At 65.8% G+C, this 110,487-nt stretch carries 105 protein-coding genes, 1 tRNA gene, 4 pseudogenes and 2 riboswitches (1 of these 112 only partly in view); of the genes and pseudogenes, 38 read left to right on the top strand and 72 right to left on the bottom strand.

The window, feature by feature from the left end; translation table 11 throughout:
* The 4 genes from atpG to O1Q03_RS12590 form a co-directional block, all read left to right on the top strand.
* Positions 1 to 584 carry the 3' portion of a F0F1 ATP synthase subunit gamma gene (gene atpG / locus O1Q03_RS12605; protein WP_269503831.1) on the top strand. The gene continues 292 nt to the left of window position 1, outside the view, so only the last 584 of its 876 coding nucleotides appear in the window; its start codon lies off the left edge, out of view; it ends in the stop codon at positions 582 to 584.
* 66 nt (positions 585 to 650) lie between these two features.
* Complete coding sequence (gene atpD / locus O1Q03_RS12600) at positions 651 to 2,045, top strand: F0F1 ATP synthase subunit beta (protein WP_124830321.1); 1,395 nt, start codon at positions 651 to 653, stop codon at positions 2,043 to 2,045.
* Between the two features lie 154 nt (positions 2,046 to 2,199).
* Complete coding sequence (locus tag O1Q03_RS12595; protein ID WP_096506708.1) at positions 2,200 to 2,625, top strand: F0F1 ATP synthase subunit epsilon; 426 nt, start codon at positions 2,200 to 2,202, stop codon at positions 2,623 to 2,625.
* A gap of 258 nt (positions 2,626 to 2,883) precedes the next feature.
* Positions 2,884 to 4,611, top strand: a complete 1,728-nt coding sequence (locus O1Q03_RS12590; protein WP_269503829.1) for an AMP-binding protein — start codon at positions 2,884 to 2,886, stop codon at positions 4,609 to 4,611.
* Positions 4,612 to 4,898: 287 nt separating this feature from the next.
* Here the strand turns inward: O1Q03_RS12590 and O1Q03_RS12585 are convergent, their stop codons facing one another.
* The gene (locus O1Q03_RS12585; protein ID WP_269503827.1) at positions 4,899 to 5,087 is read right to left on the bottom strand and encodes a hypothetical protein; all 189 of its coding nucleotides are present in this window, start codon (positions 5,085 to 5,087) and stop codon (positions 4,899 to 4,901) included.
* Between the two features lie 252 nt (positions 5,088 to 5,339).
* A complete protein-coding gene (locus tag O1Q03_RS12580; RefSeq protein WP_269503825.1) occupies positions 5,340 to 6,143 on the bottom strand; it encodes a transporter substrate-binding domain-containing protein in 804 nt (267 codons plus the stop codon).
* Positions 6,144 to 6,292: 149 nt separating this feature from the next.
* On the opposite strand from O1Q03_RS12580, the gene hemE reads away from it, so the two are divergent.
* The 4 genes from hemE to O1Q03_RS12560 all read left to right on the top strand — a co-directional run bounded on the left by hemE (position 6,293) and on the right by O1Q03_RS12560 (position 15,708).
* The gene (hemE, locus tag O1Q03_RS12575; protein WP_332112526.1) at positions 6,293 to 7,387 is read left to right on the top strand and encodes a uroporphyrinogen decarboxylase; all 1,095 of its coding nucleotides are present in this window, start codon (positions 6,293 to 6,295) and stop codon (positions 7,385 to 7,387) included.
* A gap of 448 nt (positions 7,388 to 7,835) precedes the next feature.
* The gene (locus O1Q03_RS12570; protein WP_269503823.1) at positions 7,836 to 10,097 is read left to right on the top strand and encodes a primosomal protein N'; all 2,262 of its coding nucleotides are present in this window, start codon (positions 7,836 to 7,838) and stop codon (positions 10,095 to 10,097) included.
* 454 nt (positions 10,098 to 10,551) lie between these two features.
* Positions 10,552 to 14,484: a trifunctional transcriptional regulator/proline dehydrogenase/L-glutamate gamma-semialdehyde dehydrogenase gene (gene putA, locus O1Q03_RS12565; protein WP_269503822.1), complete on the top strand. Its 3,933-nt coding sequence runs from the start codon at positions 10,552 to 10,554 to the stop codon at positions 14,482 to 14,484.
* An 84-nt stretch (positions 14,485 to 14,568) separates the two neighbouring features.
* Positions 14,569 to 15,708, top strand: coding sequence for a branched-chain amino acid ABC transporter substrate-binding protein (locus O1Q03_RS12560; protein WP_269503821.1), 1,140 nt, complete (start codon positions 14,569 to 14,571; stop codon positions 15,706 to 15,708).
* 200 nt (positions 15,709 to 15,908) lie between these two features.
* Here the strand turns inward: O1Q03_RS12560 and O1Q03_RS12555 are convergent, their stop codons facing one another.
* From O1Q03_RS12555 to O1Q03_RS12530, 6 genes are all read right to left on the bottom strand, one after another.
* Positions 15,909 to 16,319 carry a hypothetical protein gene (locus O1Q03_RS12555; protein WP_269503820.1) on the bottom strand — a complete coding sequence of 137 codons (411 nt, stop codon included), beginning with the start codon at positions 16,317 to 16,319 and terminating at the stop codon, positions 15,909 to 15,911.
* Entirely contained in the window at positions 16,312 to 16,980 is a 669-nt protein-coding gene (locus O1Q03_RS12550) for a M35 family metallo-endopeptidase (RefSeq protein ID WP_269503818.1), read from the bottom strand. The genes O1Q03_RS12555 and O1Q03_RS12550 overlap by 8 nt, the downstream gene beginning before the upstream one ends.
* Positions 16,981 to 16,984: 4 nt before the next feature.
* Entirely contained in the window at positions 16,985 to 17,530 is a 546-nt protein-coding gene (locus O1Q03_RS12545) for a PAAR domain-containing protein (protein WP_269503817.1), read from the bottom strand.
* Between the two features lie 10 nt (positions 17,531 to 17,540).
* Entirely contained in the window at positions 17,541 to 18,200 is a 660-nt protein-coding gene (locus O1Q03_RS12540) for a PAAR domain-containing protein (RefSeq protein ID WP_269503816.1), read from the bottom strand.
* 322 nt (positions 18,201 to 18,522) lie between these two features.
* Complete coding sequence (locus O1Q03_RS12535; protein WP_269503815.1) at positions 18,523 to 20,034, bottom strand: AMP-binding protein; 1,512 nt, start codon at positions 20,032 to 20,034, stop codon at positions 18,523 to 18,525.
* A gap of 36 nt (positions 20,035 to 20,070) precedes the next feature.
* Complete coding sequence (locus tag O1Q03_RS12530) at positions 20,071 to 21,723, bottom strand: acyl-CoA dehydrogenase family protein (RefSeq protein WP_269503814.1); 1,653 nt, start codon at positions 21,721 to 21,723, stop codon at positions 20,071 to 20,073.
* Positions 21,724 to 21,831: 108 nt separating this feature from the next.
* On the opposite strand from O1Q03_RS12530, the pseudogene O1Q03_RS12525 reads away from it, so the two are divergent.
* From O1Q03_RS12525 to O1Q03_RS12515, 3 genes and pseudogenes are all read left to right on the top strand, one after another.
* Positions 21,832 to 22,491, top strand: a pseudogene (locus tag O1Q03_RS12525) (TetR/AcrR family transcriptional regulator); the annotation flags it as partial.
* A gap of 267 nt (positions 22,492 to 22,758) precedes the next feature.
* Positions 22,759 to 23,913: a pyridoxal phosphate-dependent aminotransferase gene (locus O1Q03_RS12520; RefSeq protein WP_269503813.1), complete on the top strand. Its 1,155-nt coding sequence runs from the start codon at positions 22,759 to 22,761 to the stop codon at positions 23,911 to 23,913.
* A gap of 113 nt (positions 23,914 to 24,026) precedes the next feature.
* Positions 24,027 to 24,815, top strand: a complete 789-nt coding sequence (locus O1Q03_RS12515) for an ABC transporter substrate-binding protein (RefSeq protein WP_269503812.1) — start codon at positions 24,027 to 24,029, stop codon at positions 24,813 to 24,815.
* A 110-nt stretch (positions 24,816 to 24,925) separates the two neighbouring features.
* Here O1Q03_RS12515 and O1Q03_RS12510 read toward each other — a convergent pair whose 3' ends face one another.
* Positions 24,926 to 25,498 (bottom strand): PadR family transcriptional regulator, encoded by a 573-nt coding sequence (locus tag O1Q03_RS12510; RefSeq protein WP_269503811.1) that lies wholly within the window; start codon positions 25,496 to 25,498, stop codon positions 24,926 to 24,928.
* Between the two features lie 68 nt (positions 25,499 to 25,566).
* Positions 25,567 to 25,998 carry a Cd(II)/Pb(II)-responsive transcriptional regulator gene (cadR, locus tag O1Q03_RS12505; RefSeq protein WP_269503810.1) on the bottom strand — a complete coding sequence of 144 codons (432 nt, stop codon included), beginning with the start codon at positions 25,996 to 25,998 and terminating at the stop codon, positions 25,567 to 25,569.
* A gap of 80 nt (positions 25,999 to 26,078) precedes the next feature.
* Here cadR and O1Q03_RS12495 point away from each other — a divergent pair, with 80 nt between their 5' ends.
* Complete coding sequence (locus O1Q03_RS12495) at positions 26,079 to 28,679, top strand: heavy metal translocating P-type ATPase (RefSeq protein WP_332112525.1); 2,601 nt, start codon at positions 26,079 to 26,081, stop codon at positions 28,677 to 28,679.
* Between the two features lie 10 nt (positions 28,680 to 28,689).
* On the top strand, positions 28,690 to 29,046 hold the full coding sequence (locus O1Q03_RS12490; protein WP_269503807.1) for a double zinc ribbon domain-containing protein: 357 nt from the start codon (positions 28,690 to 28,692) through the stop codon (positions 29,044 to 29,046).
* An 83-nt stretch (positions 29,047 to 29,129) separates the two neighbouring features.
* Here the strand turns inward: O1Q03_RS12490 and O1Q03_RS12485 are convergent.
* Positions 29,130 to 29,648 (bottom strand): annotated as a pseudogene (locus O1Q03_RS12485) (AraC family transcriptional regulator); the annotation flags it as partial.
* A 286-nt stretch (positions 29,649 to 29,934) separates the two neighbouring features.
* Here O1Q03_RS12485 and O1Q03_RS12480 point away from each other — a divergent pair.
* The 4 genes from O1Q03_RS12480 (at position 29,935) to eutC (ending at position 35,345) form a co-directional block, all read left to right on the top strand.
* Positions 29,935 to 31,398 (top strand): mechanosensitive ion channel, encoded by a 1,464-nt coding sequence (locus tag O1Q03_RS12480; RefSeq protein WP_269503804.1) that lies wholly within the window; start codon positions 29,935 to 29,937, stop codon positions 31,396 to 31,398.
* A gap of 245 nt (positions 31,399 to 31,643) precedes the next feature.
* On the top strand, positions 31,644 to 33,056 hold the full coding sequence (gene eat / locus O1Q03_RS12475) for an ethanolamine permease (protein WP_269503802.1): 1,413 nt from the start codon (positions 31,644 to 31,646) through the stop codon (positions 33,054 to 33,056).
* 100 nt (positions 33,057 to 33,156) lie between these two features.
* Positions 33,157 to 34,554 carry an ethanolamine ammonia-lyase subunit EutB gene (locus O1Q03_RS12470; protein ID WP_269503800.1) on the top strand — a complete coding sequence of 466 codons (1,398 nt, stop codon included), beginning with the start codon at positions 33,157 to 33,159 and terminating at the stop codon, positions 34,552 to 34,554.
* Entirely contained in the window at positions 34,551 to 35,345 is a 795-nt protein-coding gene (eutC, locus tag O1Q03_RS12465) for an ethanolamine ammonia-lyase subunit EutC (protein WP_269503799.1), read from the top strand. Before O1Q03_RS12470 ends, eutC begins: the two co-directional genes overlap by 4 nt.
* A 30-nt stretch (positions 35,346 to 35,375) precedes the next feature.
* Here eutC and O1Q03_RS12460 read toward each other — a convergent pair whose 3' ends face one another.
* Positions 35,376 to 36,260 (bottom strand): LysR family transcriptional regulator, encoded by an 885-nt coding sequence (locus tag O1Q03_RS12460; RefSeq protein ID WP_269503798.1) that lies wholly within the window; start codon positions 36,258 to 36,260, stop codon positions 35,376 to 35,378.
* A gap of 147 nt (positions 36,261 to 36,407) precedes the next feature.
* Between O1Q03_RS12460 and O1Q03_RS12455 the strand changes: the two genes are divergently transcribed.
* Positions 36,408 to 38,030 carry an MFS transporter gene (locus O1Q03_RS12455; RefSeq protein ID WP_269503796.1) on the top strand — a complete coding sequence of 541 codons (1,623 nt, stop codon included), beginning with the start codon at positions 36,408 to 36,410 and terminating at the stop codon, positions 38,028 to 38,030.
* Between the two features lie 240 nt (positions 38,031 to 38,270).
* Here O1Q03_RS12455 and O1Q03_RS12450 read toward each other — a convergent pair whose 3' ends face one another.
* Positions 38,271 to 38,699, bottom strand: coding sequence for a pyridoxamine 5'-phosphate oxidase family protein (locus O1Q03_RS12450; protein WP_269503795.1), 429 nt, complete (start codon positions 38,697 to 38,699; stop codon positions 38,271 to 38,273).
* Between the two features lie 322 nt (positions 38,700 to 39,021).
* Here O1Q03_RS12450 and exaC point away from each other — a divergent pair, with 322 nt between their 5' ends.
* From exaC to O1Q03_RS12435, 3 genes are all read left to right on the top strand, one after another.
* The gene (exaC, locus tag O1Q03_RS12445) at positions 39,022 to 40,548 is read left to right on the top strand and encodes an acetaldehyde dehydrogenase ExaC (RefSeq protein WP_269503794.1); all 1,527 of its coding nucleotides are present in this window, start codon (positions 39,022 to 39,024) and stop codon (positions 40,546 to 40,548) included.
* 306 nt (positions 40,549 to 40,854) lie between these two features.
* Positions 40,855 to 41,397 (top strand): hypothetical protein, encoded by a 543-nt coding sequence (locus O1Q03_RS12440; RefSeq protein WP_269503792.1) that lies wholly within the window; start codon positions 40,855 to 40,857, stop codon positions 41,395 to 41,397.
* 208 nt (positions 41,398 to 41,605) lie between these two features.
* Positions 41,606 to 42,640, top strand: a complete 1,035-nt coding sequence (locus O1Q03_RS12435) for a helix-turn-helix domain-containing protein (RefSeq protein ID WP_269503790.1) — start codon at positions 41,606 to 41,608, stop codon at positions 42,638 to 42,640.
* A gap of 46 nt (positions 42,641 to 42,686) precedes the next feature.
* Here the strand turns inward: O1Q03_RS12435 and O1Q03_RS12430 are convergent, their stop codons facing one another.
* Complete coding sequence (locus tag O1Q03_RS12430; RefSeq protein WP_269503789.1) at positions 42,687 to 43,778, bottom strand: ADP-heptose--LPS heptosyltransferase; 1,092 nt, start codon at positions 43,776 to 43,778, stop codon at positions 42,687 to 42,689.
* Positions 43,775 to 45,478, bottom strand: a complete 1,704-nt coding sequence (locus O1Q03_RS12425; RefSeq protein ID WP_269503787.1) for a thiamine pyrophosphate-binding protein — start codon at positions 45,476 to 45,478, stop codon at positions 43,775 to 43,777. The genes O1Q03_RS12430 and O1Q03_RS12425 overlap by 4 nt, the downstream gene beginning before the upstream one ends.
* A gap of 222 nt (positions 45,479 to 45,700) precedes the next feature.
* Here O1Q03_RS12425 and vapB point away from each other — a divergent pair, with 222 nt between their 5' ends.
* Positions 45,701 to 45,937 (top strand): type II toxin-antitoxin system VapB family antitoxin, encoded by a 237-nt coding sequence (gene vapB / locus O1Q03_RS12420; RefSeq protein WP_269503786.1) that lies wholly within the window; start codon positions 45,701 to 45,703, stop codon positions 45,935 to 45,937.
* Complete coding sequence (locus O1Q03_RS12415; protein WP_269503784.1) at positions 45,937 to 46,338, top strand: type II toxin-antitoxin system VapC family toxin; 402 nt, start codon at positions 45,937 to 45,939, stop codon at positions 46,336 to 46,338. Before vapB ends, O1Q03_RS12415 begins: the two co-directional genes overlap by 1 nt.
* A 66-nt stretch (positions 46,339 to 46,404) precedes the next feature.
* On the opposite strand, the gene O1Q03_RS12410 is transcribed toward O1Q03_RS12415, so the two are convergent.
* The 8 genes from O1Q03_RS12410 to O1Q03_RS12375 all read right to left on the bottom strand — a co-directional run bounded on the left by O1Q03_RS12410 (position 46,405) and on the right by O1Q03_RS12375 (position 56,834).
* Positions 46,405 to 47,793 carry an L-serine ammonia-lyase gene (locus O1Q03_RS12410; protein WP_269503783.1) on the bottom strand — a complete coding sequence of 463 codons (1,389 nt, stop codon included), beginning with the start codon at positions 47,791 to 47,793 and terminating at the stop codon, positions 46,405 to 46,407.
* Between the two features lie 30 nt (positions 47,794 to 47,823).
* Positions 47,824 to 48,960 carry an alginate lyase family protein gene (locus tag O1Q03_RS12405; RefSeq protein WP_269503782.1) on the bottom strand — a complete coding sequence of 379 codons (1,137 nt, stop codon included), beginning with the start codon at positions 48,958 to 48,960 and terminating at the stop codon, positions 47,824 to 47,826.
* Positions 48,961 to 49,111: 151 nt separating this feature from the next.
* Positions 49,112 to 52,039 (bottom strand): aminomethyl-transferring glycine dehydrogenase, encoded by a 2,928-nt coding sequence (gcvP, locus tag O1Q03_RS12400; protein ID WP_269503780.1) that lies wholly within the window; start codon positions 52,037 to 52,039, stop codon positions 49,112 to 49,114.
* A 61-nt stretch (positions 52,040 to 52,100) separates the two neighbouring features.
* Positions 52,101 to 52,481 (bottom strand): glycine cleavage system protein GcvH, encoded by a 381-nt coding sequence (gcvH, locus tag O1Q03_RS12395; protein ID WP_269503778.1) that lies wholly within the window; start codon positions 52,479 to 52,481, stop codon positions 52,101 to 52,103.
* A gap of 125 nt (positions 52,482 to 52,606) precedes the next feature.
* Positions 52,607 to 53,725 (bottom strand): glycine cleavage system aminomethyltransferase GcvT, encoded by a 1,119-nt coding sequence (gene gcvT / locus O1Q03_RS12390; protein WP_269503777.1) that lies wholly within the window; start codon positions 53,723 to 53,725, stop codon positions 52,607 to 52,609.
* 85 nt (positions 53,726 to 53,810) lie between these two features.
* Positions 53,811 to 53,942: riboswitch (glycine riboswitch) on the bottom strand.
* A gap of 32 nt (positions 53,943 to 53,974) precedes the next feature.
* Positions 53,975 to 54,078: riboswitch (glycine riboswitch) on the bottom strand.
* Positions 54,079 to 54,189: 111 nt separating this feature from the next.
* Entirely contained in the window at positions 54,190 to 54,558 is a 369-nt protein-coding gene (locus tag O1Q03_RS12385) for a hypothetical protein (RefSeq protein ID WP_269503776.1), read from the bottom strand.
* Positions 54,559 to 54,780: 222 nt separating this feature from the next.
* A complete protein-coding gene (locus O1Q03_RS12380) occupies positions 54,781 to 55,833 on the bottom strand; it encodes an oxidoreductase (protein WP_269503774.1) in 1,053 nt (350 codons plus the stop codon).
* A 290-nt stretch (positions 55,834 to 56,123) separates the two neighbouring features.
* Positions 56,124 to 56,834 carry an SGNH/GDSL hydrolase family protein gene (locus tag O1Q03_RS12375; protein WP_269503773.1) on the bottom strand — a complete coding sequence of 237 codons (711 nt, stop codon included), beginning with the start codon at positions 56,832 to 56,834 and terminating at the stop codon, positions 56,124 to 56,126.
* A gap of 347 nt (positions 56,835 to 57,181) precedes the next feature.
* Here O1Q03_RS12375 and O1Q03_RS12370 point away from each other — a divergent pair, with 347 nt between their 5' ends.
* On the top strand, positions 57,182 to 59,269 hold the full coding sequence (locus O1Q03_RS12370) for a UvrD-helicase domain-containing protein (protein WP_269503772.1): 2,088 nt from the start codon (positions 57,182 to 57,184) through the stop codon (positions 59,267 to 59,269).
* Between the two features lie 150 nt (positions 59,270 to 59,419).
* Here the strand turns inward: O1Q03_RS12370 and O1Q03_RS12365 are convergent, their stop codons facing one another.
* Complete coding sequence (locus tag O1Q03_RS12365) at positions 59,420 to 60,319, bottom strand: c-type cytochrome (protein WP_269503771.1); 900 nt, start codon at positions 60,317 to 60,319, stop codon at positions 59,420 to 59,422.
* Positions 60,320 to 60,570: 251 nt separating this feature from the next.
* Here O1Q03_RS12365 and O1Q03_RS12360 point away from each other — a divergent pair.
* Positions 60,571 to 60,646: transfer RNA gene (locus O1Q03_RS12360), tRNA-Arg, on the top strand.
* Positions 60,647 to 60,700: 54 nt separating this feature from the next.
* On the opposite strand, the gene O1Q03_RS12355 is transcribed toward O1Q03_RS12360, so the two are convergent.
* From O1Q03_RS12355 to O1Q03_RS12300, 12 genes are all read right to left on the bottom strand, one after another.
* On the bottom strand, positions 60,701 to 61,732 hold the full coding sequence (locus O1Q03_RS12355; protein ID WP_269503895.1) for a tyrosine-type recombinase/integrase: 1,032 nt from the start codon (positions 61,730 to 61,732) through the stop codon (positions 60,701 to 60,703).
* Positions 61,645 to 61,980 (bottom strand): helix-turn-helix domain-containing protein, encoded by a 336-nt coding sequence (locus O1Q03_RS12350; RefSeq protein WP_269503770.1) that lies wholly within the window; start codon positions 61,978 to 61,980, stop codon positions 61,645 to 61,647. The genes O1Q03_RS12355 and O1Q03_RS12350 overlap by 88 nt, the downstream gene beginning before the upstream one ends.
* A 688-nt stretch (positions 61,981 to 62,668) precedes the next feature.
* The gene (locus tag O1Q03_RS12345) at positions 62,669 to 65,464 is read right to left on the bottom strand and encodes a toprim domain-containing protein (protein WP_269503769.1); all 2,796 of its coding nucleotides are present in this window, start codon (positions 65,462 to 65,464) and stop codon (positions 62,669 to 62,671) included.
* Between the two features lie 2 nt (positions 65,465 to 65,466).
* The gene (locus tag O1Q03_RS12340; RefSeq protein ID WP_269503768.1) at positions 65,467 to 65,715 is read right to left on the bottom strand and encodes a hypothetical protein; all 249 of its coding nucleotides are present in this window, start codon (positions 65,713 to 65,715) and stop codon (positions 65,467 to 65,469) included.
* The gene (locus O1Q03_RS12335; protein ID WP_269503767.1) at positions 65,712 to 66,074 is read right to left on the bottom strand and encodes a hypothetical protein; all 363 of its coding nucleotides are present in this window, start codon (positions 66,072 to 66,074) and stop codon (positions 65,712 to 65,714) included. Before O1Q03_RS12335 ends, O1Q03_RS12340 begins: the two co-directional genes overlap by 4 nt.
* Positions 66,075 to 66,079: 5 nt before the next feature.
* Complete coding sequence (locus tag O1Q03_RS12330; RefSeq protein WP_269503765.1) at positions 66,080 to 66,406, bottom strand: hypothetical protein; 327 nt, start codon at positions 66,404 to 66,406, stop codon at positions 66,080 to 66,082.
* A 4-nt stretch (positions 66,407 to 66,410) separates the two neighbouring features.
* The gene (locus tag O1Q03_RS12325; protein ID WP_269503763.1) at positions 66,411 to 66,602 is read right to left on the bottom strand and encodes a hypothetical protein; all 192 of its coding nucleotides are present in this window, start codon (positions 66,600 to 66,602) and stop codon (positions 66,411 to 66,413) included.
* 20 nt (positions 66,603 to 66,622) lie between these two features.
* Positions 66,623 to 66,820 (bottom strand): hypothetical protein, encoded by a 198-nt coding sequence (locus O1Q03_RS12320; RefSeq protein WP_269503894.1) that lies wholly within the window; start codon positions 66,818 to 66,820, stop codon positions 66,623 to 66,625.
* An 11-nt stretch (positions 66,821 to 66,831) separates the two neighbouring features.
* Complete coding sequence (locus O1Q03_RS12315; RefSeq protein ID WP_269503762.1) at positions 66,832 to 67,026, bottom strand: hypothetical protein; 195 nt, start codon at positions 67,024 to 67,026, stop codon at positions 66,832 to 66,834.
* Positions 67,027 to 67,115: 89 nt separating this feature from the next.
* On the bottom strand, positions 67,116 to 67,364 hold the full coding sequence (locus O1Q03_RS12310; protein WP_269503760.1) for an ogr/Delta-like zinc finger family protein: 249 nt from the start codon (positions 67,362 to 67,364) through the stop codon (positions 67,116 to 67,118).
* An 11-nt stretch (positions 67,365 to 67,375) separates the two neighbouring features.
* The gene (locus tag O1Q03_RS12305; RefSeq protein ID WP_269503758.1) at positions 67,376 to 67,654 is read right to left on the bottom strand and encodes a DNA-binding protein; all 279 of its coding nucleotides are present in this window, start codon (positions 67,652 to 67,654) and stop codon (positions 67,376 to 67,378) included.
* 3 nt (positions 67,655 to 67,657) lie between these two features.
* On the bottom strand, positions 67,658 to 67,894 hold the full coding sequence (locus O1Q03_RS12300) for a hypothetical protein (RefSeq protein ID WP_269503756.1): 237 nt from the start codon (positions 67,892 to 67,894) through the stop codon (positions 67,658 to 67,660).
* Positions 67,895 to 67,978: 84 nt separating this feature from the next.
* Between O1Q03_RS12300 and O1Q03_RS12295 the strand changes: the two genes are divergently transcribed.
* Genes O1Q03_RS12295 through O1Q03_RS12285 form a run of 3 tightly spaced genes read left to right on the top strand, consistent with a single transcriptional unit; the run spans position 67,979 to position 69,951 of the window.
* On the top strand, positions 67,979 to 68,425 hold the full coding sequence (locus O1Q03_RS12295; protein ID WP_269503754.1) for a helix-turn-helix domain-containing protein: 447 nt from the start codon (positions 67,979 to 67,981) through the stop codon (positions 68,423 to 68,425).
* 54 nt (positions 68,426 to 68,479) lie between these two features.
* Positions 68,480 to 69,226 (top strand): alpha/beta hydrolase, encoded by a 747-nt coding sequence (locus O1Q03_RS12290; protein WP_269503752.1) that lies wholly within the window; start codon positions 68,480 to 68,482, stop codon positions 69,224 to 69,226.
* Positions 69,227 to 69,285: 59 nt separating this feature from the next.
* Positions 69,286 to 69,951: a hypothetical protein gene (locus tag O1Q03_RS12285; RefSeq protein WP_269503750.1), complete on the top strand. Its 666-nt coding sequence runs from the start codon at positions 69,286 to 69,288 to the stop codon at positions 69,949 to 69,951.
* Between the two features lie 12 nt (positions 69,952 to 69,963).
* Here O1Q03_RS12285 and O1Q03_RS12280 read toward each other — a convergent pair whose 3' ends face one another.
* The 28 genes from O1Q03_RS12280 to O1Q03_RS12145 all read right to left on the bottom strand — a co-directional run bounded on the left by O1Q03_RS12280 (position 69,964) and on the right by O1Q03_RS12145 (position 91,841).
* Entirely contained in the window at positions 69,964 to 71,115 is a 1,152-nt protein-coding gene (locus tag O1Q03_RS12280) for a phage late control D family protein (RefSeq protein ID WP_269503748.1), read from the bottom strand.
* Positions 71,112 to 71,540 (bottom strand): phage tail protein, encoded by a 429-nt coding sequence (locus O1Q03_RS12275; RefSeq protein ID WP_269503746.1) that lies wholly within the window; start codon positions 71,538 to 71,540, stop codon positions 71,112 to 71,114. Before O1Q03_RS12275 ends, O1Q03_RS12280 begins: the two co-directional genes overlap by 4 nt.
* 12 nt (positions 71,541 to 71,552) lie before the next feature.
* Entirely contained in the window at positions 71,553 to 74,645 is a 3,093-nt protein-coding gene (locus tag O1Q03_RS12270; RefSeq protein ID WP_442865781.1) for a hypothetical protein, read from the bottom strand.
* On the bottom strand, positions 74,642 to 74,761 hold the full coding sequence (locus tag O1Q03_RS12265) for a GpE family phage tail protein (protein ID WP_269503744.1): 120 nt from the start codon (positions 74,759 to 74,761) through the stop codon (positions 74,642 to 74,644). The genes O1Q03_RS12270 and O1Q03_RS12265 overlap by 4 nt, the downstream gene beginning before the upstream one ends.
* Complete coding sequence (locus O1Q03_RS12260) at positions 74,761 to 75,072, bottom strand: phage tail assembly protein (protein ID WP_269503743.1); 312 nt, start codon at positions 75,070 to 75,072, stop codon at positions 74,761 to 74,763. Before O1Q03_RS12260 ends, O1Q03_RS12265 begins: the two co-directional genes overlap by 1 nt.
* Before the next feature lie 60 nt (positions 75,073 to 75,132).
* The gene (locus O1Q03_RS12255; RefSeq protein ID WP_269503742.1) at positions 75,133 to 75,642 is read right to left on the bottom strand and encodes a phage major tail tube protein; all 510 of its coding nucleotides are present in this window, start codon (positions 75,640 to 75,642) and stop codon (positions 75,133 to 75,135) included.
* A 29-nt stretch (positions 75,643 to 75,671) separates the two neighbouring features.
* Entirely contained in the window at positions 75,672 to 76,844 is a 1,173-nt protein-coding gene (locus O1Q03_RS12250) for a phage tail sheath protein (protein ID WP_269503740.1), read from the bottom strand.
* Between the two features lie 139 nt (positions 76,845 to 76,983).
* A complete protein-coding gene (locus O1Q03_RS12245) occupies positions 76,984 to 77,733 on the bottom strand; it encodes a DNA-methyltransferase (protein WP_269503739.1) in 750 nt (249 codons plus the stop codon).
* A complete protein-coding gene (locus O1Q03_RS12240; RefSeq protein ID WP_269503738.1) occupies positions 77,730 to 77,891 on the bottom strand; it encodes a Com family DNA-binding transcriptional regulator in 162 nt (53 codons plus the stop codon). Before O1Q03_RS12240 ends, O1Q03_RS12245 begins: the two co-directional genes overlap by 4 nt.
* Positions 77,892 to 77,978: 87 nt before the next feature.
* A complete protein-coding gene (locus tag O1Q03_RS12235) occupies positions 77,979 to 78,308 on the bottom strand; it encodes a hypothetical protein (protein ID WP_269503737.1) in 330 nt (109 codons plus the stop codon).
* 53 nt (positions 78,309 to 78,361) lie between these two features.
* Positions 78,362 to 78,934: a tail fiber assembly protein gene (locus tag O1Q03_RS12230; protein WP_269503736.1), complete on the bottom strand. Its 573-nt coding sequence runs from the start codon at positions 78,932 to 78,934 to the stop codon at positions 78,362 to 78,364.
* Between the two features lies 1 nt (position 78,935).
* A complete protein-coding gene (locus tag O1Q03_RS12225) occupies positions 78,936 to 82,445 on the bottom strand; it encodes a phage tail protein (protein ID WP_269503734.1) in 3,510 nt (1,169 codons plus the stop codon).
* A 5-nt stretch (positions 82,446 to 82,450) separates the two neighbouring features.
* Entirely contained in the window at positions 82,451 to 82,996 is a 546-nt protein-coding gene (locus tag O1Q03_RS12220; protein ID WP_442865780.1) for a phage tail protein I, read from the bottom strand.
* Positions 82,989 to 83,915 (bottom strand): baseplate J/gp47 family protein, encoded by a 927-nt coding sequence (locus O1Q03_RS12215; protein ID WP_269503731.1) that lies wholly within the window; start codon positions 83,913 to 83,915, stop codon positions 82,989 to 82,991. The genes O1Q03_RS12220 and O1Q03_RS12215 overlap by 8 nt, the downstream gene beginning before the upstream one ends.
* Entirely contained in the window at positions 83,912 to 84,277 is a 366-nt protein-coding gene (locus tag O1Q03_RS12210; RefSeq protein ID WP_269503730.1) for a GPW/gp25 family protein, read from the bottom strand. Before O1Q03_RS12210 ends, O1Q03_RS12215 begins: the two co-directional genes overlap by 4 nt.
* Positions 84,274 to 84,978: a phage baseplate assembly protein V gene (locus O1Q03_RS12205; protein ID WP_269503726.1), complete on the bottom strand. Its 705-nt coding sequence runs from the start codon at positions 84,976 to 84,978 to the stop codon at positions 84,274 to 84,276. The genes O1Q03_RS12210 and O1Q03_RS12205 overlap by 4 nt, the downstream gene beginning before the upstream one ends.
* Before the next feature lie 118 nt (positions 84,979 to 85,096).
* Entirely contained in the window at positions 85,097 to 85,573 is a 477-nt protein-coding gene (locus O1Q03_RS12200) for a hypothetical protein (RefSeq protein WP_269503725.1), read from the bottom strand.
* A gap of 85 nt (positions 85,574 to 85,658) precedes the next feature.
* Positions 85,659 to 86,111 (bottom strand): phage virion morphogenesis protein, encoded by a 453-nt coding sequence (locus O1Q03_RS12195; protein WP_269503723.1) that lies wholly within the window; start codon positions 86,109 to 86,111, stop codon positions 85,659 to 85,661.
* A 4-nt stretch (positions 86,112 to 86,115) separates the two neighbouring features.
* Positions 86,116 to 86,523 carry a phage tail protein gene (locus O1Q03_RS12190; RefSeq protein ID WP_269503721.1) on the bottom strand — a complete coding sequence of 136 codons (408 nt, stop codon included), beginning with the start codon at positions 86,521 to 86,523 and terminating at the stop codon, positions 86,116 to 86,118.
* Positions 86,520 to 87,011, bottom strand: a complete 492-nt coding sequence (locus O1Q03_RS12185) for a hypothetical protein (protein WP_269503720.1) — start codon at positions 87,009 to 87,011, stop codon at positions 86,520 to 86,522. Before O1Q03_RS12185 ends, O1Q03_RS12190 begins: the two co-directional genes overlap by 4 nt.
* Complete coding sequence (locus O1Q03_RS12180; protein WP_269503719.1) at positions 87,008 to 87,811, bottom strand: N-acetylmuramidase family protein; 804 nt, start codon at positions 87,809 to 87,811, stop codon at positions 87,008 to 87,010. The genes O1Q03_RS12185 and O1Q03_RS12180 overlap by 4 nt, the downstream gene beginning before the upstream one ends.
* A complete protein-coding gene (locus tag O1Q03_RS12175; protein WP_269503718.1) occupies positions 87,804 to 88,124 on the bottom strand; it encodes a phage holin family protein in 321 nt (106 codons plus the stop codon). Before O1Q03_RS12175 ends, O1Q03_RS12180 begins: the two co-directional genes overlap by 8 nt.
* Positions 88,124 to 88,501: a phage holin family protein gene (locus O1Q03_RS12170; RefSeq protein ID WP_269503716.1), complete on the bottom strand. Its 378-nt coding sequence runs from the start codon at positions 88,499 to 88,501 to the stop codon at positions 88,124 to 88,126. The genes O1Q03_RS12175 and O1Q03_RS12170 overlap by 1 nt, the downstream gene beginning before the upstream one ends.
* Positions 88,502 to 88,503: 2 nt before the next feature.
* Positions 88,504 to 88,716, bottom strand: coding sequence for a tail protein X (locus O1Q03_RS12165; RefSeq protein ID WP_269503712.1), 213 nt, complete (start codon positions 88,714 to 88,716; stop codon positions 88,504 to 88,506).
* Complete coding sequence (locus O1Q03_RS12160; RefSeq protein WP_269503711.1) at positions 88,716 to 89,198, bottom strand: head completion/stabilization protein; 483 nt, start codon at positions 89,196 to 89,198, stop codon at positions 88,716 to 88,718. The genes O1Q03_RS12165 and O1Q03_RS12160 overlap by 1 nt, the downstream gene beginning before the upstream one ends.
* 103 nt (positions 89,199 to 89,301) lie before the next feature.
* Positions 89,302 to 89,988, bottom strand: a complete 687-nt coding sequence (locus tag O1Q03_RS12155; protein WP_269503710.1) for a phage terminase small subunit — start codon at positions 89,986 to 89,988, stop codon at positions 89,302 to 89,304.
* On the bottom strand, positions 89,985 to 90,995 hold the full coding sequence (locus tag O1Q03_RS12150) for a phage major capsid protein, P2 family (protein WP_269503709.1): 1,011 nt from the start codon (positions 90,993 to 90,995) through the stop codon (positions 89,985 to 89,987). The genes O1Q03_RS12155 and O1Q03_RS12150 overlap by 4 nt, the downstream gene beginning before the upstream one ends.
* Before the next feature lie 27 nt (positions 90,996 to 91,022).
* The gene (locus O1Q03_RS12145; RefSeq protein ID WP_269503708.1) at positions 91,023 to 91,841 is read right to left on the bottom strand and encodes a GPO family capsid scaffolding protein; all 819 of its coding nucleotides are present in this window, start codon (positions 91,839 to 91,841) and stop codon (positions 91,023 to 91,025) included.
* A gap of 149 nt (positions 91,842 to 91,990) precedes the next feature.
* On the opposite strand from O1Q03_RS12145, the gene O1Q03_RS12140 reads away from it, so the two are divergent.
* Together O1Q03_RS12140 and O1Q03_RS12135 are read left to right on the top strand one after the other, a co-directional pair.
* Entirely contained in the window at positions 91,991 to 93,751 is a 1,761-nt protein-coding gene (locus O1Q03_RS12140) for a terminase large subunit domain-containing protein (RefSeq protein ID WP_269503707.1), read from the top strand.
* Positions 93,741 to 94,799, top strand: a complete 1,059-nt coding sequence (locus O1Q03_RS12135; protein ID WP_269503706.1) for a phage portal protein — start codon at positions 93,741 to 93,743, stop codon at positions 94,797 to 94,799. The genes O1Q03_RS12140 and O1Q03_RS12135 overlap by 11 nt, the downstream gene beginning before the upstream one ends.
* Before the next feature lie 472 nt (positions 94,800 to 95,271).
* Here the strand turns inward: O1Q03_RS12135 and O1Q03_RS12130 are convergent, their stop codons facing one another.
* Entirely contained in the window at positions 95,272 to 96,168 is an 897-nt protein-coding gene (locus tag O1Q03_RS12130) for a DNA adenine methylase (protein WP_269503704.1), read from the bottom strand.
* A 17-nt stretch (positions 96,169 to 96,185) separates the two neighbouring features.
* Complete coding sequence (locus O1Q03_RS12125) at positions 96,186 to 97,670, bottom strand: hypothetical protein (protein ID WP_269503702.1); 1,485 nt, start codon at positions 97,668 to 97,670, stop codon at positions 96,186 to 96,188.
* A gap of 505 nt (positions 97,671 to 98,175) precedes the next feature.
* Here O1Q03_RS12125 and O1Q03_RS12120 point away from each other — a divergent pair.
* A pseudogene (locus O1Q03_RS12120) lies at positions 98,176 to 98,514 on the top strand (glycine-rich domain-containing protein); the annotation flags it as partial.
* A 164-nt stretch (positions 98,515 to 98,678) separates the two neighbouring features.
* Here O1Q03_RS12120 and O1Q03_RS12115 read toward each other — a convergent pair.
* The 3 genes from O1Q03_RS12115 to O1Q03_RS12105 all read right to left on the bottom strand — a co-directional run bounded on the left by O1Q03_RS12115 (position 98,679) and on the right by O1Q03_RS12105 (position 102,259).
* The gene (locus O1Q03_RS12115; protein WP_269503700.1) at positions 98,679 to 98,978 is read right to left on the bottom strand and encodes a flagellar protein FliT; all 300 of its coding nucleotides are present in this window, start codon (positions 98,976 to 98,978) and stop codon (positions 98,679 to 98,681) included.
* 22 nt (positions 98,979 to 99,000) lie between these two features.
* Positions 99,001 to 100,503, bottom strand: a complete 1,503-nt coding sequence (fliD, locus tag O1Q03_RS12110; RefSeq protein WP_269503698.1) for a flagellar filament capping protein FliD — start codon at positions 100,501 to 100,503, stop codon at positions 99,001 to 99,003.
* Positions 100,504 to 100,672: 169 nt separating this feature from the next.
* A complete protein-coding gene (locus O1Q03_RS12105; RefSeq protein WP_269503696.1) occupies positions 100,673 to 102,259 on the bottom strand; it encodes a flagellin N-terminal helical domain-containing protein in 1,587 nt (528 codons plus the stop codon).
* 521 nt (positions 102,260 to 102,780) lie between these two features.
* Between O1Q03_RS12105 and rpsU the strand changes: the two genes are divergently transcribed.
* Both rpsU and O1Q03_RS40165 read left to right on the top strand, forming a co-directional pair.
* Positions 102,781 to 102,993, top strand: a complete 213-nt coding sequence (gene rpsU, locus O1Q03_RS12100) for a 30S ribosomal protein S21 (protein ID WP_006401410.1) — start codon at positions 102,781 to 102,783, stop codon at positions 102,991 to 102,993.
* 325 nt (positions 102,994 to 103,318) lie between these two features.
* A pseudogene (locus O1Q03_RS40165) lies at positions 103,319 to 103,445 on the top strand (PepSY domain-containing protein); the annotation flags it as partial.
* Between the two features lie 126 nt (positions 103,446 to 103,571).
* Here O1Q03_RS40165 and O1Q03_RS12095 read toward each other — a convergent pair.
* The gene (locus O1Q03_RS12095; RefSeq protein WP_269503694.1) at positions 103,572 to 104,174 is read right to left on the bottom strand and encodes a DNA-3-methyladenine glycosylase I; all 603 of its coding nucleotides are present in this window, start codon (positions 104,172 to 104,174) and stop codon (positions 103,572 to 103,574) included.
* A 142-nt stretch (positions 104,175 to 104,316) separates the two neighbouring features.
* Here O1Q03_RS12095 and O1Q03_RS12090 point away from each other — a divergent pair, with 142 nt between their 5' ends.
* Both O1Q03_RS12090 and O1Q03_RS12085 read left to right on the top strand, forming a co-directional pair.
* A complete protein-coding gene (locus O1Q03_RS12090) occupies positions 104,317 to 105,198 on the top strand; it encodes a BadF/BadG/BcrA/BcrD ATPase family protein (protein ID WP_269503692.1) in 882 nt (293 codons plus the stop codon).
* Between the two features lie 192 nt (positions 105,199 to 105,390).
* Positions 105,391 to 106,224 carry a Cof-type HAD-IIB family hydrolase gene (locus tag O1Q03_RS12085; RefSeq protein WP_269503691.1) on the top strand — a complete coding sequence of 278 codons (834 nt, stop codon included), beginning with the start codon at positions 105,391 to 105,393 and terminating at the stop codon, positions 106,222 to 106,224.
* Between the two features lie 105 nt (positions 106,225 to 106,329).
* Here O1Q03_RS12085 and aqpZ read toward each other — a convergent pair whose 3' ends face one another.
* Positions 106,330 to 107,073 (bottom strand): aquaporin Z, encoded by a 744-nt coding sequence (gene aqpZ / locus O1Q03_RS12080; RefSeq protein WP_269503690.1) that lies wholly within the window; start codon positions 107,071 to 107,073, stop codon positions 106,330 to 106,332.
* Positions 107,074 to 107,373: 300 nt separating this feature from the next.
* Between aqpZ and O1Q03_RS12075 the strand changes: the two genes are divergently transcribed.
* Positions 107,374 to 107,670: an H-NS histone family protein gene (locus O1Q03_RS12075; RefSeq protein WP_269503892.1), complete on the top strand. Its 297-nt coding sequence runs from the start codon at positions 107,374 to 107,376 to the stop codon at positions 107,668 to 107,670.
* 101 nt (positions 107,671 to 107,771) lie between these two features.
* Here the strand turns inward: O1Q03_RS12075 and O1Q03_RS12070 are convergent, their stop codons facing one another.
* Complete coding sequence (locus O1Q03_RS12070; RefSeq protein WP_269503689.1) at positions 107,772 to 108,836, bottom strand: glycosyltransferase family 4 protein; 1,065 nt, start codon at positions 108,834 to 108,836, stop codon at positions 107,772 to 107,774.
* Positions 108,837 to 109,499: 663 nt separating this feature from the next.
* Here O1Q03_RS12070 and flhD point away from each other — a divergent pair.
* Both flhD and flhC read left to right on the top strand, forming a co-directional pair.
* Positions 109,500 to 109,820, top strand: a complete 321-nt coding sequence (gene flhD, locus O1Q03_RS12065) for a flagellar transcriptional regulator FlhD (RefSeq protein WP_269503688.1) — start codon at positions 109,500 to 109,502, stop codon at positions 109,818 to 109,820.
* 93 nt (positions 109,821 to 109,913) lie between these two features.
* Entirely contained in the window at positions 109,914 to 110,468 is a 555-nt protein-coding gene (flhC, locus tag O1Q03_RS12060) for a flagellar transcriptional regulator FlhC (protein WP_269503687.1), read from the top strand.
* Positions 110,469 to 110,487 lie beyond the last annotated feature (19 nt).

The raw sequence follows: 110,487 nt of genomic DNA, 5'->3' as shown, positions 1-110,487 counted from the left end.
GTGCGACGGTGCAGAAGTTCAAGGAGCTGGAAGAGAAGGGCCAGACGGTCGAAGCCACCGCAATCGGTAGCAAGGGCCTCGGGTTCCTGAATCGCTTCGGCGCGAAGGTGATGTCGCAGGTCGTGCACCTCGGCGATACCCCGCACCTGGACAAGCTGATCGGCGCGGTCAAGACGCAGCTCGATCTGTACTCGGAAGGCAAGCTGTCGGCGGTTTATATCGCGTACACGCGCTTCGTCAACACGATGAAGCAGGAAGCCGTGATCGAGCAACTGCTGCCGCTGTCGTCGGAACACTTCGAAGCGGATGACGGCACGCCGTCGACGTCGTGGGATTACATCTACGAGCCGGACGCACAGGCTGTCGTCGACGAACTGCTCGTGCGTTACGTCGAGGCGCTGGTGTACCAGGCCGTCGCGGAAAACATGGCGTCCGAGCAATCGGCGCGGATGGTCGCGATGAAGGCTGCGTCCGACAACGCGAAGACGGTGATCAGCGAACTGCAGCTCGTATACAACAAGAGCCGTCAGGCCGCGATTACGAAAGAACTGTCGGAGATCGTCGGCGGCGCAGCCGCTGTTTAAGCGCGCGCCCCGGACGACAACTGCGCCTTTGCGCGAGTAAAGAATCAGGTATTTAAAGGAAAAGCGATGAGTACTGCTGCTTTGGTAGAAGGCAAGATCGTACAGTGCATCGGCGCCGTTATCGACGTGGAATTCCCGCGCGAAAGCATGCCGAAGATCTACGACGCGCTCATTCTCGATGGCTCGGAACTGACGCTCGAAGTCCAGCAGCAGCTGGGCGACGGCGTGGTCCGTACCATTTGTCTGGGTGCATCCGACGGCCTGCGCCGCGGCCTGACCGTGAAGAACACGGCGAAGCCGATTTCGGTGCCGGTCGGCAAGCCGACCCTCGGCCGTATCATGGACGTGCTCGGCCGTCCGATCGACGAAGCCGGCCCGATCGAGAGCGACGTGACGCGCTCGATCCACCAGAAGGCTCCGGCGTTCGACGAACTGTCGCCGTCGACCGAACTGCTCGAAACGGGTATCAAGGTCATCGACCTGATCTGCCCGTTCGCGAAGGGCGGCAAGGTTGGCCTGTTCGGCGGTGCTGGCGTGGGCAAGACCGTCAACATGATGGAGCTCATCAACAACATCGCGAAGGAACACGGCGGTTACTCCGTGTTCGCGGGCGTGGGCGAGCGTACCCGTGAAGGGAACGACTTCTACCACGAAATGAAGGACTCCAACGTTCTCGACAAGGTCGCGCTGGTGTACGGCCAGATGAACGAGCCGCCGGGCAACCGTCTGCGCGTCGCGCTGACCGGCCTGACGATGGCCGAGCACTTCCGTGACGAAGGCCTCGACGTGCTGTTCTTCGTCGACAACATCTACCGTTTCACGCTGGCCGGTACCGAAGTGTCGGCACTGCTCGGCCGTATGCCGTCGGCAGTGGGCTATCAGCCGACGCTGGCTGAAGAAATGGGCAAGCTGCAAGAGCGCATCACGTCGACCAAGAAGGGCTCGATTACGTCGGTTCAGGCCGTGTACGTCCCTGCGGACGACTTGACCGACCCGTCGCCGGCTACGACCTTCGGCCACCTGGACGCAACCGTCGTTCTGTCGCGTGACATCGCTTCGCTGGGTATCTACCCGGCAGTCGACCCGCTCGACTCGACGTCGCGCCAGATCGACCCGAACGTGATCGGCGAAGAGCACTACACGATCACGCGTCGCGTTCAGCAGACGCTGCAGCGCTACAAGGAACTGCGCGACATCATCGCGATTCTGGGCATGGACGAACTGTCGCCGGAAGACAAGCTGTCGGTCGCACGCGCGCGTAAGATCCAGCGTTTCCTGTCGCAGCCGTTCCACGTCGCTGAAGTGTTCACGGGCTCGCCGGGCAAGTACGTGCCGCTGAAGGAAACGATCCGTGGCTTCAAGATGATCGTCGACGGCGAGTGCGACCACCTGCCGGAACAGGCGTTCTACATGGTCGGCACGATCGACGAAGCCTTCGAAAAGGCCAAGAAGATCCAGTAAGGGTCGGGTGTAACGCAGCGGGCGCCCGTGCGTCCGTGAAGGATACCTTGATGGTATCCGTTCGCGGATGGGCGCCCACGTAATACGCTCAACCCGCCGTGCATGGGACGAGGGTGCGCGCCGCAGGCGCGGGCACTCGTCGACAGGAGTCGATATGGCAACCATCAAAGTAGACGTCGTCAGCGCGGAAGAGCAGATCTTCTCGGGCCAGGCGAAATTCGTCGCGCTGCCGGGCGAAACGGGTGAGCTGGGTATTCTGCCGGGTCACACGCCGCTGATCACGCGGATTCGTCCGGGTGCGGTGCGCATCGAAGTCGAGGGCGGCAACGACGAATTCGTGTTCGTCGCAGGCGGCATTCTCGAAGTGCAGCCGGGCGCCGTGACGGTGCTCGCCGATACCGCGATCCGCGGCAAGGACCTCGACGCGGCGAAAGCCGAGGAAGCGCGCAAGCGTGCCGAGGAAACGCTGCAGAACGCGAAGTCGGACCTCGACCTCGCAAAGGCGCAATCGGAGCTCGCGACCGCGATGGCGCAGCTCGAAGCGATCCAGCGTCTGGCGAAGGTGCGCAGCCGGCACTGAGCCGCGCCGCGTATCCCGCGAAAGAAAGCAGCCTTCGGGCTGCTTTTTTTTCGTGTGCCGGTTTCGTCAGTTTTTTACAGGCCGGATCGTATCGTTCGGTCGTGCTATTTCATCCGTCCGCCGCGATTTGATGTCAGAGTGTCGTCAGCAGAGCGCGGCATCATGCGCTCAGAGGTTCGCCGCCGCGAGCACGGCGGCGCAGGCACGCACGTCAGCCGCGTGTCGCAGCCGATCAGACAAAAACGGACGGAGACATCGATGGCAGCAGACCTTGGCAAGGGGGCGCTGATCGCGCCCGAAAACGGACTGTCGTACGTGCGCGGCGCGACCGACGTGCCGCTATCCGAAGCGACGATCAGCCGGTTCCTGCTCGATACGGCAGGCCGGTTTCCCGATCGCCCGGCCGTCGTGTTCCGCGAGCAGCAGGTGCGCTGGACGTGGCGTGAATTCGCGCACGAGATCGACGTGCTCGCGGCGGGCCTCGCCGCGCTCGGAATCGCGAAGGGCGACTGCGTCGGCATCTGGTCGCCGAACCGCAGCGAATGGCTGCTCACGCAGTTCGCAACCGCGCGCCTCGGCGCGATCCTCGTCAACATCAATCCAGCCTATCGGCTGTCGGAACTCGAATACGCGCTGAACAAGGTCGGCTGCAAGGCCGTGATCGCGGCCGAGCGTTTCAAGAGCTCCGCGTATGTCGAGATGCTGCAGACGCTCGCGCCCGAGCTTGCGAGCGCGACGCCGGGCGACCTGCATGCGGCACGCGTGCCGAGCCTGCGCACGATCGTGTCGATGGGCGACACAGCGCCAGCCGGCATGTTCCGCTTCGCGGACGTGATGGCCCGTGGCCGCGATACGCTCGACATCACGCGGCTCGATGCGATCGGCGCGACGCTCGCGGCGACCGATCCGATCAACATCCAGTTCACGAGCGGCACGACCGGCAGCCCGAAGGGCGCGACGCTCACGCACCGCAACGTCGTCAACAACGCGCGCTCGATCGCGATGGCGATGCGTTTCACCGAACAGGATTCGCTCTGCATCCCGGTGCCGCTCTATCACTGCTTCGGGATGGTGCTGGCCGTGCTCGCATGCGTGTCGACCGGCGCCGCGATGGTGTTCCCCGGCGAGGCGTTCGACCCGGTCGCGACGCTCGCGGCCGTCGCAGAAGAACGCTGCACCGCGTTGCACGGCGTGCCGACGATGTTCATCGCGGAGCTCGATCATCCGGCGTTCGCGAAGTTCGACCTGTCGACGCTGCGCACCGGGATCATGGCCGGCTCGCCGTGTCCGATCGAGACGATGAAGCGCGTGGTGTCGCAGATGCATCTGTCGGAAATCACGATCGCGTACGGGATGACGGAGACGAGCCCGGTGTCGTTCCAGAGCTCGACCGACGATCCGCTGGAGAAGCGCACGACGACGGTCGGGCGCATCCAGCCGCACCTGGAAGTGAAGATCGTCGACCCGAACGGCGAGATCGTGCCGGTCGGCGCGACCGGCGAGCTGTGCACGAAGGGCTATTCGGTGATGCTCGGCTACTGGGACGACGACGCGAAGACGCGCGAAGTACTGCTCGACGGGTGGATGCATACGGGCGATCTCGCGACGCTCGACGAGGACGGCTACTGCAACATCGTCGGCCGGCTGAAGGACATGGTGATTCGCGGCGGCGAGAACGTGTATCCGCGCGAGATCGAGGAATTCCTGTTCAGGCATCCGAAGATTCAGAGCGCGCAGGTGTTCGGCGTGCCCGACGCGAAGTACGGCGAAGAGCTGTGTGCGTGGATCGTGCTGCGCGCGGACGAGCAGATGACCGAGGACGACGTGCGCGCGTTCTGCAACGGCCAGATCGCGCACTACAAGATCCCGCGCTATATCCGCTTCGTCGACGAACTGCCGATGACGGTGACGGGCAAGGTGCAGAAGTTCGTGATGCGCGAGCGGATGATCGACGAGTTGAAACTCGACGTGCAGAAGACCGCGTAAAGCGGATCCGGCGGCGGGGAGGACGCGGCGGCCTGCGGGCCGTTGCGTTTTCTGTGGACGAAAAAAAGCGGGCCTATTAGCCCGCTAAAAACCACACGCTACGGGGTTAGCGCGAGGAGACCAAAGTTGAAACCGAGTCCGGCGGGGAGCCGGAAACGACTCCAACAGGGATGCCCCTCGGAAGGGCTTCGGTACGTGACCGACTGGCTCGCAGCGCTTCGCGTCCGCTCACACTTGGCACACGAGACCGCATCCGTGTTGAAACCGTTGAAGCCATTGTGGGCGAATTAATCACCTGTCGCGGTAACAAAGTGTTTCAGGTTGTAACGCCCGCCAGATAAGGCTTTGCGGGATTTTTTGCTGTTTTCGGGGTCCTGATAAAGGCAATTTTTACCCTTCTTTTCGGCAGAGTTTTCATTGCATGCGCGCGATGCGTTTTTCGTGCGTTTTCGTGTCGGCGAATTGCCGATTTGCACGCCGGAAATCGCATCGCACGACAGATGCCACGTATGACGATTGATTCGTCAGAAAGATTTTGAAACGTGATCGGCGCACGCAACAGTCAGCCATTCGGCCAATTTCGCGATGATGCGCGATGCGGCGGGACGCCGATGTGTAACGGCAGTGAGCGTGCTGCAGCGGCCGCAGCACCGCCGAACGCTGCGATGCGGGCCGCGATTGCGGGGGTAGCGCCCGTCATCGAGCGCGTCCGCCGCGGCCGGCTCCGCTCACTTCAGCCACTTGTCGGAGATCGCCTGGTAGTCGCCGGCCGACAACGCGAGGTGCAGCCACTGGTCGACGTACTGCTGGAACACGACGTCGCCGCGCGGCACCATGTACGCCTTCTCGCCGAACTGGAACGGCTTGTCCGGATGCACCGAGCACAGGCCCGGATTCAGTTTTTGCTGCAGCAGCGTCTCGGATGCATCGGTCACCATCACGTCGGCCTTGCCCGCGAGGATCTGCTTGAAGATCGTCACGTTGTCCGGATAGACGGTCAGGTTCGCATGCGCGAAGAACTGCTTCGCAAAGCGCTCGTTGGTGCCGCCCGGATTCACGATCACGCGCGTCTCGGGCCGGTCGATCTGTGCGATCGTCTGGTACTTGTCGGCGTCGGCGCAGCGCGCGATCGGCGTCTTGCCGTCGACCACGTACGGCTGCGTGAAGAATGCGCGCTTCTGGCGCTCGAGCGTCGTCGACACGCCGCCCACCGCGATGTCGCACTTCGCAACGAAGTCGTTGGTGAGATTCGGCCAGCTCGTCTTCACGAACTCGGCCTTCACGCCGAGCGATTTCGCGAGCGATTCGGCCATGTCGATGTCGATGCCCTCGAAGCGGCCATCGGTCCGGTAGTACGAATACGGCTTGTAGTCGCCGGTCGTGCACACGCGCAACGTGCCGCGCGCGATCACGTCGTCGAGCCGCGAGCCGGCGGCGGGCGCGGCGACTGCGGCCGAACCGGCCTGCGCATACGCGACGGCGCTGCAGAGCATGGCAGCCGTCGCGAGCGCCAGCGTGGCAAACATCTTCATCGGTCTCCTCCTTCGTTCGGTTCGATATCAGCGTCCGATCATAACGGAGCCATCGCGCGCGTCATATGGCCGCCATCGCATCGGCATACGCAGCCGCGCGGCCCCGCTCCGGTAAAATGCCGCTTTGCCTTCGCATCGTCGCTCCTACCGTGGCCCATAACCTGCTCAACGACACCTTCCTGCGTGCGCTTCTGCGCGAGCCGACCGACTACACGCCGATCTGGCTGATGCGCCAGGCGGGCCGCTATCTGCCCGAATACAACGCGACCCGCGCACGCGCGGGCAGCTTCCTCGGCCTCGCGAAGAATCCCGACTACGCGACCGAAGTGACGCTGCAGCCGCTCGAGCGCTTTCCGCTCGACGCGGCGATCCTGTTCTCCGACATCCTGACGATTCCCGACGCGATGGGTCTCGGCCTCGACTTCCAGGTCGGCGAAGGGCCGAAGTTCGCGCACCCGGTGCGCACCGAGGCCGACGTCGCGAAGCTCGCGGTGCCGGATATCGAAGAGACGCTCGGCTACGTGACGGGCGCCGTGCGCGAGATCCGCCGCGCGTTGACCGATGCGCAGGGCCGCCAGCGCGTGCCGCTGATCGGCTTCTCGGGCAGCCCGTGGACGCTCGCGTGCTACATGGTCGAAGGCGGCGGCTCGGACGATTTCCGCACGGTGAAGTCGATGGCGTATTCGCGCCCCGACCTGATGCACCGGATCCTCGACGTGAATGCGCAGGCCGTGGCCGCGTACCTGAACGCGCAGATCGAAGCCGGCGCGCAGGCCGTGATGATCTTCGATACGTGGGGCGGCGCGCTGGCGGACGGCGCGTACCAGCGCTTCTCGCTGGACTACATTCGCCGCGTGGTCGCGCAGCTCAAGCGCGAGCACGACGGCGAGCGCGTGCCGGTGATCACGTTCACGAAGGGCGGCGGCCTGTGGCTCGAGGAAATCGCGGCGACGGGCGTCGACGCGGTCGGGCTCGACTGGACGGTCAACCTCGGCGCCGCGCGCGAGCGCGTGGGCGGCTGCGTCGCGCTGCAGGGCAACCTGGACCCGACGATCCTGTTTGCGCCGCCGGCTGCGGTGCGCGAACAGGCGCGCGCGGTACTCGACAGCTACGGCAATCATCCGGGCCACGTATTCAACCTCGGCCACGGGATTTCGCAGTTCACGTCGCCGGATCACGTCGCCGAACTGGTCGACGAAGTGCACAACCACAGCCGCGCGATCCGTAGCGGAGCGGCAGGCTGAACGCAAGGGCACTTATGCTGCACTGCGGGGTGACGGCGTTTCGCCGTCTGCGCTAAACAGGGCGCAACCCCGCACCGGTTGCCGATTCCTTGCTTGTCAAGACTTGACTTATGCACATTTTCCTCGTTGCAGCGCGGTAGAGCCCTGTATCGGTCGAATTGCCTCGCTATGGTTCGGTAATTTGAATAGCAGCCTTATGGAATAAGGCTTCGCGGGGCGCCGGAGCGGGCGGTCGAAAACAGCGGAAAGCGCGGCCCCGCGCGCTTCGCGGCTGTTGAACGGCGAGTTCTCAACAAAGTTATCCACAGGCTGGTCAGGGTATACGGCGATTCCTAATGCGAATCCAAAACTTAGCGCCGAATCTGAAGTTTTACTTTAAGTTCGCCACCTTGACGCGGACGCGGGTGCAAGTCGTCCGCATCGCCCGAGTCGCTGCCGGAGTGCAGTGATGGACGGTTCCTACCTGCGGGTCGCGCTCGACCATCCGCTCGCCACCCTGTTCGACTACCGCTGCGACGTGCAGCCGCCGCCCGAGCCCGGCACGCTCGTGCAAGTGCCATTCGGGAAGCGGCAGGCCGTCGGGCTGGTTTGCGAAGTAACGACTCACACCGACGTGCCGCCGTCCCGGCTGCGCGCGATCGACGCCATCTGCACCGAACTGCCGGCGCTGTCGGCGGACTGGCTCGCGCTCGTGTCGTTCGCGGCCGACTACTACCAGCGCGGCCGCGGTGAAGTCGCGCTGCCGGCGCTGCCGCAGGCGCTGCGCGACGCGCAGCGCTGGGGGCGGCTGCTCGCGCCCGAGGTGCGCTATCGGCTGACCGACGCCGGCTGCGCCGCGCTGCCCGATGCACTGCCCGCGCGCGGGGCCGCGCTGCGCCGGCTCGCGCAGGCGCTGGCCGACACCGATTCGCTGACGCTGCCCGATGCGCGCGTGTTGCACCCGAAGGCGGTCGCGACGCTCGACGACTGGGCGGCGCGCGGCTGGGTCGCCGTCGACGAAATCGGCTGGGCCGATACGCCTGTGCCCAAAGCTGTGGATAACCTGTCGACAACCGGTGGACGAACTGTGCCGCCGGCGCTCACTGATCAGCAGGCCGAGGCGCTGGACGCGATCCGCGCGGGCCAGGGATTCGCGCCGTTCCTGCTGCACGGCGTGACGGGCAGCGGCAAGACCGAGGTCTATCTGCACGCGCTGGCGGCGCTGCTCGACGCGCGGCCGGACGCCCAGGCGCTGGTGCTCGTTCCCGAAATCAACCTGACGCCGCAGTTCGAGGCCGCGTTTCGCGCGCGCTTCGCGGGCACGCTGGCCGACGACGCGATCGTCACGCTGCACAGCGGGCTCGCGGAAGGCGAGCGCGCGCGCAACTGGCTCGCCGCGCATACGGGCCGCGCGCGCATCGTGCTCGGCACGCGGCTCGCGGTGCTCGCATCGCTGCCGACGCTTGCGCTGATCGTCGTCGACGAGGAACACGAGCCTGCGTACAAGCAGCAGGAAGGGTTGCGCTATTCGGCGCGCGATCTTGCCGTCTGGCGCGCGAAACACCTCGGCATTCCGGTCGTGCTCGGCTCGGCGACGCCGTCGCTCGAGAGCTGGTGGCAGGCCGAGCAAGGCCGCTACACGCGGCTCACGCTGTCGCGCCGCGCGGTGGCCGACGCGACGCTGCCCACCGTGCGGCTGATCGATCTCGAAGAGGAGCGGCGGCGCGGGCGCGCGTCGATGGGCGGGCTGTCGGGGCCGCTCGTCGCGGCGCTGAAGGCGCGGCTCGAGCGCGGCGAGCAGAGCCTCGTATTCCTGAACCGACGCGGCTACGCGCCGCAGCTCGCGTGCGACGCATGCGGCTGGGTCGCCGGCTGCCCGCGCTGCAGCGCGTACGTCGTGCTGCACAAGCCCGAGCACGCGCTGCGCTGCCATCACTGCGGCTGGGAAGCACGCATTCCGCGCTCGTGCCCCGAGTGCGGGAACGTCGACATCGCGCCGCTCGGACGCGGCACGCAGCGCATCGAGGAGGCGCTCGCCGACGCCGTGCCGGGCGCGCGCGTGTTGCGGATCGACGCGGACAGCACGCGCCGCAAGGGCAGTGCTCAGGCGCTTTTCTCGGACGTGCATGCCGGGGAAGTCGACATTCTCGTCGGCACGCAGATGATCGCGAAGGGGCACGACTTCCAGCGCGTGTCGCTCGTCGGCGTGCTCAACGCCGATACGGCGCTGTTCTCGCACGACTTCCGCGCGAGCGAGCGGTTGTTCGCGCAGCTGATGCAGGTGAGCGGCCGCGCGGGGCGCGCCGGGCTGCCGGGAGAGGTGATGGTGCAGACGCGCTACCCGCGTCACGCGCTGTATCACGCGCTCGGGCGGCAGGATTACGTCGGCTTCGCGAATTCGACGCTCGGCGAGCGCCGCGACGCGCATCTGCCGCCGTTCGTTTACCAGGCGCTGCTGCGCGCCGAGGGGCGCACGCTGGACGCGGCGCTCGCGTTCCTGCAGCAGGCGGCCGCCGCGCTGCCGGGGCTGCCGGGCGCCGACCGCGTGACCGTGTACGACGCGGTGCCGATGACGATCGTGAAGGTCGCGAACGTCCATCGCGCGCAACTGCTGCTCGAAAGCGCGTCGCGGGCCGCACTGCAGCATGCGCTGCGCGCATGGCAGCCGGAGTTGCGTGCGCTGAAGGGCGTGCTGCGGTGGAGCGTCGAGGTGGATCCGCTGGATATCTGAGCTGTGTCGCGGCCGCGGTCGTCGTGCCGTGCGCTGCGGTGGGACGCCGGACCGGCGGACTCGGCGGACTCAGCGGACTCAGCGGACTCAGCGGACTCGGCGGACTCGGCGGACGCAGCGGACCTTGCCGACCCACTCACGATTCCCAAAGCCGAGGCTTCTCCGACCGCCAGCTCGCGACACCCGTCGCCAACCCAGTGCAACCCGTTTTTCCCCTCCGCATGGCACACAAAAGGTTGCCCACGCGTGTCAAACCACCCCGATCAGGGAAAACACCGATCCGCCGACCACGGGCAACCCCTAGGTTGCAACTGCCTAAGTGTCTGATTATATTGACTAAGATGTAGGTGCAACCGATCTCTCAATTTGGTTGCACCTTTTTATTGCGTGCCGTAGGATTTCGCGCATCCTCTCACACCACATTGCCGGGCTCGCACCGGCGCACGAACCCACCATGGCAAGCACGACTCTCGGCGTCAAAGTCGACGACCTTCTCCGTTCGCGCCTGAAAGACGCGGCGGCGCGTCTCGAGCGCACTCCCCACTGGCTGATCAAGCAGGCGATCTTCGCGTATCTGGAGCGGATCGAGCACGGCCAGCTGCCGCCCGAGCTGTCGGGCAACAGCGGCGTGACGGAACTCGCCGACGGCCAGTCGACCGACGGCGACGACGACAACTCGCCGCATCCGTTCCTCGAGTTCGCGCAGAACGTGCAGCCGCAATCGGTGCTGCGCGCGGCGATCACGGCCGCGTATCGCCGTCCCGAGCCGGAATGCGTGCCGTTCCTGCTCGGCCAGGCGCGCCTGCCGGCGCACCTGCAGGCCGACGTGCAGACGCTCGCCACGACGCTCGTCGAGGCGCTGCGCGAGAAGAGCTCGGGCGGCGGTGTCGAAGGGCTGATCCACGAGTTCTCGCTGTCGAGCCAGGAAGGCGTCGCGCTGATGTGCCTCGCCGAAGCGCTGCTGCGCATTCCCGATCGCGCGACGCGCGATGCGCTGATCCGCGACAAGATCAGCAAGGGCGACTGGCGCTCGCACGTCGGCCACGCGCCGTCGCTGTTCGTGAACGCGGCGACCTGGGGGCTGATGATCACCGGCAAGCTCGTGACGACCAACAGCGAAGCGGGCCTGTCGTCGGCGCTCACGCGCCTGATCGGCCGCGGCGGCGAGCCGCTGATCCGCAAGGGCGTCGACATGGCGATGCGCCTGATGGGCGAGCAGTTCGTCACCGGCGAAACGATTTCCGAAGCGCTCGCGAACAGCCGCAAGTACGAAGCACGCGGCTTCCGCTACTCGTACGACATGCTCGGCGAAGCGGCGACGACCGAAGAGGACGCGCAGCGCTACTACGCGTCGTACGAGCAGGCGATCCACGCGATCGGCAAGGCGGCCGGCGGCCGCGGCATCTACGAAGGCCCGGGCATCTCGATCAAGCTGTCGGCGCTGCACGCGCGCTACTCGCGCTCGCAGCAGGACCGCACGATGAGCGAGCTGCTGCCGCGTGTGCGCGCGCTGGCACTCCTCGCGCGCCGCTACGACATCGGCCTGAACATCGACGCGGAAGAAGCCGACCGTCTCGAACTGTCGCTCGACCTGCTCGAGGCGCTGTGCTTCGATCCGGAGCTCGCAGGCTGGAACGGCATCGGCTTCGTCGTGCAGGGCTACCAGAAGCGCTGCCCGTTCGTGATCGACTACCTGATCGATCTCGCGCGCCGCAGCCGTCACCGCCTGATGATCCGTCTGGTGAAGGGCGCGTACTGGGACACCGAAATCAAGCGGGCGCAGGTCGACGGTCTCGAAGGCTATCCGGTCTACACGCGCAAGATCTACACGGACGTGTCGTACCTCGCGTGTGCGAAGAAGCTGCTCGCGGCGCCCGACGCCGTGTATCCGCAGTTCGCGACGCACAACGCGTATACGCTCGCCGCGATCTATCACCTGGCCGGCCAGAACTACTACCCGGGCCAGTACGAATTCCAGTGCCTGCACGGGATGGGCGAGCCGCTGTACGAGGAAGTCACGGGCCGCGACAAGCTGAACCGTCCGTGCCGCGTGTACGCACCGGTCGGCACGCACGAAACGCTGCTCGCGTACCTCGTGCGCCGTCTGCTGGAGAACGGCGCGAACACGTCGTTCGTGAACCGCATCGCGGACAAAACCGTGTCGGTGAAGGAACTGGTCGCCGATCCGGTCGACGAAGCGTCGAAGGTCGTGCCGCTCGGCGCGCCGCACGCGAAGATCCCGCTGCCGCGCCACCTGTACGGCGACGAGCGTCCCAACTCGATGGGCCTCGACCTGTCGAACGAACACCGCCTCGCGTCGCTGTCGTCCGCGCTGCTCGCGAGCGCGCACCACCCGTGGCGCGCCGCGCCGATGCTTGCCGACGATGCGCTCGCCGACGCACCGGCGCGCGACGTGCGCAACCCGGCCGATCTGCGCGACATCGTCGGGACGGTCAGCGAAGCGACGTCCGAACACGTGAGCGCGGCGCTCGCGCACGCGGTGGCCGCCGCGCCGATCTGGCAGGCGACGCCGGTCGATGCGCGCGCCGACTGCCTGGTGCGCGCGGCCGACCTGCTCGAAGCGCAGATGCACACGCTGATGGGCCTGATCGTGCGCGAAGCCGGCAAGTCGCTGCCGAACGCGATCGCCGAAATCCGCGAAGCGGTCGACTTCCTGCGCTACTACGCCGCGCAGATCCGCGACGAGTTCTCGAACGACACGCACCGTCCGCTCGGCCCGGTGGTCTGCATCAGCCCGTGGAACTTCCCGCTCGCGATCTTCATGGGCCAGGTGGCCGCGGCGCTGGCCGCCGGCAACACGGTGCTCGCGAAGCCGGCGGAACAGACGCCGCTGATCGCAGCCCAGGCCGTGCGCCTGCTGCGCGAGGCCGGCGTGCCGGCCGGCGCGGTTCAGCTGCTGCCGGGCACGGGCGAGACCGTCGGCGCGGCGCTGGTCGCCGATGCGCGCACGCGTGCGGTGATGTTCACCGGTTCGACCGAAGTCGCGCGCCTGATCAACAAGACGCTGTCCGCGCGCCTCGACCCGGACGGCAAGCCGATTCCGCTGATCGCCGAAACGGGCGGCCAGAACGCGATGATCGTCGACTCGTCGGCGCTCGCGGAGCAGGTCGTCGCGGACGTGATGCAATCGTCGTTCGACTCGGCCGGTCAACGGTGTTCGGCGCTGCGCGTTCTGTGTCTGCAGGACGACGTCGCGGATCGCACGCTGACGATGCTCAAGGGCGCGATGCACGAACTGGCGCTCGGCAACCCGGACCGCCTGTCGACGGACGTCGGCCCGGTGATCGACGCCGAAGCGAAGCAGACGATCGACACGCACGTCGCGTCGATGAAGGAGAAGGGCCACGCGGTCACGCAACTGCCGGCGCCGGAAGCCTGCGCGCACGGCACGTTCGTGCCGCCGACGCTGATCGAGATCGGCAGCATCGACGAGCTCAAGCGTGAAGTGTTCGGCCCCGTGCTGCACGTGGTGCGCTACCGTCGCAGCCAGCTCGACAAGCTGCTCGAGCAGATCCGCGCGACCGGTTACGGCCTGACACTCGGTATCCACACGCGGATCGACGAGACGATCGCGCACGTGGTCTCGAATGCGCACGTCGGCAACATCTATGTGAACCGCAACGTGATCGGCGCGGTGGTCGGCGTGCAGCCGTTCGGCGGCGAAGGGCTGTCGGGCACGGGCCCGAAGGCCGGCGGCGCGCTGTATCTGCAGCGCCTGCTCGCGACGCGTCCGTCGGGCCTGCCGCGTTCGCTCGCGCAGGCGCTGATCGCGGACGGCGCGGTCGCGGGCGAGCAGCGCGGCAATCCGGCGTCGGCGCTCACCGCGCTGCGCGACTGGCTGATCGAGCAGCGCGAGCCGGCGCTGGCCGCACGCTGCGACGGTTATCTCGCGCAAGTGCCGGCCGGTGCAACCGCGGTGCTGAACGGCCCGACGGGCGAGCGAAACACGTATACACTCGGCCCGCGCGGCACGGTGCTGTGTGTCGCGGCGACGCCGGGCGGCGCCCGCGCGCAGTTCGCGGCGGTGCTGGCGACGGGCAACCGCGCACTATTCGCCGGTGCGGCGGGCGAGGCGCTGGTGGCTGCGCTGCCGGCTGCGCTGAAGGCCCATGCGGCCGTGCGCAAGCAGGCCGACGCGCCGTTCGACGCGGTGCTGTTCGAAGGCGACAGCGACGAACTGCAGAAGCTCGTGAAGGACGTCGCGCAGCGGCCGGGCCCGATCGTGTCGGTGCAGGGCGTGTCGGCGGGCGCGTTCGAGAACGGCGATGCGGAAGACTACGCGCTCGAGCGGCTGCTGACCGAGCGCTCGGTGAGCGTGAACACGGCCGCGGCGGGCGGCAATGCGAATTTGATGACGATCGGCTGATCACCCTTGCCGTTCGGATCAACCAAAGGAAGCGGCAAGGCGATCCCGAAGCCGCTCCATTTACCCTGGTACCAAGGAGATGCTATGCAACACACGATGAAAAAGCTGGCAGGCGCGACGTTTGTCGCCGTCATGTCGCTGGCGGGGACGGCTCACGCGGACGACGTGAAGATCGGTTACGCAGGGCCGATGACGGGTGCCCAGGCACACTACGGCAAGGATATGCAGAACGGGATCGTGCTCGCGCTGGAAGACTTCAACGCGACGAACCCGAAGATCGGCGGCAAGCCGGTGAAGTTCGCGCTCGAGACGCAGGACGACCAGGCTGATCCGCGCACCGGCACGACGGTTGCGCAGAAGCTGGTCGACGACGGCATCAAGGGCATGCTCGGCCACTTCAACTCGGGCACGACGATTCCCGCGTCGCGCATCTACGCGAACGCCGGCATTCCGGAAATCGCGATGGCGACGGCGCCGGAATACACGCAGCAAGGCTACAAGACGACCTTCCGCATGATGACGTCCGACACGCAGCAGGGCTCGGTGGCGGGCACGTTCGCGTCGAAGGATCTCGGCCTGAAGAAGATCGCGATCGTCGACGACCGCACGGCCTACGGCCAGGGTCTCGCCGACCAGTTCGAGAAGGCTGCGAAGGCCGGCGGCGCGACGATCGTCGACCGTGAATTCACGAACGACAAGGCGGTCGACTTCAAGGCAATCCTGACCAAGATCAAGTCGGCGAGGCCGGACCTCGTCTACTACGGCGGCGCGGATTCGCAGGCAGCGCCGATGGTCAAGCAGATGAAGACGCTCGGCATCACCGCACCGCTGATGAGCGGCGAAATGGTGAAGACGCCGACGTTCCTGAAGATCGCGGGCACCGCGGCCGAAGGCACGATCGCGTCGCTGGCCGGTCTCCCGCTCGACGAAATGCCGGGCGGCAAGCCGTACGCCGACAAGTACAAGAAGCGCTTCGGCGAAGACGTGCAGACCTACTCGCCGTACGCGTACGACGGCGCGATGGCGATGCTCAACGCGATGAAGAAGGCCGATTCGACCGATCCGGCGAAGTACCTGCCGGTGCTCGCGAAGACCGACATGGCCGGCGTCACGTCGACGCACGTCGCGTACGACGCGAAGGGCGACCTGAAGAACGGCGGCATCACGATGTACAAGGTCGAGAAGGGCGAGTGGAAGCCGCTGAAGAGCATCGGCGGGAAGTAAGCAGTACGTGAGTCGCAGGCGGCGTCGAACGGCGCCGCCGCGCGCGGCATGCGAAAAAGCCATCGGGCCGCCGGGTTCGGTGGCTTTTTGTTTGGTGGTACACGGCTGGCAGGCCATATGGACTTTGCCGGCGATGGTGGAGCAGGCCTGCCACATATGTACGTCAAGGCCATATTGTCGTGACTGGCGGCAGTATGACGTTATTTGCCATCGCAGCACTTGTTAGGGCAATCGGGCAGGAAGGAAATTTCCACGCGCCGCCCATTGTCGACGTCGCCATGCGAATAAATGCGGGCGCTCGTCTTGATGGTCCCGCGTAAAAAGCCTAGTTGCTCCAGCAGCGCATGCGCGGTTTGCATTCTTGATTGCGCAAGGGCAAGTGCGCTCTGTTCACCTTCCTCGGCATGGCCACTAATCAGTGTTGTTTCTTTGGTGAAGTGCTGTGCGTAATTGATTTTTTGATCGGTTGTCCATTTTGCAATGCGGACAATCTCGGAATTCGATATGTGCGAGCTATCTCTCGAGAAGTAGATATCGACGTTCTCGCTGGCGATGCATGCAAATGTCGGATTGGAGGCGAGAAGGGTTAGGGTCAGAATAAACTTAAACATTGTAAATTACGTATCCTGCAATACTGTCAGCATTGTTGATTGCTTGATTCGAGTTTTCCGCTCCCAGCGTCAAGCATTCCTCCATAAAGTATCGATGGTCCCTGGTTCCCATTGTGTCGTCAAAGTGACTCACCTCATGAATCAGAGTGGAAACCATGGAATCCTTTTCCCACGAGAAATCGCGCATTGTACAAAAATCAGAATGTATTGCGATTGTGTGGGTCGCGGTATCCGGCGAGCACACTGATGCTGCGACTCCAGATTTATTCGGATTTGGAACGCACCCAATGTGCTTGAAGCGCGCGCTGTCCCAGCGCGTAAAATTATATCCTGTGAGTGTTTTTAGTACTCGGGAAATTGCAGTCAGCCCTGTCAATAGTGTCGTGCGGGTGCTTTCGTCTGTTTTGCCGAACCACTGTAGTACGCGTGCTCTATCAACGTCGGACCAGCGCTGCAAATCCTTGATTCTTTGATCCACGAGAGCAGCGGCACGATCACACTTGCTCAATACCATTTCTCGGAATTCCTTGTTTGTCATGTTCTGACATATTTTGTCGGTATTGATCGTTATTTCCACCATCGATCCGGGATTGGTGTTGGTGACTGCACCCGAGTGTACGAGGAACCATTCTTCATCATCATTTACATCGAAATTGTTCATTATTTTAATGTTCCGTCGTATAGATTTTCAGGGTTGCCGAGGCATCGGTAACGATTCGACGTGTCTGACCCGCCGTATCGGTGGTGCCTGCGAAGATCTGCCCGGTGTCGGCAACGATTCGATAGCCGATGTTCGCGAGCGGGCGGCGGGTGTCATCGAGCAACGTGAATTGCTCGTCGTGTACGGCAGCCGATCGAGCAAACTGCCTGTCGGCTGCATCAGGTTTGCGCGCATTCAGCGTCGCAGTCTCTTCCGCAGTGAAAATCATCCGCATGCCGCGTTCAGCGTAGAAGATCGGCGGTGGATTGCATCCGCAGACATTGATATCCCCGCTCAACGCCCATTGTTTCCCGTTCGGGCCGGTACCAGGCCAGCGCGGTCCTTGCGGTGCGATGTATCCTTCACGCTTGCAGGCCGAACAGTAGGTCTTCATGCCGACCGTGGCGATAGGGACGCTGGGTGGCGGATCGGAACAGGTTACGGTGTCGAGGCCTTCGATAATCACGGCATCCCCGGCGCGGTCGCCTTCGGCAAGAAAGTAGCGGATCATCGGAGCCGCCTCAGCGGGACATGGGCGAGTGCGCGACAACGCGAAATATGGCGGACGACGCTATGCCGTGTCGCTCCGGACTGTCCGTGATCGTGTCTCCGTTATCGAGTTCACTGCCAACGAACGCGAGCGGTGCGAAGTCGGACGCGTCGGCCAAACCCAGACCGCTTATAACGCGCGCGGTTGAACCGTCCGGATAGTGGATGAGGTCGCCCACTGTCGCAGCTTTGCCCAAGTGCGGCGCCACGTCCCATGTGCTGGACGGCTCGCGCAATGCGCCGCCGCGCGCTGTCGTCGCACCACGAACCGCTAGTCTGTAGGCGGGCGGAGCGGGCGGCGCCACATAGGTCGGATCGAACAGCCCTGCAACGCTTTGCCCCTCGCACACGTGAATCCCCAATGAGCTGCGCAGCGTTTCGGTAATACGATCACCGTTGCTCAATCGGCTGCCGACCAGCGCGAACGATTTGCCCCCGCTGTGGCTGTTTCCCGCGCCATCAATAATCACGGCCTCGCTGCCGTCGTCGTAGGTCACTACGTCCCCGACGCAGGCCACCTCTAGCCCAGCCAGCGTGAGGCCACTGGTTGCTGTGGTGATGCGTCCGCCGCGTTCCGTGAGTGCACCAACGGTGGCGAAAAGATGGGTCGGTGCTTTGTGTTCGTTTTTCATCCGGCTTCCCTGTCTCGGTAAATGGAATGACTGCCTAGAGAAGCTATTCCAGATAAGAAACGTCGATCAATCGGACGAATATGATTCGGTGCCGGTAACTCGTATTACATGTTCAATTCCACCTAGTGCATCGGCCGCGGATGCGAGAGTGCGTTGGTCGGGTGACGCGGCCGTGCGCTTCCCTGCAGGGCGTTACGCATTCTCCCGTTATTTAGGAACCCGAGGGACGCGTGGATAAGGAATGGTGCCTATCCCGCTTTTAGGGTTCGCAAGGGGAACACGAGTGCGTGAGTTGTAAGTGCGCTGGCGCAATCGTGGATACTTAGTCCCTGCGCCGCGTGCGCAGCAGGAATTTCTGCAGCTTGCCCGTCGGTGTGCGCGGCAGCGTTTCCGCGAACACGAATTCGCGCGGGATCTTGTACGCGGCGAGCCGCTCGCCGCAGAACGCGCGCAGCGCGTCCGCGTCGTGCGCGGCCCCGGCGCGCATCACGACGTGCGCGACGACCGTTTCGCCCCAGTCCGGATGCGCGACACCCACGACCGCCGCTTCCGCGATCGCCGGATGCGCGGCAAGCACGTCCTCCACTTCCTTCGAATAAACGTTCTCGCCGCCCGTCACGATCATGTCCTTGATCCGATCGACGATGAACAGATAGCCATCCTGATCGATGCGTGCGATGTCGCCGGTGCGATACCAGCCGTCCGGCGCGAATGCGGCGCGGGTTGCGGCCGCATCGTCGAGATAGCCGAGCATCATGCTGTCGGCCTTCAGCCAGATTTCGCCGGTGTCGCCCGGCAGCGCGTCCGTGCCGTTGCTCCGCACGACCCGCAGGTCGACGCCCGGGCCGCCGTGGCGGCCGATCGACCCGGCCTTCGCGATCTGCTCGTCGGGATACAACGTGGTGCCGGCCGGGCCCGTTTCCGTCATCCCGTAGACCTGGAAGAACGCGCTGCTGCGATACGCGCGTGCGAGCCGCTCGGCCTGCTCCGCACCGATCGGGCCGCCGCCGTACAGCCATGCGCGCACGCTCGACAGGTCGAACGCCGCGAAGCGCTCGAGCGTGTCGAGCGGCAGCGTGTACGACACCGGCGCGCCGAAATACAGCGTCACGCGTTCACGTTCGATCGCCTCCAGGAAGCGCAGCGGATGGTATTCGCGCAGCAGCACCACGGTGCCGCCCGCGTACAGCGTGCCGCCGAACCAGTTGTTCAGCGGTGACGAATGCCAGATCGGCATCGCCATCAGCGTGCGCTCGTTGCGGCCGATACCGATCGCGAGCGCGGCCGACATCGCCGCGAACGTCACCGTGCGGTGGCTGTGCACGCAGCCTTTCGGGCGGCCGGTCGTGCCGGACGTGTAGAGGATCTGCGCGACGTCGCCGTCGGCGGGCTCGATGCCCGCGATGCCATCCATCGTCGCGCGCATCGCGTCGAAGTTAGGCACGCCATCGGCGTCGCCTTCCGTGACGAGCCGCCGCGCCGGATGGATCACACGGGCGAGTACCGGCGCGAGCGCCGCGTCGAACAGGATCACCTTGCTGCGGCTGTGCTCGAGCACGTAGTCGACTTCCGGCGCCTGCAGCTTGTGGTTGACCGGCACGAACGCGGCGCCGAGCCGCCACGCACCGAACATCAGGTCGACGAACGCGGGCGTGTTCAGGCACATCGCGGCGACGCGGTCACCGGCCGCGACGCCGAGCGCGCTCAGCACGGCCGCCGCGCGATGCGAGCGCTCGCGGGCGGCAGCGTACGTGATCGTCGTGTCGTCGTGGATCAGGAACGGCTTGTCGGGCGTCGCGCGGGCGGCGCGATCGAGGGCGGCGACGAGGTTCATTGAGCCTCCTGGCGAGGAGAAGGAGCGAGCAAGGTGTCAGGCCGGGTACGCGCGCTGCAGCAGCGCGGCGACGTCGATCGCTTGCGGATCGAAGCCGCCCGCGATGCGGCCCCAGTCGGGCGCGGCGAGCCGCGTTGCGATGAACGCGTCGGCGACGGCCGGCGGCGCATCGCGACGCAGCAGGCACGCCTGCGCGACGAGCGCGAGCCGCTGCGCGAACACGCGGGCCGACGCCTCGAGCGTGTCGGCCGGTGCCGCGAGCATCGCGCGCAGCGCGTCGAGCGCCGCGCGGATGCGCGGTTCGCCCGCGCCGAGATCGGACAGCTCGGCGAGCAGCGCGGCGGCCGCATCGGGCTCGCGCGACACCGCGCGCAGCACGTCGAGGCACATCACGTTGCCGGAGCCTTCCCAGATCGAGTTGACCGGCGCCTCGCGGAACAGGCGCGCGATCGGGCCGTCGTCGACGTAGCCGTTGCCGCCGAACACTTCCATCACTTCGCCGCTCAATTCGACCGCGCGCTTGCAGACCCAGAATTTGGCGGCGGGCGTGACGATCCGCTTCCACGCGCGTTCACGCGGCGTGTCGTCGCGCTCGAACGCATCGGCCAAACGCATCGCCAGCGCAAGGGCGGCTTCGCTTTCGAGCGCGAGATCGGCGAGCACGGTGCGCATCAGCGGCTGCTCGGCGAGCGCGCGGCCGAATGCGTGGCGCTGCCGCGTGTACGCGATCGCCTGCACGACGCCCTGGCGCAGCATCGCGGCGCTGCCGAGCACGCAGTTCAGCCGCGTGTAGGTGGCCATCTCGATGATGGTCGGAATCCCGCGGCCTTCGTCGCCGAGCATGATGCCCCACGCGTCGTTCAGCTCGATTTCGCTGCTCGAATTGCTGCGGTTGCCCACCTTGTTCTTCAGCCGCTGGATCTCGACCGCGTTCTTCGTGCCGTCCGGTCGCCAGCGCGGCACGTAGAAGCACGACGGGCTGCCGCCCTCGGTGTGCGCGACGACGAGGTGCGCGTCGCACATCGGCGCGGAGAAGAACCACTTGTGGCCGCGCAGCCGGTATTCGCCGCCGCGCCCGCCCGCGCCGGTCGCGGTGGCGAGCGTCGTGTTCGCGCGCACGTCGGAGCCGCCCTGTTTCTCGGTCATCCCCATGCCGAACCAGAGCGCGCGCTTGTCGGCGACCGGCACGTCGCGCGGATCGTAGTCGTCGCTGTACAGCTTGTCGCGCAGCAGCGCCCACAGCGCGGGCTCCTTCTGCAGCACGGGAATCGCGGCCTGCGTCATCGTCGCCGGGCACAGCGTGCCGGCCTCGATCTGGCCGTGCAGGTAGAAGCCGGCCGCGGTCGCGGCCCAGCGGCCGGGGCGCGCATCGCGGAACGCGAGCGACACGAAGCCTTCGTGGCGATACATCCCGAGCAGCGTGTGCCATGCCGGATGGAAGTCGACGCGGTCGATGCGCCGGCCGCGGCGGTCGAACGCGTTCAGCTCCGGCGTATGGCGATTCGCGTCGTCGGCGAGCTGCGCGGTGTCGGCGCTGCCGAGCCGCGCGCCGTACGCGTCGAGCCGCGGCACGGCCCAGTCGGCGCCCGCGCGGGCGAGCGCCTCGCGCAGCGCGGCGTCCGTCGCGAAGAGGTTATAGTCGACCAGTTCGTCGAACTGGTTCGTGACGGCATGGGTCGATTCGGTCATCGGGTTGTCTCCGGTCTCATGCTTCGCGGTCGGTGGGCCCGCCGGGCGTCGCGTGCCTGTGCCGGCGTCCGGTCAAACGCGTATCCGCTGAATTTCAGAGTAGCAAATATGCCGCCGCGACATGTTCAGGTTCCGGCGCCGCCCGGCCAGCCGGCGGCGCAACCCGCGCCCGCGTTGCGCCGCCGGCCGCGCCAGTCGCGCGCGCAGGCCACGTCCGATGCGCTTCAGCAGGCGTTCGTTCAGCTTTTGCTCGAGCGCGGCTATGCGAAGGCGACGATCCGCGAGATCGCGGCCGTCGCAGGCGTGAGCATCGGCACCTTCTACGAATACTTCGGCGACAAGCAAAGCCTCGCCGCGCTGTGCATTCACCGGCGCGTGCTCGCGCTGGCCGACCGGCTGCGCGACGCGGCAAACGGGTTGCGCGGCGCGCCGTGCGCCGAACTCGCGGCCGCGCTCGTCGACCTGCAGCTCGACGCGATCGGCGCGGACGCCGCGCTGTGGAGCGCGCTGTTCGCACTGGAGCGGCAAGTGTCGCCGCTCGCCGCGTACCGCCGGCACTACGACGCCTACGTCGCGCTGTGGCGCGACGCGCTTGCGCAGGCCGCCGATCCGCCGCCGGCCGAACGGCTCGACGGGCTCGCGCGGATGGCGCATACGGTCTGCTACGGCGGCGTGTCGCAGGCGCTGCTGACGCTCGGGCCGGCACTCGACTTCGGCGCGCTGCGTGGCGAGCTGCACACGCTGCTGCGTGCGTATCTGGCGGCCAGCCCCACGAATGAATTTCCCAAGCAGGGAACGCACGTTCGCAAGCCCGCTATTAGCGTGAACAGGCCGTAGGGGTAATGCCCGATTCGCATGCGCTGCGCACAGCGCCATCGTGGCGCTGAGCCTTTTATGTCGTGAGCCATGAGGAAAATGCATGGCCGCCATGACGAACTTTCGATTGTCCGCCGATATTGGCTGGGGCTAAATCATGCGCATGTGCAGGACCGCGCTTCGTGCGGGCCCGCCCGAAGGACATCAGAAGGAGGAGTCATGCGAAGCGCCACCACGCCCCGTTCGAAGCTGCCTGACGTCGGGACGACGATCTTCACGGTGATCGGCCAGCTTGCCGCACAGCACGATGCGCTGAACCTGTCGCAGGGTGCGCCGAATTTCGCGCCGGATCCCGCGCTCGTCGAGGGCGTCGCACGCGCGATGCGCGACGGCCACAACCAGTACGCGCCGATGGCCGGCATCGTGTCGCTGCGCGAGCGGCTCGCGGAAAAGACCGAAGCGCTGTACGGCGCGCGCTACGACCCGGACACCGAGATCACGGTGATCGCGAGCGCGAGCGAAGGGCTCTACGCCGCGATCAGCGCGCTCGTGCATCCGGGCGACGAAGTGATCTATTTCGAGCCGTCGTTCGACAGCTACGCACCGATCGTGCGGATGCAGGGCGCAACGCCGGTCGCGATCAAGCTGTCGCCCGAGCATTTCCGCGTGAACTGGGACGAGGTCGCCGCCGCGATCACGCCGCGCACGCGGATGATCATCGTGAACACGCCGCACAACCCGACCGCGACCGTATTCTCCGCCGACGATCTCGAACGGCTCGCGCAGCTCACGCGCAATACCGATATCGTCGTGCTGTCCGACGAGGTCTACGAGCACGTCGTGTTCGACGGCGCGCAGCACCAGAGCGTCGCGCGTCACCGCGAGCTGGCCGAGCGCAGCGTGATCGTGTCGTCGTTCGGCAAGTCGTTTCACGTGACGGGCTGGCGCGTCGGCCACTGCATCGCGCCGGCTGCGCTGATGGACGAGATCCGCAAGGTGCACCAGTTCATGGTGTTCTCGGCCGATACGCCGATGCAGGTCGCGTTCGCGGAAATCCTCGCGCGACCGGAAAGCTATCTCGGCCTGTCGGCGTTCTACCAGGCCAAGCGCGACCTGCTCGCGCGCGAGCTGGCCGATTCACGCTTCGAGCTGCTGCCGAGCGAAGGCTCGTTCTTCATGCTCGCGCGGTTCAGGCACTTCTCGGACGAAAGCGACAGCGATCTCGTGCTGCGGCTGATCCGCGAAGCGCGCGTCGCGACGATTCCGCTGTCGGCGTTCTACACCGACGGCAGCGACGCGGGCGTGATCCGGCTCAGTTTCTCGAAGGACGACGCGACGCTGATCGAAGGCGCGCGGCGGTTGCGCTCGCTGTAAATCGCGGGCACGGCCCGCACCCAAGCAGGCGACGTATACGTCGCACGGAAAGCCACGGATGGGCCGCCGCACGTGCCGACGCACGGCTGCGGTCGACAAGTCAGGAGATCACGATGAAACACGGACACACCCTGAAACTCGCGTTCGCATTCGCGTGCGCGCTCGGCTCCGGTGCGGCGCTCGCCGACGGGCAGACGCTGCGCTTCGGCCTCGAGGCGCAGTACCCGCCGTTCGAATCGAAGGCGCCGAACGGCGAGCTGCAGGGCTTCGACATCGACGTCGGCAACGCCGTCTGCCGGACGGCGAAGCTGTCGTGCAAGTGGGTCGAGACGTCGTTCGACGGGCTGATTCCCGCGCTGCAAGGCCGCAAGTTCGACGCGATCAACTCGGCGATGAACGCGACCGAGCAGCGGCGCCAGGCAATCGACTTCACGACGATCATCTACCGCGTGCCGACGCAGCTGATCGCGCGCACCGGCAGCGGCCTGCTGCCGACGCCGGAATCGCTGAAGGGCAAGCGCGTCGGCGTACTGCAGGCGTCGATCCAGGAAACCTACGCGAAGGCGCACTGGGAGCCGGCCGGCGTGTCCGTCGTCGCGTACCAGGATCAGAACCAGGCATACGCCGATCTCGTGGCGGGCCGCCTCGACGCGACGCTGGTGCTCGCGCCGGCCGGCCAGCGCGGCTTCCTGTCGCGTCCGGACGGCAAGGGTTTCTCGTTCGTCGGTCAGCCGGTGCGCGACGACAAGATCCTCGGCAGCGGGATCGCGTTCGGGCTGCGCAAGGGCGACGACGCGCTGAAGACCAAACTCGATGCGGCGATCGACAAGCTGAAGGCGGACGGCACGGTGAAGTCGCTGGGCCAGAAGTACTTCGGCAATATCGACATCTCGACGCAGTAAGCGCGGAAGCGGGTGGCCGCGATGGCCGTCGCGATGCCTGACGGACCGTGGACGCGCGGCGCGCGCGTTCGCCGTCAAGCCGGCTGGTCAGCTAGTCAGCTGGTCGACCGTCAGCCGTCGACCCAGCGCAGCGCGCCGATCTTCAGGTGTTCGACGACGCTGCGCGCCCAGTCGAGTTCCGCATTGAGCAGCACGAGCGCGTGCTCGTTCTGCAGCAGGAACAGGCGTGGCACCTGATCGTTCTGCGCGGCGTTGCGCAGCGATTCGAGGCGTTCGCGTTCGGCTTCGAGCGCGACGATGCGACGCTCGAGCTGGTGACGCGCATCTTCGGCGTCAAGCAGCGGCAGGAATGCGAGGCCGGCGCCGAACGCCGGGAACTCGCGCGCGGGCTCGGCGAGCAGCGCATGCAGCCATGCCTGCCCGGCCGCGTGTCCGGTTTCGGTGAGCGTGTACAACGTGCGCTCGGGAAACGCGCCGTCGCGCTCGGTGTCGTGCACGGCGATCAGCCCGTCGCGCAGCAGCCGGTCGATCGTCTGGTAGAGGCTCGTGCGCTGCCGCACGTTGACGACTTCGTCGTAACCGCGGGCCTTCAACTGCTGCAGCATTCCGTACGGATGCATCGGCGTTTCGGTCAGCGTCGCGAGGACCGCGAGCGCAAGCGGAGACGGGCGACTCGATGTCATGAATAGTTCGATTATGTCTAGTAAGAATATGACTAGTATTAACTAGGCTATCAGATTCGACAAGGGTTTCAGCCGAGGTGTGAGCGCTTCGCGGCCGGGGCGACGGTCTCCATCGTCGTCAGGCCATGCACGATGCCGCAGTCTTCGACGGAATGTTCGCCCACGCATTGACGTCGCAATTCGGTGAGCTGGTCGCGCAGATGCGTGAGTTCCGCGAGGCGTGCGTCGACGTGGCCGATGTGCTCGTCGAGCAGCGAGTTGACCGAATCGCACGGGTCGGCCGGCGTGTCGGTGAGCTGCAGCAGCGCGCGGATTTCGTCGTGCGCCATGTCGAGCGCGCGGCAGTTGCGAATGAAGCGCAGCCGCTCGACGTGCACGTCGGTGTAGTTCCGGTAGTTGGAATCGGTACGCTCCGCATCCGGCATCAGCCCCTCCTTCTCGTAGAAGCGGATCGTTTCAGGCGTGCAGCGGGCCGCTTTCGCCAGTTCGCCGATCTTCATGGCTTTCTCCTTGTAAGGCTTGACCTTGTAGTGGCTTCAGGGTGTTAACTCTACATCGTCTAGCCATAGAGGAGGTTGTCATGACCGACGCCCAGCGTCCCCACGACCCACGACACCGTCATGCCGACGGCGCCGAGACCTGCTGCGCGGGCGCACGCGACACGCAGGCGGCGACGGTCGACGACGCGGCGTCGGCGGCCGGCGAGCACGCGCATGGCGACGGCGCATCGCGCGGTGCGCAGCCGCGTGGCTGCGGCCATGATCACGATCAGGCGTTCGCCGACGGGACGGGGCACGATCACGGCCGCGGCGACCACGGCGACCACGCACACGGCGACCACGGCGACCACGCACACGGCGACGGGCATGGGCACGGAGCGGCGTGTTCGCATGACCATCCTCCGCATGACCACGCCGGCCACGCCGGCCACGCCCACGCCCACGCCCACGCCCACGCCCACGACCACGCGGCCGGCGACTGCTGCGCGCCCGCCGCGCTGGCCCTCGCGCCGCTTCCGGTCGCGCGCGCGACCGCATCGGGTCACGTGCGCTCCGCGTTCCGGATCATGCAGATGGACTGCCCGACCGAGGAAACGTTGATCCGCAAGAAACTCGGCGGCATGCAGCAGGTATCGGCGCTCGAATTCAACCTGATGCAGCGGATGCTCACCGTCGACCACGTGCCTGGCACGCAGCCGGCGATCGAAAGCGCGATCCGCTCGCTCGGCATGACGCCGGAAGCCGCGTCGGCCGACGCACCGGCAGCGCCCAGCGCGCCGCCGCCCGCGAAGCCGTGGTGGCCGCTCGCGCTGGCCGGTGTCGCGGCGCTCGCGTCCGAAGCGGCGACCTGGGCCGGCCTGCCGGTGTGGCTGTCGGCCGCGCTCGCGCTTGCGGCGGTGCTCGCCTGCGGGCTGACCACCTACAAGAAAGGCTGGATCGCGATCCGCAACGGCAACCTGAACATCAACGCGCTGATGAGCATCGCGGTGACCGGCGCGATGGCGATCGGCCAATGGCCGGAAGCCGCGATGGTGATGGTGCTGTTCACGATCGCCGAACTGATCGAGGCGAAGTCGCTCGATCGCGCGCGCAATGCGATCCAGGGCCTGATGCGGCTCGCCCCCGACACCGCGACCGTGCAGGACGCCGATGGCGCGTGGCGCACCGTCGAAGCCGCACAGGTCGCGCTCGGCGCGGTGGTGCGCGTGAAGCCGGGCGAGCGGATCGGGCTGGACGGCGAAGTCGTCGCGGGCCGCTCGACGGTGAACCAGGCGCCGATCACCGGCGAGAGCCTGCCGGTCGAGAAGGCGGCCGGCGACGCCGTGTATGCCGGCACGATCAACGAGTCGGGTTCGTTCGACTATCGCGTGACGGCGGTCGCGGCCAACTCGACGCTCGCGCGGATCATCCACGCGGTCGAGGAAGCGCAGGGCGCGAAGGCGCCGACGCAGCGTTTCGTCGACCAGTTCGCACGCATCTATACGCCGATCGTGTTCGCGATCGCGCTGCTGGTCGCGGTGGTGCCGCCGCTCGTGCTGGGCGGCGCGTGGCACGACTGGATCTACCGCGCGCTGGTGCTGCTCGTGATCGCGTGCCCGTGTGCGCTCGTGATCTCGACGCCAGTGACGATCGTGTCGGGCCTCGCGGCCGCGGCGCGTCGCGGGATTCTCGTGAAGGGCGGCGTCTATCTGGAAGAAGGCCGCAAGCTCGCGTGGCTCGCGCTCGACAAGACCGGCACGATCACGCACGGCAAGCCGGTGCAGACCGACTTCGGTCTGCATGCCGCCGACGTCGACGCGGCGCAGGTGCGTCAGCTCGGCGCGAGCCTCGCGGCGCGCTCCGATCACCCGGTGTCGCAGGCGATTGCAGCAGCGGCCCGCGAGGCGCGCACGGCAGCGTTCGCCGATGTAGAGGATTTCGAAGCAATCGTCGGGCGCGGCGTGCGCGGTACGATCGACGGCGCGCGCTACTGGCTCGGCAACCACCGGCTCGTCGAGGAACTCGAACGCTGCTCGCCGGCGCTGGAGGCGAAGCTCGATGCGCTCGAGCGGCAGGGCAAGAGCGTCGTGATGCTGGTCGACGACACGCGCGTGCTCGGCATCTTCGCGGTCGCCGACACGATCAAGGACACGAGCCGCGCGGCGATCGCCGACCTGCACGCGCTCGGCATCCGCACCGCGATGCTGACCGGCGACAACCCGCACACCGCACAGGCGATCGCGCAGCAGGCCGGCATCGACGATGCGCGCGGCAACCAGTTGCCGGAAGACAAGCTCGCAGCGGTCGAGGAACTGGCGGCCGGCGGCGCGGGCGCGGTCGGGATGGTCGGCGACGGGATCAACGATGCGCCCGCGCTCGCGCGTGCCGACATCGGTTTCGCGATGGGCGCAATGGGCACCGACACGGCGATCGAGACGGCCGACGTCGCATTGATGGACGACGACCTGCGCAAGATTCCCGCGTTCGTGCGGCTGTCGCGTGCGACCCATCGCGTGCTGGTGCAGAACATCGGTTTCGCGCTCGGCGTGAAAGTCGTGTTCCTCGGCCTCACGGTCGCGGGGCTCGGCACGATGTGGATGGCCGTGTTCGCCGACGCGGGCGCGAGCCTGATCGTCGTCGGCAACGGCTTGCGGCTGCTGTCGAAGGCGGGCGTGTTCGACGGCTCGCACACGCAGCGATGAGGAGCGGACGATGAGCTTGCTGAAACGGATCCTGGGTGGCCACGGTGGCGGGCATGGCGGCGGCCATCACGGTAGCCACGGTGGCGGGCATCACGGCGGGCACGGTACGGAAGGTCATGGCGGCCACGATGTGTGCGGCCGCGACCGTCACGGCTGGGGCTGGCAGTCGCCGGCCGACGCCCAGGGCGGCAATGCGCCGCTGCGCCAGCTCGCCTGCGCCGGCTGCGGCGCGCTCAACGCGGCGGACGCGCGATTCTGCGCGCAGTGCGGCACGTCGCATGGCAGGGCGTGCAGCCGCTGTCACGCGGCGCTGGCGGCCGATGCACGCTTTTGCCCGAGCTGCGGGACGCAAGCCGGCCGCGCCTGATTGCCGGCCGTCGGTCGGCAGCGGGAACAGACGGCCGCATCATCCCGGTGTCGACGTCCGCCGACCGTCCCGCGCCCCTTCACTCACCGCAGCGGCAAATAAATCTCGGTTTGCAGATCGGCCGGCGCCGCGTCCATCGGCGTATTCAGGTACAGCTCGAACGGCGGCGCAGCGGCGGCTTCGCGGCCCGAGTGACGCAGCCAGTCGCCGTACAGCCACTGGTAGGCCGCTTTCAGATCCGCATACGGTCCCGTGTGCAGCAGCACCGCATGGTCGCCGCCCGCGATCGTGACACGCTCGACCGGCGGCACCGGTGCGACGTCCGGCGCGCCGTCGGCCGGCACGAAACAGGCTCTCGCCCGCAATTGCGCTTCGGGCGTCGTATCGGGATCGTCGTAGAAGATCCCGATCATCTTCGCGCCAGGGCCGATCAGGCCATGCTGCGCGACCCACGCGCCGATGTGCGCGAACGCGTCGCCGACCTTCAGGTATGCGCCGGTGTGCGTCACCGCGTAGCCGCGCAGTTCCGGCAGGCGCCGGATCTCGACCTCGTGTTTGAACATGTCTTCCGCTCCTCGCTGTAGTGGATAAATCGGACGGTCCTCGGCAGGAATGGACGCCACGGTAGCACGCCGGCGATTGATAAATCTTGCGGAGATACGTAGTGCCCAGGGTCCCGCCGATCGGGCCGTCAACTCCGCCCCTTTTAATTTCGCCGAAATTGGGTCTCGTCCCCGTCGATTCATGTCTAAAGTTAAAGACAGTGAAATCCGACGAATGCGTCATTTTTCTCAGGTAAGTTGCTCGGGCGGCACAGCACGGTTTTCGAAGTACGCAGGTAGTTCGTCGATGTTCAATCGCAACGCCACGTTTTCGGGAGAAGAAGAAATGGATGCTTCCAGCTTCATCACGTCGCTGCAGACCACGCTAGGCGGATATCTGCCCAAGATCGCAGGCGCGATCGGCATCCTGGTGATCGGCTGGTTGATCGCGGTCGGGGTGCGGGCCGGCGCGCTTCGGCTGCTCAACGCGCTGAAGGTCGATCAGCGGATCAGCGAGAGCACCGGGCAGGGCGCGTACGTCGAACGCATCATCGCGGGCGGGCTGTTCTGGCTCGTGCTGCTCGTCACCGCGGTGGGCATCTTCAACGTGCTCAACCTGTACGCGGTGTCCAATCCGTTCTCGCTGCTCGTCACGCACATCGTCAACTACCTGCCGAACCTGATCGGCGGCGCAGCGCTGACGCTGATCGCGTGGCTCATCGCATCGCTGTTGCGCAGCCTCGCGAACCGTGCGCTGAGGGCGAGCAGGGTCGACCTCGCGCTGTCCGAAAGCGCGGGCATGCAGCCGATGAGCGGCTATCTCGGCGACGTGCTGTTCTGGCTCGTGATCCTGATGTTCCTGCCGGCGATCCTGTCGTCGTTCGCGCTGTCGGGCCTGCTGTCGCCGGTGCAGGGGATGGTCGACAAGCTGCTCGCGATCGTGCCGAACATCTTCGCGGCCGCGGTGATCGGCTTCGTCGGCTGGATTGTCGCGCGCGTGCTGCGCGGCCTCGTGACGAACCTGCTGGTGGCCGCCGGCGCGGATCGTCTCACCGCGCGGCTCGACAGCCCGACGCCGGTGCGCGTGTCGAGCCTGATCGGCACGATCGTCTATGTGTTCGTGTTCGTCCCGACGCTGATCTCCGCGCTCGACGCGCTGAAGATCGACGCGATCGCGATTCCCGCGACCAACATGCTGAACCAGTTCCTCGGCGCGGTGCCGGACATCGTCGCGGCGATCGTGATCCTGGTCGTCACGTTCTATTTCGCGCGCTTCGTCGCGTCGCTCGCGCAGCGGCTGCTGGAAGCCGCCGGCGTCGACGGGCTGCCGGTCGTGCTCGGCGTCGCACCCGTGTTCTCGGGGATCCTGCAGCCGTCGGTGCTGGTCGCGCGGCTGATCGTGTTCTTCGCGATGCTGTTCGCCACGGTCGAAGCCGCGAACCGGCTCGGTTTCACGCAGGTGCGCGACGTCGTCACGCTGTTCATCGAATTCGGCGGCCACGTGCTGACGGGCGTCGTGATCCTCGTGATCGGCGTATGGCTCGCGGGCCTCGCGCGCCGCGTGATCGAGCAGGCCGACCGCGAACACAGCGTGCTGTTCGCGCGGATCGCGCAATTCGCGATCCTCGGCCTGGTGTTCGCGATGGGGCTGCGCGCGATGGGCATCGCCAATGAAATCGTGCAGCTCGCGTTCGGCCTCGTGCTCGGCGCGATCGCGGTGGCCGTTGCGCTGTCGTTCGGCCTCGGCGGTCGCGAAGCGGCCGGCAAGCTGCTCGACCGCTGGTTCAACCAGCGCGGCGGCGGCCAGTAACGCCGGCCGGCACGGCCGATCCGGCCCGCACCGCGCGGGCGGGATCGGCGTGGCAACGCGCGCGGCCGGCGGTACCGCGAGCGGTACCGCAAGCGTTTCCGCAAGCGTTTCCGAAAGCATTTCTGCAAGCGAAACGTCAGCCGCGATCTTTGCCGAATTTCGATAACACGTCGTTTAATGACTCTCTAGCATCGATTCTCAGTCGCGCGGGCCCGCAGGCCCGGCGCCCTTGAGGAGAAAGTCCGATGAAAGCAGAGTCGAATGGCCGGCCCGCCGCCGGCGCCAAGTCCTCCGGCCAGCCCGCGCTGCAGCAGACGCTCGGAACCTGGCAACTGTGGGGCATCGCGGTCGGCCTGGTGATTTCCGGCGAGTACTTCGGCTGGAGCTACGGCTGGGCGAGCGCGGGCACGCTGGGTTTCGTGATCACCGCGCTGTTCGTCGCGGCGATGTACACCACCTTCATCTTCAGTTTCACCGAGCTGACGACGTCGATTCCGCACGCGGGCGGCCCGTTCGCGTATGCGCGCCGCGCGTTCGGTCCGACCGGCGGCTATCTGGCCGGCGCGGCGACGCTCGTCGAATTCGTGTTCGCGCCGCCCGCGATTGCGCTCGCGATCGGCGCGTACCTGCACGTGCAGTTTCCGGGGCTCGAACCGAAACACGCGGCGATGGGCGCGTATCTCGTGTTCATGGCGCTGAACATCGTCGGCGTGCAGATTGCGGCGACCTTCGAGCTCGTCGTCACGCTGCTCGCGATCTTCGAGCTGCTGGTGTTCATGGGCGTCGTGTCGCCGGGCTTCGCGTGGAGCAATTTCGTGAAGGGCGGCTGGTCGGGTGCCGATCACTTCAGCGTGGGCGCATTCCACGGGATGTTCGCGGCGATTCCGTTCGCGATCTGGTTCTTTCTCGCGATCGAAGGCGTCGCGATGGCCGCCGAGGAAGCGAAGAACCCGAAGCGTTCGATTCCGATCGCGTACGTGGCCGGGATCCTGACCCTCGTCGCGCTTGCGATCGGCGTGATGGTGTTCGCCGGCGGCGCGGGCGACTGGACCAAGCTCGCGAACATCAACGACCCGCTGCCGCAGGCGATGAAGTACATCGTCGGCGCGAACAGCGGCTGGATGCACATGCTCGTGTGGCTCGGGCTGTTCGGGCTCGTTGCGTCGTTCCACGGGATCATCCTCGGCTATTCGCGCCAGATCTTCGCGCTGGCCCGCGAAGGTTACCTGCCCGAATGGCTCGGCAAGGTGCATCCGCGTTTCAAGACCCCGCATCGCGCGATTCTCGCGGGCGGCGTGGTCGGGATCGCCGCGATCTACAGCGACGAGCTGATCCAGTTCGGCGGGCAGACGCTCACCGCGAATATCGTGACGATGTCGGTATTCGGTGCGATCGTGATGTATATCGTCAGCATGGCGGCGCTGTTCAAGCTGCGCCGCTCGCAGCCGAACATGGCGCGGCCGTTCCGCGCACCGCTGTACCCGATCTTCCCGGCGTTCGCGATCGTTGCCGCCCTCATTTGCCTCGGCACGATGGTGTACTTCAACGGGCTGGTCGCGATGGTGTTCGTCGCGTTCCTCGCGCTCGGCTACGCGTACTTCCTCGCGACGCGTTCGCAGCGCGCGAGCGCGCCGGTCGACGCGCTGCTGGAGGAGTAAGAAGGGTGACGCCGGTGAATGAGCAAGGCCGTTCCTGACGGCATCCGGCGCGCCCCGTCGAACGGGCGCGCCGTCGGCTTTTGGCAAGGAGATTCGAACGATGTCCTATACGGAGACGATCGGTCCGCGCACGTACCGCTTCGCGGACCTGAAGACGCTGCTCGCGAAGGCGAGCCCGCTGCGTTCCGGCGATCAGCTCGCCGGCGTCGCGGCGGCGAGCGAGGAGGAGCGCGTCGCCGCGAAGATCGCGCTCGCGGGCGTGCCGCTGAAGGCGTTCCTGAGCGAAGCGGTGATCCCGTATGAAGACGACGAGGTCACGCGCCTGATCCTCGACGATCACGACGCGGCCGCGTTCGCCGAAATCTCGCATCTGACGGTGGGCGATTTCCGCAACTGGCTGCTGTCGCCGGTGGCCGACGGCACCGCGCTCGAACGGATCGCGCCGGGCCTCACGCCCGAGATGGTCGCGGCCGTGTCGAAGCTGATGCGCAACCAGGATCTGATCGCGGCCGCGAGGAAACGCCGCGTCGTCACGCGCTTTCGCAACACGGTCGGGCTGGCCGGCCGGATGTCGGTGCGGCTGCAGCCGAACCACCCGACCGACGACGTGAAGGGCATTGCCGCATCGATGCTCGACGGGCTGATGTATGGCTGCGGCGACGCGATGATCGGCATCAACCCGGCCACCGACAGCCTCGCGGCGATCGTGAAGCTGCTCGCGATGATCGACGCGTTTCGCGAGCGTTACGGCGTGCCGACGCAGTCATGCGTGCTGACCCACGTGACCAACACGATCGCGGCGATCGAGAAGGGCGCGCCGGTCGACCTGGTCTTCCAGTCGATCGCGGGCACCGAGAAGGCGAACGCGAGCTTCGGGATCTCGCTCGCGCTGCTCGGCGAGGCGCACGAGGCCGCGTTGTCGCTCAAGCGCGGCACCGTGGGCAACAACCTGATGTATTTCGAGACCGGGCAGGGCAGCGCGTTGTCGGCCAATGCTCACTTCGGCGTCGACCAGCAGACCTGCGAAGTGCGCGCGTACGCGGTCGCGCGCAAGTTCGACCCGTTCCTCGTGAACACGGTGGTCGGTTTCATCGGGCCCGAATACTTGTACGACGGCAAGCAGATCATCCGCGCGGGCCTCGAGGATCACTTCTGCGGCAAGCTGCTCGGCGTGCCGATGGGCTGCGACATCTGCTACACGAACCACGCGGAAGCCGACCAGGACGACATGGACACGCTGCTGACGCTGCTCGGCGCGGCCGGCATCAACTTCATCATGGGGATTCCCGGCGCGGACGACGTGATGCTGAACTACCAGAGCACGTCGTTTCACGATCAGCTGTACGTGCGCGAGGTGCTCGGCCTGCGCCGCGCGCCGGAATTCGAGGAGTGGCTGGAAACGATGGAGATCGCCGACGCGCACGGCGCGCTGCGCGCCGCGAGCGCGCGTGTGCCGCTGCTGGCGGGCGCGAACGACTGGATGGGGATTTCCGTATGAGCGACGCCGTCGAAAAGAATCCGTGGGCGCAGCTGAAGTCGTTCACGAATGCGCGGATCGCGCTCGGCCGCGCGGGCAACAGCCTGCCGACCGCGCCGCTGCTGGCCTTCAACCTGTCGCATGCGCAAGCGCGCGATGCGGTGCATCAGCCGCTCGACGCGGATGCGCTGCGGCGCGAGATCGAGGCGGCCGGCATGCTGCCGACGCTGCGCGTGCAGAGCGCCGCGCCCGACCGCGATCACTATCTGCGCCGGCCCGATCTCGGCCGCAAGCTGTCGGACGACAGCCGCGGGCTGCTGGCCGGCTACGGGGCGGCGCTCGACGACGCGCCCGATGTCGTGTTCGTGGTCGGCGACGGGCTGTCGGCGTTCGCGGCCGCGAAGCAGGCGCTGCCGCTGTTGCAGGCCGTGCGGCCGCGGCTCGAAGCGGACGGCTGGCGGATCGGCCCGGTGGTGGTCGCGACGCAGGCGCGCGTCGCGCTCGGCGACGAGATCGGCGAGCTGCTGCGTGCGAAGGTGGTCGCGATGCTGATCGGCGAACGGCCGGGGCTCAGTTCGCCGGACAGCCTCGGCGTGTACCTGACGTGGGCGCCGAAGGTCGGCTGTCACGACGCGCTGCGCAACTGCATCTCGAACGTGCGGCCCGAAGGGCTGCCGCATGCCGCCGCCGCGCGCAAGCTGCATTACCTGATGACGCATGCGCGCCGGCTGGGCCTCACGGGCGTCGGGCTGAAGGACGACAGCGATGCGCTGCTGCCGCACGCGGAAGCGGAGCGGATCGCGGCGGAGTGACGGTGCGGTGCGCGCTCGCGGGCCGCGTAACTACCGGAACAGCCGCTCGCACGCGAAATCGACGAACACGCGCAGCTTCGGCGACAACTGCCGGCTCGACGGCCATACGATCGAGAACTGCCCGGGCGCGATCCGGTAGTCGTCAAGCACGGTGACGAGCGCGCCGCTGTCCAGCGCGTCGCGCGCGAGGAAGTCTGGCATGTAGCCGATGCCGAGCCCCGACATGACGGCGCCGCGCAGCGCTTCCATGTTGTTGCACGTCATCGCGGTGCGCAGCTTCAGCGGCGTGCCGTCGTCGGCGGCGAGCGCCCAGTCCTGCAGCTTGCCGGTGGTCGGAAAGCAGTAGCGCACGCAATCGTGCGTTTCGAGATCGCGCGGTGCATGTGGCGTCCCGGCCCGTGCGAGATACGCGGGCGTCGCGCACAGCACGAACGCGAACGGGCCGAGCCGCCGCGACATCAGGCTCGAATCCGACAGCGGACCGCTGCGGATCACCGCGTCGAAACCGCCTTCGACGACATCCACCATCCGGTCGTTGAAATCCAGGTCGAGCTCGACCTCCGGATAGCGCTGCCTGAATTCCGGCAGTACCGGCAGCAGGAAACGGTAGCCGATCACCGGCAGGCTCACGCGCAGCTTGCCGCGCGGGCGCTGCGCGGACGCCGTCACGGTCGCTTCGGCATCGCGGAAATCCTCGAGGATGCGCTGGCAGCGCTCGTAGAAGTGGCGCCCTTCGTCGGTCAGCGTGACGCGCCGCGTCGTGCGGTTGAACAAGCGTACGCCGAGCGACTGTTCGAGCCGCGCGATCGTCTTGCCGACCGCCGATGCCGAAATGCCGAGCGCGCGGCCGGCCGCGACGAAGCTCAGCGCTTCGGCGGTGCGGACGAACGCGGCGATGCCGTTCAGGTTTTCCATCGACGTAAGCGGGCGGGCCCGTGCGAGGTAATTGCGGAATTTTAGTCCGTTATATGCGGAGCTTCGCGTGGTTTTTCGTGGATTGAATCCGATTTATCTTCTGTCGCTCTGATGGCGCATCCGCGCCGGCTTTTTCGAGGAGCGATGATGGATCACCCTGTTTCAGCCGTTTCGGCCCACGCGGCGCGCCGGCGCGCATGGGTGCTGGCCGCCGTCTGCATGGCCGCCGTTGCGTTGCCGCTATCGTTTTCGGGCGGCGCGGTCGCGACGCCCGCGATCGGCCGCCACCTGCACGGCAGCCCGGTCGCGATGAACTGGATCACCAACGCGTTCATGCTCGCGTTCGGCAGCTTCCTGATGGCGGCGGGCGCGCTCGCCGACCAGTTCGGCCGCAAGCGCGTGTTCGCGATCGGCGTCGGCGGCTTCACGCTGATGTCGGTTGCGCTCGCGTTCGCGCCGTCGATGCTCGCGGTCGATCTGCTGCGTGCCGCGCAAGGGCTCGCGGCGGCCGCGGCGCTCGCGGGCGGCACGGCGGCGCTTGCGCAGGAGTTCGACGGAGCGGCGCGCACGCGTGCATTCAGCCTGCTCGGCACGACCTTCGGGATCGGGCTCGCGTTCGGGCCCGTGCTCGCCGGCTGGCTGATCGCACACTACGGCTGGCGCGCGATCTTCGTCACGGGCGCGGTGGCCGGCGCGCTGTCGCTCGCAGTCGGGCTGCCGCGCATGCACGAGTCGCGCGATCCGCATGCGACGGGGCTCGACTGGCCCGGCACGGCCGCGTTCACCGCCGCGCTGACGCTGTTCACGTTTGGCGTGATCGAGGCACCCGCGCGCGGGTGGGCGGATCCGCTCGTCGTCGCGCTGCTGGCCGGCGCGGCGCTCGGCGCGTGCGCGTTCGTGACGATCGAGACGCGCGTCGCGCGGCCGATGCTCGACCTGTCGCTATTCCGCATCGCGCGCTTCGTCGGCGTGCAGGTGCTGCCGGTGTCGACGTGCTGCTGCTACATCGTGCTGCTGGTCGTGCTGCCGCTGCGCTTCATCGGTATCGACGGCTTCAGCGAGATCGACGCGGGCTGGCTGATGCTCGCGATATCCGCGCCGATGCTGATCGTCCCGCTCGTCGCAGCGACGCTCACGCGCTGGCTGTCGGCCGGCGTGATCTCCGGGATCGGGTTGCTGATCGCGGCCGCGGCGCTCGTATGGCTCGGCATTGCGCTGCGCGCCGGCGCCGGGCCGGCGGCCGTCGCGCCGATGGTCGCGATCGGCGTCGGGGCCGGGATGCCGTGGGGGCTGATGGACGCGCTGTCGGTCAGCGTCGTGCCGAAGGAGCGCGCGGGGATGGCGACCGGGATCTTCAGCACGACGCGCGTGGCCGGCGAAGGGATCGCGCTCGCGATCGTCGGGGCGATGCTCGCGGCGCTTGCGCATGCCGATTTGTCGCAGGCGGCGGCGGGCGCGGCGCTCGCGTCCGACGCGACGCTGCGCGCGGCCGCGCGGCTCGCGACCGGCGATCTCGCCGGTGCGGCGGCCGTGCTGCCGGGTGTCGGTCGTGCGGCGCTGCTCGCGAGCTATACGCACGCGTTCGATCGGCTGCTGATCGGGCTGGCGGTCGTTACCGTGCTGTGTGCGGGCGTGGTATTCGCGTTTCTCGGCGCGCGGCTGGAGGTGGCTGATGCAGGCGCGCGGGCGGATGCTGACGCGCAGCCGCAGGCAGAAGCGTCGGCGCAACGCCGGACCGAAGCGGATTGCGCCGAGACGAGCGGGCGGTGAGTGGTGTGCTGTCGGCGCTTTGCATGGCGGCAACAGCGCGCGGGGCGCTCCTGCATTTCGTCTTCGTCGCAACCGGGCATTGACGATCCGCTTTGTGCGCGAATCGTCCTTCGAGCAGTCAGGCGTTGCGTCGCGCCGCCGTACCGATGGTCGACTCGCCGCATCACGTGAGTACGAGCCGTCGCAACGCAATATCGGCGGCTCCGTTTCGACCGCGGCAAAGCGCGAGAACGACGCGCATCACGCGAGCACGAGCGGCGGCAGCGCCTCGTCGGTCCGCGCGTGCGCGCGCTCCACTTCAACGACCACATAACGCAGTGCAGCGGGCCACAGATGCGCATGGCTTCCCGCATCCTCGTCGATCATTGCGCGTCCCTGCACGAGCCACGTCGTCTGCCTGACGAAATCCACGAACAGCAGCGCGATTGCCGGATTCACGAGCAGGTTGCCGATCGTGTTGAACAGGTTGTTGCCCGCGAAATCGGGCAGCACCAGCGTGCGGCGATCGGGCAGGTCGACGAGCGGGCAGAACGAACCGTCCGCGCGCGGCTGCCGGCCGCGGTACGAACAGTCGCTGTCGCCCGCCGTATTGGCGGTCGCGACGATCAGGAATGCCTGCTCGCGGATGAACGCGATGGCGTCGTCGCTCAGGGGGCCGGGGTCGTTCATGGTGTCGGTCGGTGTGTGGCGGATGCGTGCAAATACCTAGGCCGCACGCAAGCGACATGCCACGCAGCAGCATCACCCGCGGTGCGCCGCCGCGCATCGGCACTGTGGAAAATCCGAACACCTGCCGCGCCGATGCGCCGGCGCGGTGTTCAGAATCGACACACCCGTTCGTCGCGCGCGAGCCGCGCCTGCCGCGAGCGGCCGGGCGCGCCGCTCCTGTTCGAGGTCGGCTCCGTTTGGCACGCATGTTGCGTAAAGGGTGCAGCGCGATCCAACCGGCGCTGTATTCACACAAGCCAAGCACGATGAACAGGAGACATGTATGAACCCGTTTGACCTGAAACAACTGGGCCTCGACGTCGAATATCCGTACCGTCAGCAGTACGACAACTACATCGGCGGCAAGTGGGTTCCGCCGGTGAAGGGCGAGTATTTCGAGAACGTGTCGCCGATCAACGGCAAGCCGTTTTGCCGCGTGCCGCGCTCGAGCGCCGACGACATCGAGGTCGCCCTCGACGCCGCGCATGCCGCGCGCCGCAAGTGGGGCAAGACGTCGGTGGCCGAGCGCGCGAACCTGCTGCTCGCCGCCGCCGACCGGATGGAAAAGAACCTGAAGCTGCTCGCGGTGGCCGAGACGATCGACAACGGCAAGCCGCTGCGCGAGACGATGGCGGCCGACCTGCCGCTCGCGGTCGACCACTTCCGCTATTTCGCGGGCTGCATCCGCGCGCAGGAAGGCGGCATCTCCGAGATCGACGACAACACCGTCGCCTATCACTTCCATGAGCCGCTCGGCGTGGTCGGGCAGATCATTCCGTGGAACTTCCCGCTGCTGATGGCCGCGTGGAAGCTCGCGCCGGCGCTCGCGGCCGGCTGCTGCGTGGTGATGAAGCCGGCCGAGCAGACGCCTGCGTCGGTGCTCGTGCTGATGGAGCTGATCGGCGACCTGTTCCCGGCCGGCACGATCAACATCGTGAACGGCTTCGGCAAGGAAGCGGGCGAGGCGCTCGCGACCAGCAAGCGGATCGCGAAGATCGCGTTCACCGGTTCGACGCCGGTCGGCAAGCACATCCTGCACGCGGCGGCCGACAGCCTGATCCCGTCGACGGTCGAACTCGGCGGCAAGAGCCCGAACATCTTCTTCGCCGACGTGCTCGACCAGGACGACGCGTTCCTCGACAAGGCGCTCGAAGGCCTCGCGATGTTCGCGCTGAACCAGGGCGAAGTGTGTACGTGCCCGTCGCGGATCCTGATCCAGGAGTCGATCTACGAGCGTTTCATCGAGAAGGCCGTCGCGCGCGTCGAGCGCATCAAGTCCGGCCACCCGCTCGACCTGCAGACGATGATCGGCGCGCAGGCATCGCAGCAGCAGCTCGACAAGATCCTGTCGTACATCGACATCGGCCGCGACGAAGGCGCGCAATGCCTGACGGGCGGCGAGCGCACGGCGCCGGCGGCCGAGCTCGGCACGGGCTACTACGTGAAGCCGACGATGCTGCTCGGCAACAACAAGATGCGCGTGTTCCAGGAAGAGATCTTCGGGCCGGTCGCGTCGGTGATGACGTTCAAGGACGAGCAGGAAGCGATCGAACTCGCGAACGACACGTTCTACGGGCTCGGCGCGGGCGTGTGGACGCGCAACGGCACGCGTGCGTACCGGATGGGCCGCGAGGTCGAGGCCGGCCGCGTGTGGACCAACTGCTATCACCTGTACCCCGCGCACGCGGCGTTCGGCGGCTACAAGCAGTCGGGCATCGGTCGCGAGACGCACAAGATGGCGCTGTCGAACTATCAGCAGACGAAATGCCTGCTGGTCAGCTACCAGGCCGAGGCGCTCGGGTTCTTCTGATCGCTGAAGCAGGCGGCGAAGTGCCGGAGCCGGCCGGCAGCGCGACGCTGGCCGGTGAAGTTGCCGGTTGCGGTCCGTTGCGGTCGGTGACGGGTTTCCGGGAGGGTTCGACGGTCGGGCGATGCGTGTCCGGCCGTCGAGCGGCGCCCGCACCGACGCAATGCGCCGACGGCCGTTCGTCCGGCACTTCGCCGTTTTCGACATTCGACATCCGACACGCGGCATCGGCTGCGCGTTGCCGGCGGCCTGTATCGGTAACGGCATCGGCAGCCGTATCGCGCCCCGATTGACCCGACGGAAACCAGCATGGCAGAACCGCTCCGATCCTATCCGCGCCACCCGGTGTTCCACGCGGGCGAGCTCGACGCGCATCACCGGTTCGGCGTCGCCGACGAAGCCGCGCGGATGAGCGACGTCGTGACGACGCGGCTGAGCATCGGCGTGCGGCAGTTCGTCGAATCCCAGCCGTTCATGTTCGTCGGCGCGACGAGCGGCGCACCGGCGCACGTGCGTTGCGACATCGTGAAGAGCATGCGCGATGCGAACGGCGACCTGTGGCCGGTCGTGCGCGTGATCGACACGAAGACGCTGCGCTTCGCGCTGCCGATGCGCGGCGCGGGCGAGCGGATCGACGCGCTCGCGTGCGACGGCAGCGGCGTCGGGTTGCTGTTCATCGATTTCGTGCGCGGCATCCGCTACCGGATCAACGGCCGCGCGACGTTGCGTACCGATCTGCAGGACGCGGACGCGGCGCCCTGGCCGGCGGCCAGCCCGATCGTCGAACTGGCCGTTGCGCAGGCGTACGGCAACTGCGGCACGCGCGTCGTGCGGTTGCGGCCGGGCGCGTAGCCGCCGGCCCTCCGGGCCTGCGCGGCTCCTCGCAGCCGCCGGCTGTGCATATGTCGCACTTGCGTGGTGCGCCGCAGGCCGTCTCAGGGTGCGCCCGCATGGCGTGCATCGGCCGGACAGCGTGGAATGACGGGCTTGTCGCCGGACCGCACGGTTCGGCACGGGACTTGCGTGATGGATGCAGTTCCGGGCAGGTGAGGAGAACACGATGGATCAACGAGTGGAGTGCACCGACGAGCCGACGGCCGAAGATACGCGGTGCAGCGCGCAGGGTGACGACGCGCTGGCCGGCCAGGCCGTGGTCAGCGTCGCGCATGACGCCGACGAGCAGGCGCGCAACCTGATCGGCTGGCGACAGACCTACGACCAGCTCGCGGCCGGCCGCTTCGTCGGCACGCTGACCGAGCTGCCGCTCGACACGATGAAGCTGTTTCGCGAATCGACCAGCCATCTGCTGCGTCAGGCGTGCGAGGTGCGCGGTGATGCGTACTGGTTCGGCGTGCCGCTGGTCAGCGACGGCACGGCGCGCGTCGATGCATGTCGCATCGGGCCCGGCGCGCTCGCGTTCCGGCCCGGCAACGTCGAATTCGAATTGCTGACGCCTGCGCAGTTCTCGATCTACGGCGTCGTCGTGCGCGGCGACGTGCTGCGCCGTTATGCGGAGGAGGTCGAACACCGCGCGCTCGACGAGCGGCTGTTCACGCAGCACGTGATCCAGGTCGGCGACACGCGGCTCGCGCGCCTGTGTGCGCTGCTCGGCCGCCGGCTCGACGGTGCGGCGGCCGTGGGCGGCCCGCTGCCGGACGCGCAGCGCGACGATCTGCAGGCCGACGTGCTCGCTGCATTGTTCGACGCGTGCGCGCAACCGGGGGACGACGGGGCCGGCGGCGCACCGTCGACGCGGCGCTGGATCGTCGAGCAGGCGCGCGAATACGTGCTCGCCCATCGCACGCGGCCGGTCGGCGTGCCGGAGCTGTGCGAGCAGCTTCACGTGAGCCGGCGCACGCTGCAGTACTGTTTCCAGGACGTGCTCGGCATGGCGCCCGCGACTTATCTGCGCACGCTGCGGCTGAACGGCGCGCGGCGCGACCTGTGCGGGCGGGCGGCGGGTTCGGTGCAGGATGTCGCGGAGGCGTGGGGTTTCTGGCATCTGAGCCAGTTCGCGACCGACTACCGGCGGCTGTTCGGCAAGCGGCCGTCGGAGACGCTGCGCGAGCGCGCGGCGATGGTGGCTGCCGGGTGAGCCATGCGGCGGCGCGGGGACGCCGCTACGGCATTCCGTTTCGCTGTCAGCCGCTGGCAGCCGCTTCGCGCGGGGCCGGCCACGGCAGCGCGTCCCAGTCGATTGCGCGGTAAGCGGCTTCGACCGCGGCGAGATCGTCCGGCCGTTCGCTGCGATGCAGTCCGTGCAATTCGCCCGGCACGTCGAGCGCGACGGGCACGCAGTGCGGATAGTCGCGCACGCGCAGTGCCGGCGCGATCGTCGTGAAACAGCCGAGCGTCGGCACGTCGAAGCCGTCGGCGAGATGCAGCGCGGCCGTGTCGGGCGCAAACAGCACGCTTGCTCCCTTGACCCATGCAATGAAGCGCGCGGTGTCCGTCGCGTCGCGACTCACGTCGACATAGGCAGGATGCGCGACGGGGCCGAACCCAACCACCGGCAGCCCGTAGCGGTGTAGCAGCCGCTCGACGAACGCCGCGCGCAGCGCCGGCGGCACGCTGCGCACTGCGGTGCTGGCAGTCGGGCAGAACAGCACGTACGGTCGCCGCCATTCGGCCGGCAGCGCGGGCACGCGCAACCGCGCGAGCCAGCGATTGCGCTTCGCGGCGGCCGGCACCGCGGCCGGATCTGCGCCGAGCGCATCCAGAAAGAAGTCGACCATCGGCAGCCGCGCGAATGCGGGCCAGTACAGATGATTGCCGAGATCGATGCACGGCGCGCGGGCGGGCAGCGTTTCGACGGCGCACGGAAGTTGGCGCGACGGCGCGATGACGTCGGCGGCGAGTGCATACAGCGCGTCGACATAGCGCGGCGCGCGGGCCGGCCGGTACAGCGTGAAGCGCACGCGTGGATGCAGGGCGCGCAGTGCGGCCAGCGCGGTCAGCCCGATCACCGAGTCGCCGAGTGCGACGCCCATCCCGTTGATCACGTGCACGTCCGTCGCGCGGGCGTAGTCGAACCGGAACGGCCGCTGCGCGGCGTGCAGCAGGCCGAGCGCCGGCGCGGCCGGTACGTGGCGTTCCGCACGACCGCTGCCGTGCTCGATGTCGTACGGCGCGACGAGCGTGCCGTCGGGCGCGAGCAGCGTGCCGGGGTGCGCCAGCGCGTCGTCGTGCGACAACGCAGGGCCAGCCGGGGCAGCACGCATTTCCACGATCATTCGCCGCGCGCGCGGCGGCCCTGTTCGCGGATTTGCTCGAGCGTCGCGGCCGGCGTGCTGGCGTCCTGCGGAATGCGGATCTCGATCAGCGCCGGCAGCCCGCAGGTCAGCGCGCGTTCCAGCGCGGGGGCGAAGTCCGCGGTGCGCTCCACCGTCTCGCCATGCGCGCCGAACGCGCGCGCATAAGCGGCGAAATCGGGATTCGTCAGCCCCGTGCCATGCACGCGGCCCGGATAGTTGCGCTCCTGATGCATGCGGATCGTGCCGAAATGCCCGTTGTTGACGACGATGGCGACGATGTTCAGCCCGTACTGCATCGCGGTCGCGAACTCGCTGCCGGCCATCATGAAGCAGCCGTCGCCGGCGAGCGCGACAACGGCGCGCGACGGGTACAGCGACTTCGCGGCCAGTGCGGCCGGCAGCCCGTAGCCCATCGCGCCGCTGGTCGGCGCGAGCTGCGACCGGAAGTGCCGGTACGCGAAGTGGCGATGCAACCAGATCGCGTAGTTGCCGGCGCCGTTGGTCAGGATCGCGTCGTGCGGCAGGCGCTCGCGCAGCTGCACCATCACGTCGCCGAGCTGGACGTCGCCCGGCATCGGCAGCGGCGCATGCCATTCGCGATACGCGCGATGCGCGTCGGCGGCAGTGCCGGCCCACGCCGGCTGTGCCGGCGGTTCGAGCGCGGCGAGCGGCGCCGCGATCTCGGGCATCCCCGATACGATCGGCAAGTCCGCCGCATACACGCGGCCGAGCTCGTCCGCGCCCTGATGCACGTGGATCAGCGTCTGGCGGGTCTTCGGGATGTCGAGCAGCGTGTAGCCGCCCGTCGTCGCTTCGCCCAGGCGCGGCCCGAGCACCAGCAGCAGGTCGGCATCGCGGATGCGCTTGCCGAGCGCCGGATTGATCCCGAGGCCGACGTCGCCTGCGTAGTTCGGATGCGCGTTGTCGAACGTGTCCTGGAAGCGGAACGCGCATGCGACCGGCAGCTGCCAGCGCTCGATGAAGGTGCGCAGGTTCGCGCACGCATCGGGCGTCCAGCCGCTGCCGCCGACGATCGCGAACGGCCGCTCGGCGCGCGCGAGCCGTTCGCGCAGTTCGTCGAGCTGCGCGGCCGACGGCGACGCCGCGATGCGTTTCGCGGCCGGTGCGACCGGCTGCGGCGCGCACGGTTCGGACAGCACGTCTTCGGGCAGCGCGATCACGACCGGGCCGGGCCGGCCGGAGGTCGCGACGTGGAACGCATGGCTCAGGTATTCGGGAATGCGGCGCGGGTCGTCGATCTGCGCGACCCATTTGGCCATCTGGCCGAACATCCGGCGGTAGTCGATTTCCTGGAAGGCTTCGCGGTCGAGGTGCTCGCGTGCGCACTGGCCGACGAACAGGATCATCGGCGTGGAATCCTGGAACGCGGTGTGCACGCCGATCGATGCATGGGTCGCGCCGGGCCCGCGCGTGACGAATGCGATGCCGGGGCGGCCGGTCAGCTTGCCGATCGCCTCCGCCATGTTCGCGGCCGCCGCCTCGTGGCGGCAGACGACCGTCTGGATGCGCGCGGTGTCGTCCGCGAGCGCATCGAGTACGGCGAGGAAGCTCTCGCCCGGCACGCAGAACGCGCGTTCGACGTGATTGGCGAGCAACGCATCGACGAGCAGTCGTGCGCCGGTGGTGGCGCGCGGCTCGAGATCCTTGGAATGCGACATGGGCTGCCGTCTCCCTGGGTAGCGGGACGTATAGCTTACGCCGGTTGGCGGGGCGCCGGCACGCCGGCGGGCGAAAAGTGTCGGAACGGGAGCCGTTGGCGGCGCGCGCTCGGTGCGCTGGGCGAACGGAACACCATCGGGAGGTTTATGTACATACATGGATTTACATCACCGACCGCATCGTCTAATGTACATCCTATGTACATCCGAGCGGAGATCGACATGCATACCACGAGGGTATTCCGGAACGGCAATTCCCAGGCCGTGCGTATTCCCGCGGATCTGGCCTATGAGCGCAGCGATATCGAACTGGAAATCGAGCGCATCGGGGACGAAATTCGTATCCGGCCGGCGCGGCAGCCGTTGACTCATGTGCTCGAGAAGTTCGCGAGATTCGGCCCGGACTTCATGGCCGACGGGCGTGATGACCAAGAGCAGGCCGAACGCGAGGGTTTGTGATGCCGCGCTACATGCTCGACACCAACATGTGCATCTATTTGATGAGGAATCAGCCGGCGCAGGTCGCGCGGCGGTTCGCGCAGTGTTACACCGGGGATGTGGTGATGTCGGCGATCACCTATGCCGAACTCGAGTACGGCGTCGCGGTGTGTGCGAGCCCTGCGCGGGAGCGGCGCAATCTGGCTGCGTTGATTGGCGATATCCCGGTGGCGCCGTTCGACGTTGCGGCTGCGCAAGCGTACGGTCCGGTCCGCGAGGCGACCCGCGAGCGGAAGAAGGATCATCTCGACAAATTGATCGCCGCTCATGCGGTGTCGCTCGATGTCGCGCTCGTGACGAACAACGAGCGCGATTTTGCGAGCTACCCGGGGCTGCGGGTCGAGAACTGGCTGAACGCTTAGCGTCCGTTGCCGCGTCCGGCGGTAATGCGGGCATCGATCCGTCCCGCGTTACCGCCGGATTCGGCATCAGCACTCGACGATATTCACCGCGAGGCCGCCGCGCGACGTTTCCTTGTACTTCGTCTTCATGTCGGCGCCCGTCTCGCGCATCGTCTTGATCACCGAGTCGAGCGACACGTAGTGCGATCCGTCGCCGCGCAGCGCCATGCGCGCCGCGTTGACGGCCTTCACCGATGCCATCGCGTTGCGCTCGATGCACGGAATCTGCACCATCCCGCCGACCGGATCGCAGGTCAGGCCGAGGTTGTGCTCCATCCCGATCTCGGCCGCGTTCTCGACCTGGCGCGGCGTGCCGCCGAGCACAGCTGCGAGCGCGCCGGCCGCCATCGAGCACGCGACGCCCACTTCACCTTGGCAGCCCACTTCCGCGCCCGAAATCGACGCGTTGAGCTTGTACAGGATGCCGATCGCGGCGGCCGTCAGCAGGAAGTCGATCACGCCCTGCTCGTTCGCGCCCGGCGAGAAGCGCGTGTAGTAGTGCAGCACGGCCGGGATGATGCCGGCCGCGCCGTTGGTCGGCGCGGTGACCACACGGCCGCCGGCCGCGTTTTCCTCGTTGACGGCGATTGCGTACAGGTTGATCCAGTCGACCATCGACAGCGGATCCTGCAGCGCGCGCTCCGGGTTGCCCGTCAGCGCGCGATACAGCTGCGGTGCGCGGCGCTTGACCTGGAACGGGCCGGGCAGGTTGCCGTCGGCCTCCGGGTTGCCGATCCCGCAGCCGCGCGACACGCACGACTGCATCACGGCCCAGATCTTCAACAGCCCGTCGCGCGTTTCTTCCTCGGTGTGCCACGCGCGCTCGTTTTCCCACATCAGCTGCGCGATCGACTTGCCGGTCGACTCGGTCAGCGCGAGCAGCTCGGCGCCGGTGCGAAACGGATGCGTCATCTGCTCGGCCGCGCTCAGCACCTTCGTGTTCGGCGCGCCGGCCGTCACGACGAAGCCGCCGCCGACCGACAGGTAGGTGCGCTCGACCAGCACCGTGCCGTTCGCGTCGGATGCGCGCAGCTTCATCCCGTTCGGATGCTCGGGCAGCGCCTGCCGGTAGAACGCGATGTTCTCCTTCAGCACGAACGGCACCGGGTGCGTGCCGAGCAGCGCGAGCTGCTTCGACGTGCGCACGTCTTCGAGCCGCGCGTCGATCGTCTCGGGGTCGACGGTGTCGGGCGCGTCGCCGAGCAGGCCGAGCATCACGCCGCGGTCGGTGCCGTGGCCCTTGCCGGTTGCGCCGAGCGAGCCGTACAGCTCGACCTTCACGTGCGCCGTCGCGTCGAGCAACCCGTCGCGCTCGAGGCCCTGGACGAACATCAGCGCTGCGCGCATCGGTCCGACCGTATGCGAACTGGACGGACCGATGCCGATCTTGAAGAGGTCAAACACGCTGACTGCCATTTAGATTCCTGCCTTGCTATAAGAATGGTGCTAGCGCGCCTGCAATGGCAGGCACGCGGCGAGCCATGCGGGCGGCATGGGGGATAGCTGTCGCGCGACGCGGGCATAGCGCCCGTCGAGCCGCGCGGCCAGATGAAAGAGTTCGGTGGCGTTTTTCGGGTCCCACTGCCCCGTGTAGCCGGGCAAGCCGGCTTCGCGACGTTTCGCGTCGAACGGCACCGGCGAATTCACGAATTCCTCGTGCGTCTTCTCGCCGAGCGCGTACGGCACGAGCCAGTCGAGCGCCGCCGCGAGCGTCGCGCGGTTCGCGCCGCGCTCGCGCAGCCAGTTGCGGTTGAAGCGGCGCGCGGCCAGCGCGGCCGTCACCAGCGGCTGCAGGTCGTACACCGCGTAATGCAGCGCATCGCGTTCGTCGAAATCCCAGGTCTTGCCGTCCGGGCCGATGTTGTCCGCGAGATGCTCGACGAACAGCCGCTGCGCGGCGTTCATCATCTTGCGGTCGCCGAGCGTGAACGCGGACAGCGCGATCAGCTTGATCCGGTGGCTCTGCCAGTTGTTGCGCCACGTGCCGGTGAGCGGCCGCTTCTGCGCGTCCACCTGCGCGACGTAGCCGGCGCCCAGCTTCGCGATGAACGCAGCGGTCGCGTTGCGCGTCTTGACCGGCAGCGCGCTCGCCGTCATGTCGTACGCAACGATCAGGCTGTCGAAGCGCGTCTCGTCGATCGGGTTGAAGCTCGGCTGGTAAGTCGAGACCCACGCGGACAGGAAGCGGTCGACGAGCTGCAGATAGCGCGGCGCATTGGTTACTCGCCATGCGAGCGCGGCGTCGCGCATCAGCTCCATGTCCTTCAGCGCTTCGGCACTCTGGTCGTAGATGCCTTCGTGCGGCAGCGTGCCCTCGGTGTGCACGCGCGCCATCGCCTTCGGCTGGTCGCCGATGTGCGCGTCGACGCTGCGGATCAGCGCCTGCACGCCCGGCTCGGCCTGCGTCGTCTCGCTGGCCTGCAATGCAGGCGCCGCGCAGAAATTCATCGCGGCATGCGCATTGCCGGCCGCGCCGAGGCCGGCAGCGGCAAACGACAGCGACGCGACGAGCAGCGGCGCGAAACGGCGCGTGCGCGCGCGCTTCGGCACTGCACCATGGCCCGGAAACATCGGACGCACCATGCGGAACTCCTTGATTGGCTGGATCGCGTTTGATGTTAGCCGGATTGGCGGACGCGCGTGAACCGGATGGTCGGGAGATGAACGCAAAACCGCACGCAACCGGCGGTTGCGTGCGGTGTGGTCACGGGCGGACTCCGGTGTGCAGCGGGCGTTATGCGTAGTCCGACATCGGCACGCACGAGCAGAACAGGTTGCGGTCGCCATACGCGTTGTCCGCACGGCCGACCGGCGGCCAGTACTTGTTCGTGCCCAGCGACGCGACCGGGTAAGCCGCCTGCTCGCGCGAGTACGCGTGCGGCCATTCGTTCGCGGTGACGACGGCGGCCGTGTGCGGCGCGTGGCGCAGCGGGTTGTCCTCGCGATCGGCGCGGCCTTCCTCGACCGCGCGGATTTCCTCGCGGATCGCGATCATCGCGGCGATGAAGCGGTCGAGTTCTTCCTGCGATTCCGATTCGGTCGGCTCGACCATCAGCGTGCCCGGCACCGGGAAGCTCATCGTCGGCGCGTGGAAGCCGTAGTCCATCAGGCGCTTCGCGACGTCGTCGACGCTGATGCCGCTCGTTTCCTTGATCGGACGCAGGTCGAGAATGCACTCGTGCGCGACCAGCCCGCCCGGGCCCGAATACAGCACCGGGTAGTGCGGCGCGAGGCGCTTCGCGATGTAGTTCGCGTTGAGGATCGCGGTTTCGGTGGCGGCGGTCAGGTTCTTCGCGCCCATCATCGCGATGTACATCCACGAGATCGGCAGGATCGACGCCGAGCCATAAGGTGCGGCCGACACCGCGCCGATGCCGTCTTCCGCACGCGTGTAGCCGGTCGAACGCTGGTTCGGCAGGAACTTCGCGAGGTGCGCGCCGACTGCGACCGGACCGACGCCCGGGCCGCCGCCGCCGTGCGGGATGCAGAAGGTCTTGTGCAGGTTCAGGTGCGACACGTCGCCGCCGAACTGGCCCGGCGCGGTCAGGCCGACCATCGCGTTCATGTTCGCGCCGTCGACGTACACCTGGCCGCCGTGCGCATGGACGATCTCGCAGATCTCGCGGACGTTCTGCTCGAACACGCCGTGCGTCGACGGATACGTGATCATGATCGCCGCGAGGTCGTTCGAATGCTGTTCGGCCTTCGCCTTCAGGTCGTCGATGTCGACGTTGCCCTGCGCGTCGCACGCGACGACCACGACCTTCATGCCGGCCATGTGCGCGGACGCCGGGTTCGTGCCGTGCGCGGACGCCGGGATCAGGCACACGTCGCGATGCGCTTCGCCGCGCGATGCGTGGTAAGCGTGGATGATCAGCAGGCCCGCGTACTCGCCTTGCGAGCCGGCGTTCGGCTGCAGCGACACGGCCGCGTAGCCGGTGGCCGCGACGAGCATCTGCTCGAGCTGGTCGATCATCTCGCGGTAGCCGACGGTCTGCTCGGCCGGTGCGAACGGGTGGATCCGGCCGAATTCCGGCCACGTGACGGGCAGCATTTCCGACGTCGCGTTCAGCTTCATCGTGCACGAGCCGAGCGGGATCATCGAGCGGTCGAGCGCGAGATCCTTGTCCGACAGGCTGCGCAGGTAGCGCAGCATTTCGGTTTCGGAATGGTGACGATTGAACACGTGGTGCGTCAGGTACGCGCTCGTGCGCTCGAGGCCGGCCGGCAGCGCGGCGACGCCGGCCAGGCCTGCGTCCAGCGCGTCGACGCTCGGCGCGGTGCCGCCGGCTGCCTGTGCGAACACGGCGAGGAGATCGGCGAGGTCGTCGCGGGTCGTCGTTTCGTCGACCGACACGCCGACTTGCGTGTCGCTCACGCGGCGCAGGTTGATGCGCTTCGCCTTCGCGAGTTCATGGACCTGCGCGGTGCGCGCGCCGGTATCGATCGTCAGCGTGTCGAAGAACGTGTCGTTGACGGGCGCGAAGCCGAGCTGCTTCACGCCGGCGCCGAACAGCGCCGCGATGCGGTTCACGCGCAGCGCGATCGTCTTCAGGCCGTGCGGGCCGTGGTACACCGCGTACATGCTCGCCATGATCGCGAGCAGCGCCTGCGCGGTACACACGTTCGATGTCGCCTTTTCGCGGCGGATGTGTTGTTCGCGCGTCTGCAGCGCGAGGCGCAGCGCGGGCTTGCCCTGCGCGTCGACCGTCACGCCGACGAGGCGGCCCGGCATCTGGCGCTTGAATTCGTCACGCACCGCGAGATACGCGGCGTGCGGGCCGCCGAAGCCCATCGGCACGCCGAAGCGCTGCGTGTTGCCGACTGCGACGTCCGCGCCCCATTCGCCGGGCGGCGTGAGCACGGTCAGCGCGAGCAGGTCGGCCGCGACGACCACATGGCCGCCGGCTGCATGGATCGCTTCGGTGAGCGCGCGGTAGTCGCGCACGTCGCCGTTCACGCCCGGGTACTGCAGCAGCACGCCGAACGCGTTCGCCTGCGCGGCGTCGGCGGCCGGGCCGGTCTTCACTTCGATGCCGACCGGCAGCGCGCGCGTGCGGATCACTTCAAGCGTTTGCGGCAGCACGTCGTCGGCGACGTAGAACACGTTCGACTTCGGCTTGCCGGTGCGTTGCAGCAGCGTCATCGCTTCGGCTGCGGCGGTCGCTTCGTCGAGCAGCGACGCGTTCGAGATCGCGAGACCCGTGAGGTCGGCGACCATCTGCTGGAAGTTCAGGAGCGCCTCGAGGCGACCCTGGGAAATTTCGGGCTGGTACGGCGTGTAAGCCGTGTACCACGCCGGGTTTTCGAGCACGTTGCGCAGGATCACGGCCGGCGTATGCGTGTCGTGGTAGCCCTGGCCGATATACGAGCGGAACACCTGGTTCTTGTCCGCGAGGGCGCGCAGCGCGGCGAGGGCTTCGGCCTCGCTCTTCGGTTGCGCGAACGGGCCGAGCGGCAGCGTTTCGGCGCGGCGGATCGAGGCCGGGATCACGGCATCCATCAGGGCGGCGCGCGACGCGAAGCCGAGCGTGTCGAGCATGGCCTGCTGGCTGGCGGCGTCGGGGCCGATGTGGCGTTCGGCGAACGCGTCGTGCGTTTCGAGCGCGGCGAGCGAGAGGGGCGTGCGGTTCATCAGGCGGTCCGGGTGTTCGAGCTTCATGGCGTGACTCTGGTCCCGCGCGCGGCCGGCGGGCCGGCGCGCGCGGTTCGGGTAAGGAAAATTAGTCGATCAGCTTGCTGTAGGCGTCAGCGTCGATCAGCTTGTCGGTCGATGCGCCGGCGGCGAGCTTGATCTTGAAGAGCCACACGCCGTACGCGTCGCTGTTCACTTGTTCCGGGGCGTCGGCGGCTTCCGTGTTGGCGGCGACGATTTCGCCCGATACCGGCGAGTAGATGTCGGATGCTGCCTTCACCGATTCGACGACGCCGACGGCGTCACCCGCGTTCACCGACTTGCCGACTTCCGGCAGTTCGAGGAAGACGATGTCGCCGAGCGTGCTCTGCGCGTGATCGGTGATGCCGACCGTCAGCGTGCCGTCTGCTTCGGTGCGGATCCACTCGTGTTCGTCGGTGTACTTCAGATCGGCCGGGACGTTGCTCATCGGATGCTCCTGGATAAAGGGTGTGTTCGTTATGCTGGCGCGCCGCCGGGGCGCGCCGGGTGTGGTTGCGCCGGGCGCCATTTCCCGGCTTTCCGGGAGGCGGCCTGCCGGTCGCTTCTCGGTCGTTACGCAGCGAGGACCTTGCCGTTGCGCACGAACGGCAGTTTTACCACGCGCGCGGGAAGTTGCTTGTCTCGAATCTGCACATGAACGGTGTCGCCGACCTGGACGGCCGCCGGCACGCGCGCGAACGCGATCGATTCCTGCATCGACGGCGAGAAGGTGCCGCTCGTGATTTCGCCTTCGCCGTGCGGCGTGACGACTTTCTGGTGTGCGCGCAGCACGCCGCCCGCCTTGCCGTTTTCCTTTTGCAGGATCAGGCCGACGAACGCGGCACGCGAGCCGTCGCGCTCGAGCGCGGCACGGCCGACGAATTCGCGCGGCGTCGACAGGTCGACCGTCCACGCGAGGCCCGCGTCGAGCGGCGATACGTTCTCGTCCATGTCCTGGCCGTACAGGTTCATGCCGGCCTCGAGGCGCAGCGTGTCGCGCGCGCCGAGCCCGCACGGGCGCACGCCGTTCTGCTGCAGCGCGTTCCACAGCGCTTCCACGTGCGTGGCCGGGACGATCACTTCGAAGCCGTCTTCGCCGGTGTAGCCGGTGCGTGCGATGGTGAGATCGCCGAACGGCGTGCCGGCGACCTGCGCGGCGTTGAACGGCTTCAGCTCGCTCGTCGCGGCGCGTGCGGAGGGCACCGTCGTCCAGGTTTTTTCGCGTGCGTTCGGGCCCTGAACGGCGACGATCGCGAAATCGCGACGCTGCGCGATGGTCAGGTCGTAGCCGCCTTGTTCGTTGAGTTGCGCGAACCACGCGATGTCTTTCTCGGCGGTGCCGGCGTTGACGACGACGCGGAAGAAGTCTTCGGTGAAGTAATAGACGATCAGGTCGTCGATGACGCCGCCCTGCGGATTGAGCAGGCACGAATAGAGCGCCTTGCCGGGGATCTTGAGCTTGCCGACGTTGTTCGCGATCGCGTGCTCGAAGAATGCGCGCACGCGGCTGCCGGTGAAATCGACGACGCACATGTGCGACACGTCGAACATGCCGGCGTCGGTGCGCACGGCTTCGTGTTCTTCGATCTGCGAGCCGTAGTTGACGGGCATGTCCCAGCCGCCGAAGTCGACCATGCGGGCATTGAGCGCGCGGTGCGCGGCGTGGAGCGGGGTGTGATTCAGTGCAGTCATCGAGGCCTCAGGCAAGGCGCTTGCGCGCGGGTCAGAACGGCCATGTGCCGACCACTGCGGCCGTGCGGCCTGCGAGCGATCCGGTACATGCCCCTCTGTCCTCGATACCTGAGAGATTGCGCTGCGGCAAAGCCGGCGAGCGCGCGCCCCTTCGGTGGGCAGCTTGCCCGCGCTGCATATGCGCTACGGGCTACTGCCGCTCTCCAGAGTGCGGGGAGTGCGGCCCGCGCAATGCGCGGACGGGATTCCCCGACGCGGTCGGTCCTTTTGCCTGAGAGTTTGCGGGTGTGCCCCTTCGGCGGCGCGACCGGCGTTGCTAGCTACGCGGTCACACGCTCTCCCGACGCGTGCGGGCGACTGTACGCGAGCGATCGGGCATTGTCAATTTGAGCAAAAAAGTGTCGCTTCGCGACAAGCGGCGGCATCGGATGCCGCCACTTTTTCGCCGCCGGCAGGCGCCGGCGTTACTCGCCGATCGCGCGCGCGGCCGTGTCGAGTTCCTGGTTCAGCACGCGCTGCTCGTCGCCGGACAGGCCGCCGCCGTGCTGGGACGACATGTCGTTCGACTCCTGGCGGATCACGTCGAGACGATGGTGCAGCTGCGCGCCGTAAGGCGGCGGGTAGTAGCCGCCGTTCACGCGTGCATCGATCCGGCGGTGCAGATTGTCGATCCTCCCCTGGACCTCCAGCAAGCGATCGTTCGCGACGACTTGCGGGTTCGGCCGCGGCGCGGGCGGCGGCGCCTGGCGTGCCGGCCGCTGCGGCTGCACGACACAGGCCGCGAGCGAGGAAATCAGGACGCAGCATGCCGCTGCGCGAACCAACCGTTGCATCACATTCTCCTGATGGTTTGGTGTCGAATCGACTTTTCGAGAAACGCGTCAGACCGGCTCACCGCTGACTTTCGTTCCCGCACCATTTGTAACGGAATGTTCGGAACGGCACCGCTGCCGGGCCAGTGGCGCCGCATGGGTGCTGCCGGCGCGTTGCTCGGCAACGCGTGGCGCGGCGGCGATGCGGCCGGGGTCGGCACTGACCCGGCGGGCGATCGACCGTCAGACCATCCGGCGCACGAACGGTAGCCGGCGGCCGTCGTGCTCGCTCTGCGCGGCGAGCTCGATGATCGTCATCACGTCGACGGCGTCCTGCGGCGTGACCGGGAACGGCGCGCCGTCGTGGACCGACGCGGCGAGTGCGCGGTAGAACTCCGCGTACTGGCCGTCGAGCGTCGGCACCGGCCGTTCGACCTCGAATTCGCCGTCGAGCACGCGCAGCACGCCGGGCGGATTGCCGCCGCCGAATTCGACGTCGTCCGGCGTGAGGCCGGCCTTCAGCTGGTCTTCCTGCGTGTCGAGCCCGAACTTCTGATAGCTGCCGCGCGTGCCGTGCAGTGTGAAGCGTGCGGGCTCGATCGCCGACAGCGCACTCGCGTGCAGTGCGACGTCCTTGTCCGGATAGCCGAGCTGCAGGTGCACGAAGTCGGGCGCCGTGCCGTTGTCGCGGCGCGTCTTGACCGTCGCGCTCACCGTTTCCGGCAGCCCGAACAGCGCGAGCGCCTGGTCGATCAGGTGCGGGCCGAGGTCCAACAGCAGGCCGCCGCCGCGCGCCGGCTCCTCGCGCCAGCGCGTGCGCGGGGTTGGCCGGAAGCGGTCGAAGTGCGACGTGAAATAGGTGAGCCGGCCGAGTTCGCCCGATTCGACGACGCGGCGCACGGTGAGGAAGTCGCCGTCCCAGCGGCGGTTGTGGAACGGGGCGAACAGGCGGCTGCGTGCATTCGCGAGCCGCGCGAGCGCGAGCGCTTCGTCGGCGGTGAGCGTGACCGGCTTGTCGACCACGACGTGGCGGCCGGCTTCGAGCACCTGACGCGCAAGCGCGAAGTGCGTGTCGTTGGGCGTGGCGATCACCACGCAGTCGATGTCATCGAGGCCGAGCAGCGTATCGAGATCGGGGACGATGCGCGCGCCCGGATACGCGGCGCGCGCGCGATCGGCCTGGCCGGTCGCGATCGCGGCGACCTCGGTGCGGCCGCTCGTGGCGATCACGGGCGCGTGGAACGTCGCGCCGGCGAAACCGAAACCCATCAAACCAATCCTGAGCAATGACGACATGGCAATCCCTGGCTGCGAACGAAACGAAAGGATGGAGTGGCGCGCCCGCGAAGGCGCGGGCACGACCGGCTATTTTGGCACGGCGCGACGGCGCGTACCGACGCGTTCGGCAAAATGCGCGACAGGATGCGGCGCACGCGCGGTGAGTGCGGGCGTTTGGCGCCGGGGCGGCGGGTGACGTGCGTGGTCCACCGCGCAGTCGGCCGGGCAGCCAGACGGGCAGTCGGCCAAGCAGTCGGCCGCACACTCGGCCGCATGGGGCGCGGCCGGCACGCCCGCGCCGGCCCGCGTCATGCGACGGCCCGCGGCCGCATCACGGCGCTCGCGACCTGCGCGGCCCACGCCGCGCATGCCGCGGCGCCCGGATGGAAGCCGTCGGCCGCCATCAGGTGGCGCTCGAGCGGCAGCGCGACGCGCAGGAACGTGCAGTTCGGCTGGGTCGCGGCCCAGTCGGCGAGGGCGGTATTGAGCCGCTTCGCGCGCAGCCCGAGGTACCACGCGAGCGGCTGCGGGAGCGCCGGAAAGCGCTCCATCGGCGGCACCGCGGACAGGATCACGTGACCGACCTGGAAGCGCGCGGCGAGCAGCCGCACGAGCTCGGCCTGCTCAGCCAGCCAGCGCGCCGGCGGCACGCCGCCCGTCACGTCGTTGACGCCGAGCGACGTCACCGCCACATCGAACGGCTCGGCCGGTTCGGTCGCGAGCCAGTCGACGAGCTCGCGCGTGGTGACGCCCGTGCGGGCGAGCAGCTTCCACCTGACCCGATGGGTGGCCGCCAGCGTGTGCGCGAGGTGCCCGGACAGTGCGTCGCGCTGCGACGCGACGCCGACGCCCGCGGCGGCCGAATCGCCGACCACCAGCACGCGCAGCGGCGGCCCCTCGCCGGCCACGCCGTCGCGCGGGCCGGCTGCTTCGGGCAGCCGCGGCGTGACGCGGCGCACGTGGCGCCCCTGAAGGAACAGCAGTGGGCCGAGAGCGGCGGTGGCGAACGGGTATCCCATGGAAATCGATCCGGTGACGAGGCTGACGGGCCCGGCGCGCAGCCGCGCCGACGTGCATCCATTGTGGCCGATCGGGCCGTGGAAGGGGCCGGATTGGCCGTTCGGACAAGGAGCGGCGACGGGCGGTGACGGATGCGGCGAGGGCGGGCGGGAGGAGCGGCCGGGAGCCGGAGAAGGGGACGAAACAGCTGCGCTGCCTGCGCGGCCCCGCCCGGTGGTGCTCCCGAAATGCACGCCGCCGACGTGTTAACATGCGCGTCCTGCCCGTGTGTCCGCCTGCATCGCAGGCCCGCCGCGCGCGGCATCCTCCCGGCGTCCCGCCGTCAACCGCAACATCATCCGCCATCATGTCCGCAGGCCTCAACCCCGCTCAGAACGAAGCGGTGCGCTACCTCGACGGTCCCTGCCTCGTGCTCGCCGGCGCGGGCAGCGGCAAGACCCGCGTGATCACGCAGAAGATCGCGCACCTGATCGAAGCGAAAGGCTTCGAGCCGCGCCACATCGCGGCCGTCACGTTCACGAACAAGGCCGCCGCCGAAATGCGCGAGCGCGTGTCGAAGCTGCTGGAGGGCAAGACGCTCACCACGCCCGGCAAGGAAGGCCGCAAGGTGCCTGTCAACCAGCTCACCGTGTGTACGTTCCACTCGCTCGGCGTGCAGATCCTGCGCCAGGAGGCCGAGCACGTCGGCCTGAAGCCGCAGTTCTCGATCATGGATTCGGACGATTGCTTCGGGATGATCCAGGAGCAGCTCGGCACGACGGACAAGGGGCTGATCCGCAAGATCCAGAGCATCATCTCGCTGTGGAAGAACGGCCTGATCATGCCGGACGAGGCGATGGCGATCGCCGCCAACGAGGACGAGCACCAGGCCGCGCTGGTCTACCGCAACTACGTCGCGACGCTGCATGCGTACCAGGCGGTCGACTTCGACGACCTGATCCGCCTGCCGGCCGAGCTGTTCGCGAAGAACGAGCAGGTGCGCGACCGCTGGCAGAACAAGCTGCGCTATCTGCTGATCGACGAATACCAGGACACCAACGCGTGCCAGTACGAGCTGCTGAAGCTGCTCGCCGGCCCGCGCGCCGCGTTCACGGCGGTGGGCGACGACGACCAGGCGATCTACGGCTGGCGCGGCGCGACGCTGGAGAACCTCGCGCAGCTCGGCAAGGATTTTCCGAAGCTGCACGTGATCAAGCTCGAGCAGAACTACCGGTCGACGGTGCGGATCCTCACCGCCGCGAACAACGTGATCGCGAACAACCCGAAGCTGTTCGAGAAGAAGCTGTGGTCCGAGCACGGGATGGGCGATTCGATCACCGTCACGCCATGCAACGACGAGGAGCATGAAGCCGAATCCGTCGTGTTCCGGCTGTCCGCGCACAAGTTCGAGCGGCGCGCGCAGTTCCGCGACTATGCGATCCTTTATCGCGGCAACTTCCAGGCGCGGATCTTCGAGCAGGTGCTGCGACGCGAGCGGATCCCGTACGTGCTGTCGGGCGGCCAGTCGTTCTTCGACAAGGCCGAGATCAAGGATTTGTGCGCGTACCTGCGGCTGATCGCGAACGCCGACGACGATCCCGCGTTCATCCGCGCGGTCACGACGCCGCGTCGCGGGATCGGCAACACCACGCTCGAAGCGCTCGGCTCGTTCGCGGGCCAGGCCAAGGTGTCGCTGTTCGAGGCCGTGTACATGGGCGGGATCGAGGCGCGGCTGTCGGCGCGGCAGGTCGAGCCGCTGCGGATGTTCTGCGACTTCATCCAGCGGCTCACCGATCGCGCGGACAAGGAACCCGCGACCGTCGTGCTCGACGATATGATGGAAGCCATCCACTACGAGGCTTACCTGTACGACGCGTTCGACGAACGGCAGGCGCAGTCGAAGTGGCAGAACGTGCTCGAATTCCTCGAGTGGCTCAAGCGCAAGGGCACCAAGCCGGAGACGGAAGCCGTCGACGGCGAAGCCGAAGGTTTCCACAACGCGGACGGGCTGGCGGACACCGGCAAGAACCTGCTCGGCCTGATCCAGACCGTCGCGCTGATGTCGATGCTCGAGGGCAAGGACGAGGATCCGGACGCCGTGCGGCTGTCGACCGTCCATGCATCGAAGGGGCTCGAGTATCCGCACGTGTTCCTGGTCGGCGTCGAGGAAGGCATCATGCCGCACCGCGGCGGCAGCGAGGACGACGGCCCGATCGACAACGAGCGGATCGAGGAAGAGCGCCGGCTGATGTACGTCGCGATCACGCGCGCGCAGCGCAGCCTGCACCTGAACTGGTGCAAGAAGCGCAAGCGGGCGCGCGAGACGGTCGTGTGCGAGCCGTCGCGCTTCATCCCGGAGATGGGCCTCGACGAAGCGCCGCCGCCCACGCCGGAAGAGGCGCCGATGACGCCGAAGGATCGGCTCGCGAGCCTGAAGGCGCTGCTGCAGAAGTAACGCGGCGCGTGTCGCCCGGTAGATCGCGTGACGGTCGAGCGCCCCGGTGATCGGGTGATTCGGTGATCCAGCAAAACAAAACCCCCGCGATGCGCGTGCACCGCGGGGGTTTTGTTTTTGTAGGCAGAAGCGCTGCCGGTGTGACTGGCCTTACTTCGCCGAGTTGACCATGTAGTCGACTGCCGCCTTCACATCGGCATCGGATGCGTTCGACCCGCCCTTCGGCGGCATCGCGCCCTTGCCGTGCAGCGCGTAGTTGTAGACCGTGTCCATCGAGTCCTTCAGGCGCGGCGCCCAGTCTTCCTTGCTGCCGAACTTCGGCGCGCCCAGCACGCCGGCTGCGTGGCACGCCTGGCACACCTGCGTGTACAGCGCCTTGCCGGCCGATGCGGCGTCGGCGCTGGTCGGCGCGGCCGCGGGCTTTTCGCCGGCCTTCGGAATCGCGGCGATCGCTGCCATCGCGGCGGCGGCCTGCGCGTTCGACGCGTCGGCGCCCGATGCGCCTGCCGCGCCCGCCGCCCCGCTTGCGGCCGTTGCTGCATTCGCGGTCGGTGCGGCCGGTTCCGGGAAGTTCGCGCCGTCGTTGTTCGCCATGTAGACGATCGCGCGGGCGATTTCATAGTCGCTGACGTCGTCGGGGCTCGTGCCGCCGCGCGGCGGCATCGCGCCCTTGCCGGACAGGGCAGTCTTCAGCAGCGTGTCGAAGCCTTGCGCGATGCGCGGCGCCCAGTCGTCCTTGTTCCCGAACTTCGGCGCACCCGCGGCGCCCGTGCCGTGACAGGTCACGCAGACGGCCTTATAGACTTCCTCGCCGGTCTTGTACGTGCGTGGTGCGTTGGCGTCTTTCACGGTGACCTGTGCGATCGGCGCGATACGTGCGGCGACCTGTTGGTCGGATAGCGCATCCGTGCCGGCGCCCGAACGGAACGCGTGGTTGGCATAGGTGGCAAAGAGGACGATCAGGGCGATCGGAATCGCGAACGACGCGATGATGACGGCAATCAACTGCCCGGGAGTTTTGACGGGAGATTCGTGGGGTGCTTCGCTCATGCTTGCCTCGTCTCCGTGAATAGGAATTGTGAGCGCGGTGCAACGGCAAATGGCAATCCAATGAAGCACGGTCGATTATAGACGGAACGTTTACATCACGGCGAGCGGCGCGATGGCGCGTGTTTACCCGCACGGATGACGCGCCGGCGGGGGTTTCGGCGGGGAGGTGGACGCGTCATGGGAAACCGGGTATCCTTGCCGTCTTGCCAATGGTGGGCGGCCGGTTTATCAGGGTCGTTTCACTGTCACATGCGCCCGTAGCTCAATGGATAGAGTACTGCCCTCCGAAGGCAGGGGTTGCTGGTTCGATCCCAGCCGGGCGCGCCAAGCCTAGTCAGGCTCTCAGCGGTTTCCTTCCCTCGGCGGACAGTCTCATTGCAGCTAAATTGCAGCTAGCCTCGGCACCGGCTCGGCCGTTAGCGGCGTGACCCAATGCGCCAGGTGATCGGCTGACAGATGCGCGTACCGCTGCACCATTTCCAGCGTTTCCCAGCCGCCCAGCTCCTTCAGCACCTGCAGCGGCGTGCCGCGTTGCACGTGCCAGCTCGCCCAGGTGTGGCGCAGGTCGTGCCAACGGAAGTCGCTGATACGCGCACGCTTCAACGCCTTGCGCCAGGCTTCGGTCACGGTCTGATAGACCGGCCGGCCGTGGTAGACGAACACGCTGTCGGCGAACTCGGGTGCTCGCTTCTTCGCGCGCTGACGTAGCAGCACCGCGATCGCCGTTTCGGACAGCGGCACCGTGATCGCCTTCTTCGCCTTCGCCTGGTCCGGGTGGATCCAGGCAACGCGCCGCACGATGTCGACCTGCGACCACTGTAGCCCGGTCACGTTCGAACGACGCAGGCCCGTCTCGAGGGCGAACCGCGCCATCTCGGCCAGGTGATCCGGCAGCTCGGCGAGCAGCCGCTCGGCCTGGTGCTGCGTCAGCCACCGGATCCGCTTCGCCGCGCTCTTCGTTCGCTTCATCACCGGCGCGCGATCGAGCCATTCCCACGCGACCGCCGCATTCAACACCGCCATCAGCACGCCGATCACGCGCCTCACGGTGCCCGCGCTCACGGCCTGGTCGGTGACGACGACCGCGTGCTTCGTGCGGATGACCTTCGGTTCCCTCCTCTTCGCCAGGGCGATCGCGTCGATGCGGTCGCGGTTGATGTCGACCAGGGCGACGCCGGACAGGTGCTGGTCGAGCCATCGCAGGTGGGTCTTCGACGTCTCCAGGCTCGAGAGCCCTTCGCGGTCGCTGACGTAGCGCACGACGGCGTCGTTCCAGGTGTAGCGCGGCCGGACGCCGAGCTTCGCCTGATTCCACAGCTCGACCTTCAGTCGGTCGTGGAACTCTTCGGCCTGCGCTTTGTTGCTGGTGCCAGTGCTGCCTTGTAGCGGCGTTCCACCGCCAGGGGGGTACAGCTTGTATTGCCAGTTGGGACTGGTCTTCCGTTTGTAGAGCGACATGGTTCAACTTCTCCAGGACGTTCGCCCTGCACAACTCGCGGGATCCATTCTCCGGCGAGGTAGCGCTCGAGGGCAATCGTCGAAAACATCCAGCGCTTACCGACCTTCCGGCCTGGTACGTCGCCAGCCTTCGCTTTCAGGCGCACCGTTTCGGGGTGGGCGCCGAGCAGCGCGGCAGCCTGAGCGAGATCTATCGTGTTCATCGGGGCACCGTTTTCGAGTCGACGCGGGGGAGGCACACGCAGAACAACTCGTGGATTGATGGCAAGCGCGGTTTTACACACATAAATGCTTGATTTGTAACGATTCTATCTGCCATGAGTTGCCATCAAAAACACGCGGCACCCCCTCCTGACTCGTGGCCTAAAAAATAGGCAGCGTCCGCGACTCGTGGCAAAACGCGCCCGACTCGTGGCACGGCCTTTCGGCTGATTTCCTGCCCTTCTACGTATTCTTTCTTCTTCTTTTTCAATAATTTAGAGAGAGAGAAGAAGGGGACGAGGGACGACAGGTCGAAAATCGGACTAGTGGCAAAAACGGCCCGACTCGTGGCAAAAACAGGGTGATTCATGGCGGCACTCGCTTCCAGAATCAAGGACTTACGAGCGACACCCCCCAAAAACCACGAGTTATTTGCGCTGCTACCGCCTTCCCCGCGTGAAAAACGGCCCCGCCGGCCCCCGTTCTTCCCGGTCTGCGCTTTTTGCCGGCTGTTTCCACTCGCGGGGGGTACGGGGGGACACGGACAAAGCGGCGGCCGGGTGCTCGCGCGCGCCGATTGCTGCGCGCATCGGCGCACGCACCGGAAACCCGAGTACAGGGCCGCTACGCGACCGGAAAAAAGCGGGTAAGGGGCACGGCCGCGCGGCGGCCGCGAAGGCGTAGAGGCGATCACGCGGCCTCCATGCTGTCGCGCAGCAGTTCTTCGCGGACGGCGACGTGCAGACCGAACGTCTCGAGGCGCTCGAGCGAGATCGGGGTGAGGTAGGGCACGCGGCGCGTGAAGATCCGGCGCTCGACCTCCTTTTCGCCGACGACGACGCCGGCGTGCTTGAGCTGGGCCTTGAACACGCGGTCGGACTTCACCGGCAGGGCGTTCCATTTGTCGCGCAGCGCGCTCGTGTGCGCCAGGTGATCCATTACGTGCCCGGTGCGCAGCAGCACGCAGAACTCGCCGTCGACGGTGTCGAAGGTATACGGGTGCTTGTAGTTGCCGGCGTCGATCTCCGACAGCACGGTCTCCATGATCCAGACCCACGGCTCGCGATCGGCGCTCGTTTCGGAGATGTGCGTGTTCATCTCGGCGATCAGGTCGCGTGGAAAGTCGCCTTCGCTCGGGTCCATGCCGGCGAACTCGCACAGGTAGCGCCAGGCGAGCGCGACGGCCGCGTAGTTGCCGGCCATGCGCTTCGCGCCGTCGTCGTCGCCGCTCGCGCGGCTGTTCGCGTGCGCTTTGACGACCAGCGCCTCGTACTGCTCGAGCACGTCGCGCTTGTTCAGGCCGGCCAGGAACTCGAGCCACTGGCGCACCGGGAAGGTAGGCAGATCCTCGGGCAGCTTCGGGCCTTTGCGGCCGGTCAGGTTGGTCCGGATGATCTTGCCGAGCAGGCTACGCACGGGTACGTCCTCGCCGGCGAGCATCACGGGCGCGGACAACAGAAACTCCGTCATGTCGGCGCCGCGCCGCGACACGGTGTACTGGTAGTTCTCCTGCAGCATGCCGACCGCCTTGTCGATGACGTCCTGCCGGCGCGCGGAGATTTCCTCCCAGCCGACCGGGTGGCTCGTGTGGCAGATGCTCGTGAGCAAACGCCATTCGGTCTGCAGCGACTGGCCGGAATACATCGTGAAGCCGATCGAGCGCTCGAGGCGCTTGATGAGCGTCGATTTACCGGCGCCCTTGTTCGCCTGGATGGTGATGTGCGGCCAGAAACCCAGCAGCGCCTTCAGGTGCCCGCCGAGCGCCCACACGAGCGGGATCGTCGCGGCGTTGTGCGTGAACGTGCGTTGGTATGCGGTGACGACGCGGCGCGCGTCGGCGACCGGGCCGCTCGCGAACGTCAGGTTGTGATACGGGCACTGCTTGCTCGCGTCCGTGAAGTAGCAGTCCGGGCCTTCGTTGACGATCAGCCGGCCGTCGCGCCACGCCAGGCCGACGAAGTTCGCCGCGTCGCGTGCGCCGAGGTCGGCGCCGCGCTCGAGGATGTTGACCATGCGCTTGAACGGCGCCGGCGCCCAGATCGGCCCGAGCTTGCCCCATTGGTCGGTGTTGTGGAGCTGGTCGTCGAGCATCACGCGACGCACGAGCTGCGCGCCGTGGCGTGGTGTCTGCACGGACACGGCGAAGTAGACGGTGGGCGCCTGGTCGGCGTCGCCCGTCATCGTCGACGTCGCGCTCGCGACTGACACGCGGCTGATGCTGGCGATGCGGAAGCCGCACAGGTCCGTCATCACGGGCGTCTCGACGCCGCTTTCCTCGTTCTTGTCCATCTTCGTGATGTAGCTCGTGAAGTCCGGCCGCGTGCGGAATCGCCAGTATTGGCCGAAGTCGTGCGCCGGCAGGTAGATGCGCGGCCGGCCCTTGCGCGTTGAGTCGCCGGCCATGCCGGCAATCAGCCACGGCTCGTACTGCTCGAGCGCGCGCTGCAGCTCGCGCGGGCCGCGGGCCTGCAGGTAGTCGTTGACGTCGTTGATCGGCTTCGCCTTCGTCTCGCCGTCCGCTGGGTCGGTAATCCAGCCACTCTGGTCGACCAGGACTGCGCTGAAGTTCAGGCTAGTCAGCCGTTCGTATAGCGCCCAGGCCGCCTCGGGGCCGGGGCGGTGGCCGGCGCGCGGGTGGCCGTCCGCGAACGGCTCGTCGTTGTCCAGGCAGATCACGACCTGTTTCACTTCCTTGCCGCGCAGGAACGAAAAATCGAGCTGGTCGACGTTCGCCAGGCCGCGCAGCGCAAACGCGGCCGTACCCGGGATCTCGCACGCGTCGACGGACAGGGCGTTGATCGCGCTTTCGACGATGACGACGCGCTTTGATTTCGCGAGCTTGCGCGGGTCGGCCGTCCAGCCGTGGCCGGCCTTGTCGCCCTGTGTTTGCGTCTTGACGCCGCCGTTGAGCGCCGGATCGACGTAGCGCATGTCGACGGCGACGACGCGGTTGTCGTCCAGCGCGCGCACGATGAAGGCTGCGCCGGGGCCGGCATGGCCGACGTCTCCGACGGCGATCGTCGAGCTCGTCCAGGTGTTGAAGCCGAGCGTGCGCGCGGCGATCGCTGCGTCGATCGCCGCGGCCGAGATCCCACGGCCGCCGAGGTAGTCGCGCACGCGCTCGCGGTCAGCGAAGCAGCGATCAGCGATGAACTCGGCTTTCGACTTCTCGCGGCGCTCGCCCTGGTCGGGGCGATCCATCGGGATGCCGTAGGCGTCGTGCAGGTAGCGCACGGCATCCGCGACAGATCCGCCGCGCGCGTGCAGCACCAGGTCGATGCACGAGCCGCCGGCGTCGCTGCTGTGGTCTTTCCAGTGGTTCCCGTACTTCGGGTGGTTCATCAGGATCGACAGCGACGGGTTCTTGTCCTCGTGCTGCGGCGAGTGGTACAGCGCCTTGTCGCCGCCGCGGCCGCGCTTGATTCCGAGCCGATCGGCGAGGTCGTGCAGGTCGATGCGCTGTTTCAGTTCTTCGATCGAGGCCATCGTTACTGGTGTTGATGCAGGGAGAGGGCGGCTGGGTTGCCAGGCGTCGCGGGACTGTCGACGATCGCGCGGAGCGCGCCGGCCGACGCGGGGAAGGCAAGCGCCAGGCGATCGCCAAGGACGCTGACGAACAGCGCGAGCACTGCGACGCGCTGTAGGCCGCCGGGTTCGTGATCGAAGCGAAGGGAGTCGGCGGCCGTCGCAATGGCAGCCGCGAGCACAGCGTCGTGAGGGGTGGTTGCGTGCGTCATGCTGCGGCACCTCCGAGGATGTCGTGATGGTTCTGCTGCAAGCGGTAAGCCGCGTGCTGCAGCTCGTAGCGCGAGGCCGTCGCCTGCTCGAGGATTTCGCGCAGTCGGCGGCGGTTGCGATCGACGTTCGACGTCGCGTTCGCGAGCGCTGCTGTGCGCGTCGCGCCGTGGCCGATCCGCATGCCCGAGATCAGATGCGTGACGATGTACTTTTCAGGGTGGCCGTCGCGCACCTGCAGCTCGGCATGGATGCCGAACGTTGCATCGGCGCTGTTCGGGATGACGACGTGCTCGCCGGCGACAGTGCACAGGCCGGCCGGCGTCAGCAGTTCATAACGGATGGTCGGTTCGTGGGTCATGGTCGTCACACTCCGGTTCCACGCGCAGCGGTTGTCGCGGGCGGCGCTTCGGCTGTATCGATCGCGACCCACTCAGTACCGTTCCAGCGTGCAAAGCGGGCAATCTGCTTATGCAGGTGGTCGCCCGACTGGATGTTGAACATTGGGACCGGCTGATTGCGCATCCAGCGCCGGATGATTTCGACGCCGATCGCACGGACAGCTTCGCTGGCATCTCGGTCGCCGTGTTCGACGGGCAGAAACTGCGCGGTGTACCAGCACGCGGCGAGATACTCGTCGGAGATAGTCGGCAGACGGTCAGTGTCGAGCTCAAATGCGAAGGTCTTTTTCATCGCATCACCCGCGCGACGGAACGGTTACGGCGAGCGCCACGATCAGCGCGAGCAGCGCGCCGGCGGCGATCGACACCGCGGCCAGGCGCGAACGGACGTTGACGAGCTGCAGCGCGAATGCAGCGCCGCGCGCCAGGCCGGCACCGGCGGAAAGGAGCATCAGCAGAACGCAGATGCCGAACAGGTAGTCGTTCATGGTGGGTTCTCGGTTGGTGGTCAGTTGTCGGTGTCGCCGCTCGCGAGCCGTTTGAGGTCGCGCAACAGTTGAGGCGCGGGACGCCTCGCGTGAGCGCGCGCGGCGGATTCGATTGCGACGCGCACGGCCGGCCGGCGCATGGATTGGTCGTAGTCGCCGACCATCCGAAGCCGGCGCCAGGTCGCGCGCAGCTCGAGCTCGGTGAGGGCGGGGCGCATCGCGTAGACGGTCAATGCAGCCATGCGAGGATCGGCGTGCCGTGCGCGTGGTCCCAGGTGACGCGGAAGCCGAGCGCGCTTGCGGAGCGAACGAACACGTCGACGCGCACGTCGGCGGCGGAGATCCTCGTGAGGTAGGCGACGCGCTCGTCGTAGGACAGCGATTCAGCGAGCGCGGCGAGCGGGGCGTGGATCAGCGGTTGCATACGGCCTCCAAGAAATTTCAGGCAAAGGGAGTCCCTCGCGCCCGCGAAAGCGGGTGCGATGGGCGTTCAGAAAAAAAGCGGGTTAGGGCTTAGGCGTCGAGCAGCGGGAGCTGACGCGTATCGGTCGGGAGCCGATCAACCTTGCCGAGCGGCACGTAGACGAGCGGATTCGGGTTGAGGCTCGGCGCGATCGTGTGGACTGTCGCGACGTGGATCTTGTAGGTCGTCGCGCATTCGATGTTGGTGCACTGGCAGTACGCCTCGCGAACGAGAGCGGACAGCGTGCGGCTGGTTCGAATGACGGCGCGGCTGCCGCAGTGATGGCACTTCAGTTTCATTCCGGATGCTCCTACGGGCGGCTGCATTCACCGCGACCTTGGCGCGCGCATTGGCAGAACATGCCGACTTCGCCAAGAGTCGCGACAGCGTCGAGATATTTGCGGGTTACGCACACGAAGCCAACAGCGGCGACCAGGGTGTCAATCTTGTCGATGACGATGCCTTTGCCACCGCTCAGAAAGCGGCTGACTTCGGAATCGTCCCATCCGAGTGCTGTTTGCACTTCGTGACGTTTGGGGCCATGCAGCGCATGGCGCAATGCGGGTTCGATGAGGGCGGGCGATTGCATGACTCAACGCTCGGCAAAAGAACTTGAGTGCGATTGAGCGGCCGAGCCGATAACTTTGGTTCGGTACCGCTCAACGCCCTCGAGGTAGATCAGCCGGGCGACGCTCGACGTGGAGCGGTTCAGGAACGCGGACAGTTCTTCGAGCGTGCGGCGCTCGTCCGGCATGAGCCGCATGTAGACCGGCTTGCTGGATAGCACGCCGCGCGGCGAGCGTGTGACGGGAGCTTTCTTGCGAAGCATGGCGGTATACTTCCCTTCGTTAACCTTGCACAACACTCATCGTACACACCGTTCGGTGTGTACGCAATACAAAAAGCAAACCGAATGGTAAATATTGGCGGTCGATTGCGCGATGAGCGGAAGCGCACGTCTCTATCGCAGCGCGCGTTTGCTGAACGCGGCGGCGTGACGGAGAAAACTCAGGTTCTTTACGAAAAAGGGGAGCGAGCGCCCGATGCGGTGTATCTGGCGCAAATCGCCGCTGTTGGGGTCGATGTGCTCTACATCCTTACGGGGAAACGCAACACGTCCGAGCTGTCGGGTGACGAGGAAGTGTTGGTGGCGGGTTATCGTTCCCTCGACCCGAAAGGCCGCGCCGGCGTGCTCGGCATGATCGGGGGAATGACGCAAGCATCACCTGCGCCGAAGGCCACGACAGTTCACCAGAACTTCGAGGGTGCCAACGTCGGTCAGCATGTAACCGGCGACGTGACAGCACCCTTCTCAATCAACGTGGGCGGTGCGGGGCAAAAAAAGAAGCGGGAAAGCTGACCGCAGCGAGAGAGTACTGAACGGCGGGGCCAGCCGTAGGAGAAAAAGAAGTCAATGAATCAGAAGTTCAGCGGCGATGTCGGGCAAGTGGCCGGCGGGGATGTGAAGAGCAATAGCGCACAGACGAACGTTAATTTGCACTTCCACGGTAGTGATTCCAAGCCGATCGTGACGAAGTTCATCAGCGAGAGGCAGCGCAACGCGATCGCACGCAAAGCTTTTGAGATAGCAGCAAAGACTGGCACCGATAAGTTAATGGTGTACCGCCGGCTCATGACGGTGTTCAACTTCGAGAGAATGGACGAGATGCCGCGCAATGTGTACGAGCGCGCGATCAAGTACCTAGACACCTGGATTCGAAACGGTACGCTTGGGCAGGCGCTAGGCGTGACAGCAAAACAGGAAGCCAAAGAGTCAGAACCCGCAGCGCAGCCGCCGGTGGTGGCGAGCGAGCTCTCTATACCGTCGGTCGTTACAGCGATGACACCGGTGCCCACGCCCTCCCCCTCGCCAGCGCCCGCACGCGCACCGGCGCATCAACAGAGCAAGCGAACGCCCTTGCTTGCGGTGTCAATCGCGGCGACTGCAGCGGCGGTCGTTGCTGCGGTGCTGTACGTCGAAGCGCACCGCCCTGACACACCCGCACAAACCCAGGCAGCAGAGCCGCCTCAGCATTGCGAGTATGGCGGCGATCGCTATTCGCCCGGCGGCGTTGTCATGCAGGCGGGCATCCGTCAGCAGTGCGTTACCGACGGAGAGCGAGGTGCGCGATGGGAGCGCGCTCCTAGCGGTCGGCACTAAACAGCGCGTGCTCGATAAATTTCTAACAGGCAATCAATTGCTATGCATCCGGGGGAACGATGAAGAAAGTACTCAATATCGCGGGATTCGCAAGCGCGGCTCTGTTCGCGTTGATGTTGGTGGTTGGCGTATCCGGTTGCTCTGACAAGAATGGTAACGAAGGCTCATCACCAGATAGCGTGGCAAGCGCCGCAACATCACAAGCTGCTGAGCAAAAGGAAAGTTCGGCTGTAGAAGCGAAGACCGAACAAAAGGAAGGGGCGCCTGTAGAAACGGAAGCCGCAGAAAGGAATCTGGACATGACGCCAGATCAGTACGCGAAAAACTTCAATGCCATCATGGCAAACTTGAAGGAGCCATTCCGGATCAAGCCGCGTGTGGAGAAAGGGGATTCCGCCGATACATTCAAATCCGCACTCAACGACAACCTGTATGTGATCGGCTCCGTCAGCAAGACTACAGGTAAGCTGATCAGCATCGTATTTATGGGCGCTGGTGACGGCACAGTGAAGTCTGGAGCGAACATCATCATAGTGTCCACCGCAGCCCTGACGGCTGCCGTTCCTAACGGAACGACGAAGACCGTCGGCCCAGTCGTTGTATCGCTGATGAGTGATTTCGACGAGAAGTCCAGCAAGTCCGTGTCGAAAATCTTCAATGATGTGAAGCTCTGGCACACTCGAAGCGAGCAGATGGGGGCATGGTTCGGAGCGGAGCCTGCGTAAGCGACGCGGCGCCTAGTCAGTGCCCTCCGAGGTGTCGATCTCCGGCACCTCGCTCGCCTTGACCTCGAGATCGAGGTTCGCCGTATATCCCCTGTTACTGTCGATCGTGTGCGTGATACGCGCGATGATCCATTTGCAATCGTCGATGACACGTTTGTAACCGCGCACGGTTACAGGTAGTTCGGTCATCAGCTCGGGCCGGCCCAGCGCAAGGACGATGCTGAATTCGGCGACGCCCCGCTGTAACTTCTCCCATTCCGATTTCGCCGCGCGGGTCGCATTCCCCTTGTTCGCATACGTGTGCCGCAACGTCTTGACGTTCTCGGCCGTGCCGAACAGCACGTCGCCGCTCTTGTCGATCGGCTTCTTCTTCGTCGTGCGCCGGCGCCGGCGTTTCACCGTCGTCGACTGTTTCTTCGCCGTGCGTGTGTTCAGGTAGAACGCCTGCACGCCCGAGTACGTGTCACGATCCGCGACGGCGAACTCGTGGCGATCGCCGACGTCGCGGGTGATTGTGACGGCCGGCAATGGCTTGCCGCTCGCCGTCGTTGCTTCGCCGGCCTTGATGAACAGCAGCAATCCGTTCTTCACGGTGGCGATCGCGTCGAACATCTTCGCCAGGCGCGATAGAAGGTTGGCATCCGATTCGGCAGTCTGGTCGATGTGGTCGACGAGCTGCCCGTCCAGCGCCTTGCTGATGCGCGCCTGGATCCCGTTCTGGCTCGCGATCGCGCGCACGATCGCACCGATCGTCTGCCGATGCCACGAGCGCTCCTTCTTGATCGACAGGCCCGCGCGCAGGTCCGCGCTGCGCGCGCGAATCGTCAGTACGTCAGGCGTGCCCGCATGGCGCACCTCGTCGACCACGAACACGCCTTTCTCTACCAGGCCATTCGCGGCGCCGGCCCAGCCGATCGCAACCTTCAGCTTCACGCCGCGGCTCGGGATCTCGAGCGCGCCGTCAGTGTCGTCGAGGCTGATGTCGAGCTGGTCGGCTTCGAAGCCGCGGTTGTCCTGCAGCGTCATCGAGATCAGCCGGCCGTCGAACTTCCGCGATATGTCCTTGCCGTCGAGCGCGATCGAGTAGATCGCGCGCGGCACGCGATCGTCGGCGAGGACGTACTGCTGTACCAGGTCGGCGCCCGGCAGGTCGGCCAGATTCATAGCGTGATCGCCTCCTTGATCGCGTCCGTCACGATGCCGAGCATGTCCAGCTCGTCGGTGCGCGTCAGGCCGATCGTGAACTCGATGCGCCTGGCTGCGCCGTCCCGGAAGAAGAGCGTGCGCGTCGTGTCGATGTGGTCGACCGTGAACATGCCGTAGATGTGGCCGGTGCCCTCGATCAGCGGCCAGGCGGTGTGCTGGTCGGCCATCGCCTCGAGCACGGCCAGGGAGAGGTCGCCGCCGGTCAGCTCGGGCAGCAGTACGCCCGAGAGCTGAATCGTTTCGTCATCCTCGCCGGCGTATTGGCGGGCCGGCCGCCTCCCGACGCGCTGGTTGCTCGCGTAACGCCACGCGCGTTTCCGCTGTAGCTGCTGGTACGGGAGTGTGTCCAGGCTGAAGACGAACAGCCCGAGCGCCATCATCATTTCGACCGCTCCTTAATCTTTGTCGCCCAGACGCGATCGCGTGCGTGCAGCTTGCGCGGCTTCTTCGTCGCGCAGCATCTGCTTCATCTTTCGAATGAGCGCGTCCTCGTTCATGCCGGGCGCCGGGTAGACGTTTATGGTGATCGGCGCCAGCGCGGCCGCGACCGGCGCCGGCGCGGCGGCCGACAGTGGCCGGCGAGTGTCGACGGCCAGCGGTTCGGCGCCGGCGATCGCGGTGCCGATCAGGCCCAACCCTGCGCCGGCCGCGACGATCAGCTTGCGCAGCTCGAGCGCCGCCGCGAGCGGGTGTTGCTGGGCTTCACCTTGGCCGCGCTCGGGCGGGGCGATCGTCCAGCTCGTCGCGCCCTTGATGCCGATGCCGGCGCCGGCGTCGATGATTCGCTTGCCGAGGTCGAGGACCGTCGAGAGCGGGCCTTTTTGCCCGTCGCGCAGCCCCTGCTCGAGGCCTGCCATCGTCCAGCCGCCGAGCGCCGCAAACACGCGGCTCGGCGAGTGGATCCCGAGTCGTTCCTTGAACCAACCGATCACGCTGTCGCCGGCCGACTGAATTGCAGTTTTGACGGCTCCGAGGCTGGTCGAGATGCCATTCGCGAGCCCCTGCAGGATTTGCTGCCCGAACGTCGTGAACCGGGATGGGAGGTCAATGCCGAACCAGGACAGTACGCTTGCGAAAGCGCGATAGAACAGGCCGAGCGGCGACCAGTTCGCGATCAGCGCACCGATGGCGCCGATGCCACCGTTCATTGCTGACCGAGCTTCCGTCATCACCTCCGTGAACAGCGTCGGCACCGCACCGATCACGCGCGCGAGCAGTTCGAATGGCGCTAGGCCGAGCCGGATCCCGAAAGCGAGCACATTTCCGAACGATCGGCCGGCTTCACCGACTGCGTGCAATTGGTCCGCGCTCGCCGCTGCCGGCGCGAGGAGATTGCTGAACCAACCGGCGACAGTCGACAACACGCTGGCGAGCCAATCCCACAGAGGCTTCATTCCGGCGAGCGCACCAGCGATGGGGGCAAACGCGCCGGCGAACGCATCGCGCATTGGCGCGAGTCCGGCGCTGATGCCGGAGAACATGCCGCCGAAGAACGCCTCAATCGGCTCCCAATACTTCACGATCAGCAGCGCGGAGAGCGCGATTGCCGCCGCGATCAGACCGATCGGAGAGGTGAGGAATGCGCGCCCAACTAGCATCAGGACGCGGCCAAGCACCTGCAAGGACGCCGCGGCCAGGCGTACGCCCGTCGACAGCAGTCCACCGCGCATGCCGAGCATCGTGAGGCCGTATCGCACGATCGCCATCGGGCCTATGACGCCGGCGAGCGCGATCGTCAGGGTGCCGAGGACGACGAGCAGCACGCCGAGGCCGGCGGCGCCGATCGCGGCGGCCCGCGTGAAATTCGGGAACTCCTTCGTGAAGCCGAGGATTCGGTCCAGGACATTCGCGGTCAGATCGAGCGCCTTGTTGTAGACCGGCAGCACTTGCTCGCCGATCTCGGCGCGTAGGTCGCGCACCTTGGCGAGCGCAACCAGCTCGCGGCCTTCAGTCTGACGCTGGCCGAGTTCGTGTAGCTCGTCGATACCGTATGCGCCGCGGTTGAGCTTCTCGCTCTTGTGGATCTGCTGGCGCTGCATGTACATCGTCGAGAAGAAGTTCGCGCCGTTCCCGTTCGTCATGATCGTCGCGAACTCGTCCAGGATCTTGCTCTGGTCGGTGATGCCCTTCGTCTTCAGCTTCGGCAGCAGCACTTTCTCCATCCACTCGAACGGCGATGCCTTGTACAGGTCGTGCTCGATCAGCGCACCGGGCTTGATGCGCTTGACGGTGCCGGTCGTGGTGTACTCGACGGACTTCTTGTCGACGAGGCCCAGCTCGACCATGCGCTTCGCCGCGCGCACCGTCGTTTTGCCCTGCATCAGGTTGCTGTATGCCGCAGCGACGCCGGTGCCGGCCGCATGCCCGCCCATTTCCTGAACGAGCGGTTCCATCTGGTAGTAAAACGCGTCCTGTCGGAGCTGCTTTGCGGCGGTCTTCCCGGTTTGGATGAAGTTGCGCCACTCGTCCCCGCCAACACGCCCACCCGTCGAGGACAGAACTTGCTGCACGAGGTTCGCTTCGGCCTTGAACGTGCGTTCGTCCTTCGTGCCGCCGCGCAGCTCGATGACCTTCAGCATGTTCATGAACTTCTCTTCGTTCTCGTGCCCCTGTTCACCGCCGAACATTGCCTCGTTCGCGAACTTCATTTTCGCGAGGGTCGGCATTGCCATTTGCGCGTGATGCTCGTCGGCGAAAATCGACATCGAATCGCGCATCAGGGTCATGTTGTCGGAGACGGACACGCCTGCCGACTTCATTGAGCGCACGTATTTCTCGGCGTCGCGCGTTGCTTCCTTGCCCAGGCCGAGCGCTTCTATGCGGCCGCGCTCGTTCTGGATCTTCTTCGCCTGGGTCATTGGCTCGCGGAGGTCGTCCACGATGCGCGAGCCGGTCGCGCGCGTGGCATATCCTCCGATCGCCAGCTCGGCCGCTGCGCCGCGTGCGGCGCCCAACTTCGCGCGCGCATTGGCGACGCGTTGCTGGCGATCGTTCATCGCGTCGAGGCGCCGACTTTGTTCGGAGAGCACCGTGTTGGTATCCGCGATGTTCGAGCGCAGCGTGCGCTGATGCTGTGCGAGATTGCGGGTACTGATGCCGCTTTCGGCGAGCCCCGTGCGGACACGGTCGAGGCGCACGCGCTGCTGGTCGAGCTGCGTCGTGAGCGACTTTGCGGCGCGGACGGCCTGCTGATGCTCGCGGGTCAGGGCGCGGGTCGGCTTCTCCGCAGCCTGCATCTGCTGCGCGAGTTGGCGCACGCGGTCTTGCGCCGCGCGTGCGCTGGCTTCCGTCTGCTGCATGCCGCGGCGCAAATCGCGAAACTCGCCGACGCGCTTCTGAGCGTCGCCGAATTCCTTGAGACGCGCGCGCGTGTCGCGCAGGCTCTTCACGAGATCGCGATTGCTGCCCGCGATCTGCTTGATCGGCCGCGTCGCCTGGTCGAGCGCTTTGAGGACGACCTCGAGGCGCAGAGAGCGGGCGGCCGTCATTCATCGCCTCGTTCGTAGCGGACGCGCGCACGCTCGCGCCAGCCCATCAGTTCAGCGACGGGCATGGCGTCCATGACAGGGGGTGTCCAGCCGAACACGAGGGCGACGTCAGCCATTACATCGTCGACATCTCGAGGGACGCGTCCATCTTCGACGAACTCGGCACCAAAAAACCGGCCACCTCCGTGCCGAGCTGCACCATGTCGGCCGGATCCATGCGCAGGACGTCCTGCTCGGTGAGCGTCGGGCTGCTGATGCGCGGGATGACCTTCGACAGCGCGATAACGTCGAGCTGCAGGACGTCTGTGAGGGTGACGCCGCGCAGCGCGCCGGCATGCGGTTTGGTCAGCACGACTTCGGTGATCGTCTGCTCGCCGCGCGTGATCGGCGTGTCGAGGGTGACGGATGCGGATTTCTTTTTTTCCATGATGCGGTTCCTGATTGGTAGGGGTTGGGGCGGGCTCGCGGCGCGAGCCCGGTGAATCGGTTACAGGCCGATCGCGCGGCGCTGCTCGGCGAGCCGGTCGACACCGCCGACCGTTTCGACGTAGTTCACGAAGTCGATCTCGATGAGGGTTTCGCCGTTTTGCACGAGGCGGTAGTAGGCGAGCGACATCGTGCCGGTCTGGTCGGCGTTGTCGCCGGCCTTGGCCTTGCCGGGGTCGATTTCCTTGTAGCGGCCGCGAACGTAGACCTCGATCGAGTCGACGTCGCCGGTGTCGTCGCGCTGATAGGCGCCGGCGAAACGCACCGTGACGCCGTCGATCTTCGACGTGCCCCACGTGTTGAACATTTCCTTCATGAAGCCGCCCATCGTCAGGCCGAGCTCGAGCTTCTCGCTGCCGAGGTCGATGTCGACTTCTCCGTTCATGCCGCCGCCGCGATACGCCTCCATCTTTCGCGACAGCTTCGGAAGTTGAACCTCCTGCACCTGGCCGACGAACGAGACGCCGTCCTCGAACACGTTGAAATTTTTCAGTTTGGATGGCAGAGCCATTGCGCTTTCCTATGGTGGGTGCGGCGCCGTCAGACGGCGATGCTTTCCGCGAACTTGAGCAGGTATCGGTCGGTGATCCGCTGGCGGAACGTCAGATCCTCGAGCGGCGGGACCGCGGTGAAGTCGTAGTCGAGGAAGCCCCGGCCGGCCTTGAGCGAATCCTTGTCGTTCGCCGCGGGGTCGAACCAGCACTGGCCGTCGATGATGTAGCCCGCCGTTTTCCACGCGCGAAACTTCGCGTTGACGCCGTCGACGATGTCGCGGATGAGCGTGCGGCTCATCGGCATGTCGACCGCCCACATATGCGCCTCGGCCATCGTGTCGGCGATCACCTGGGCCGTGCGGACGTAGTTCTCGAATGCCCACAGCTTGTCGGCCGAGCAGGTGCGCGAACCCCAGAAACGGAAACCGTCGGCGTTCACGAGCGTCGTGACGTCGTGGCTGTTCAGATAGCCAGCGTCGGTGTTCGGATCCTGCAGATCCCAGAACACGTCACGGCTGATGCCGGTGACACCGTTGACGGGTACGTTCGAGATCGTCTTGTGCCAGCCGATCTCTTCGTCGATCTTCGCGCGCAGGCCGAGCGCGCGCGCCGTTGCCCAGGTGGTGTCGGATGCGTTCGTCGCGGTGTTCCAGTTCACGAAGTCCGGCCAGATCGTCATCAGCTCGCGCTGACCGAAGTTCTGGCGGTAGGCCGTCGCGGCTTCTTTCGTTTTCGCGTCGGCCGCGTTGACGTAGGCAAAACCGCGGAGCTTCTGCGCGATGGTCGCCAGCTCGGTCGCGACGGGCAGCGTGTCGAGACCCGGACAGGCGAGAATGCGCGGCTGGACGCCGAGCTTGCCTTTCGCGGAGAGCAGCGCCTTCATACCGGTGTACTGGCCCTCGGCCGTCGTTCCGCCAATCACGGCTGTGTTCGTCGATGCCGCGTCTTTGCCGGCGGTCACGCGCACGGCGACGATCACCGGCGATGTCTGCGCGGCGATTGCGTCGAGCGAACGCGCGAGCGTGCCCTTCGTGCCAGCGCGGCCGATCGCGGACCGGACGTTCGTGATGAGAACCGGGCGGTTTTCGGGGAAGGTGGTCGCGTCGGCGTCGTCGCCGGTGCAGACCATGCCGATCACGCCCGTGCTGACCGTGCGGATGGGGCGCGTACCGTCATTAACTTCAATGACGCGTACGCCGTGGTGGTAATCAGTTGCCATGCGATCTCCCAGGAGTGAGCGTCCTGAAAGATTGCCTTTCGCGCGCGCGCAGATCACGCGCCGGAGGTTGTGCCGCGGCGCGGCACAACAGAAACAGCCGCCGGCACGCGCGATCGGCAGCCGACGGCTATGGGTTGCGTTACGCGGCGGCTGGCAGTTCGCCGACTTCGGCGAGCCGCGCGCTCGCGATCTCGTGATACGCGGGCTCCAGCTCGCAGCCGATCCAGTTCAGGCCTGCGGCCTTTGCCGCGGCTAGGAATGTGCCTGAGCCGGCGAACGGGTCTAGGACGACGCCGCCTTCCGGCACCAGGCGCACGACGTCGCGCGCGAGCTGCGCAGGCTTCTCGGTCATGTGCCGCTTCGGATGCGCCAGGCGCTCGGAGAACACGCCCGGCAGGTACACCTCGGCGCGCCGCACGGCGCCCTTCGTCGCCCATACCAGGAACTCGGTCTGCTGCGCGAAGCCGCCGGCGCGCGGTCGTGTGCGGCCGCTCGTCTTGTCCCATACCGCGATGCCGCGCCAGGTGAAGCCGGCCGCCTGGATCGCGTCCGTGAGGCTCGGGAGCTGGCGCCAGTCGACGAAGCAGGCGAGGTGCGCCTCGTTACGGCAGACCCGATAGGCTTCAGCGAGCCACGTCATGCACCAGAACGTCCAGGAGCGCTGGTCCTTGTTGTCGTGCTGGAAGTCCGGATAGACCGTCTTCGTGTCGGTGCTGACGTACTTGCTCGACGGCGCCTGGCTGCGTGTGGCGCTCGTTGTGCCGCCGGACGAGTAGGGCGGATCCGTGAAGACCAGGTCGACGCTGTTGTCGGGTAGTGCGCGCATGACGTTCAGCGAGTCGGCGCGATGGAGACGGTTGATCAGTTCTGCGGGGATGGTGTGTTTCATGGGGCGTTTCCCTTGTCGGAGGCTCGCTGGCCTGCGGGTAAGGGGCGCTCGGCCCTCAGAACGTTCATTGCCCGGCAGCGCGGGCATTTGATGGTGAGTCGGACGTACTCGCCGACTCCGAGCTTGCGGTTACAGCTACCGCAACGGATGTCCTGCATGTGGTGATTCCTGCATGTGCTACGAGGCTGGCGCATCCGATGTTGGTGCATCGCATGCGCCGCCGTGATTCTTCGTGTCGATGCGTCTTATCCGACGATTTTCGCGCCCTGGAACGCGTAACGATTCGTTCCGTACTGGCGCAGCGTTTCGTCAACCTCTTCGTTGGCCGGTGCAGCCTGAACGAGCTCGGTTTCGACGAAAGCGCGCGGATCCTGCCCGTTGCCGGGCACGCCGTCCAGGTTCATCGACGTGGTGGCCAACGGGACTCGCTCTTCGGCCATCGCCGCTTCATCGTAGAAGCTGGAAATCTGCGCTGCCGTGTTTTTTCCGACGTAGTTGACCGTCACGATGTCGATGCGATGAAGGCTCACCGGCGTGCCGAATTGCTCGACGGTGATCGTTTTCTTGAGTGGCATGTAAGAGACCTCCGGGTTAGGGTTTCAACGGAATGTTTATGAATCAGGGGGTGTCAGGCTGGCTGGCTCGGCCACCGGACGTTCAGCGGAAAGTCTTTCGCTTGGATCGTCCGCACCAGATCTAGCTGGTACGCGGACCAGGCGCGGAACTTGTCGCACTCTTCCCGCGACAGCAAATCTGCGGCATATGCGTCGGCCTTGCCGGCATTTGCCTGGCGGGCGATCGCCATGCGCCGTTCGAACTCGGCCATCGCTTCGTCGTGTACGCGCTGCGCGAGTAGCGCCGGATCGACCGTCCATTGGCCACCGTTCCATACGTATTCGGTCGACGGCCGTGGTGCGTCGGTGAGGCCGGCCTCATTCGGCGCCACGCCCGCGATACTGATTTCCGCCGGCGACCCGTCGCTCGTCCGGTACAGCACGACGCCACGAAAGTCGGGGAGCAGCACCCACGAGTCACCACGGCGAAATGGCCATTCGCGGGGGCCGCGATCGGGCAGCGGGTCAGACGTGCAGAACGCAGGGGTCAGCCAGCGATTCGGGTTCATGGGGTCGGCGTCGGGCATGAAGCTGCTCACGTATTGGCCCGACTCGTTGTCGAATTGATGCATAAGATTCGTATTCATTTCAGTAGGCTCGAATCATGGGTTGAAGGGCGATATTTCGCGGGCGAGCTTCATTGCCGCCGTCGCTGGCGACCGTGATCGCGTGGGTATGGTTGCCGGCTCCACCGATTCCGACGTTGTGCCCGTGGTTGCCATCGGCACTGATCGAGATATTCGAGCCGGAGCGCGACGATCTGTATCGGTCAGCTCTGTCGTTGTTGTACGGGCCGTTACCCTGCCCATATGAGGTGCCGACCACGCCGACGCGGCCAATTGGGGTTTCGTGGTCGTGGCCACCATCCTTGATGCCGTGTGCGTGAAAGCCCTGTGCATCCGTCCAGGCGCCGTGTACGTGATCGCCAACAGCGGCCGCGGACGCACCGTGCGCGTGCGAGCGGTTTTGGCTGTCCTGCGAGCTGCCGATCAGGCGGCTTGCATCAATTCCGCGGCCATCGTCCCAACAACGAATGAACTCGCCGCGCAGCTCGGGAATACGGAACGTCGTGCTTCCGTCACCGGTGGAGTAGCAGCCGTTCCGGTCCTTTTTCCAATCAGCGTCAGAAACGATCGCGCCGCTCGCCTGAGCGTAGGCCCAGAGGGCCGGGTAGTCGGCGCGCTTCAGCTCGGCGCCGTTCAATTTCAAGAAGCCAGCGCGCGCGTTCGCGCGTACCTCCCACACAATCTGGCCGATCGTCGCGGTGAGCAACTCGGCAACGAGCCAGGCCGACGTGATGAGCTTGTCCGATTTGTCGCCGGCGAGCGGCGCGGTCGCAGTTGCGATGCCACCAACTCGAAGCAGCGACGAACCGTCGTCGGTGGCCCCGCCGATCAGCACGCGTCCACCGTTCGACATCAGCTTCATGGTCGACAGTTTCATGCCGCCGCCAGGTGGGCGAACGATGGTCATCGCGCTTTGCGAGCTGGCAAAATCGTCGGCGATCGCGCGAAGGGCAAACGCACCGCTGCCGTCCGTGATCATTTCCCACGACTTCTCATCCTTGGCCGCGCCTTCGCGACGCAGGTAGATCGACGTTTGACCGGTTCCGTTACCGTTCGATGCCGTCAACGCAGCACGCGTCCCAATACCGGTAATCGAAGCCGAGGACTTGATCGAACCGGTCGCGCTCAGGGGGCCCGCTACTTGTACGAGATCGACGCCGTTATCAACCGCCGTGCCGACGAGCACACGCCCGCCGGTGTTGATCGTGAGCTTCGGTGAACCGGCGATCATGAACCGGTGCATGCCGCCGTAGTACGTCAGCAAGCCTTTGCCGGCCGTTGTCTTATCGCCGCCGGACGCGAGAATGCGCGAGTCGTAGTCGACGTTCCCGCCCGAGCTATGGAAGTCAAAATACGGCGTGCCCTCCGTCGTGAGGCTGCCGATTTCCATGTTTGCCATGCGCGACGTCATCACGATCCGGCCGCCGATCGACACATCGCCGTTGACCTGCAATCGGCTCTGCCCGTCGTCGCCTGTTGTGCCGATCAGCACGCGGCCGCTATCGGTAATACGCATCTTGCGGCTGGATGCGGCCGAGCCGGCGCTCGTCGTAAAGAAGTCGAGCAGCGACCCGCTCGCGGTCGACGAAAACGTTTCGACCGCACTGGCGACCATCGCGGCCGCGCTGACGTAGGCCGCCCCCGTCGAGCCGACAAACCTCACAGTCCCAAGCACGTCGCCCGCGCGAACCGCCCCGTGCGTACCGACCTTCGTGCCGCGTGATTTCCCGAGATTGAGCGCAGCTCCCCATGCGTTGTCAGCAAAGGACGCCGACGTGATCGCGCTGTCGTCCCCAATGCCGAAGTTCTGGATTCCGCCGTTCAGAATGCCTGTTTCGATAGTTGCCTTGCCACCACGAAAGACGCGGCCGGAGAACGCAGAGGTTCCCGCTACCTGTAGCGTATTCGAGCCGTCGTCGGACGTGGAGCCGATGACGACATGGCCAGCTTCCGTGACGCGCGCGCGCTCGCTATCGCCGGTTCGGATGACGAGCGAACCGTGACCACTCGTGCCGCTTCCATAGAAGCCGATCGTCGGGCCGCTTACGTTGCTATTGCCGAAGCCGATTACACCTTGGTCGGCCGCTTTCCGGTCGCCGATCAGATAGTTGACTGCGCGAATGCTTCCGCCCACCTGGAGGGTGTTTGAACCGTCGTCGCTGACGGAGCCGACCATCACTCGCCCGCCGAACTTCGTCCCCGAGCCGTTTTGGTCAACGTAGACTTGCCCGGTGCTCAAGTTCCACTGGAGCGGACGGTAGCTGTTCCAGTTGCCGTATTGGTCCTTCGCATTTGTCTGCAGCAAAAATGCTGACGCGCCGTCGTTGCGGAAAAGCACGCCGTAGTCGCCGCGCACGACGCGTAATCCGGTAGCCGCTGTCGAGCGCAGTTCGCCGGCTACGGTGGCGTTGCCCGCGACTTGGAGAATGTGCGTTCCGTCATCGGCGGTTGAGCCGAGTAGAAGCCGACCGGCCGATGTAACGCGTGCGCGCTCGACACCCGCGGTCTTCAATACCAGCGAACCGGAGCCGCTCGTTCCGCTTCCATAGAGCGCAACCGCCGGCCCGTTTGCGTTTGTGAACCCGAAGACACCGGAATTTCCGGATGCCTGGTCGTCGATGAGGAAGTTGCCAGCGCGCGCGCTTCCGCCGACCTGCAGCGCGGTCTTACCATCGTCGGGCAGATTGCCGACGATCGCGCGTCCGCCATACGTCAGGCGTAATGCGCGCGCCTGGTTGGCATCGCTTTGCGTTTCGTTCGCTGCCTTGTTCAGGAAGACGTCGACGTACTCCTTGCCCCAGGTGCCACCTTCGAAGCCCGAACGAATCGAGGCGACGAACCGCGTATTGGTATCCGCGCCGGTGCCGAACGTGCCGAAGAACCGCAGCTTCGCCGCGCGATTTGTCGCGCCGGATTGAGCCTTGATCGAGAGCTGGGCGTTGTTGTCGCTCGGAATGGACGTGATGGTCGGCGTCCCGACGAATGCGGGGCTCGCGAGCGGCGCAAAGCGCTTCGCGGCAGTATGTGGCGTGAGCGCGCGCGTGCTGTCGGTGCCGGCGTCGACCTCGGCCTGAGTCGCGATCTCGATGACGCCTTGTCGCTCCGTCGTTGCCGGCGGATTCAGGAACGTGGCCGGCCCGAATTCGAGCTTCGTCACGTCGATCGTCTTGAACACGGTATCGGCTGCGAGAAGCAGCATCGACGCGGCGGCCTTTTCGAGGATCGGGTCTTTCTGCACATAGACACCGAACAGCACGCCGTTGTCGAGATACAGGCCGAACGCGTACAGCTTGTACTGGTCCGCCGTGTCGTCCTGGATGACGAGGTGGATCGTGTCCTTCGCGACCGTATCGCCGCCGAACGTGGTGATCCGCTTCAGCTCGTTCGGCAGAGCCTTCATGTCCGGCTTATACGTGAACGTCGCTGTTCCCAAGCCAATCTGCGTGACCTTGTGTGCGGCCGTGCCCGTGTTCCCGGCCGCCACCAGTGCGGCGCGGCCGGCGTCCGTAATCTGAATGAGGTTTCCAGCCATGTACGTTAATCCGTGAGAGTGAGGCGGCGAAAGACAGCCGCACGTACGGCGCCAGCAACGCCGAGCGATCCGACAGCGCTGTAGCCCTGCGTGAAGGTGTAATGCGCGGTACCGCGCTTCGCTCGATCGACGTCGGCCATGATGTCGGCGACGTATTGGGCCGTCGCCGGCACGCCGTCGCGCGCGCCGATCGTCATGACGATTTCAAACGTGCCGGGGACGCCTTTCGGTGTCTTCTCGAACCACTCGCGCATGCGGATGTTCGCGCCGAAGGATTCGCAGACTTCCCGCACGGCCGCGGCCGTACCTTTCTTACGAGCGATACGGATAGCCGCTTTCACACGCGCACGCTTCACCTGCTCGGGCCATTCATCGCGCCACGTGTCGACGCCAAAGTGCCAGGCGAGCCAAGGCAGAAAGCGAAGCGGAATTGCGTCCGCGTCCATCAACGTGTCGATCGGCACCGGGATCTTGCGAAGGTCCGAATTAGCTTTGACGAGGCGGCGCTCGAGCGGCGTCGAGTTCGGGGGCAGGAGCGCGAGATCAGGCATTGATCGTCCCACCGTCGTCATCTGCAACCCCGCCGTCGAGCAACTGGATTCCCGTGCAATACGGCGCCTGGTCTACCGCGATCAGGACACCGTGAGCGGGCGTCTCGAGGATCACTTTCTGAACGCCAGGGACGCGCATCGAAGCGTATAGACCGTCCTCGGTGACTTCCGCGCCGGGGCGGTGCATTGATTCGGTGAATTCCTTCGTTTTCTTATTCGCGGCCGCAAGCGCGACCGCGCGATCCGGGCCGGAGAAGAAGCGCAACGTCGCGCGGATGCTGTATCGGACGATCTTTGCCGACTGCACCGTGACCTCGTCGGTCTGCGGTCGCTTTGCCTCGAGGTACTTCGTGACGATGTCGATCAGCTCTTTGCTCGCCGTGCCGTCGCCTTCGCGCGACAGGATCGTGACGATCATCACGCACGGCGACGGGCTGTACGCGGTCGCTGCCTTCACGCGGCCGTCAGCGGCGCGCGCGTGAAATACGTAAGCAGGCGTCGGACCAGCGACAGAAAAGCCGCTTGGTGCGAGCTGGATGCGCTCGCGCATGCTGTCATCGTCCTCGTACACCGGATCGACGCCGTTCTCAGGATCGCCGGCCGAGATCAGCAGGCGCTCGACGTCGAAGTAGGCGCCGATATGCTCGAGCGTCGTGCCCTTGGCATACGCAAGCAGGATGCCGCGCGCCTTTTCGTTGACCAGGGCGCGCAGCAGCATCTCCTCGTAGGCGCTTTCCTGCAGCAGCTTCACCAGCGGCTCAGATTCGAGTGCGAGCGTCGCGGCGACTTCTGCCTGCCGTTCCTTCGGGTACAGGGAGACGAGGCGGGCTTTTCGCGTGGCGAGGATTGCCTCGTAGTCGAGCGGGTCGACGATGTCGGGAGCGGGGAGCTGCGAAAGGTCGATCGGCGTGGTCCTCATGCGGTACCTCGTGCGGACGGCTGCTGCACGCGCAGGGACAGCGGCGAGCCAGCGCGCGGGCCGTCGATGCGGTCGGCCTGCAACTCGAGCACGGCGGCGCCGTCGACCCCGGAGGTCGAGAACTCGACCTGCGTGACCTGGATCCGGGGCTCCCAGCGCGTCAGCGCCATTACGGTCGCGGCCATGACGCGCATACGCATCACCGGGTTCGCTGGGCCGTCGATGAGCTGCGGCAGCAGCGAGCCGTAATCCCGTCGCATGACGCGCGTTCCAATGGGCGTGAACAGGATGTCCGTGACGGACTGCTCGAGGTGCGCTTGGCCGGAGATGGCACGGCCGGTGTGGGCGTTCATACCGATCATGCGCCCCCCGGAATCGGTTTCGAGGTGTTGGCGTATTCGCCTTGGGCTTTGTGCGGATGTTCCACAAGGCTCACGTTGCGCGCGCGTACGTCGACGTCTGCTGTCACGGCGCCGGTAAACCGTGCGCTGCCCTGGATCTTGATGACGTCGCCGCCGCCCGTTCCGCGCCCGTCCTTGCCGCTCGCGCCCGATTCGAAGGCCAACGGCCCCTGTACGAGCAGCGAGCCCGTCACGGTCGTTTTCTCGGCGTCGATGGTGACGGTTTTCGCCTTGACGGTCGCAGCATCGGTTTCGACCGTGACGCTGACCGGCGCGACGACGCGCACGGTCGCACCGGCCGGCAGGAGGGCCACAAGCGCATGGGACGCGAAGTCATACGAGATGCGCGCCTTGTCCTTGTAGACGCGAACGTGCTGCGTCGGGCTCGAGCTGGGCGCATCGTGGCCGTTGCAGTAAACGCCAGGGAGAAAGAGGCCGGTTGTCGGCTCACCGGACGGGCAGAGCAGCAGTCCTGGCTCGCCGATCGACGGCGGATCCCAGGTGATGCTGTCGCCAGTGCGCAGCGCCAGCCATCGAATCCAGTCGGTTTGCAGTCCGCCCGATTCGACGCGCAGGCGTCGGGCATCGTGATCGACATCGATTACGGTGCCCTCGCGAAGCAGGCTTTCGATACGGCGGTTCAGGTCGGCAAAATCATCCATGCGGCGAGGATGCCGCGCGCGCGGGAGAGAGTCACGCCGGTTTGGTTGTCGCCGACCGCGACACAACGAAAAAACCCGCCAAATGTTGCTTTGGCGGGCTTCAGTGCCTCGACTGAGCTTACAAAGCGCGGGTTAATGTGAGAACCGGGAGCTTGCTTTGCAGATTCGAGAAAAGGCGTAGTGCGATTTCTGACATGACACCGTCGTCGTCATCGAACGGCCGCGTCAATTCAATGTCGTCGACTGCGATCACGTAAGCGTTTCCAGTAAGCACAAGCACAACGGTCATGATTTCGGTCGACGATTTCTCACCGTCAGCACGGGTATGGACAGTGGAGAACGAGAGTCGCGCGGCAAGATCGCCATCACTGTACACATGCTCGGCGACCCCAATCACCTTGTTGTGGGGCGTTTCGATCTCGATCGCATTTTTATCGTACGGAAGGGTTGTCTTGATACCTTTCTCTTCGAAGGTGGATCTGCTCAAGAGCTGTTCCATCGCTGTGAAGAACCGTACGATCGTCTTGTTCAAAAGCACGCCATGGTCCAGGTGCCTGAGGGCCTTTCTACCTGCTGATGGATCAATGATGTCCAAAATGGTCTCCTTTTGTGGAACAACTATTCTGACTATTCGTCAGATTTCTTACAAGTTGTTGACCGTTGAACTGCACTGCCCTTGGCTACCGCGATAGAAAGTCGAGCACATGGTCGGCGATGCGGTCGATGTCGGAGTCGGCCAGGCCGAGCAGCTCGCGCGCGGGATACTTCACGACCGGGCCGCGGTTGCGTTCCACGCGATCGCGCAGGCCTTCCTGGTGGACGCGTGCGATGCGCTCAACCCGTTTCGAGAAGTGCAGGACCGCCGCGTCCGAGCTGGACTCGGTTTTCAGGAATCGCGCCGTGCGCAGCTTCGCGAACATAGTGCGGCGGATCCGCCCCTTCTTGCGCCGCGCCTGCGGCTTACGTGGCTCGAATGGTGCGCCGTCAGGATTGCGGGCCTCGCCGATTCGGCGGGAATGGTTCCGGCGCAGCTCGACGGCCAGACTTTTCGCCAGGAGGCCGCGCTGCGCGGACGTGAGCTGCCCGAGCAGGCCGGACGCCCAGTCCTCAGAGCGTGAAAGTCGATCTGCCATCGGGTCAGCCCTCGATCGGCGGTTCGTCGAAGTGGCGGGTTTCGTAGCCGCCCGGCTTCTCGAGCACGCCGACGCGCTCGGTCAGCTTCAGCAGGATCTCGACGTCGGACTTGCCGTTGTCGAGCTGCTCGGCCTGGAAGCGGAACCCGTCGCGGCAGAGGTCGCGATTGAGCAGCATTTCGGGCTGGTTCACTTTCAGCCAGGCGATGATCGGCACCATGAGGTTGTCGGCATGGCCCGCGTAGTCGGTCACGACGATGTCGAGTGTGTACGCATACTCGAACGATAGCGATTGTGCCGCGGTGACGGCGATCGAGCCGTGTTCGATGAAGACATGCAGGCGGTCTGGATCCCGCGCGAACTCGGGAATCGCAGCGGTGAGCGCCGCGCGCAGGCTGTCGGGCTTGTTCATGGCTTCGAATTCCCAGCGCCGCGCAGGCGCGCCTGCAGCGCGATCAGTTGCTCGGCGTTTTCGTGACAGGTGGTGTAGTTGCCGGCAACGGTTGCGGCGACGCCAGAGAGCGCAATGCCCGCGGGGGCCGCATCAGTGCTTCCGGGATCTCCAACCGGCACGTTGGCGGCGGCTGCGTCGTGCAGGCGCACAAAGCCGACAGGGACAGTGCAAGCGCGATCGGCTTCACGATCGACATAGATGGGAACCTCCTTGATGATCGTGTCGCCTTTCTCGCGGACTACCTGGACGCGGTCGACGTACTGCGTGACGACCTTCTCGTTGAGGCGCGCCTGGTCGCGCTCCTCCGTTCGGTCCCGCACTTGGCGCGCGAGATCGTCGGCACGCTTGCCGGCGCCGACCAGAGCCGCGTGCTGAAGCGCGATCGCGGCGGCCGCTGCGCACAGCGCGATGACGCATACGACCAGGGCGCGCGCAGTGCCGGTCATGCCGCTTTCGCCTGGCTGTATCGGTCATATGCCCGCTCGAGCTTCACGTCGTACAGGTATTCGGCGTAGGCCTTCCCGTTGTACAGCTCGGCGAACTTCGCCCACTTCCGCGCCCGGAGGGCCGCGAGCATCGCCTTGTCGGCCAGGACAAATCGGGCGAATGCCTCGAGCTGCTCGGCTTCGCTCACCTTCATCGCGTCGACGAACGTGAAGACGTCCGGGTAGCCGAGCGTCGCCCAGTGGAAGCCCATTACCTGAAACGCGCCCCAACTCGTCGCCTCGAGCGCACATGCGACGGCGATCTGCTGTGCGCTCGCCAGGCGCCCATATTCAGCCGCGTCGCCGGCATAGCCGCCTCGCTTCGGATTGACCACGCCCGGATACTTCGCCGCGAGGGCATCGGCGTCCCGGCCGGCCGCGGCGAGCCGGCGATACATGATGTGTCGTTCGAACAGGATCACGGGCCGTCCGTCCGGGAGGAAGCCGGACCCGCGCGATTCGACTTCGTTGACTGCCCGGATCGTTGCGATGTCGACCTTCAGTCGTTCGGCCGCGCGCTGCAGGTCGGCGATGGTCAGGTGTCGGGGATTCCGCCTACCGGTCGTCAGCGCACCCCAGGTCTTCGAGCCGGCGACGCCGTCATCGACGAGGCCGTGGGAGCGCTGAAACGCTGCGACGGCCTCGCGCGTGTCGTCCCCGAAGATCCCGTCAGGGTCGAGGCGCGCGCCGGCCGCGTTGAGCCGGGCCTGCAGATAGCTCACGTCGGAGCCGGTTGCGCCGAAGCGCAGGGTCTTATACATGGCGTCCCCACAGCTTGAATTGCAGCACGCGCGCGATGAGCGAGCCGCGCGGGTCGCCGCAATGGAACAGCTCGACGACGTTGCCGCGCACGCCGTACACCGCCAGGCAGAGGACGGCGACCAGGACGGTTGAGCTGGGGCTCACCGGTGGCAGCATGCCGAATGCTGCGCGGATCGGTTCCACGCCGGCGATGACTGCCAGGGCGTAGGCCAGGCCGGACGCGAGCGGCCGGTGCGTGCCGGCGCCGCGGCGGAAGGTCACGAGTCGCAGCGCGAGCGCGGCGCAGAGCAGGGCGTAGATGTACGTCAGCATCACTTTTCCCTCCCTCCCTTGATCACGTTGAGCAGCCGGTCCGGCGCGTCGGCTTGGGCGATCAGCCACAGCAGCAGCTTCACGACGAGCGCGGACGCGATCAGCGCCCCAATGCCGGCATGTACTTCGATGCGCGCCGGCAGCAGCGTATCGAGCGCGGCTGCGAACAGCTCGGCCGTGAGGCAACCGGCGACGAACGAGATCACGAAGAACGCGATGCGCTTTGGGATCGACGGATCCGCTGCGGTCATGACGAACAGCAGCGAGCCGGCGAAAGCGCCCATGACGACGTTGGCGTCGACGCCGGGGAAGAGCGACAGCGTAGCGACGCCGAGCGCCGCGACCGTCGCGGACGACGTTGAAATAGGTTCAGCCATCTTCAGTCCCATAACTGGAGCCGCTCGGCGCCGGATTGCGCCGCTTGCGGTACTTCTTCGGGCAGCTCGACGAGCAGCCCGTGAGGCAGGATCGGGCCGTACTGTGCGAGCCCCGGATTGAGGTCGAGGACGAGTTCGACGATGCCGCGTGTGCGCCCGAGCGCCCGCCAGCAAAGCGCGTCGACGGTTTCGCCCTGAAGCGCGCGCACTTCCATCAGATCAGCTCCACCGTGACGCGCGGCCGGCGCAGCAGGGCGCTGATGGCCCAGCGCGCGTCGCGGCGCAGCTCGTCGCCCTGCGGCTCCAGCTCGTCGGCGCGCCTGGCGCCGTCGCCGGTCGTGTCGTAGTCGCGGTACCGCTCGATCAGCGAGGCTTTCGCCTGGCAGTAGACGGCGCGCCGGTAGTGGTGCAGCAGCACGCTTTCGCCGTCGAGCTGCTCGGCCGGCACGTCGGCGAGCTGCGTCGCGCCAGCGTCCTGCCATGCAGCGCGCGCGCTGCGCAGCTCGTCGTTCACGCTGGCGATCGCGTCGAGCAGCTCGTGGCGCAGGCGCGGGTTGGTCACGGTGCCGTCCAGGCGCATCGTGTCGCGCGCCCGCTCGAGAGCCATGTCCGGATAGAACGGGTCGTTCTTGATCGGCGTGGCTGGTTCCGCTTCGACCGGAGCGCGGGGCAGCGGGGGCGTCGAGACAAAGGACATGGTCGGACTCGTCTGGGTGATGGGTGGAGGCGGTGGACGGGGCTTTCGCGTGGACAATGCCGGCTCGGCCCCGTGCCGCCTGGTGCGTGGGCTACGCTCGGTATCAGCCGCCAGGGCCGGACTGGTCGCCGGCGGCCGTATTCTTCAGCTCGCGCTCGAGCCGTTCGATGTCTTTCTTGACGCCGACATTCGCGAAGAGCTGCAGCGCGCGGCGCAGGTGGTCGAGTGCCGTCGCCGGGTATGCAGTGGTCAGGCCGAAGCCAAGCGCCTTGTGCAGCTTCGCGCGCACCTCGTCCGGCATGTCGGCTCCGGCCGTGAGCTGCTCGACCTCGAGGAGCGGCTCGACTTGGATCGGTTCGCCCGCGCGGTTTGCGCGTAGTGCCGCGTCGGCAAATTGCTCGACGAGCAGGCAGGGCGTGCTGCGCTTGAACCGGTCGGGCAGCGTGAGGTTGTGCTGGATCGCATACGCGCCGATTTCGAGCGCGCCCTGGAAGTCGCCCACGTCGATACGCCAGACCATGATCGTCATCAGGACGTCGTCCTGTACACCGGTCGCGCCCTCGAGCACGCCGGCGACCCAGGGGGCGTAGGCGGGAAGAAACTGGCGTTTCAGATCGGCCTTTCGCTCAAGCGATTCGACAGCCTTCAGCGCGCGCCGGTGGTTGTCGAGCTGCGCGAGCATCAGCGTGTACGCGGAGTCGTCGCGCAGCACGCTGACGCCCGCAGATGTGCCGCGCACGGACTTTGCCGCGACGCTGCGTTGAAAGTGGCGGCGGAACGGATTCGTCATGCGCCGGCCTTCGGTTCGATGTCGACGAGCTGGATGTCTTCAACCACGCAGCCCGCGCCGTACTGCTCGATCACGTAGGCATCGTTCGAACTTTCGTAGTTCTCGACGCGGTCGCGCTCCGGCTTGTCCATCAGGGCTCGCCGGCGCGCGGAGATTTGCCAGTAGATCGACAGGTTGTCGAGACGCGTGATCATCAGCGCATGCGCCGGGAAGTACGGGACCGTGACGGCGGGCAGGTTGCCGACGCGCTTCTGCGACACGACGATGTCGGTCGCAAGCGTCTCGGTCGACGGCTGCGCTTGGTTGATGAGCGGGAAATACTTGTCCTGCAGCAGCTCGCGACCGCAGATCACGACAAGATTCGGGTCTTCGGCATACCACGGGTCGAGGAACTCGTTACGCGCGAGCGCAACGACCGCGTCGAGGTTCTTGAACTCTTCGCCCTTGCCGACCTTGGCGCCGGCAAATACGCGTTCCTTCGCGTTGTTCCGATACTGTTCCAGCCAGCCGATGTTGACGTCCTGCAGCAGCGGGTTCGCGTCGAGATCGGTGTCAGCCGCGACGTGTTCACCGTTCCAGCCGACCATGATGCGGTCGAGGGCCTGGCGCACGATGATGGAATCACGCACGCGCGCCTGGAAGTCCGGGAACTTGGCCCACGCGTCGAGCTGCTGATAGCGGATATGAGTGTCGTAGTTCGTCTTCTCGCAACGGTAGCGCTGATTGTCGAGGGCCGATACGTCGCGCGTTTGGCGCGCGCGTTTCGTCGTATCCGTGCGGCTTGCGATCGGGCCGGATACGCCGAGGCCGATCTTCTCGCCCTCCATCTCCTCGACACCGTGAATGTTGATTCGGCCGAGGAACGTGCTCGATTCCTGAATCTTGGTTTCGAGCGTTTGCTGCACGGACGGCGCGACCGAAAACTTCTTCGTCGCATCGCCGACACCATTCAACTCCTGGATGCGGCCGATGTATGCGTTGTAGAGCTTGCGGGTAGTGTTCCGCATGGGTTCTCCGTCTGTCGAAAATGGGGGTTAGCAGTCGGTTTGCGCGGCGTCGTCGCCACCGGTGGCCGTCGGGCGCTGTTGGGTGCTGTTGTCGGTGCGGGAGAGCTTCACGACCAGATCGTCGTGGCGCTTATTGGCGTCCTTCAGCTCGCGCTGCAGATCGGCGACGTCGGTGTTGAACTTTTCGACCTGGTCGGCGACCTGGCCCTGGCTTTCTGCGATCGCGACGACCGATTTCGAGATGTCGGAATAGCGTTGATCGTCAGTCGCGTCCTTTCGGCTCAAGAGGTTGCTCACCATCGAAAACAGCGAGCGGCCGGCGCCGGTGGTGCGCGGTTCTTCTTCGTCAATCTCGATGTCAGCCTGCATCGCGACACTGAACAGGTTTTCCGGGCGCTGCTTGCGCGGATCAAGCGCCTTGCTCTTCGCGCTGAACTCGAGCATTTCGGTACCGAGGCTCGCCGGGTTGTCGGTGACGGCGAGGGCGACCAGATACGCTTCACCGGTGCCGGCGAAGTCCGGGTCGACTTCCATCGACGTGTAGACCTTCTGGCGCTGCTCGGTGGTCATTGCGATCAGGTCTTTCGTCGGCGAGAGCTGCGCGAACAGGCCCATCTTGCCGTCCTGCTCTTCCGCCTTCAGTGCGATGACGTCGCCGTATGCGCGGAACGTGCTGTCCGGGTACAGGCCGCGAATGTGTTCCATGTTGATGCGCGCGCCGTACTTCTTCGGGTCGTAGTTGCTCGCCATCTGCTCGAGCATCTTGCGGTCGATCTTGCGGCCGTCCGTCGTCATGCCTTCCGTCGCGATGCGGAAATATTTCGTCTTCTTCGAATCCTGTGCCATGTGCGAATCCTCTGAGAGGGCTGAGTGCTTTGTTCAGGGATTCCAGTTTCGGCAGTTAGAACACGCGTCGCAATGAATGTTGGTTGTGTGCGCAACCGTTACAACATTATGGAGTAGGGCTCGCGCGCGCGTGTCGGTAGTCTTGCTGCATGACTACATTTCCTATTGATTCATCTAGCGTTGATCCACGCCGACGCGCACGCGACCTGTACTGGCAGGGGTATCGCATGGCGTACATTGCCGAGCTGCTCGGCGTGAAGCCGGCCACGCTCTATAGCTGGAAAAAGCGCGATGGATGGGACGAGACCGAGCCGGTCGATCGCGTCAACATGACGATCGAGGCGCAGCTGATAAAGCTCGTCACGAAGGAGGCGAAGGAAGGGCGCGACTTCAAGGAGATCGACCTACTGACGCGTCAGCTTGAGCGGTTACGCTCGCGATCAGCGAACGATGCAAAGGTGAGCGAATCCGGGGGCGGAGGCGGCACGCGCCGATCACGCAGCTCGGACGACCGCAACGCGTTCAGCGAAGAGCAGATCGAGAAGTTGAACGATGCGTTCCTCGAATCGATCTTCGACTATCAGCGCACCTGGTATCGGGCAGGCTTCAAAGAGCGGATGCGCAACATCCTGAAGAGCCGGCAGATCGGCGCAACCTGGTACTTCGCGCGCGAAGCGCTGCTCGACGCGCTGAACACCGGGCGCAATCAGATCTTCCTGTCGGCCAGTAAGGCGCAGGCGCACATGTTCCGCCAGTACATCGTCCAGTTCGCGAAGGACGCGGTCGGTGTCGAGCTGCGCGGCGATCCGATGGTGTTGCCGAACGGTGCGACGTTGTACTTCCTCGGCACGAACGCGCGCACGGCGCAGAGCTATCACGGCAACCTGTATTTCGACGAGTATTTCTGGGTGCCGCGCTTTCAGGATCTCCGGAAGGTGGCGTCCGGCATGGCCATTCATTCGCAGTGGCGGCAGACGTATTTTTCGACGCCGTCGAGCTTGGCGCACGACGCTTATCCGTTCTGGTCCGGCGCGCAGTTCAACAAGGGCCGGCCGAAGGATCAGCGCGTCGATTTCGAGCTTACGCACGCGGCGCTCGCGACGGGCCGCGCATGCCCGGACGGCCAGTATCGCCAGATCGTGACCGTCGAGGACGCCGTGCGTGGCGGCTGCAACCTGTTCGACCTCGAGCGCCTGAAGCTCGAATACAGCACGGACGAGTACGCGAACCTGCTGCTGTGTCAGTTCATCGACGATTCGCAGTCGGTGTTTCCGCTGTCGACGATGCAGTCGTGCCTGGTCGACACCTGGGAGGTGTGGGACGACGTCAAGCCGCTGTACTTGCGCCCGTATGGCGACGAAGAAGTGTGGATCGGCTATGACCCGTCACGTACTCGCGATAGCGCAGGCTGCGCGGTGATAGCGCCGCCGAAGTATCCGGGCGGGAAGTTTCGCGTGATCGAGCGGCACCAATGGAACAAGCTGGATTTCGAGGCGCAGGCCGCAAAGATCGAGGCGATCACGCATCGCTACAACGTCACCTACATCGGCATCGACACGACAGGTATGGGGCAGGGCGTCTACGAGCTGGTGAGCAAGTTTTTCCCTGCCGCGACGCCGATCCGCTACTCGGTCGAGGTGAAGGCGATGCTGGTGATGAAGGCGCAGAACGTGATCCGTAAGGGGCGGCTCGAATACGACGCCGGATGGACGGACCTGACCGCCTCGTTCATGGCGATCAAGAAGACGATCACGCCGAGCGGGCTGCAGGTGACGTACACGACGACGCGCTCGGAAGAGGCGAGCCACGGCGACCTGGCTTGGGCGTGCATGCACGCGCTCGCGAACGAACCGCTCGAAGGCGCGACGAGCACCAATTCCGGATTCATGGAGATTTTTGATGTCCCGTAAGAATGGACGCGGCGCCGCACGGCGCACGCACAATCGCGCAGAGCCGGCGGCCGACTCGACTGCCGCGCCGGCGCCGGCTACGCGCGCGGAGGTGTTTTCTTTCGGCGATCCGGTCGAAGTGCTAGATCGGCGCGAACTGCTCGATTACGTTGAGTGTATGCGCATGGGGCAGTGGTACGAGCCGCCGTTACCGCTCGACGGCCTGGCGCGCTCGTTCCGCGCCGCGCCTCATCACAGCTCGGCCATCTACGTGAAGCGCAATATCCTGGTGCAGTCGTATATGGAGCATCCGCTATTGCCGCGCGCGGAGTTCAGCCGGTTCGTGCTCGAGTACCTCGTGTTCGCGAACAGCTACCTCGAGCGGCGCACAAACCGGCTCGGCGATACGCTGGCGCTGACGACGCCGTTGGCGAAGTACACGCGGGCGGGCGTCGACTCCGACCAGTACTGGTTCGTGACGAACGTGCGCGAGCCTTACGCGTTTGCACCGGGCGCGGTGTATCACCTGCGGGAGCCTGACCTGAATCAGGAGGTTTACGGCCTGCCCGAATACCTGTCGGCGCTCAACTCGACGTGGCTCAACGAGAGCGCGACGCTGTTCCGCCGGCGCTACTACAAGAACGGGAGCCACGCCGGCTTCATCATGTACATGACCGATCCGGCCGACAAACAGGAGGACGTCGACAACCTGCGCGCGGCGCTGAAGAACGCAAAGGGGCCGGGCAACTTCCGCAACCTGTTTATGTATGCGCCGAAGGGGAAGAAGGACGGGATCCAGCTTTTGCCGATCGGCGAGGTTGCGGCGAAAGACGAGTTCTGGAATATCAAGAAAGTGACGGTCGAGGACCAGCTCGCCGCGCACCGCGTGCCGCCGCAGCTCATGGGCATCATCCCGTCGAATGCTGGCGGATTCGGCAACGTGCGCGACGCGGCGGAAGTCTTCCACGAGCTCGAGATCGAACCGCTGAAAGCGCGGCTCAAAGAGGTGAACGACTGGCTCGGCGTCGATGTCGTGCGCTTTCGCGCGTACGAGGCGCCAGCGAAGTGAGTATCTAGTCGGCCGGGGAGAGCTGCGGCATCGCGCGCGCAGCTCGATTTCTGACGCGCGGTCGATCGCGGGAAAAGCCGCCAGGCACTTCGGTGCCGGCGGCTTTTTTTCGTATGCGCCCCATGCACGGCCCCGGCGGGCTCAGACACCTTCAGGGCGGCCGGCCGCGAACCAGCGCCAACAGACGCGACAACGCGCGGCAGGCCCGTGGCGGGCCCCCTGACGCGCGGGAGGGGGCATCCTGGGGCCGGATCAGCTCCGGATGATGCTGATTCCGACCCGGCGCGCGCAGTTGTAGCCCCTCCCCACCTGCCCGCAAAAACGAACGGTTTTTATGCACTCATGCGCCCGGCGCTTGGGGCCGCCTAGCGCGGACCGCGCGGCGATCGGCGGACCAATTCTTCTGTGCACTTTTATGCGCCTTGGTTATGCAATCTGCACTTCGCGGACGACGCCCACTTTCAGCTCATGCTTAGAGCTGCGCCTCCTCGAATGCCTCCCATGGCTGGTGGTAGCGCGATGTCCGGTTACTCATATCTGGCGGGATAATTCCGTCCGAGAAATAGACGAGTTCGGTTCCACGACGGGCGTTGCCGTGCGCGCTGTAGTGCAAGTTCATTTCTGCTTCAGTGTGGCCTTCGTAGCACTCGCGAATTAGGGGATGGGAGTCGTAAGACACCATCCAAGGCCGTCGAAGCTTGCGTGTTACCCATTGGGCGAGGAATCGATGGTCATCCTCGCCATAGTGGTTCATGTACAGCCCCGGTCCCTTCTCTACGTAGGGCGGATCGAGATAGACGAGCGACTTTTGGGGCAGGTCAGGCTGAAGGTCGTGTAAAAAATTGACCGCTTCCTTGTTGTATATCCGAATCCGAGACCGGAACTTCCCGATTGTCTGAACCCTCGATATGAGATCGTCACGGTTGTATCGTGCGTCGAGTTTCCATTTCCCTAACTGGTTCTTCCCACCGATGACGCCTGCGTCGAGGATCCCGGATCGGTTTGTGCGGTTCAGGAAGAAGGTAGCGAATCCTAGATCGAGCAGATTCGCTTTTTTGCGATTCAACCAGATCGCTCGCTGCTCGTGCCACGTATCGATCGTACACGGAGTGTCTGCAATTCGTGCAGACAATGCATCCGTCCGCTTGACCGCGCTGTACCAGAAGGCATACACGGCCCGATCAAAATCGTTCAGGTGAACCGTGCTCACCACGTAGCTCATCAACAGCTCAAGCGCTAGACCCGCACCGCCGCAGAAGGGCTCGACGTAGTGCGCGTCGTACAGATGATTCTGCGCAATCAAGCGCTCAAGGTATGGGCGCAAGCGCGCTTTACCGCCTGGATAGCGAAGGGGAGTGCAATTTGCCATGGAGCTAGTGACAGCGTTTATTGTTGCGATGTCATTTTCTGGGATCGTTCAAGCTCGGCAGCATAGATGCGTTTCCACAAGAGGTCCATGCCGCCACGAATATTGTTCCAAGTCGAACGGAGGTGGTCCGGGCTGAGGTCGGTGACCTTGCTGTGAGCTGCGTTGCAAAGTTCCTCATACTCGTCACGGAATTGACGGAAATTCGACGTGATGTCGATCTTGTCGCCTGGATCGGTGGCGTGCTTGTGGCTCAAGAGATGCGTTGCAGCTGCGTCGAGATTCGCCGCGCGATTGCTCTTCTGCTGGTTTAAGACCGTCGTCACATAAATTTCCGCGGTGATCTCCTGCAGGCTGCGCAACAGAAGGGCGCACGCGAACGGCGCATCCTGTACCGACACCCCCTGCTTGAGCTCGGTCAAGATCTGGCGACATTTCTGATTGGTCACGGTCGTCAGTTCGGTCTTGCTTATCAGGAACTTCGAGGCCCGCTTTTTGCGAACAATCGGGAGAGCGCTGATCGTCGTGGTTGGCGTGGTGGCAGTAGGGGGCGGGGCCGACGGCGCTGCGCCGGGTTTCGGTTGCCAGGTCGTAGTCGACGAAGTGGTTGCGCCGGTGCTTGGCGGAGACTTGATCGGCGGCGATGTGGCTGCGCCCGGTTGCGATGTCGGCGCGGCAGGCGGAAAGTGTCCGTTTACAAAGGTTTCTATTTCCGCGAAGTAAGCGGACATGGTCTTTGCTTCGGCGAACTCACCTCGCGAATGAACTCGGCCGATGGCGACGTCGTTTGCGACTTTGCCCAAAGCCTTCATTGCACGGGACGCGTCATCGCCGGGGGAGAACGAGTTTTTCCCAATACTGCAGCCATAGCGGCGCTGGAATTCCTCGGTGCTTACGACGCGATCGAAGCTCGTGATATTGAAATCGCTGCGATCCAGTTCGTTCAATACATCAAGTCCGAGCTCACCTGCGTCGCGAAGAGCACTCAGGCATTGCCAGATGCCGGTGTGATCGAAGCGTGCAATCTGAAGTGCCGACCACGCGCTTCTACCGGCGCCAGCATTCTCGCCGGTGTGACGCAATCGGATGAACCTGTTGGCTTGCTCACGCGTATCGAACACAACCACATCTATGTTGCTGGGCCAGTTGTTCGCGTGGTCGACCTGGAGCCGCTTAAATCGATTTCGTAGCGACTGATTCAGTCCAATGTCCTCGCGCTCGATTAGCCCCGGTTGCGACAACAGGCGAAGTGCAGCAAGGCGGCGATTACCGTCTAGTACGATGAATCGGTTCTTCTCTTGAGACGGAAGGACGAACAGACGGTCGCCAGGATCCAGCATGCTAACGTCGCAAATGTCTCGAGCCAATTCGTAGACCTTTTCCCCGTCGCGCTCAACCGCGAGGAGGCTCCGCAGAGCGTCGGTCTGATTCCCTTCTGGCGTGGTCCGTGGATTGTGGGTGTCCAGATCGAGCTGTGTAACGCTCACTGTTTCTTTTTTTGCCATTGCGCGCTTCCCCGTTCATGTTCTCGTCGACTCTCGCGACGTGGCCCGTCGTGTGTGTCGTATTGTAATGGGAAGCTGGGTGGGTGCCAGTGCAGCTAAATTGCAGCTTGGACGGGCTGGATTGGCCTCAGATGACCTTGTGCAGCCTTGTTTTTGCAGTTTGCGAGTTGCGTAAGGCTTTGATTTATAAGGGTTGCGAGAGGGCCGGCAAAACTCCGAAGGCAGGGGTTGCTGGTTCGATCCCAGCCGGGCGCGCCAAATTGCCTGATTCCAGGCGTCGTATTACCCGAATCGTTCCCCGAAGTGCCCGCAGTGCGGCGTTGTGCAATCGGTCGAGTCCGCGTGACTTCCCGGTGCTGCGCGATCACGCCGACGCAATCGCGTATCGTCGCCAGCAGGCCGTTCCCTGCGTCGTTTCCCTGCCGCGCCGGTATGCGAGAATCCCCCGCAACGACAACTCCAGACGTCGATCGCGGCGGCCGTCCGCGCATCGCGCCGACTTCCGATGGCAGCCATTCCGTTCTCGCCGGGCGCAGGCGACGCCTGCGTGCTGACCGACGCGCAGCGTGCCCTGCTTGCGCGCCTGCAGGCCTATTCCCCCGATGACCCGCATGCCGCGCTGCCGTACAGCCGGCGCCTTGCCGACGCGGAAGGCTGGACGCATGCGCACGCGCTCGCCGTGATCGACGAATACAAGCGTTTCGCGTTCCTTGCTCAGGCGGCCGGGCATCCCGTCACGCCGTCGGTCGCGGTGGATGCCGCGTGGCATTTCCATTTGCAATACACGCTCGAATACTGGGACGTGTTCTGTGCCGACGTGTTGCACGCGCGGCTGCATCACATGTTCGTCGAGTAATTGAACGCGATTCCCGTTGCGCCGTGCCGTCGGCGCGTATGGGATCGATGGACAAAAAAATACCCGCGCGAACGCGGGCATGAGTCGAACGAGCACGCCCTCACTTCGGCGTGTAGTGCTTGTTGTTCGTGGATACGGCTTCGCGGGCGCCGTTACAAGCGCGCCATGTCGTGATATTCGCTGACGGCCTGCACGCGTCCCATGGCCGCTTGATATTCGTCGGCGAGTTCGCGCTGCGCGAGATGCGCTTCGGCAAAAATGCGCTCGTTGCTGGCCTGAATGCGCCTAACGGCGGCGAGCCCTTCCGGCGGCTGGTTCGCCGTCAGCGTCGTGAGCAGCGGCGAGCGGACTTCCGCGAGACGCGCGGCTTCCGCCCAGTCGGCCATCGACGCTGCGTGTTCGATGTCGTCGGTGAGTGCGTTCAGCCGCTCGATCAGTTCGTGCTGTTCCATTTTTCCGCCTCGTCCGCGCCGTTTACTTGTTGTTCGACAAGGCGCCGGCGCTGTTCGTGCCGCCGAACAACTGCGTCAGGTATTGCGAATTGTTGTTCATCGTCGCCATCAGCGTGTTCAGCGCGGTGAATTGCGCCTGGTACTGCTTCGTCAGCTGGGTCGTGTAGTCCGCGAGGCTCGACTGCTGTTGCGCGATGCTCTTCAGGTCGGCGTTGAGCGCGGACGTCCGCACGTCGATCAGGCCGCCCGTCTGCGTGAACTTGGTGATCGCCTTCGACATTTGCGCGCCGACGCCGTTCGTCGAGTTGAACAGTGCGGCGACGCCTGCTGCGTTGCTCTGCAGCGCGGTATTGAGCTTGGTGCTGTCGGTCTGCAGCGTGCCGTCGGCCTGCAGCGTGACGCCGATCGACGACAGCGTCAGCGTCGAGTTGCCGCTCTTCACACCCGTCGTGACGAGCGATGCGAGCGTGTTCTTGATCGTGTTCAGCGTCGAGTCGCCGAGCAGCGGGCCTTGCGTGGTCGCGCCGGACGTGAACTGGGTGAGCGTGCCCATCGTCGTGACGAGGGTGTTGTACAGGCTCACGAAATTGTTGATCGCCGTGGCTTGCGATTTCGTGTCGGGCGCGATCGTCAGGGTCTGTGCTTGCGCGTCGCCGACCGCGGCGGACGTCAGGTTCAGCGTCACGCCGGCGATCGCGGTGTTGACCGTGTTGGTCGAGCTCGTTGCGCTGATGCCGTTGACGGAGAACGCGGCATCCTGTCCGGGCGTGCTCTGCGTCCATGCGGCCTTGGTGTTGGCGGACGTGTAGGTCGACGGACCGCCATTCTGGCCGGGGGCGGACGTGACGCCGAGATTCGACAATCCAGCGTCGCCGCTCAGGTTGCTGACTGCGACGCTGATCGTATTGGCTGCGCCGGTGGATGCGGAGCTCAGCACGAGGTGGGCGCCGTCGGTGCCGGTGACGACCGTCGCGGTGATGCCCGGGTTGCCCGACGCGCCGTTGATCGCGGCCGCGATGCCGGCCACCGTGTTGTTCGAGCTGTCGACTTTGACGGAGAACGACTGGCTGCCGAGCGACAGGGCCAGCGTGCCGCTGCCGAGGCCCTTGGTCGGGTCGGTGAAGCCGACCGACGACAATGCCTGCGCGGATGCGATACGGCTCACGTTCACGTTGTAGCTACCGGCGACCGCGCCCTGGCCGGCTGTCGCGGTGAGGCCGTTGCCGCTCGCCGTCGCGGTGAAGGTGCTCTGCAGCGAGCCGTTGGTGAGTGTCGTCAGGCCGGTCTGCAGTGCGCTCAACGCGGCCGACAGCGTGCCGTACGCGGAAATCTGGGTGTTGTCGGAGGTTTGCTTTGCGGTCAGCGAGGCTGTCTGGCCGGCCGTTTTCGCGTTCACGAGCGCCGTCACGAGGGAGTTGACGTCCATCGTCGAGTTGCCGGTCGAGCCGCTGATGATCGACTGCGCGGCTTGCTGAAGCGCGCTGTCCGCGCTGGCGCTGGACGTGCTGGTGTTGACGGTGGACATATGACGGCTCCGTGCCCCGGATGAGCGATGCGTATGTGGTTATCGAACGCGTAGTGCGTGAAGGCCTGCGGTGTTGCGATTCGGTTGATTTCGGCGTGTAAGGCCAAAGCGCCCGGGGCGCCGCGCGGTGTTTTGCGCGAGGCCCCGGGCGTGACAGCGAGAAGCGATATTACTGCAGGAGCTTCAGAACCTGCTGCGGCAGCGAGTTCGCTTGCGCGAGCACCGAAATGCCGGCCTGTTGCAGCACCTGTGCCTTGCTCAGGTTCGCGGTTTCCTGCGCGAAGTTCGCGTCCTGGATTTGCGACTGGGCTTGCGACAGGTTGGTCGACTGCGTTTGCTGCGTCGCGCTGATTGCGGTGAAACGGTTTTGTGCGGCGCCGAGGTTAGCTTGCAGGTTGTTCACGGAAGCCAGCGCGTTATCGATCGATTCCATCGCTTGGTTGGCGCCAATGGTCGAGCTGATGTCGATATTGGAGACCGCCACCGGTACGTTATCCTGATTGACCGTATTCAGTGCATTGGCGTTCGATGCGATTGCTGTCGGGACCGTGAAGCCGGTGCCGTCATCCAGAGCGCTACCCGTTTTGACCGAGAGCGTTGCACCGGGATTGCCTGCGGTAGGATCGGCACCAGCGTTGAACAGTGCGCTCGTGGCGGTAGCTGACAGTGCGTTGGTGGTCGGGTCGGTTCCGTTAATGCCGAACGTGTACCCGCCGTTGCCATCCCCGTAAATCTGAATCGACGTAATTGCTGCGGGTGCCGTGCCCGTGTTTGCCGTGCCGTCTGCGTTCAGGTTCAGGCCAGTAATGCTACCGAGAGCAACGCCCGGGTTTGCGAAGTTGCCGCTCGTCGGCGCAGCGGGATAAGTCGACGTTGCGCTATTAGCACCCGAGATAGCGTTAACTTGTTGCGCGGTTGCCGCAGCTGCTTGAGTCTGGAAGCCCGTAGTGGTTCCCGACAGGGCGCCACTTGCGTTGAAAGAAAGTTGCAGGGGCGTTGTGACACCGGCTGCATTTTGGAACTGATTCCCAGCGGCGCCACCGGTGCTCGTGAAAAGTTGGCCTGCCGCCGCGGTGTTGATCGAGCTGCCGTTTTGATCGGTGAATTGGAATCCACCCTTGCCGTCAGAGATTACGTTAACGGCAGTGATCGCCGGAGTCGAGCCAGCAGGAGCTTGCACACCGCCACTTGTCAGGCTCAGGCCGGTGAAGCTTCCCAGCGTGACCCCAGCTTGGACAGTACCACTGCCGAGATTCGCGGCCGACAGGCTCTGCGTCAGATTCAGGCCGATCGTCTGGCCGACGTTCGCGCCGACCTGGAAGCTGATGTTGCCAGCCGAACCGTCGAGCAGATTCTTGCCGTTGTAGTTCGTTTGCGAAGCAATACGGTTCACTTCAGCGATCTGCTGCGTCACTTCGGTCTGCAGCGCTTGCTGGTCGCTTTGCGACAGCGAGCCGCTCGAAGATTGCACGGCCAGCTGGCGGATACGCTGCAGGCTCGACGTGATCTGCGACAGGCCGCTCGATGCGGTCTGGATCATCGACACGCCGTCGTTCGCGTTCGACACGCCCTGATTCAGGCCGTTGATCTGCGTTTGCATGCGGGTCGAGATCGCCAGACCTGCTGCATCGTCAGCCGCGCTGTTGATGCGCTTGCCCGACGACAGGCGGGTGATTGCCTGCGACAGGGCGTTTTGCGAGCCGTTGAGGTTCTGCTGAGCAACCAGCGAGTTGATGTTGCTATTGATTCCGAGCATGAAAAATTCTCCTGTTTAAGCCGAAAGCCCTGGAAAGCCGTTTTGGCATCGGCGGAAGCACTCGTTCATTGCTGGCCGCCTCAGAGCAGGATTTCGGCGGCCCAAAACAAAACTTGAGGGCATCGTTGTCATTCGGCCCGATTTTTTGTCCTTCTTTGTCATTTCGAGCGGACCGACACGGAGCCACGGACGAAAAACAGGGGCGGAATGGCTCGGCCGCGATGTTGTGCGGATGCGCACGCGGAATCGACAAAAGGATGGTTTTGTCTGTGATTCCCTGATATGATGGCGGGCTGAATTGAGATTTTCTGTCACGCCGATGCCCTTGCGGCATTCCTGCTGGCAGTCAAACGCGGCGCTGCACGCGGCTTGTGAAGCGTACTCGCGGTGCTTTCCGCCTCTCTTTTCCGGCCTCCGAGGCCGTATTTCCGCTCGTTTCGCCTGTTGTGGGAACGCCCGGATGGCCGGTGCGTGGCGCTTGGCCGCTACGTTTTTGACCGTTTAAGCAATTTAGGAACGACATGACGACGATTCTTCTGAAAGAAAACGAGCCGTTCGAAGTGGCGATTCGCCGCTTTCGCCGTGCTATCGAAAAAAATGGCCTGATCGCTGAACTGCGCGAACGCCAGTCCTACGAAAAGCCGACCGCAGTCCGCAAGCGCAAGAAGGCAGCAGCCGTCAAGCGCCTGCACAAGCGCCTGCGCAGCCAGATGCTGCCGAAGAAGCTCCACTAAGAGCGTCTGACGGTTTGCCGCGAAACGGCGGAGTGTGCTTCGAAAGAAGCCGCTCCGCCGTTTTGCTTTTGGGCGCCGAAAACGACCGCGGGCTGTGACAAGAGGGGCAGCCGAAGATGGTGTCCGACGCAGGCCCCATTATTGTCAAAGCTGCCGGAAGAATCATTCGCATGGAATTGGAACGCCGCGCATCGCAGCAAACCAGCCGAATGTGAAACTGTTTGGCCGCCCGAACACGGGCTTCCAATCGCGCGCCGTTACGGTGGAACGGCTACCGTGCGAGCGGATCGCCGAGTCCGCGCGCTCGGGCGCACGCGAAGCCGGGATCGCCGGCGTTGCTGGCCGTGTCGCGATGAGTGCTCGGCATCGTCATCGCGATGCTCAGCGTTGCGGGTATCTGCATGTGGGTGACGAAGCGCAGCGCGCGGGTGCGGGCGACGCGCAGCGTGCGTGTGGGCAGCCGAACGGACGTCGGCACGCGTGACACGCCCGGCGACAAATCAGGTTGCGACGGGGCGCGGCGATTGCCGATGCCCGGCGAGCCACAGACCCGGCCGGCCGATAACGCCTCGCCGCCTTCAGCCCGCGTTGCGGCGCCGTGCCGGCTGCTGGCCGCCGAGTGCTGCGCATTGCGCGTGGCACGGGCAGCCGACCTCGTGGTCGTTGACCATCCCGGTTGCCTGCATCAGCGCATAGCAGATCGTCGAGCCGACGAACTTGCAGCCGTACGCCTTCAGCGCCTTGCTCAGCGCATCGGACTCGGCGGTCGACGCGGGGGCGTCGCGATACGACTGCCACGCGTTCTGGATCGGCGTATGGTCGACGAACGACCACAGGAAGTGCGCGAGCGACCCGTGCTCGTCGCGAATGCGCTGCACGGCCCGCGCATTGGTCACCGCGGACTCGACCTTCGCGCGGTTGCGCACGATGCCGGGATTCTCTAGCAGTTTCTCGATGCGCTTCGGCGTGAAGCGCGCGACCGCGTCGACGTCGAATTCCGCGAATGCTTCGCGATAGCCGGCCCGCTTGTTCAGGATCGTCGACCATGACAGCCCCGCCTGCGCGCCCTCCAGGATCAGCATTTCGAACAGGTGGCGGTCGTCATGCGACGGCACGCCCCACTCGGTATCGTGATAGTGAGCATCCGCTTCCGTCTTCACCCAATTGCACCGCTGCGACATCGTCAGCCTCGTTCCAGTGTCGATTCGATCGCGCCAGCATAGCGGAAGGCCCATGCACGGGATAGCTGGCCGAACGGCAGATGGGCGCGCGGTGCCGATCCGGTTAAGCTTGGCGCCTGTTTCGAATCAGCGGGGTCACGGCATGGCGGCATTACTTTTTGCGATCGGGGTCGACGGCGGCGGCACGGGCACCCGTGTGGTACTGGCCGATCGCCACGGAAACGAGCTCGCGCAGGGGCGCGGCGGTCCGTCGGGCCTTGGCCTCGGCATCGAGCGCGCGTGGGCATCGATCGGCATGGCCTGCGCCGATGCGTTCGGGCGCGCAGGGTTCGCGTTCGAGTGGTCGCAGTGCGCGCTCGGCTGCGGGCTCGCGGGCGTCAACAATGCCGCGTGGCTCGCGGCGTTCCGCGCGCAGGCGCCGCTCGGCACGCTCGCAGTCGAGAGCGACGCCTATACGACCGTCGTCGGCGCGCACGGCGGCGCGCCGGGGCTCGTCGTCGCGCTCGGTACGGGCAGCATCGCGGCGTCGCTCGATGCGGCGGGCATCTGCCGCATCTCGGGCGGGTTCGGGTTTCCGTCCGGCGACGAAGCGAGCGGCGCATGGCTCGGCATGCGCGCGCTCGCCTACGCGCAGCAGGCGCTCGACGGCCGTGTGCCGCGCGACGCGTTCGCCGATGCACTGCTCGAGCAGACGGGCGCGCGCGACCGCGACGCACTCGTCGAGTGGTCGTGCGATGCGAGCCAGACGATCTACGCGAGCCTCGCGCCGATCGTGCTCGCGCACCGCACACATGCTTATGCTGCCGCGCTGATCGCACAGGCCGGCGACGAGATCGGCAAGATGATCGATGCGCTCGATCCGCATCAGGCATTGCCGGTAGCGCTGTGCGGCGGCCTGGCCGATGCGCTCGCGCCGGCGGTACCGGCGCGCTATGCCGCCCGGCTGCGCGCACCGATCAACGATTCCGCACACGGTGCGTTGTGGCTTGCGCTGCGGACGTTGAAGGAAGCCGAAGCGGGCTGAGCAGAAAACGGCAGACTGGCCCGCGAAGGGCGAAGGGCGAAGGGCGAAGGGCGAAGGGCGAAGGGCGAAGGGCGAAGGGCGAAGGGCGAACGGCGGCCCACGCCCCCATTCCGCCACCACCCGACGCGCCTCCGGGCACGACGTTAAAATGACGGTTCCGCAGAATCCTGCGCGCCTTTTACCCCGCCCGATATGTACAAAGTCATCGCCACCGATCTCGACGGCACCCTGCTGAACAGCGACCACCAGCTCGATCCGTACACGATCGAGACCGTCCGCCGGCTCGACCGCGACGGCCTGCAGTTCGTGATCGCGACGGGGCGTCACTACGCGGACGTCGCAGGCATCCGCGACGTGCTGGGCATTCGGCCGTACCTGATCACGTCGAACGGCGCGCGCGTGCATGCGCCGGACGACACGGCGATCCATGCGCAGGACATCGATCCGGCGATCGTGCGCGGGCTCGTGCAGCCGGGCGTGGTCGGCGCGCACGGGCGCGTGATCGTCAACCTGTTCACCGACCGCGGCTGGCTGATCGATCGCGACGCGCCGCACCTGCTCGAATTCCATCAGGATTCGGGTTTCCGCTACGACGTGATCGACATGGCCGCGCACGACGGCGCCGACATCGCGAAGGTGCTGTACATCGGCGAGCCGGCCGACCTGGCGGCGGTCGCCGAGCAGATGCGCGTGCAGTTCGGCGATGCGCTGTACGTCACGTACTCGCTGCCCGACTGCCTCGAAGTGATGACGGCGAACGTGTCGAAGGGCCGCGCGCTGCGCGCGGTTCTCGGTCGGCTCGGCGTCGACGCCGGCCACTGCATCGCGTTCGGCGACAATATGAACGACATCGATCTGCTCGAAACCGCCGGTCACGCGTTCATGATGAACAACGCAAATCCCGATCTGATCGCGCAGCTGCCGCACATCCCGCGCATCGGCAACAACTTCGATGCGGGCGTCGCGCGTCACCTGCGCACGCTGTTCGCGCTCGAGGACACCGTCGACGGCGTCGCCGCGTCCTGAGCGGAAATGAAAAACGGGCGCACATGGCGCCCGTCGAAATAGCCTGCCTCGATATTGTTGGACAGCGTGAGGCTCGCTGCTCTGCTCGCGTCACCCCGTAGTGTTTTATTCGCTTGTGCGAGCGGATGCGGGCAGCAGGTCGACGGCATCGTCGCGCCCGGCGACCAGCGGGTAAATGATCCCGGCGAGTACCGCACCGATCAGCGGCGCGGCCCAGAACAGCCAGAGCTGGCCGATCGCATCGCCGCCGACGAACAGTGCCGGGCCGGTCGAGCGGGCGGGGTTCACCGACGTGTTGGTGACCGGAATCGAGATCAGGTGGATCAGCGTCAGGCACAGCCCGATCGCGATCGGCGCGAAGCCGGCCGGCACGCCGCGCTTGTCGGTCGCACCGAGAATCACGAACAGGAAGAAGCCCGTCATCACGACTTCGCAGATGAACGCCGCGCCGAGCGAGTAGTGGCCGGGCGAGCGGTCGCCGAAGCCGTTCGTCGCAAAGCCGCTGCCGACGACGTCGAAGCCCGGCTTGCCGGATGCAATCAGATACAGCACGAACGCGCCGATCGTGGCGCCGACGACTTGCGCGACGATGTACGGTGCGAGATCGCGCGCCGGAAAGCGGCCGGCGACGGTCAGGCCGACGCTGACGGCCGGATTCAGATGGCAACCCGAAATATGGCCGATCGCGAATGCCATCGTCAGCACCGTCAGGCCGAACGCAAGGGCGACACCGGCAAAGCCGATACCGACGCCCGGAAAGGCGGCAGCCAGCACGGCGCTTCCGCACCCGCCGAGCACCAGCCAGAACGTGCCGAATACCTCTGCAGCCAGACGCTGAGAAAGATTCATGTAAGGACCTCGTTCGAGCGGATGGATCACAACCGGACGACTCGCCGAATAATCCCGTCGCCTGGAATTGGTCTGGATTATAGAAAATGAATCGGCTCGTTGAGGGTCAACGATTGTTAAATTTGAATGGCAGACGAATGGCGCTTATTAGAATAAGTCCGCATTCTCGATATGGCCGGATTGGTTAAAGATGGCGGCATTAATGTCGAAGTGCAGCGCGTCAGTGCAGGTGGCGTAACAGGTGTCGATGTTCCGGCCAGACTCGCCGGAACCGCATCATGGAAAAAGGGGAGTCCAAAAATGTCTCAATACGCGAAACTCAAGGCGCAGATCGCCGATCTGCAGGCACAGGCGGAAGACGTGCGGCGTCAGGAAGTGGCGGCGGTGATTGCCGAGGTCCAGCGAATGATTGCCGAATATGGCCTCACGGCCGAGGACCTGGGATTCGCGGAGCGCGCGCGGCGCGGTCGCCCGCCGAAAAAGGCACCGCTGCCGCCGAAATACCAGGATCCGAAGTCGGGCGCCACGTGGAGTGGCCGCGGCAAGCCGCCGAATTGGATCGTCGGGAAAAACCGCGATCGCTTCCTGATCCAATGACCGGTAAAAAAGAAAGAGCCGCATCGACGATGCGGCTCTTTGCTTTTACACGCCGAATTTCGGCGCGAATTTTACAGAATATTTCCGGCTGAATTTCGGCGTCAGGCGCTCGCGACCTGGCGCAAGGTCGGCCGTTTTGCCGCCGTGCAAAGCGATTCGTAAGTTTCGACATAGCGTCGCGCCATCGCTTTAGCGCTGAAACGCGTGTCGAAGCGTGCACGAATCGCGTCGCGCGACAGGCTGTCGATCCGGTGCAGCGCACCGACCGCGCCCTGCACGTCCTCGACGATGAAGCCGGTCACGCCGTCTTCGATCACCTCGGGCACCGAGCCGCGGTTGAACGCAACGACCGGCGTGCCGCACGCCATCGCTTCGATCATCACCAGGCCGAACGGCTCCGGCCAGTCGATCGGGAACAGCAGCGCCTTCGCGCCCGACAGGAATGCCGGCTTCTGCGCCTCGTTGATTTCCCCGATGAATTCGACGTGCGCTTCGCCGAGCAGCGGTTCGATCACTTCCTTGAAGTAGTCGGCGTCGGCCTTGTCGACCTTCGCGGCGATCTTCAGCGGCAGCCCGCTTTGCGCGGCGATCCGGATCGCGGTGTCGACGCGCTTTTCGGGACAGATTCGGCCGAGGAACGCCAGATATTCGGGCTTCACCTCGGGGCGCGGCGTCAGCAGCGTCTCGGGCAGCCCGTGATACACGGTGCCGGCCCATGCGGCCTGCGGCAGCGGCTTGCGCTGCGAATTCGAGATCGAGACGACGGGCGATCGCGGGAACGCGTCGAACACCGGCTGCAGTTCCGGCAGGTCGAGGCGGCCGTGCAGCGTGGTCACATACGGCGTATCGAGACGCGACATCAGCGAGAACGGCAGGTAGTCGAGGTGGAAGTGCAGCACGTCGAATTCGTGCGCGACGCGGGCGACCTGCTCGATGAGCCGCATATGGGGCGCCATCGAATCGCGAATCGACGGATCGAGGCGCAGCGCGCGCGGCCACGCCGCCTCGAGGCGGGCGGACGTGACGGAGTCGCCGCTGGCAAACAGCGTCACATCGTGGCCGAGCTCGACGAGCGCCTCGGTAAGGTAGGACACGACACGCTCGGTGCCGCCATAGAGCTTCGGCGGGACAGCTTCGTAAAGCGGCGCGATCTGGGCAATACGCATGGGGCGTTCTCCAGTGTCGACCAGCGTGGGCGCTCGAGTGCGTGTGCTGGTCCGGTGCAACGGTTGCGGAACTCGCCGACGCCGCGTTCTGCGGTACGTGGCCCGTCCGTGGCGCGGTGCGCGGGGCGTCGGGCGGCAAGCTGCGGGGCGGGCCGGCGCGGCTCACGCCGCCGCCCATTGGAGTCCATTATCGATATCGCCTTGCGGGGTTCGAGTGTTTTTTCAAACACTTAAGGCTTGTTACACGCTGAAATACGCGAAAACCCTGATGGAAAGGCCCATAAAACATGAAGCGGGGCGGATAGAGCTATTGTTGCGCTATTGTGAAAAAGCACTATAATTTTTACCGATTCACCGTCCGGAAGCCTGCCGGACAGTCTTTCGCCGAATTCGCCCCGATGCCGAAGCCGAATCGGTCGGATCCGCGCCCCGCATGCCCCGCCGCCTGTTTCCTTTCAATTCGCCTTGTCGGAAAAATTCCTACACGGTTTACAGACAAATCTTGCATGGCATACGCCACTTTGCTGATACCGGCATAAATGCCGTTTGGCCAAAATTCGGCCTGTAAGACTATAAACGTGCCGACCGAGCGCCGAGTGCGACTGATCGAGCAAACGTTTTCATAACACGAAAGGCCAAGGCAAAGCTTTTAACGGGGGAATCATGAGCGCTACCAGCGAAATGCTCAGTGAGATCAAAGAGGTCAACCTGTCGTACCTCCTCCTCGCGCAGCGTCTGCTGCGGGAAGACAAAGCGATGGGCATGTTCCGCATGGGAATCTCGCAGGAACTGGCCGACGTGCTCGCGAACCTCACGCTCGCCCAGACCGTGAAACTCGCCGCGTCGAACCAGTTGCTGTGCCGTTTCCGCTTCGACGATCACGCGTTGCTGTCCTCGCTCGCCGACAAAGGGCGCAGCGACGTCGTCGCACACGCGCACTCGGCCATCCTGATGGCCGGCCAGCCGGTCGAAAGCATCCGCTGATCCTTCCCCGCCTCGCGTTCGTCCCGGCGCAGCGCGCCGGCGGCGTCGTATTGGCCATTCATCCGAACAACGTCAAGCGGACGGTTATTCACCATGGCAAGCAAAAGCGTCGTGATCGAGGTGAAGGAAATCACCCTCGCCATCGAGCTGATCGAACTGGGCGCCCGGCTGCAGCTGCTCGAGGCGGAGACGAGCCTGTCGCGCGACCGCCTGATCAAGCTGTACAAGGAGCTGAAGGGCGTGTCGCCGCCCAAGGGGATGCTGCCGTTCTCGACCGACTGGTTCATGACGTGGCAGCCGAACATCCACTCGTCGCTGTTCTACAACATCTACCGGTTCATGCAGGACCACGGCCGCTGCGAGCCGATCCAGTCGATCGTGAAGGCATACCGGCTGTATCTGGAGCACGTGAACCTGTCCGGCGACGAGGCGGCGCTGAGCCTCACGCGCGCGTGGACGCTCGTGCGCTTCTTCGACTCGGGGATGCTGCAGACGACCCCGTGCACGCGCTGCGGCGGTCACTTCGTCGCGCATGCGCATGATCCGCATCAAGGTTTCGTCTGCGGCCTGTGCCAGCCGCCGTCGCGCGCGGGCAAGACCCGCAAGGCCGCCGCCGCGCGCGCGGAGCTGGCCGCCGCGACCGCCTGAGCGCCGCCGGGCGCGGGGC

The organism is Burkholderia sp. IMCC1007 (assembly GCF_027257875.1).
In the GTDB taxonomy this organism is placed as follows: domain Bacteria; phylum Pseudomonadota; class Gammaproteobacteria; order Burkholderiales; family Burkholderiaceae; genus Burkholderia.
This window is presented reverse-complemented; position numbering and strand designations above follow the sequence as displayed.

What these genes read in the sequence shown, in the direction of transcription:
- atpD (WP_124830321.1), top strand. Translation starts at nt 651, where the DNA reads ATGAGTACTGCTGCTTTGGTAGAAGGCAAGATCGTACAGTGCATCGGC.
- O1Q03_RS12595 (WP_096506708.1), top strand. Translation starts at nt 2,200, where the DNA reads ATGGCAACCATCAAAGTAGACGTCGTCAGCGCGGAAGAGCAGATCTTC.
- O1Q03_RS12590 (WP_269503829.1), top strand. Translation starts at nt 2,884, where the DNA reads ATGGCAGCAGACCTTGGCAAGGGGGCGCTGATCGCGCCCGAAAACGGA.
- O1Q03_RS12580 (WP_269503825.1), bottom strand. Translation starts at nt 6,143, where the DNA reads ATGAAGATGTTTGCCACGCTGGCGCTCGCGACGGCTGCCATGCTCTGC.
- O1Q03_RS12570 (WP_269503823.1), top strand. Translation starts at nt 7,836, where the DNA reads ATGGACGGTTCCTACCTGCGGGTCGCGCTCGACCATCCGCTCGCCACC.
- putA (WP_269503822.1), top strand. Translation starts at nt 10,552, where the DNA reads ATGGCAAGCACGACTCTCGGCGTCAAAGTCGACGACCTTCTCCGTTCG.
- O1Q03_RS12560 (WP_269503821.1), top strand. Translation starts at nt 14,569, where the DNA reads ATGCAACACACGATGAAAAAGCTGGCAGGCGCGACGTTTGTCGCCGTC.
- O1Q03_RS12555 (WP_269503820.1), bottom strand. Translation starts at nt 16,319, where the DNA reads ATGTTTAAGTTTATTCTGACCCTAACCCTTCTCGCCTCCAATCCGACA.
- O1Q03_RS12550 (WP_269503818.1), bottom strand. Translation starts at nt 16,980, where the DNA reads ATGAACAATTTCGATGTAAATGATGATGAAGAATGGTTCCTCGTACAC.
- O1Q03_RS12545 (WP_269503817.1), bottom strand. Translation starts at nt 17,530, where the DNA reads ATGATCCGCTACTTTCTTGCCGAAGGCGACCGCGCCGGGGATGCCGTG.
- O1Q03_RS12540 (WP_269503816.1), bottom strand. Translation starts at nt 18,200, where the DNA reads ATGAAAAACGAACACAAAGCACCGACCCATCTTTTCGCCACCGTTGGT.
- O1Q03_RS12535 (WP_269503815.1), bottom strand. Translation starts at nt 20,034, where the DNA reads ATGAACCTCGTCGCCGCCCTCGATCGCGCCGCCCGCGCGACGCCCGAC.
- O1Q03_RS12530 (WP_269503814.1), bottom strand. Translation starts at nt 21,723, where the DNA reads ATGACCGAATCGACCCATGCCGTCACGAACCAGTTCGACGAACTGGTC.
- O1Q03_RS12520 (WP_269503813.1), top strand. Translation starts at nt 22,759, where the DNA reads ATGCGAAGCGCCACCACGCCCCGTTCGAAGCTGCCTGACGTCGGGACG.
- O1Q03_RS12515 (WP_269503812.1), top strand. Translation starts at nt 24,027, where the DNA reads ATGAAACACGGACACACCCTGAAACTCGCGTTCGCATTCGCGTGCGCG.
- O1Q03_RS12510 (WP_269503811.1), bottom strand. Translation starts at nt 25,498, where the DNA reads ATGACATCGAGTCGCCCGTCTCCGCTTGCGCTCGCGGTCCTCGCGACG.
- cadR (WP_269503810.1), bottom strand. Translation starts at nt 25,998, where the DNA reads ATGAAGATCGGCGAACTGGCGAAAGCGGCCCGCTGCACGCCTGAAACG.
- O1Q03_RS12495 (WP_332112525.1), top strand. Translation starts at nt 26,079, where the DNA reads ATGACCGACGCCCAGCGTCCCCACGACCCACGACACCGTCATGCCGAC.
- O1Q03_RS12490 (WP_269503807.1), top strand. Translation starts at nt 28,690, where the DNA reads ATGAGCTTGCTGAAACGGATCCTGGGTGGCCACGGTGGCGGGCATGGC.
- O1Q03_RS12480 (WP_269503804.1), top strand. Translation starts at nt 29,935, where the DNA reads ATGGATGCTTCCAGCTTCATCACGTCGCTGCAGACCACGCTAGGCGGA.
- eat (WP_269503802.1), top strand. Translation starts at nt 31,644, where the DNA reads ATGAAAGCAGAGTCGAATGGCCGGCCCGCCGCCGGCGCCAAGTCCTCC.
- O1Q03_RS12470 (WP_269503800.1), top strand. Translation starts at nt 33,157, where the DNA reads ATGTCCTATACGGAGACGATCGGTCCGCGCACGTACCGCTTCGCGGAC.
- eutC (WP_269503799.1), top strand. Translation starts at nt 34,551, where the DNA reads ATGAGCGACGCCGTCGAAAAGAATCCGTGGGCGCAGCTGAAGTCGTTC.
- O1Q03_RS12460 (WP_269503798.1), bottom strand. Translation starts at nt 36,260, where the DNA reads ATGGAAAACCTGAACGGCATCGCCGCGTTCGTCCGCACCGCCGAAGCG.
- O1Q03_RS12455 (WP_269503796.1), top strand. Translation starts at nt 36,408, where the DNA reads ATGGATCACCCTGTTTCAGCCGTTTCGGCCCACGCGGCGCGCCGGCGC.
- O1Q03_RS12450 (WP_269503795.1), bottom strand. Translation starts at nt 38,699, where the DNA reads ATGAACGACCCCGGCCCCCTGAGCGACGACGCCATCGCGTTCATCCGC.
- exaC (WP_269503794.1), top strand. Translation starts at nt 39,022, where the DNA reads ATGAACCCGTTTGACCTGAAACAACTGGGCCTCGACGTCGAATATCCG.
- O1Q03_RS12440 (WP_269503792.1), top strand. Translation starts at nt 40,855, where the DNA reads ATGGCAGAACCGCTCCGATCCTATCCGCGCCACCCGGTGTTCCACGCG.
- O1Q03_RS12435 (WP_269503790.1), top strand. Translation starts at nt 41,606, where the DNA reads ATGGATCAACGAGTGGAGTGCACCGACGAGCCGACGGCCGAAGATACG.
- O1Q03_RS12430 (WP_269503789.1), bottom strand. Translation starts at nt 43,778, where the DNA reads ATGATCGTGGAAATGCGTGCTGCCCCGGCTGGCCCTGCGTTGTCGCAC.
- O1Q03_RS12425 (WP_269503787.1), bottom strand. Translation starts at nt 45,478, where the DNA reads ATGTCGCATTCCAAGGATCTCGAGCCGCGCGCCACCACCGGCGCACGA.
- vapB (WP_269503786.1), top strand. Translation starts at nt 45,701, where the DNA reads ATGCATACCACGAGGGTATTCCGGAACGGCAATTCCCAGGCCGTGCGT.
- O1Q03_RS12415 (WP_269503784.1), top strand. Translation starts at nt 45,937, where the DNA reads ATGCCGCGCTACATGCTCGACACCAACATGTGCATCTATTTGATGAGG.
- O1Q03_RS12410 (WP_269503783.1), bottom strand. Translation starts at nt 47,793, where the DNA reads ATGGCAGTCAGCGTGTTTGACCTCTTCAAGATCGGCATCGGTCCGTCC.
- O1Q03_RS12405 (WP_269503782.1), bottom strand. Translation starts at nt 48,960, where the DNA reads ATGGTGCGTCCGATGTTTCCGGGCCATGGTGCAGTGCCGAAGCGCGCG.
- gcvP (WP_269503780.1), bottom strand. Translation starts at nt 52,039, where the DNA reads ATGAAGCTCGAACACCCGGACCGCCTGATGAACCGCACGCCCCTCTCG.
- gcvH (WP_269503778.1), bottom strand. Translation starts at nt 52,481, where the DNA reads ATGAGCAACGTCCCGGCCGATCTGAAGTACACCGACGAACACGAGTGG.
- gcvT (WP_269503777.1), bottom strand. Translation starts at nt 53,725, where the DNA reads ATGACTGCACTGAATCACACCCCGCTCCACGCCGCGCACCGCGCGCTC.
- O1Q03_RS12385 (WP_269503776.1), bottom strand. Translation starts at nt 54,558, where the DNA reads ATGCAACGGTTGGTTCGCGCAGCGGCATGCTGCGTCCTGATTTCCTCG.
- O1Q03_RS12380 (WP_269503774.1), bottom strand. Translation starts at nt 55,833, where the DNA reads ATGTCGTCATTGCTCAGGATTGGTTTGATGGGTTTCGGTTTCGCCGGC.
- O1Q03_RS12375 (WP_269503773.1), bottom strand. Translation starts at nt 56,834, where the DNA reads ATGGGATACCCGTTCGCCACCGCCGCTCTCGGCCCACTGCTGTTCCTT.
- O1Q03_RS12370 (WP_269503772.1), top strand. Translation starts at nt 57,182, where the DNA reads ATGTCCGCAGGCCTCAACCCCGCTCAGAACGAAGCGGTGCGCTACCTC.
- O1Q03_RS12365 (WP_269503771.1), bottom strand. Translation starts at nt 60,319, where the DNA reads ATGAGCGAAGCACCCCACGAATCTCCCGTCAAAACTCCCGGGCAGTTG.
- O1Q03_RS12350 (WP_269503770.1), bottom strand. Translation starts at nt 61,980, where the DNA reads ATGAACACGATAGATCTCGCTCAGGCTGCCGCGCTGCTCGGCGCCCAC.
- O1Q03_RS12345 (WP_269503769.1), bottom strand. Translation starts at nt 65,464, where the DNA reads ATGGCCTCGATCGAAGAACTGAAACAGCGCATCGACCTGCACGACCTC.
- O1Q03_RS12340 (WP_269503768.1), bottom strand. Translation starts at nt 65,715, where the DNA reads ATGACGCACGCAACCACCCCTCACGACGCTGTGCTCGCGGCTGCCATT.
- O1Q03_RS12335 (WP_269503767.1), bottom strand. Translation starts at nt 66,074, where the DNA reads ATGACCCACGAACCGACCATCCGTTATGAACTGCTGACGCCGGCCGGC.
- O1Q03_RS12330 (WP_269503765.1), bottom strand. Translation starts at nt 66,406, where the DNA reads ATGAAAAAGACCTTCGCATTTGAGCTCGACACTGACCGTCTGCCGACT.
- O1Q03_RS12325 (WP_269503763.1), bottom strand. Translation starts at nt 66,602, where the DNA reads ATGAACGACTACCTGTTCGGCATCTGCGTTCTGCTGATGCTCCTTTCC.
- O1Q03_RS12320 (WP_269503894.1), bottom strand. Translation starts at nt 66,820, where the DNA reads ATGCGCCCCGCCCTCACCGAGCTCGAGCTGCGCGCGACCTGGCGCCGG.
- O1Q03_RS12315 (WP_269503762.1), bottom strand. Translation starts at nt 67,026, where the DNA reads ATGCAACCGCTGATCCACGCCCCGCTCGCCGCGCTCGCTGAATCGCTG.
- O1Q03_RS12310 (WP_269503760.1), bottom strand. Translation starts at nt 67,364, where the DNA reads ATGAAACTGAAGTGCCATCACTGCGGCAGCCGCGCCGTCATTCGAACC.
- O1Q03_RS12305 (WP_269503758.1), bottom strand. Translation starts at nt 67,654, where the DNA reads ATGCAATCGCCCGCCCTCATCGAACCCGCATTGCGCCATGCGCTGCAT.
- O1Q03_RS12300 (WP_269503756.1), bottom strand. Translation starts at nt 67,894, where the DNA reads ATGCTTCGCAAGAAAGCTCCCGTCACACGCTCGCCGCGCGGCGTGCTA.
- O1Q03_RS12295 (WP_269503754.1), top strand. Translation starts at nt 67,979, where the DNA reads ATGGTAAATATTGGCGGTCGATTGCGCGATGAGCGGAAGCGCACGTCT.
- O1Q03_RS12290 (WP_269503752.1), top strand. Translation starts at nt 68,480, where the DNA reads ATGAATCAGAAGTTCAGCGGCGATGTCGGGCAAGTGGCCGGCGGGGAT.
- O1Q03_RS12285 (WP_269503750.1), top strand. Translation starts at nt 69,286, where the DNA reads ATGAAGAAAGTACTCAATATCGCGGGATTCGCAAGCGCGGCTCTGTTC.
- O1Q03_RS12280 (WP_269503748.1), bottom strand. Translation starts at nt 71,115, where the DNA reads ATGAATCTGGCCGACCTGCCGGGCGCCGACCTGGTACAGCAGTACGTC.
- O1Q03_RS12275 (WP_269503746.1), bottom strand. Translation starts at nt 71,540, where the DNA reads ATGATGATGGCGCTCGGGCTGTTCGTCTTCAGCCTGGACACACTCCCG.
- O1Q03_RS12270 (WP_442865781.1), bottom strand. Translation starts at nt 74,645, where the DNA reads ATGACGGCCGCCCGCTCTCTGCGCCTCGAGGTCGTCCTCAAAGCGCTC.
- O1Q03_RS12265 (WP_269503744.1), bottom strand. Translation starts at nt 74,761, where the DNA reads ATGGCTGACGTCGCCCTCGTGTTCGGCTGGACACCCCCTGTCATGGAC.
- O1Q03_RS12260 (WP_269503743.1), bottom strand. Translation starts at nt 75,072, where the DNA reads ATGGAAAAAAAGAAATCCGCATCCGTCACCCTCGACACGCCGATCACG.
- O1Q03_RS12255 (WP_269503742.1), bottom strand. Translation starts at nt 75,642, where the DNA reads ATGGCTCTGCCATCCAAACTGAAAAATTTCAACGTGTTCGAGGACGGC.
- O1Q03_RS12250 (WP_269503740.1), bottom strand. Translation starts at nt 76,844, where the DNA reads ATGGCAACTGATTACCACCACGGCGTACGCGTCATTGAAGTTAATGAC.
- O1Q03_RS12245 (WP_269503739.1), bottom strand. Translation starts at nt 77,733, where the DNA reads ATGAAACACACCATCCCCGCAGAACTGATCAACCGTCTCCATCGCGCC.
- O1Q03_RS12240 (WP_269503738.1), bottom strand. Translation starts at nt 77,891, where the DNA reads ATGCAGGACATCCGTTGCGGTAGCTGTAACCGCAAGCTCGGAGTCGGC.
- O1Q03_RS12235 (WP_269503737.1), bottom strand. Translation starts at nt 78,308, where the DNA reads ATGCCACTCAAGAAAACGATCACCGTCGAGCAATTCGGCACGCCGGTG.
- O1Q03_RS12230 (WP_269503736.1), bottom strand. Translation starts at nt 78,934, where the DNA reads ATGAATACGAATCTTATGCATCAATTCGACAACGAGTCGGGCCAATAC.
- O1Q03_RS12225 (WP_269503734.1), bottom strand. Translation starts at nt 82,445, where the DNA reads ATGGCTGGAAACCTCATTCAGATTACGGACGCCGGCCGCGCCGCACTG.
- O1Q03_RS12220 (WP_442865780.1), bottom strand. Translation starts at nt 82,996, where the DNA reads ATGCCTGATCTCGCGCTCCTGCCCCCGAACTCGACGCCGCTCGAGCGC.
- O1Q03_RS12215 (WP_269503731.1), bottom strand. Translation starts at nt 83,915, where the DNA reads ATGAGGACCACGCCGATCGACCTTTCGCAGCTCCCCGCTCCCGACATC.
- O1Q03_RS12210 (WP_269503730.1), bottom strand. Translation starts at nt 84,277, where the DNA reads ATGATCGGTATGAACGCCCACACCGGCCGTGCCATCTCCGGCCAAGCG.
- O1Q03_RS12205 (WP_269503726.1), bottom strand. Translation starts at nt 84,978, where the DNA reads ATGGATGATTTTGCCGACCTGAACCGCCGTATCGAAAGCCTGCTTCGC.
- O1Q03_RS12195 (WP_269503723.1), bottom strand. Translation starts at nt 86,111, where the DNA reads ATGGCAGATCGACTTTCACGCTCTGAGGACTGGGCGTCCGGCCTGCTC.
- O1Q03_RS12190 (WP_269503721.1), bottom strand. Translation starts at nt 86,523, where the DNA reads ATGAACAAGCCCGACAGCCTGCGCGCGGCGCTCACCGCTGCGATTCCC.
- O1Q03_RS12185 (WP_269503720.1), bottom strand. Translation starts at nt 87,011, where the DNA reads ATGACCGGCACTGCGCGCGCCCTGGTCGTATGCGTCATCGCGCTGTGC.
- O1Q03_RS12180 (WP_269503719.1), bottom strand. Translation starts at nt 87,811, where the DNA reads ATGTATAAGACCCTGCGCTTCGGCGCAACCGGCTCCGACGTGAGCTAT.
- O1Q03_RS12175 (WP_269503718.1), bottom strand. Translation starts at nt 88,124, where the DNA reads ATGCTGACGTACATCTACGCCCTGCTCTGCGCCGCGCTCGCGCTGCGA.
- O1Q03_RS12170 (WP_269503716.1), bottom strand. Translation starts at nt 88,501, where the DNA reads ATGGCTGAACCTATTTCAACGTCGTCCGCGACGGTCGCGGCGCTCGGC.
- O1Q03_RS12165 (WP_269503712.1), bottom strand. Translation starts at nt 88,716, where the DNA reads ATGGAAGTGCGCGCGCTTCAGGGCGAAACCGTCGACGCGCTTTGCTGG.
- O1Q03_RS12160 (WP_269503711.1), bottom strand. Translation starts at nt 89,198, where the DNA reads ATGTCCTTTGTCTCGACGCCCCCGCTGCCCCGCGCTCCGGTCGAAGCG.
- O1Q03_RS12155 (WP_269503710.1), bottom strand. Translation starts at nt 89,988, where the DNA reads ATGACGAATCCGTTCCGCCGCCACTTTCAACGCAGCGTCGCGGCAAAG.
- O1Q03_RS12150 (WP_269503709.1), bottom strand. Translation starts at nt 90,995, where the DNA reads ATGCGGAACACTACCCGCAAGCTCTACAACGCATACATCGGCCGCATC.
- O1Q03_RS12145 (WP_269503708.1), bottom strand. Translation starts at nt 91,841, where the DNA reads ATGGCACAGGATTCGAAGAAGACGAAATATTTCCGCATCGCGACGGAA.
- O1Q03_RS12140 (WP_269503707.1), top strand. Translation starts at nt 91,991, where the DNA reads ATGACTACATTTCCTATTGATTCATCTAGCGTTGATCCACGCCGACGC.
- O1Q03_RS12135 (WP_269503706.1), top strand. Translation starts at nt 93,741, where the DNA reads ATGTCCCGTAAGAATGGACGCGGCGCCGCACGGCGCACGCACAATCGC.
- O1Q03_RS12130 (WP_269503704.1), bottom strand. Translation starts at nt 96,168, where the DNA reads ATGGCAAATTGCACTCCCCTTCGCTATCCAGGCGGTAAAGCGCGCTTG.
- O1Q03_RS12125 (WP_269503702.1), bottom strand. Translation starts at nt 97,670, where the DNA reads ATGGCAAAAAAAGAAACAGTGAGCGTTACACAGCTCGATCTGGACACC.
- O1Q03_RS12115 (WP_269503700.1), bottom strand. Translation starts at nt 98,978, where the DNA reads ATGGAACAGCACGAACTGATCGAGCGGCTGAACGCACTCACCGACGAC.
- fliD (WP_269503698.1), bottom strand. Translation starts at nt 100,503, where the DNA reads ATGTCCACCGTCAACACCAGCACGTCCAGCGCCAGCGCGGACAGCGCG.
- O1Q03_RS12105 (WP_269503696.1), bottom strand. Translation starts at nt 102,259, where the DNA reads ATGCTCGGAATCAATAGCAACATCAACTCGCTGGTTGCTCAGCAGAAC.
- rpsU (WP_006401410.1), top strand. Translation starts at nt 102,781, where the DNA reads ATGACGACGATTCTTCTGAAAGAAAACGAGCCGTTCGAAGTGGCGATT.
- O1Q03_RS12095 (WP_269503694.1), bottom strand. Translation starts at nt 104,174, where the DNA reads ATGTCGCAGCGGTGCAATTGGGTGAAGACGGAAGCGGATGCTCACTAT.
- O1Q03_RS12090 (WP_269503692.1), top strand. Translation starts at nt 104,317, where the DNA reads ATGGCGGCATTACTTTTTGCGATCGGGGTCGACGGCGGCGGCACGGGC.
- O1Q03_RS12085 (WP_269503691.1), top strand. Translation starts at nt 105,391, where the DNA reads ATGTACAAAGTCATCGCCACCGATCTCGACGGCACCCTGCTGAACAGC.
- aqpZ (WP_269503690.1), bottom strand. Translation starts at nt 107,073, where the DNA reads ATGAATCTTTCTCAGCGTCTGGCTGCAGAGGTATTCGGCACGTTCTGG.
- O1Q03_RS12075 (WP_269503892.1), top strand. Translation starts at nt 107,374, where the DNA reads ATGTCTCAATACGCGAAACTCAAGGCGCAGATCGCCGATCTGCAGGCA.
- O1Q03_RS12070 (WP_269503689.1), bottom strand. Translation starts at nt 108,836, where the DNA reads ATGCGTATTGCCCAGATCGCGCCGCTTTACGAAGCTGTCCCGCCGAAG.
- flhD (WP_269503688.1), top strand. Translation starts at nt 109,500, where the DNA reads ATGAGCGCTACCAGCGAAATGCTCAGTGAGATCAAAGAGGTCAACCTG.
- flhC (WP_269503687.1), top strand. Translation starts at nt 109,914, where the DNA reads ATGGCAAGCAAAAGCGTCGTGATCGAGGTGAAGGAAATCACCCTCGCC.